Origin of the sequence: Peribacillus sp. NPDC096622 (assembly GCF_044762665.1) — a bacterium.
Classification (GTDB): Bacteria; Bacillota; Bacilli; order Bacillales; family DSM-1321; genus Peribacillus; species Peribacillus frigoritolerans_B.
Genome location: NZ_JBIWES010000009.1, coordinates 57,672 through 173,014, shown reverse-complemented (window position 1 = coordinate 173,014; position 115,343 = coordinate 57,672). Strand labels below are relative to the sequence as shown.

The following is a 115,343-nucleotide window of genomic DNA, read 5'->3' as shown; positions in this document are numbered from 1 at the left end:
GTTTTAATAACCTACCATGAAAGAAATGAATTTCATTCCCGGATTTGCCCCTGGCCATAAATGAAGTACTTGCTTGATGTTAATGCAGGTAAACCCATTGGTCCACGCGCATGCAGCTTTTGTGTGGAAATGCCGATTTCTGCGCCATAACCGAATTCAAAGCCGTCGGTAAAACGGGTGGAAGCATTGTGATAAACTGCTGCGGCATCCACTTTATTCAAAAATGCGGAAGCATTTTGTTCATCCCTCGTTAGGATTGCTTCAGAATGCTTTGTACCGTAGCGGTTAATATGTTCAATCGCATCGAATACGCCTTTTACAGTTTTCACGCTGATTTTTAAAGCGAGGTACTCAGTTGACCAATCTTCCTCCGTAGCCGTTTTCGCTCTCGGAAAGGCGCTGCAAACCTCTTCATCTCCATACACTTCAATACCCTTTTCATCAAGGAGTTCCAAAATGCGCACTCCATTTTCTTCAAACCATTTTTCATGAATCAGAAGCCCTTCGATAGCATTGCATACGGATGGACGCTGAGTTTTACCGTTTAGGACAATTTTCTCGACCATCGTGATATCTGCGGTCTGATCGATGAAGATATGGCAATTGCCTGCACCTGTTTCAAGGACGGGAACAGTGGACTCCTTAATGACCGTTTCAATTAAATTCTTTCCGCCGCGCGGAATCAGGACATCTAAATAGTCATTAAGATGAAAAAGTTCCTTAGCGGTTTCACGATTCGTATCCTCGATCAACTGAACAGCTTCTACAGGAATTTCCGTATTCTCTAATGCCTTATGAATGGAAGAGACTAGTGCGATATTGGAGTTTTTGGCTGACGAGCTCCCTCTTAATAGGACGGCATTCCCCGTTTTCAAGGATAATGTAGCTGCATCGATGGTCACATTCGGCCTTGCTTCATAAATCATCCCGATTACCCCGATCGGCACCCGTAACTTTTTAATCAATAAACCATTTTCTTTTTCGATCGTCTCCAATTGTTCCCCAATTGGATCATTTAATTCGATTAGAAGCATAATGGCCGCTGCCATGTCATCAATACGGTTACCATTCAACATAATTCGATCTAATGTAGACTCACTGAAGCCTTTTTTCCTGCCTTCTTCCAGATCCTTTTGGTTTTCCTTTATCAAAAAATCTTTATCGATGATAAGTTGCTTAGCAATTTTTTCAAGTGCCTCATTCTTCTTTTCCGTACTCAATCCGATTAGCTGATAACTGGCTTTTTTGGCTTCCTTTCCTTTCGCCGTCACTTCACTCATTTCTAAATGCCCCCTTATCTTTCATGAAAATTGATTTTTTATGCTTTCACCCATTTATCACGATGGATCACTTCTATGGAAGTGATCACAAGCTCGGATGTCCTCTTTCCCATTGCCTGTTTTAATTCTTCGTCGGAATAAAGGACCTCACCCCTCCCTAATAATCCATTTGCACCAAAGACTTCGACAACATCCCCCTTATTGAATGCTCCTTTAATTTCATAAATTCCAGCTGGCAACAGACTGCTGCCATTTGAAACCAGAGCCCTTTCGGCACCTTCATCAACGAAAATTTTTCCGGAAACTTGTGAATGAAGGGATATCCATTGTTTGTTTTTCGTTACCGTCGCCATGTCTTCATTCCCTATATACGTGCCATCACCATTGCCTTCAAGGATCGTTAAAAGTTTATCACTCCCCAAACCAGATCCGATGAATACTTTCACCCCTAGAGACAATGCAGTTTGTGCTGCAATCAGCTTCGATTTCATACCCCCGGTTCCGACATTAGATCCTGCACCTTCTGCCATTTGCAATAAATCCGCCGTTACTTCGGATAATTCATCAAATCGTTTCGCCCCCGGATTTGTCTGTGGATTGGAATCATAGAGCCCATTAATGTCCGTTAATATGATTAAGTTCGTCGCGTGGACCAACCCGCTTACTAAGGCGGATAGCATATCATTATCACCAAAAGTCAACTCCTCGACCGATACTGTATCATTTTCATTTATAATCGGAAGGATGCCGCGTTCAAGCAATTCCATCAATGTCGCATATGCATTTTTATATCTATCTTTTTTCGAGAAATCTTTCCTTGTTAATAAAATCTGCGCCGGAACGATTCCAAAATTCCCTAATTGTTCCATATATGATTGAATCAATAGGCTTTGCCCTACTGCTGCAGCAGCTTGTTTTCCTTTGAGAGTGACAGGTCTCGTAGGGTAGCCGAGCTTGCGAAAACCTGTCGCTACCGCACCTGATGAAACAAGGACAACTTCATGTCCCGCTTTCCTTAATGCTGCAACTGCCTGGATATGATCGGAAAATTTGTTTTGGTCGATTTCACCTTGTGTGTTGGTCAAAGAACTACTTCCTATCTTTACAACGATGCGTTTCTTTTCCATCGATTACTTCCTCCAATAAATATCTAAGACATGAAAAAAAGCCCTTTTCATCCTCGAAATAAGGACGAAAAGGGCTGCTCTCCGTGGTACCACCTTCATTGAATGCAAGTTCATGCATTCCACTTTGCCTGATAACGCCAGGATTTGCGCCTATGTTTTGCATAGGACTCAAGAAGCAGGTTCTGCGCTTTCCTGTCGCGGGTCTTCCAGCAATTGACGCCGCTCTCTGTCACAGTGATTCTCGCATACTAATCTTCTCTCAACGTTCATTGTTTTAATATAGTATGCAAAATTATCTGCTTAATGTCAATAACATTCCTGCGATGAATGAACCTTATAACGCAATTGCCGGGCCGAAGAACTCATAATGAATTTTATCCGTATCTATCCCCAATTCTTTCAGGTAAGTGATGATCGCCTTCATGAAAGGAACAGGGCCACAAACATAATAATCAGCTTCAGGTTTAATAAAACTGCTCAATAATTCCTTATCAATATACCCTTCCTTTTCAAAATTCGGCAGCTTCTTGTCATCCTCACTCGGATTTTTAAAGATAAAGGATAATTGATAGTTGGTAAGCTTGTGGGCTAGTTCTGTCAGTTCCATTCTGAACGGCTGTAAATTGCCATTATCGGTCGCATGAATGAATTGTACATCACGCTCAGGTGTTTGTTCAGCTACCGCATGGACCATGCTCATGAAAGGCGTTATGCCAACGCCTCCGCTCAAGAATACTGCCGGTGTTCGTTTTTCCAAATCGATGGTGAAATCACCTGCAGGAGCCGTTACGTCAATACTGTCACCCATCTGAATGGATTCATGCAAGTAGTTAGAGACCCTTCCATCAGGAGAGGTTCCCGGCTTTTCTTTTTTAACGGAAATCCGGAAATAATCTTTTCCTGGAACATCAGACAAACTATACTGACGGTTGAATAAATAGCGTTCACCCGGTATCTCGATCCGAACAGTAATATATTGTCCTGGTAGAAATGCCGGAACCTTATCTCCATCTGATGGCTTTAAATAAAAGGAAGTGATTACGTCACTTTCCCGTACTTTTTCCACCACTGTGAATCGTTTGAAATCAGACCATCCACCGGCCTGACTGGAAGCTTCGTCGTACATTTCTTTTTCGATGCTAATGAAGACATCCGCAATGACTCCATATGCCTCTCCCCAGGCTTGAAGGATTTCTTCTGTAGCCGAATCTTGTAACACTTCCTTGATTGCACCTAATAGATATTCTCCAACAATGGGATAATGTTCGGCTTTAACTGCAAGACTTCTATGTTTTTGTGCTATTTGCTTCACGACAGGTATTATCGCTTCAAGTTGATCTATATATTTAGCTGCTGCCAAAACCGTGTTGGCAAGTGCAGTTTGCTGGCGCCCCTTTTTTTGATTGGCATGATTAAAAACATTTAATAATTCAGGATGTGCTTCGAAAAGATTTTTATAGAATACAGTTGTGATAGTTGTACCATGCACTTCTAATACAGGTACGGTTGATTTGATAACATCGATAGTTTTCTGGGATAGCATAGGTAAACCCCTTTTCATAAACAAGTATTTTAAATACATGTTTATATTAGAACTTAAATGCGTTAAAAGCAATATTTTTTATACATCTTTTTCAAATAATAAGTTTTCATGTTTATAAAATGTTCACATTTATGATATAGTCAAATAGGGATAGAATGTGAGGCGATAAACATGAGGTTGACGAGTTATTCCGATTACTCACTTAGAGTGTTGATTTACCTGGCTACCCACGACCAAAGCAAATTATCAAATATTAAAGAGATTTCTGAAGTCTATCAACTGTCTAAAAATCATTTGATGAAGATTGTTCATAATCTTGGAAAATTAGGCTATATTGAGACGATTCGTGGAAGAAATGGCGGTTTTCGGCTTGCAAAATCACCCGCTGAAATAAATGTAGGGGAACTGGTACGGCGAACCGAAGAGGATTTTTACTTAGTGGAATGTTTTAAAGATCACGATAACTGTGTGATTTCTCCCGTTTGTTCATTGAAATTTGTCCTTAACAATGCCTTGGATGCTTTTCTAAAGGTCCTTGATCAATATACGATTGCAGACTTCAGCGAAAATAAAGTGATGCTCAAAACCTATTTCGATTCGGTAAAGCAGAATGACGAAGAGCCCGATTTATTATAATCGGGCTCTTTTTTCATTAACCGATGATTCGTTTGATCTGCCATTCTTTTTCCATTCGCAAATCTATGATCTCTGTACTGGTTTTCAATAAAACCTTAAGGGGATTGTAGGGATTGATCATGATGATCGTCCCAAATTGTCCATTGGTAAGCATGACTTCTTTTCCGACCAAAGTGGACATTAATCGGCTTACCAACACCAGCAGGATTTCTGGATTGAATTTACTGAACATATCACTGTTCATTTGCTCAATCACCTTATAAAACGGCATGGCCTGATGATATACACGATTTGAAGACATCGCATGGAATACGTCGGCTATAGCGACGATTTTCCCATGATGATGGATTTCATTCGCACCCAGTCCAAGTGGATAGCCTTGCCCATCTTCCCGTTCATGGTGCTGGAGGGCTGTTAATGCAATCGATGGGGGTATTCCAGGGATATTTTTAAGTAATTCATACCCATAAATGACATGGCGTTTCATTTCTTCATATTCTGCCTCAGTCAGTTTTCCCGGTTTTTCCAATATACTCTCCGAAATCCTTGTTTTACCCACGTCATGCAGTATGGCTGCCAATGTCAGGGCTGAAAGGTTTTCTTTAGATAATCCAAGCTTCATCCCCAGATAAGTGGCAATGATCCCGACACCGATATTATGCCTATACGTGTACTCGTTATTTGCTTGCATCTCATCGAAAAGGTAATAAATATCAGGATTCATTGCAGCTTCTGCAATGACTGGTGCAACTTTTGCTTTAATCAATTCAAATTTTTCAAGCTGTATTTTTCCTTCTTTACGTATTTCTTGAAAGATGTTTTTCATTTGAAGAGAAGCTTCGTTGATTCTTTCATGAATCTTTACGTTAGGTTGTGCATGATCTACCGTTATAGGAGATGAACCTTTTTTCAATTCTTCCATTATAAAATCAATTTCAGGTATGGTAATAGGCGGTTTGGCATTATTTAGCTTCCCTCTTCTAGTTTTCATTGCCCTCACACTTTTCTCTATTTTTTACCTATAATACCATATCCTTCATTAGCTTGTATCTTAATGAAACCACTTTTGGGCACTTAAGATCGGTCACTAAGTTCATTGCCCAGCTGTTTTAATTTTTCACCAACCGTACATTCTGAAATACAGAACTGATGGGCATATGTACGCCCCTTCTCTTTTCGAAAATGCTTTCTTAAAAAACAATCTTGGCAAAATGAAATGAGGACATCTTCCACTTCTTCATATATTTTTTTCCTGTTCATTGTTGTTATGGCTCCTTTGACCCAGCAATTTCTATTTTGCTGAAAATGGCTTTTCCCTGCAGTGCAAGTGTGGCCAGGCGATCGGCTTCCTGGTTTTCCTTTCGAGAAATCGGCTTGCAGACAGGAATGATCTTTAATTTATCCAGTTTCGCTTCAATGCGGTCCAGCCATTTATTTAAGTTTTCTTCCATACAGGGCCATTCACCGGAGAGTTGATTTAAGACAACGAGAGAATCCCCTTTAAATTCACAGCTTTGATGGTGGATTCCAAGATCCTCCATCTGCCTGACAGCTTCATGAAAGGCCGCATATTCAGCTTCATTATTGGATTCGAATTGCTCCAATTTCACATTGGTGCGCAACCGCCAGAACTTCTTTCCTTGACGAAAATAAATGGCAACACCAATTCCTGCCACTTTTTCATCTTTTTGAAAACCTCCATCAAAAAAAACCGTCACATCCTGCGGTTCTTCTTCAACTTCCGTCAGGAGTTTCTTTAGCTCCTTCTTGGTCCATGTTGTATCGAATTCATCCTTGAATTCCACTTCTTTCAGCTTTCCCGCCTTTTCAAGATCTTCCGTAATGACTAGTGCAGTCCCGGCATCAAGCCAATCCGAAACGAAATCGGCAGATGGTTTTTTTGAAGCATGATATGTCCATTGCATAATTACCTTCAACGATTTCCAGCTCCTTATCCATTCACGATCCATACTGAACAGCTTACAATTTTCATACCTTTTTTTCGTCATACCCTTTATAATATATTGTAAGCATTTGAATCACTCTTTTTAATTATAGTTCCCATATCAGCCTGAAATTCTCATGTTTCAATCTTAATTTTATATATTGAACATTTTAATAGTTAAACTCGAGGAGGAGCACATATTGATCGAAGTGTATATTGATGGTGCCAGTGCGGGCAATCCCGGTCCGAGCGGCGCAGGTGTTTTCATAAATAATAACGGTGTGGTCGAGAGGCATTCCTTTCCGCTTGGCAATATGGAAAACCATGAAGCGGAGTTCCATGCCTTAATCAAAGCATTGGAGATTTGTGTTGCCAATAATTATCAAATCGTTTCTTTTCGTACTGACTCCCAAGCCATCAACCAGGCCATTGAAAAAAGATTTGCAAAAAATAAGTATGCCCTTTTGCTGGAACGGGCGTTAAAGCTTTCCGACGAACTTGATTTATTTTTCATGAAATGGATTCCAAATATCGAAAATAAGTCCGCGGATGAGTTGGCGCGACGGGCCATTCGATTGAATAAGGCTGAGGAAATTCATGAACAAGACAGCTGATTTTTCATTATTATTCGTTGTATTCATCTGGGGCGTAACTTTTGTCATGGTCCAAAATGCGCTATCGTTTCTTGACCCCTTCACGTTTAATGCCGTCCGTTTCTTCATGGCGTTCGTATTCTTGCTCATCCCTTATATATCGACTCTACACAAAAAGGGGAAAAACTGGAATAAGGGCCTTATTATAGCTGGGTTTCATATTGGGGTTTGGCTTTTTTTGGGATATGGGCTTCAAACGATCGGATTGAATTATACAACGCCTGCGAAGACAGGCTTTATAACAGGGTTAAGTGTTGTCATGGTACCTGTTTTTTCCCTGCTGCTATTAAAACATAGGCTTTCCCGCAATACAATAATAGGTGTCGCAGCCGCAACCATCGGGCTTTATTTAATGACTTTCGCTGACCGCTCCAATTTGAATATCGGTGATTTACTGGTATTTTTATGTGCAATCAGTTTTGCCATGCAAATCATTACTACCGCTAAATATGCCAAGACCCTTCCCGCTTTACCGCTGACGCTGATTCAGGTTTCCACCGTATCTTTATTATCATTTGTTTCAGCCTTCATTTTCAAAGAGAATCATTCCGTCATCTTCAGCTCGGAGGTTATGTTACAGAAGGATGTATGGACTGCTTTATTGGTTACGGCAGCCCTTGCCACGGCGTTCGCCTTTTTCGCACAAACCTTCTTCCAAGCCTATACGACACCTACAAGAGTGGCGCTGATCTTTTCAATGGAACCGGTTTTTGCTGCGTTATCCTCATACATATTGATAGGGGAAAAATTGACTTCCGCTTCCATCATCGGCTGCGCATTCATTTTCTTGGGAATGATATTTGCAGAACTGCCTGTTAAGAAAAAGAAACCGGTGACACAGGAGTTTTCTTGAAAAGGCCAATAAAATAAATCGGACTTCCAGTTATGAAGTCCGATTTATTTAAGCAGCCCCTGTTCTTTTGCAAACGATACCGCAGCACTACGCGTTTCAATGCCATTTTGTTTTAAGTTTTCCAAAAAGGAGATATAAAAACTGCCATCAAAATTCTTTTGTACCTTCAAAGTCAATTCTATTGCTGCATTGACTAAAACATCACTTGCATCCGTGTAGCGCTTACCAAAATAAATAAAACCAATCGCGTCATTACCAAAAGTGAACCCCTTACCCTCTAAAAAACTAACATACTCTTCAGTTGATTTCGCCACTTCTGCATCCACTCCATACTTCTTGCCTTATTTTTATCTTACCGTATATCAAAGATTTTGACTATCCATTTTTCGACAAAAAACTCACCGTACAAAATAAAGGAGCTCCCATTTGGGAGCTCCGCTTGTTTGATTAGATCATTCGCAGTAAAGTCCTGAATTCATGATCTCTAGCCAGATTTTTGACCTTCTCGCGGTCATACTGATAGACGGCATCGTCCAAAGGACATGAAATTGGTACATCACATTTTATTTCTGCTAGCTTCCTGGATAAATGAAGCATATCGACGGCGGATTCAATTTTAGCCCGTTGCCCATTCGTCAATGAAGCAACATTTTCAAGAATGCCTTCGATACTTTGATACTGTATCAATAATTTCAATGCTGTCTTCTCCCCGATTCCTTTAACTCCGGGATAGTTATCAGCTGTATCACCCATTAAAGCTTTTAAATCGATCATTTGCCTTGGCGTGATCCCTTTCCATTCAAAAAAGCTATCGGTATTATGCACCTCATAGTTACCATACCCTTTTTTTAACAATAGCACGGAAATGTTTTCATCTATTAACTGAAGCATATCTTGATCGCCAGTCAATATACCCACTCGGCTATGCTGTGCAGATGCCTTGGCAATTGTGCCGATACAGTCATCCGCCTCATATCCAGAGAGTCCTATGTTAGGGATATCGAATGCTTCAACCGCTTTTTTCGCTAAGTCGAATTGAGGGATCATTTCGACTGGAGCTTCTGATCGATTCGCCTTGTATCCATCAAATAATTCATTTCTGAAAGTCTTGCTGCCCATATCCCAACACACCGCTACATGACTGGGTGAAAAGTGATTCACCGCCGTCAGCATATGCTTCAAAAAACCCTGAACGGCATTGGTCGGGATGCCTTTGGAGTTAATCATGAATTGACCAGTAACGGCCGTTGCATAAAAAGCTCTAAATAAAAGCGCCATCCCATCGACAAGCATAAAGGAAGGATGCTGCTCATTTTCTTTCATTAACACATTATCACCTCTATCATGATGTACTTCCATTTTAACATAACTGTCCCCTTTTTTAAGGATCGTTTAATTGGAAATAATATTATTCAATTGGATTATCATCATACGAGATCCAGTCACTGAAACTGCCAATATAAACCTTCACATCTTTAAAACCCGCTTCTTTCAAGGCGATATAATTGGGTGAAGCCGTTACACCTGAACCACAGTACACAATGATTTCCTTATCTTTACCGATACCCGTGAAATTCGACTGAAGATCTTCCTTCTTTTTAAAATAGCCATTTTCCAAAACGTTCGTCCACACCTTATTTACTGCACCAGGTATATGGCCGGCTTTTTTATCAATTGGCTCCTCGATTCCCTCGTAGCGCTTAGATTCCCTTGAATCCATTAAAACGATATCGTCAGGTCTATTCATAGTGTAATCCTTCACTTTTCGAAAAGATGCAAAAACGGACTCATTTATATCGATATGATATTCTGTTGGCATATAATTCATTTGATTCGAGTCAATCGGATAGCCCGCATCCCTCCAGGCGCGATATCCCCCGTTTAGAACAAATACTTTCTGATGCCCAAGGTAGCGGAGCAACCAGACAAACCTGGAAGCAAAAGAACCTTCCCCACCATCATAAGCAATAAGTACCGTATCATTATTGATTCCATTTGATTCCAGTTTATCTTTGAAGGTTTTCAGGTCAGGAAGAGGATGTCTTCCGCCATGTTCTTGAATCTGACCCGATAAGTCCTTTTCAAGGTCGAAATAAACAGCGCCTGAAATATGGTCTTTTTGGTATTCATTATACCCTGCATCAGGAAAACCTAGCTGAAAGCGGCAGTCACAAATTCGGATATCTCTAGAATTCAACAACGGCAGCAGTTCTTCTTTTTCGATTATGAAACTCATTCTGAATAACCCCCTATTCCAAAATAGCCCAAATTAATTCATTAAGCTCCATTTCCATGTTCTTGCCTTGATGTAGCCTAGTTATCTCATTCTTTATGGAAAGTGATTTCCCTTTTATTAGCGAAAGATTATTTTCACTTTCATTGTTGCTTATACATTCTTCCATTTGTTTTGCTTTAAATATCCGGGTCATCCTGTTTTTCATTCCTTGATCAATTGAAACCAAATCAAGTAATTCCCATACCGATAATGGTGGCAGCGAACCCCGTTGGATGATATATTCCAGTATTAAATACGAACGGTACACTTGTATCCATATTTTTAGCTCTTTTCTTTCCGAATCCATTGTTTTTGTCAATTGTTGAAGATTGTCGCCCATCATCCGATGGTAATGGTGCCCCAGTGCCTTTTTGGAATAGCAATCCGCTATCAAACCTTTCATCTTCCTATAATAATCAGGATGGGTTATCAACTTGATAGGCGACTGAAACAATTCAAATAGAGCAGGATTACTCTTTAAGGTAAGACGGGATGATTTAAATAGATCCCAGCCTTCCATGTCAAATAGGCCTTCTTTCACTTGAATGACTTCAACTGGCAGACTCAAGCTCAGGTATGATCGCTTATCATTATGAACATATATAAACCGAACATCGTAATCCGATTGGACCGATGATAAACCAAAAGAATGGCTGCCAGTAACAGCAGCCATCAATATGGTTATATCCTCTTTCTTTTCCAGGTATCTCAATCGGGAAATAAGGTTTTCTTTCATGAATGAACCCCGTTTCTATTTCGAATGCATTTTAGCCAATTCCGCTACCGCATTTTCATAATACGGCAAATCAACCGTTTCCTCCAATGCTGCACGTAAACCTGCAAAGATATCCGATACTTCCGTCTTAAATTCTTTTTGAATTGCGAGTAACTCTTGATCAAGGACTTCATTATACATTTCGAAAATCCTCTCACCCTGTTCTTTTACATATAAAAGGGCAGGTTCATCCAAACGCTTCTGAAGCCCTTCGCTCATTTTCGCTTTTTCATTTTTTTCAAAAAAAGATTTTGGATTCTTAAATAATGCCAATTCCTTTTTGAATTCCCCCGTATCCAATTGGGCAAATGCTCCTGTAAATTCCAGGGACTCCCTCTCATTCGGTTCATATGGCTGTAATGAAAGGGTTCTTCTTATTTTTTGCATTTGCTGAAGCAAACTGCCCTGTTTCTCATGCAGTAATTTATTTACGAACATTTCCGTCCTTAAAGCCGTTGCCCGCATTTCCTGGGCAAGGTCAAAGCCTAACGCATCCAATAAGTTCTTCATCGATTGTTTGAGGACGATTTTCAGATCGCCTCCATCATCTTTTAAAACAGCTGGATTGAACGATTCTTTGAAGAAATCATTAAACCGGAAGAAGACCCGTTGTTTACTATAGAAAGTCAATTCGTCTATCTCTTTTTTCAACCGTTGCTTTTCGGCATCCCCTTTAATGACTGAAAGGAGTTCCGAAATGGCCTGTGACTCATGGGAAAGGGTCTCCAGGGCATTTCGTTTCGCTTTTTCATCCTGCCTGGAAGCTGTAATTACATCTCTTAGCAGTTCTTCGGTTCTTTTTACAGCCGCTTGAGCCGATTCAATTGCAAGTCCAGTTAAATCGTTTTCTATGAAAGAATCGAATTGGCCTTGGAATTCCATGATTCCGCTATTTGGAAGGAATGAATGCTTAAACGAACCAGGCGTTTGTTTTTCCATCAACGCCCCCTTACTCGTAAGCGGGAACAGTTTTGGAAAACGGATTCCGAATCCATTCAATTGATCTGTGACATAATCCATCACTTCGTCCAATTCGTCAGTCGTTTGTGCCAGGTCGACGGCATTGACGATGAAAAACATCTTATCCATAGCGAAAGAATCTTTCACACGTCCAAGCTGTATCAGGAACTCCCTGTCTGCCCGTGAAAATGGGTGATTATAATAGGTCACAAATAGGATGGCGTCCGAATTCTTAATATATTCGAAAGCTGCTCCTGTATGTCGTGCATTTATCGAATCGGCCCCAGGAGTGTCAACAAGGACCATCCCCTGCTTTGTCATTTCACAGTCATAACGCAATTCAATCAGATCAACAAGACATGACTTGGATTCTTCTGCAGCAAAACGTTTAAATCCTTCAAGGTCTACCGTAACCACATTTCCTAAATCATTCTGGTACTCTGGAAGCCCTTGATGAAACGCCCTAAGAAACGATAAATGCGTTTTACCCTTATCAACTTCCCCCGCCTTCGCAATGATTTGCCCTGCTAGTTGAAGAGCTTCATCTAGAGTCTTGGCCGATTTATCAAAAGCTGCCAACGCCAGGCTTACATCTTCCAACAGCATCGCTTCCGTCTTTAATTTGACGGTTGCCGTTCCATGTGGATGCTCAGCGTCCGAAGACATGATTTTGTTGATTGCGGCAGTTGTCGGATTTGGTGATACAGGAAGGACGCTTTCTCCCATCAACGCATTGGCAAAGGAAGATTTTCCCGCACTGAATGCACCGAAGAGGGCAACCGTGAACGTCTGTTGTTCCAAGCGATTTGCCTTCTCTTTCAATTCTTTATAAAGTGATTGAAACCCTCTCAGAGGTTGGATCAGCTTGGCCGCCTGTTTTAGACTCGTTGCAGTTTCCATCAGTTTTTCTTTTCCGCGTAAATCAGTAGCATCAGATGAAGAAACAGTCACGGTAGGTACAGTTTCCTTGATTTCTTTAACATGATCCGTTTCAGGTTGTTCGTTGACGGACCTTGAATTACTTTCATTATCGGTTTTCATGATTTTGACTGTAATATTTTTTTCCTCTTCATTCCATTGCGTTAACAGCATATCGATATCGCGCTCATCGACTAATGATTCAGTTTGATGGGCGATGGCCTCTAAACGTTCCGTTTGGTACTGGATTTCCGCGTTCATTGCAGCAGTAACTTTAAGAGCTTCCGCAAATTCAGAAAAACCTTCAAGTTCCTTATCGATGGATATAGACTGCTGTTCCACTATTCCATCCATAACGGTAACCATATCATTCAAAAATCCTTCTGATACATCACGTGCTTTCTTTTTGATGGCTGATGCCAAATCATTCGTATAGTTTAAAACGTATTCACCCGTAATATCGACTTGAGGCTTCAAAGAGTTTTTTATGTAAGATTCCGTTACCTCGATCTGAAGTGCCTGAGCCTTACTTTCAAGCGTTGAATCATGGATTTCCGCTTGATTAAGCGTTTTAACCGCCAGTTCTTTAAGATGCCATTCAAGCTGGGTTTTTACCTTTTCTTGCAGATCGCTCAAAAACGCCTTGATGCGTGCCTCACGTTCGGCATCCGTTTTTTTCTTCGCAAATAATAGACCCATTTTAAAGTCCGGCTGAGCCGATTCCAAGAAAGATTTACCTAGGTCCCGTGTAGCCGCGGGCATGATGTATGCACCTTTCAAGATGGTTTCTAATGCATCAGCATATTGGACCTTGATTTCCCCTATGCGTCCAGTTAATGATTTTTTTTCTTTCAATAGGCTGTCCACCTGATTCGTCAGGTGTATTCTTTCTTCATGAGGAAGTTCTGATAATACTTCAAAATCATCGGCATGTTCCTCTTCATACTGCTCCTTCAGCCAATTAAGATGCCTTTCGACAAGGGCATTAGCCGATTGCATGATGGCATCTTTCCCATCATTCAAACCTTTGCCCGCCATTTCATATATGAATTGCTTGACCACTTCTATTTCATTTTCGCTATTGTTCAAGTCTCTTACGGATGTATAAAAAATACCATCAGGATATACATTCCAGTTCGCAAATGCTTCAGAAACAGAAAGCTTGAAGTCTTGAAAGCCAAGCTCGTTCTCATCATGCTTATCGATCATATTGATAATTAAGTATGTCGGTTTTTCAGCCTCTAACAATTCTTTAGTGAATAGGAAGTTCACTTCTGATTGGACGTGATTGTAGTCCATGACATAAAAGACGACATCAGCTAGATGCAAGGCGGATTCCGTAGAAACTCTATGTGCATCGTCTGTCGAATCGATTCCTGGCGTATCCATGATCGCACATGAATCCGGCAGTGAAAAATCATTGGAACTTATCGTTATTGCCGATACTGAATCTCCATCCTTGGCAAATTTCTTGACCTCTTTAAAATCATAAGGTGCAGGAAATAAGACTGGTGGCTGATGATGGTAAAAGACTTTGGCATAGTCTTCCCCTTTTTGTACTTTTACCGTATTTGCACTAGTTGGAATCGGACTTGAAGGCAAAACTTGATCACCAAGGAGAAAGTTGATCATACTAGATTTCCCCGCGGAAAAATGCCCGCAAAAAGCAATGATGAACTCCTCTTTATTCACTTTCATGATTAACTGTTTCATTTTATCTGCATTGCCTGTATCACCTGCCGATTGAAATTTCTCATACATGGCAGTCAAAATCCCCAATTTGGACTGTTGCTTTAATGTTTCTTGAATCATGAATCCATACCCCTTAATCTATCTTCATTTTGATATTCTTATTGTAAACGATTTCGTTTGTTATTCATACCGTCAGCTTTATTTTTACTATATGAATCATTACTTGCCATGTTCAAAAAAAAACCACCTATTGGTGGATTCATGCAGTTTGATCATATTGACTTCGAATGCAAAAAAAAACCAGGATTTTTACCTGGTTGTTGGGGCGGGGTTAAAAGCAGCTCGGTTTTCCATTGGTGACTCGGTATAAGGTTTTACTGCCTTTGCCGGTTTTTGAATATTAGCCAATACATATTTCATCACAAAACCATATGTAGCGATTGTCAATAAAATGAATACCCAAACCATTACCAACACCATCCTCTTATATATTGATTAGCTTTTAGTTTTTAGTTTTAAAATAAATTATAGAAATCCGAATGAGAATAATTTTCATCTTCATTTAGAATCTTATCACGAACGATAATCATTTTCAATAAGTAATTAAATTTTTTTATTATTTTCCCTTAAAAACCGTAGAATATTCCGTATGTTCCTTTAATGCCTTCTCCTCCAGTGGGATTCTTACCGTCATCATCCAAACATTCAATAAACTAAAGATGATAGCAGTATAATATGCATTGAATAATAAGGAAATAACTAAAATCTCAGTTGCCACTATGATATAGTTCGGATGTCTAAAAAATTTATAAGGACCTTTAATGACTACATCGGCATCAGGAACCACAATGATTTTTGTATTCCAATGTTTTCCCAGTGAACGGATTACCCAAATCCTGCCTGACTGCATAATTAGAAAAAGGGTCAGCCAAATTGGCCAAAGTCCAGACATATCCCTTTCAATCGCGACCACTTCAATAATGAGAACGATAAAAAAACTAAGATGCATTAGAACCATCCATCTGTAATGGGACTTACCGTATTCTACTGCTCCTTCAGATTTCAGCTGTATTTCATTTTGTTTGGCGATATATAATTCAACAAGGCGCTGTATAGCGATCAAGATAATGAAAATGGCGAAGATCATCACTTCCACCTCATTAACACAAGTTCAGATGAAAACCCAGGCCCCAATGCAGCAGCCAGGCCCACCTCACCTTTATTCCCGCCCCGCTGCATGAACCTCTCCAGAACGTACAAAATAGTTGCTGAGGACATATTGCCAAATTCACGCAATACGCCCATTGACTCTGCCGTCATGCTTTCATCGAACCCGAGGGCTTCGTGATAAGCATCAATTACTTTCTTGCCTCCAGGATGGGCGATGAAATCTTTTATATCGTTTAGATCGAAACCATTCTCCATTAAGAACTCTTGGACATTCGGTTTAAGCCAATCCTTGATGATTGTAGGGATATCTTTCGAAAAGATGACGTATAACCCTTGATCTTTAACATCCCAACCCATTACATCCAATGAATCCGGCATAAGCGTCGATTGCGAATCCAAAAATTGTAAATGTCTTACTTTTTTTGAAAACTGTTCATTCGGCACTTCATCACCGCAAACCAAAATACAGCTTACCCCGTCGGAAAATAAGGAAGTTCCAATTAAATTGCTTTTGGAGATATCATTCCTTTGAAATGTCAGACTGCATAACTCCACGCTTAAAACAATGACCTTCGCATTCGGGTATGCTTTGCAATATTCAAAAGCACGCGATAGGCCACTCGCTCCCCCTGCACAGCCAAGCCCCCAAATCGGAATCCTTTTAGCATGCGGGCTAAATGGAAGTTCATTCATTATCCTGGCATCAATGGTCGGGGTGGCAATCCCCGTGCTTGAGATAAAAAAGAAAGCATCTAGCTCGTTTGCCTGCAGTTCTTCTTTTAAAAATTCTGTATTGGCTAAGCATTTTTCTATTGCTTCTTTCCCAAACTTTACTGCCTGCTGTATATATAAATCATTCCGATCGGCAAAAGAATGATCCTCTTTAAACCAATCGAGATCATTTGAAAAATATCGATTTTTCACTTGTCCATTCTTAAATGCCTTTAGTAACCGTTCTATATTCTTAAATGATGCTCCAAATATTTCTCTCGAAAATTCCATGATTTTTTCCTGTGAAAGTAAATGTGGGAGCTTTACATGTGATGCAGATAATAAATACGGCATGATTCCACCCCTAATTATTCATGATATGGTTAATATACCCACCAGGATATCAATTATGCTTTATAGCTAAATGGTTATATTTATAGGCATTTAATAATATTTTTCTTTTTTTTCTAAAAAAATGGGTGAAAAAACCTATAAGAGAAGAGAACATAACCAAACAAGCGAAGGAACATCTCCCACGGATATCACCTGTATGCCAATAATGACGCTAATGGATTCCTGTTCGAAAGGCTGTCTTATGAGGTACGGCTTTTGAATGTCCACAAGAAAAAGGAATAACGGACTTAATGATTGAGGGTACAAACGGATGGATGAGTAAAATAGGTGAAAGCATGTTTGGCATGCCGTTAGAAGGTGAAAAGCTTGAATCTTTTGCAGCAGTATTCGGCAGCATGCTTGCCGGTAACATTGCCACCTCTTTAGCAGAAACAAAGCATTGATTGATATTCCACCGCCAAACGTCATTGGGGGCACTAGCAAAATGAATGGGTTCCATGAAGCAATCCATTTACCCATTTCATTAAAAAGCGTGGGTACCCTTCATATCATCTTAATGATCGAATTGTATTCACGATATTATAAAACCCCCTTACCTATAATCGGTAAGGGGGCACTTTCAGTCTTCTTTCTTCACTGAAGATTGATTTTGCACTTGTATAATGATATTTTGAAACTCCTCTTTTCCACACACACTGCACCTATACTCCTGACTTAGTATGGTCCGGCAATGAATACAATATTTTTTCTCCATCCCTATCACTACTTTCCTGAACATATACTATCAATATATTCAAAAAGTGAAGAGAGTTTCCTTTTATCTGACAAAACTCCAATTTCATTATTAATGATATGCTTTTGCCTAAACGAAAAAATGCCCAAAATCCTCATCACCTGAGGATTTTGGGCGTGTAAACGGGTGAATCTATCAAGATTACGAATCTATTTTTAATCAAGCTACATTTTGCCCTTCAATACGCGCTTCCTTCACTTTCCCTTTTGTAGGGACGATGTTAAAGACGATATTCAAGAAAATGGCTGTCAAACTTCCGGCTACAATACCATTTTCCGTTAAGATTTGAAAGCTTTCCGGAATTTGTGCAAATAGCTCAGGAACGACGGTCACCCCAAGTCCCATCCCTACTGAACAAGCGATGATCAATAAATTTTCTTGAGAAGCAAAATCCACTTTGCTCAACATCTTAATTCCAGCGGCAATTACCATCCCGAACATCGCAACCATTGCACCGCCAAGCACGGATGAAGGGATAATTGTCGTAAATGCACCAATTTTTGGAACAAATCCAATGAAAATGAGAATGCCCGCTGTTGTGTATATGACATTCCTTGTTTTAATGCCCGACAATTGAATCAAACCGACATTTTGTGAAAATGCCGTATACGGAAACGAATTGAACAAGCCGCCAATCATGATGGCCAGACCTTCAGCACGATATCCGCGAGCTAGGTCGTCTTCTGAAATCTCTTTGTCCGTGATTTCACCTAGAGCATAATAAACACCAGTCGATTCCACCAAGCTGACGATCGCCACCAATGTCATTGTAATGATTGCCGTGACGTTGAATGTCGGAGTTCCAAAGTAGAAAAAATGTGGCATATGCAGCCAATTGGCACTGACAACCGAGCTAAAGTCCACTTTTCCAAGGAAGAAGGCTGCAAAGGTTCCGACTAACAGCCCCAATAAAATTGAAATGGAGCGGACAAATCCCGTCGAGAATTTATACATGAATATGATGAATAACAAAGTCCCAAAACCAAGAGCTACGTTGTTCAAGTCTCCGAAATCAGCAGCTCCCTGGCCTCCACCGAGGTTGTTGATGGCAACAGGAATGAGCGTAATGCCAATAATCAAAACGACCGATCCAGTGACAATGGGCGGGAAGAACCTTGCCAGTTTTCCGAAGAACTTACTAATGATAATGACGATTAAACCCGACGCCAAAATAGATCCATAAATGGAATTGATTCCATATTGCGTGCCAATTGCAATCATCGGGCTAACTGCTGTGAATGTGCAGCCCAGGACGACCGGAAGCCCAATTCCAAAGAATTTATTTTTCCACACCTGCAATAAAGTTGCTATCCCGCACATCAAAATGTCTATCGAAACTAAATAGGTTAACTGCGCTGCAGTCAATCCCAGCGCCCCACCGACTATCAATGGAATGACGACTGCACCGGCATACATGGCAAGAACATGTTGTAATCCTAATGAAGCAACTTTTAATGGTGATTGATTAGACATTGACTGCTGCTCCTTCCTTTTCATCGGCGAACGTTATCTCACCGAATTTCAACTCAGCAATTCGTGCAAGTGATTCCACTTGGAAACCTTGTTCCCTAAGATCCTTACCACCACTTTGGAATGCTTTTTCAATCACGATGCCGATTCCGGCCACTTCTGCTCCAACCTGCTTACAGATTTCCACCAAGCCCCGGGCTGCCTGTCCGACAGCAAGGAAGTCATCGATGATCAAAACCTTATCTCCAGCTTCAATATATTTATTGGATACGGTTATGGTATTGGTTTCTTTTTTTGTATAGGAATGAACGGACGCCGTCACTAAATCATTTGTTAAAGTAAGTGATTTACGTTTACGGGCAAAAATGAGCGGAACTTCCAATTCCAAGGCAGCCATCAAACCAGGCCCAATGCCTGAAGATTCAATCGTCAGCACTTTCGTTATTTCCTTTTGTTCGAAACGTTTAACGAATTCTTTACCAATTTCTTTCATTAGTATAGGATCCATTTGATGATTTAAGAATGAATCTACTTTTAAAATGTCTTCCGATAAAGCTTGACCCTCGGACAAGATTTTTTCCTTTAAAAGTTGCATGAAGGTTCCTCCCAATCTTGGATGTTTATTACCCATAAACCAGGCAATTATTTCCCGGCATATAAAAAAAGCCCAAGAAACATTGCGGCACTTTTTTGGAGTGAAGCAATACTTCTTGGGCATGAATGAAAAATGTATCAACAAAAGCCTTCATTTACGCAACAAGATCTATTACTCACCCATAGTCGAATTATTTACGGTAATCCGGTAGAAACTTGCAGGCCATATCCCTGCTATTATACGAGTGAAACTTTATATTTTATTAATATATGAATTATAACAATGCTGGCTCTATTTGAAAAGTAATTTTTGATAAAAAAACCGAACTTTCATTCAAAAAAATAAATCATCATTCGTATTATTATAAAATTGCGAAATCACAAGCCTAAGTAACATGGGATATTCCCATTAAAAACCCCCCCCCACTTCATATAACATTTACTGGCATTTTGCACCCATAAAAAAGAAGAAGGCTTTGACATTAAATGCAAGTCCTTCTTCCTTTGATTCATTAGATTTTATAAACTTCTTTATATTTATTTTCAAGATACTTTATTAAATACTGAACATTCAGGCCTTCCCCTGTCGTTTCTTTCAAAATCTCCATAGGTTTTTTTGTTTTTCCGTATTTATGTATCTTTTCATTAAGCCATTCCCTGATTGGCGCTATATTACCCGCTTCCAACAGTCCATCAAAATCAGGCAAATCTTTAAGCATAGCTTGCTTGATTTGGGCTGCATACATATATCCCAATGCATAAGAAGGGAAATAACCAAAGCTGCCATCTGCCCAGTGTACATCTTGCAACACGCCCATGGCATCATTTTCAGGAACAATTCCCAAATAATCCTTGTATTTTTCATTCCAGACTTCCGGTAAATCCTTCACTTCGAGTTCTCCATTAAAGAGAGCCTTTTCCAGTTCATACCGAATCATAATATGTAGAGGATACGTCAGTTCATCTGCTTCAATACGGATGAACGATGGTTTCGATTCGTTTATGCCCCGGTAAAATTCATCCAGCGTCACGTCATTGAATTGTTCGGGGGCATATTCTTTTAATAAGGAGAATTTATTTTTCCAGAAGCTATGGTTCCGTCCAATGAAGTTTTCGAAAAACAAAGATTGTGATTCATGGATTCCCATGGATGTCCCGCAATCAAGAAGTGTTCCGGTTAACTCTTTGGCGATATTCTGCTCATAAATGGCATGTCCACATTCATGGATGGTACCAAAGATTGCCCCCCTAAAATCACTTTCATCGTATCGGGTCGTCACCCGGACATCGCCCCTATTCATTCTTATTTCAAAAGGGTGAACTGTTTCATCCAGCCTGCCAGCCTTGAAATCGTATCCTAGCTGTTTTAATATTTCCAAGTTGAGTTGATGCTGTTTTTCTTTTGGAAATTCTTTATAAAGGAACACTGTTTCAGGTTTATGTTCGCTTTTTGAAATCTGTTTTACCAAAGGGACGATGCTCGACCGAAGGTCACTGAATACGCTGTCAAGTATATCTACAGTCATGCCTGGTTCATACATATCCAAAAGGGTATTATATTTCGTCCCTTCATATCCCCAGTACTCTACGAACCTACGTGTATAAGCTACAATTTGCTCCAGATAAGGTTGAAATAAAGAAAAATCAGCTTTTTCCCTTGCCTCTTCCCATGCACTTTCAGAACGCGATTGTAAAATGACGAATTCCTTATATTCGTTTGCAGGAATTTTCTTATTCCTTTCAAACTCTTTTTTACACTCTTGCACCATTTTATTAGTAGTTTCACTAAGAGAGGCCTTCTCCATCGAAAGTTCTGCAATGAAGGATTCCATTTCTTTACTTGTGCTCATATTAAACACTTCGGAGGAAAGCACGCCGATAACTTCGGAACGCTGCTCAACTCCCTTTTTCGGTGCACCTGTACGCAAATCCCAAAAAATTAACGCGAGTGCTTCATTATACGCCGAGATTTTCTTTACATACTCTTTAAACTCTTTTTCCATCAGATCGATACCCTTTTTTGTCATATTCACTGCTCCTTCCAACTACACTTTACCATATTATACAAAAATCATTCATATCAGAACCACTCCGATTAATAAATTAAAATAAAATAAGAGCCAAGGGGCGCCTTGGCTCTTATTTTGGATAGGATTTAGTTAAAGCGTTACAGGAAGAATGGATACAATCTTCTCTTTCACCTGTTCCGAAAGATCCTTATCAATCAAAATCTGGACTGTCCCCGAATCATTGCTCGTCCTGATCAAACGCCCTATTCCCTGGCGCAATCGAAGGAGCATGTATGGGAGGTCCACTTCTTCAAATGGGTCGTTAACCGAATTGCGTTTTGCCTCGAAAACTGGATCGCGTGGCGGGAATGGCAGGGAGTGTATCACAACATTTTGTAGTGAAGGTCCTGGAACATCAAGCCCTTCCCATAAATGATAGGAGAAAAGGACAGATTGCTCATCCTCTTGGAACTTCTTAACAAGCTCGCTGATTTCCGCTTCCCCTTCAAAATAAAATGGATAAGAAGATATTGGGCAGTTTTCCTTGAACCAATGCAATTCTTCTTTTGACTGGAACAACACTAGTGTTCGACCTTCATTTTCCTCAATTGTCTTCATCGTATATTGAAGTTTAGCCAATTGATCTCCATTTCCGAAGGCCGGCATGTTCATTTTCATGACTTCATCGTAATCAAATGGTGATTCAACGGAGAAGCTGTCATACTTTTCTATCCCTAAACTATCTGCAATATATTGGAAGGATTTATTATCCGATAATGTAGCCGATGAAAAAATGTAAGGGATTTTTTTAGAGAATACCTGTTCAGACAAAATATCCTGTACGAGTCTTGGCATGATGACCAATGTTTTGGTCATTTCATTTTCTTCAAACCAGGATACGGCCTGTTCATCCTTTACAAATAGAGAAAGGGAGTAGCCCAGCTGCTCTAAATATTCTTCCGTCACTTTTAAATCATAATCATTGATCGTGTACATTTCCGCTTCAAAAACCAGGTTCTCCTCTAACTCTTCAACCTTTTTGTGAAGCTTATGGGCAAAGCTTGTTATTTCTTTGGACATTGGGATTTCATAACGATTAGATCCTCTGACATGTATCGCTTTTTCATCCAACAAATCAAAAAATTCTTCATTGATATCAATTAAATCCTCAATGATGTATAAGGTTTCTTCACGAACCTGATTGGCTGTAAGCAATTCTAAAACCGAGGCAAGGGTTTGTTCCCCAACTTTATAAGTTAAAGCCTTTTGAGCAGCAAATTCCAGTAAGTGACCTTCATCAAAGACAACGCAGCTATGATCAGGCAGCAATGGTAGCTGTCCTTCACGCTTACGCTTTTCCTTAGTCCATACATGCTCCATGAAGAAGTCATGTGAACAAATGATCAAATCACTTGATTTTCGATAGTGGTCCCGTGAAAGGGTTTGCCCACATCGATGGCGTTTATCACATGTAAAACAGTTTTGGAGTTGATCCCAGCCAACTTTAGACCAGTCTTCATCATTTAAATATGGGTATTGCTTACGGTCCCCATATGCTGTATAGGCGTTCATGGATGAGTTATCATGGACAAACTTGGGAAGTTCATCATAGAGCTGATCTATTCCCTCTGAATCCTCATGATTCACTGCGTAATCCAACTTCTTAAGACATACATATTGATCGTGATATTTGGCAAGCCGAACATCCACTTCAATACCTAAAGCATTCTTGATTTTTTGGATGTCGCCTTCCTCTTTGACAAGCTGTTCAATCAACGTTTCATCTGCACACGAAATAATTGCCGGTTTATTCGTATATCTCGCATAACAAATCGCATATAGTAAATAGACCAATGTCTTACCGGTCCCTACCCCTGCTTCAGCAAAACTTACATTCTTTTCCTTAAAGGCTTTTTCTAACTGAAAAGCCATGAAGATTTGTTCGTCACGCAGCTCAAATCCTTTTTCGGGAAGAATTTCGTAAAAAACATCACCGATCCATTCTGAAAGCTTATCGTAAAAAGAATCTTCCTTTGTTACCGAAAAAGGCAGTGTTTTAAGCATCCTGGTCTCCCCTTTTATCTATCATCAGTATATAGAATCCGAATCATTATAATCTTAGGCAAAAGTATATTATCCTTTATTTCACATTAATAGTCAAGGTATTTACCAACCATTAGAAAATGAAACGTATTATGTATGTTTTTCTATGTATGCTGCCTGGTTGCCCAATTCGTAAAATAAAAGACAGGCTCCAAAAGAGAGCCTGTCTGTAAATAATATAGGGTTGAATTAAGCTTTGTTTACGTTTGATGCTTGTGGTCCACGTTGACCTTGTTCTACATCAAATGTAACATCTTGGCCTTCTTCAAGTGTTTTGAAACCTTCGCCTTGGATAGCTGAGAAATGTACGAATACATCGTCTCCACCTTCACGTTCGATGAATCCAAAACCTTTTTCTGCGTTAAACCATTTTACTTTACCTTGTTCCATTTTTGTTGCCTCCTAGTGTGTTCTCCACACATTATATTACTATCCTTGCTCAAAAGAATATTAAGGTATTCCTTAAATCTGAACAAAAATAATTCATTATTAGAATAACAGAAAAGGAAATGATAAGCAAGACTGGAACCTATTATGAATAAATCGTCCTGAGTAGCAAAATCCTCCGTTATATTCTACCTACTTATTCACCTTCAGGCTGTCTTGGCGGCCTTTTCCCCCAATATTGATAAAGGTCCGCACGGATGAAACCATTGAACAATTTCCTTTTTTTCGTTGCAGGCTTACCGTAATGCTGTTCGAAGTCAGGATTCGAGGTAATCATGTATACTGACCATGTATCAAGCTTCTTGAAGGCCTGGCCCATTTCTCTATACATCTGCTCAACCGCTTTTTTCTCACCAAGACGTTCTCCATAAGGCGGGTTCCCGACAATGACACCATACTCTTTCCTGGTCGAGATATCCCTCACCTGCATTTGTTTGAATTCAATCAAATCACCAAGACCGGCTTCAAAACTATTCGCTTTAGCTATATCGACCATTCGATGGTCAATATCACAACCGGTTATGTCCAGGTACTGATCATAATCGGCTAAATCTTCAGCCTCGATCCGTGCTTCATCCCAAACCTTGCTGTCCATCCATGACCAAGTTTCAGATACGAATTCCCTGTTAAACCCAGGTGCTATATTCTGTCCAATTAAGGCCGCCTCGATGGGAATCGTTCCAGATCCACAAAATGGATCTATGAAAGGTTTATCCGGTTTCCAATTGGTCAGCATGATTAACGCAGCCGCCAATGTTTCTTTAAGGGGTGCCTCCCCCTGCCCGGTTCGATATCCCCGTTTATGCAAACCTGCACCTGAAGTGTCTATGGTAAGTGTCACAACATCTTTTAAAATAGACACTTCAATTTTAAACAAAGGACCAGTCTCTGCAAACCAAGACACTTGCTTATATTTACTTTTCAATCTATCAACAATCGCCTTTTTGACAATAGCCTGACAATCAGGGACACTGTAAAGCTTTGACTTGACGGATTTTCCACTCACGGGGAACTCGACATCGGCTGATAAGTAATCTTCCCAATTCAATGCCTTTGTTTTTTCAAACAACTCATCAAATGAATATGCTTTAAATTCAGCGACTTTTATTTTCACCCTATCGGCACTGCGCAGCCATAAATTAGAGCGGGCAATGGCTGATTGGTCCCCTTTATAGGTAATTTTACCATTTTCAACTTGACAATCGTAACCAAGATCCCGAACCTCCTTGGCAACAATTGATTCCAATCCCATTGCTGATGTTGCGATAATATCGAATTGTTTCATTAACTCTGCACCTTCTTTCCATTAATCCAAATCAATGGCACCTTTTCCGAATTTCTTCATTTATGTATTTAAGAATCAGGCATTGATTTTTTACATGTAAACCTTATTTAAAAGGTCCACCGCCTTTTTATATTGTAGTTAGAATTCTTCATTGTTTGCCTAGCTTATATCATGATCATCATATAGCGGGAACATTTATTAACTACCATGAAGTAACGCTTTATTCAATTATCACTGCATCTTAAGAAACACGTTGCAACTATATGATTGAAATCACAACCAATTATGTATGATCCTCATCCATTATCCTGTGATTTGAAGTTATCTGGCTTGTTACCTTCATTTTAGGGCTAACATAAGAGTTAAGGAACCTTTATAAATAGGATACCCAGAATCAAGGAAATGCTTAACATTCCAAGACTATTTTTAAAAACGGTTCCGTCGGCCCTCATTCAAGCCATTTTCTTTCCTCTTTACCCTTTTCGAATGGAATGAAAAACTTGCCAAGTTCTAAGTTTAACACAGCGGTGTTTGAGAATACGAAAAATAAATGGAAATGCCCAATTTTTTTATAAATAGGGCAATCTCCATAAACAAAAACTCCCCTTTAAAAAGGAGAGTTGTGCTTTTGGTGTAATATGATAACGTTTTGTAAGCCATGTTTTGTTCCTCAGTACTGCAAGCGACTCGCGTCTCGTACTTCGGCGGTAATCATCTATCTACAGAAGCATGTGCTTCTGTCCTTCTCCTCGTTCATTTCCAAGGAAGAAAGCGCCCCTACCATTAATTTGGGTTTCTCGCTCGTGGGGTTTACCTCGTTCCACCCTTTACATTTCTGTAAAGGCTACGTCACTGTGGCACTTTTATAGGTATTCATGCCATATCCAAAAGGACTTAGGCATTTTCCCAGCCGTCAGCAATCCAAGATTGCTGCCCAAGCTTATTTTTTCGCCAGGCACGAACACTACGGACATCGCAGTCCGTGCGAGCATGGACTTTCCTCTACTGCATAAATGCAGCAGCAATTACCCAAACGTTAACATAACATAATTGATTATACCCCATTATTCATGAAAACACAATACCAAAATAATTTTCACTTTTACAATGCAAAACCTCAGTCAAAAAGCTTGTTACCAAAAACGTGCTTTTCCAAGTTGGATAACCGTTTTAGGATGTCAAAATTAGTGGTTCCCGGAGTGGCACTTGGAGCAGGTTGATTTGGACGTTTTGTACTCTCTTCGGCTTGTTTTTTCAATTTAAGATTTTCTTGTTTAAGATCTTCAATTTCCTGATGGAACACTTCATAATCTTTAATGATCAAATCCAGGAATTGATCCACATCTTCAGGTTTATAACCGCGCATGGCTGTTTTAAAATCTTTTTCAAGAATATCTTTAGCCGTTAATTTTATCTTATCGGATAGCATAAGACTTCACCTCAATACTTTCGCCAATACAATCGACTTTTTATTATTTTTTCAAATCTGTTTGGGTTTGTCAATGAAACACCTTTTTGTATGCTTACTGTTTCAGTGAACGATATGTATTCCCATTAAATCTGTATCTAAATTTCATAATAATATGAATATGCTTTAGAAACAACTTTTAATCCATAATTATTTTCACACCGTCATTCTTCGGACCAGCTCGCTTCTTCCGCAGCCAGTTGCAGATCATCAAAGTTTATCTGAAAGATGGGGTATGGCTGTGTTTCGGCTTTTTTCATCGCCTCGAAATATGGATATCGGGCTGACCCTTCTTTTTCGGCTTCGAAAATGATGAGCATAGCATCGCTTTTATGGACCATGTACCTATTTTTGATTTTAAGCTGTTCCGGCCCTTCATAAGGTTTGTTGAAAATGGACTCAACAAAATCTGCACGGGCCAATATGGATCGGTAAAACTCTTGATTCGTCTCGTTCCATGACTCTTCCTGTTTCAGGAAAGGAGTAAGCACCCCTAATTTAAGCTGATGATAATCTTCCTGTAATTCGAAAACCACTTCGGCACCCCATAATTCCGTACCCAACTGACCTGAGATGATCACCCATTCCAGCCCATCTTCCACCAATGGCAGGAGACGCTGTTTCATCGCTTTTTTTATATATTTTACGGCTTCATGGTCATTTTTGAATATCCCGAATTCAAAAGCTTTGTAGCCCGTCATATACAAAACCTTCATTGCATAGTCAATCTCCCTTTTAACATGTTATGTAAGAAAACAAGGGCTTAATAAGCCCTTATTTTTTAGTATCCGAAATGCCTAGGTGGACAGCATGGGTTTTGCGGCGGCCTTCCACATATCAAGTGTTGATTATAGCACTCATTCACCACGGATTGAGTATGTGGGAAATAATGCTTAAACGTGTTCACATGTTTATTGACATTTGTAGTATGTGATGGATGAACGACAGGAATCACTGTGTTCGATACATTCGTATTGACATATTGCTGTGTTGGAGAGACTTGCGCTGGGGCAACTTGAGATGGAGATGTTTGTGTTGGGCCATATTGCGCTGGAGACACAGCCATCGGACTAAAGGCTCCCATTACGTTAGAGTTTTTACCGGTTGACGCTCCCATTACGTTGTTGGGGTGTTTACCGGTTGATGCGCCCATTACTCCAGGTGCGTTCCCGTATGCTCCCATTACATTGTCGGATGCGCCCATTACATTGTTGGATGCGCCCATTACATTGTTGGATGCGCCCATTACATGGGGTTTATTTCCTCCACAATTACGAAAATACATTTATAATACGTCCCCTTTCATCATGATAAGTTTAGCCTTACCATTACAGACTATGAAAAAAAGGGGATACGTGTACTGATGAAATGACCTAATTATACAGAATAAGTATAAAACGATGTATGGCTGTCGATAAGTACACTATTTATATTAATGCTATCTTCAAATGTACAGAGGATAATTTTCTACAAAAAGGAATAGAGACTGTCTTTTAATGAAGTAAATAAAACAATCGTTAAACAAAGGACAACAAAAAATAGAAATAAAGTCGTTTTATACATTTCTCCGCTCCGCTTTCACCTTAATTTTATTTGATGTAAAGGTATGAAATGAACGCTTGGAATTTCACCCTCAACTCTTTCCATTTTACACACAATAGTTGAAGGCTACAATAATTGTATACATATTTTTTATTTTCAGCCTTTTGCACTAAAAGACCATTCTCATTCCTTTATTTTAGACAGAAATATCCTTTGAATCCTCTTTCATTTCGAGCCGCCGAATCCTCTTTTCCAATTCCAATCGTTTTTTTCCCGGAGCGATCCCTTCCCTTACCATCTCTTGATGGGCGATCATTGAACATTTTAGAGCTTGACCGACTTCCTTAAATTGATGTTCGTATAATTTTGCACATTCAATCTGTGCCTGTATCCTCATTTGCACATTCCCTTTTAAGGCGACATCCTTCCAAATCTCCAAAGCTTCATTGAATTGTTTTAGCCTCTTTTTCTGGAAGGCTAAAGCATGGCCAGCCATTATCCGATCTTCCTGACTGCCCGCTTCCAATATTTTTTGATATGTCTCTACTGACTCCTCTTTTTTCCCCAAATAATCGAGCCACCGTGCAATTTCCATGGACTCTTCCGTATATCCATCGATTTGGAGGATTTTTCGGGACAAATGAATATACAATGTGATCAGTGATAAGATATCCAATTCATTATGCTTCATGATCCCAAACAGAATTTCCGGATTCTTCCTCTCAACAAAATCAAAATAAATCATCGGCGCCAAATATCCAGGAATATCATCTTCTCTATGTACACCTAGAATATCTGTTTCGACCGCTGATAACTTCACTCGCTCCAATTTGTTTCTCCAAAGGCGTCTTGAAGCATGATACAAATCGAAATGTCCGAACTCCGGTAATTTTGGTACATGTTCTTTTATCAAGGTATGTCTTGTTTTTAGCTGGTGCCAATCAAAGGATTTACCATTATATGTGACAAGCGTTTCGTAATTAATATTTTCAAGAAAGCTTTGATAAAGCGGGATTTCACTTCCGGGCTGTGGAAGGATATGTTGTTTCACGACAACTTCTTCACCTTCTAAATACGCATAACCAAGTAAAAAAATGGTATTGCCCGCTCCGCCTCCAAGGCCTGTCGTTTCCGTATCGAAGAAAAACAGATCTTCACTTTTAACGCCCCTGGCGGAGAGTGGATGCTCCAGTGAAGTTTGATTCCACTCTTTTACGACCTTTTTCAGTTCGGAAAATGCATATAACCCGTGTTTGTGATTTATAGGGTAGCGGACTTCCCTAATGAAACAATAGTCACCATCGAAATGAAAGGAAACGGTATCGTTCTCCAGCCACTTTTCAAAGTAGGGAATTTCTTCATTCTCTTTCTGGTCATTCACTTGTATAGGAGAAGGATGTTTCCCTAGGTTCATATGGGTTTTCATACGGTTTAATTTATTTTTTAAAGACATAAAATTACACCTCTTTTCACTTATCACTACAACCTATTAATGTTTTTGCTTACAAAATTGACCTAATAATTGTTTGGCATCACTCTTGGCTGTTTTCGTTGCGGATTCCGTACCGATACAGGAAGGACAGCCGCTTTCACATGTGCAATTTTCGATCATTGATATTGTTTCCAGCAGGATGACTTCAGAGTTTTCATATACTTTATCACTTAACCCTATGCCACCCGGATAACTATCATAGATGAAAATGGTCGGTTTTTCATTATGCGCTGCCTTAACCTGCGGATACACATGAATATCATGCGGATCGCACATGACATATAGCGGAATCATGTAATTTAGAGCATGGGAGGCACCTATCATTCCTTGTTCTATTCGATTTTCGTCCCAATTGAATATATCAGGATCCATGGAAAGCATGGCCGAACTCGTATGCAGTTCCATCTCCGGGAGACTGATTGGCCCTGAACCAATATTTTCATGAGTTTCGAATTTGATTTTCTTGAAGATCGTAGGCATTGCCCGAATTGCGACATCACCAAAAGCAGCTGCTGTGGAAGCGAAAGTTCGCTGTTTATCGACTTCCAATACAGACAACTGAACAGCAAGGTTAGCATCCGTATAATAGTCCACATTGACTTCACGTACATAAGCTTTCTTTTCATCCCAATCAAGTTCTTCCACCTGAAATTGAATTCCCTGGTGCAAATAAATGGCTTCATCGTGAAGAAGGGTCATTGCACTGAACGTATCCATTTCCCCGATGACCCGATTAACCGGTGCATTCGTTTGGTCGATGATCACGACATTTTCCTGTGCTGCTGAACGCAGGCTGATATTGCTTGCGGGAAAAGCATCATTCATCCAATGCCATCTGTCCCCATTCAGGTGTAAGACCCTTTCTTCTGTAAGGAATTCAAGAACATCCATAATCTCTGTTTCCCCAAAGGTATCGCCTTTTTTAAATGGCAGTTCATATGCTGCACATTTTACATGATCAACCAAGATCAAAAGATTATCCGGATTGATTCTTGCCGTTTCTGGATTTCTGGTAAAGAAATAATCGGGATGCTGTACGATATATTGATCAAGGGCACTGGAACTGCCGACCATTATGATCAACGCTTCCCCATGCCTTCTTCCTGCCCTTCCCGCCTGTTGCCAGGCACTCGATATGGATCCAGGGTAACCAGTCATTATGCAAACCTGAAGCTGGCCGATATCGACACCCAACTCAAGTGCATTTGTGGAAACCACTCCATAAATGGAACCATCCCTGAGGCCTTGTTCAATTTCCCTACGCTGTGTTGGCAGATATCCACCGCGATAGCCCCTGATTGATTTTGGCCCCAATTGCTTTGACACAAGCTCCTGTAAATATGTCAATAGAATTTCCACACGAACCCTGCTTCGCGCAAAAACGATGGTTTGAATTTTATTTTTCAAAAATTCATTTGCCAGCTTCCTGACCTCCAAAACCGCACTCCTTCGTATGTTCAGCGGTTTATTGACTATTGGGGGATTGTAAAACACAAAATGCTTTTTCCCACTCGGGGCTCCGTTATTATCGATAAGGACCATTTGTTTTTCCGTAAGCTCTTCTGCCAACTCTTTTGGGTTATTGATCGTAGCGGAAGTACAGATGAATACAGGGTCGCTTCCATAAAAATTACAAATCCTTTTTAACCTTCTTATGACGTTGGCTGTATGACTTCCGAAAACGCCGCGGTAAATATGGAGTTCATCGATGACCACATACTTCAAGTTTTCAAACAAAGAGACCCATTTCGTATGATGGGGCAAGATTCCGGAATGGAGCATATCAGGATTGGTGATCACGATATGCCCTGCCTGGCGGATTTTTTGCCTGATATTTGAAGGTGTGTCCCCGTCGTATGTATAACTATTTATCTCAGCATCCATTTCATGGATCATTTCATTCAATTCGCTTTTTTGATCATAGCTTAGCGCTTTTGTCGGAAAAATATAAAGCGCCCTGGTTTTTTCATCTTCCAGTATTTTTTGAAGGACCGGCAAATTATAGCATAATGTTTTACCAGAAGCTGTAGGCGTGACCGCTACAAGGCTATTGCCACTGACAGCAGCATCAAATGCAGTTGCCTGATGGGTATACAACCCATTTATCCCCCGTATTTCAAGAGCATGCTTGATTTTATCATCCATTGCATCGGGAAAAGGAACATGTTTTGCCTCTTTTGCTTCAATTACTTGCCAATGTACTATATTATCTTTAAAGTCTTCATTTGTTTTTAAATCCTTGATGATTTCTTGTAAATTTTTTCGCAGTTTCATTTAACCACCTCATACTCCTATTCTACCGAATGAACGTTCTATGCAAAAGGGAAACTATTTCCTATTCAAAAAAAAAAAGCTGGAAACGTCAAGATCTCGTTTCCAGCCCGGTCATTTTTTCATTAATTCTTCTCGACAAAGCGAATGATTTCTTCGATTAGTCTTCCTGGAGCTTCCAACATTCCCATATGGCCGCTGCCCTTAAGTATAACTTCATTGATATGGCTTCCTTTTACAGAAAAAGTTTTTTCAACGGGAATCACCTTATCCTGTTCACCTGCAACCAAAAGGACAGGCAACTTCGTATCTTTGAGAACATGATTTCTGTCTATTCTGTTCCTCATGGCCTGTAAAGACCCTATCGCACCAATTTCACTTGTTTTATATCCAATTTCCTTTGTATGCTCAATATTGGGATCAACTGAATTAGCAAAAAGCTTTGGTATAAGTCCGTCAATGAAAGCAGGGATTCCCTCACTTTCGATTTTCTCTACAGATTTTAAGCGCCCTGCCTTTCCAGACTCATCGTCTGGGAAAGCGGTGGAATGTACCAATGAAAAACCAGACAATTTCCCAGGAAACCTTTCTGCGAATGCCAAGGTGATATATCCCCCAAGCGAATGACCAAACATATATACCTGTCCGATTTCCAGTTCTTCCAAAAATGACGCAATATCAGCAGCCATATCTTCAATCGAGAAAGATCCCCCTATTTCCTCACTTGCACCATGTCCCCGTAAATCAACGGCAATAACCCTGTATTCTTCCTTTAATCCAGCAATGATGTCACTCCAATATTCATGGCTTCCGCAAAATCCATGGATAAACAACAATGTTTCATTACCTTTCCCGGTATCTATGTAGGAAAGTTTGCTATCTGTCATATTAAACCCTCATTTCCTTTATTAATCATTCAGTAACGTTATTCCCTATGCACCTGTATCTGAAACCCAACACTGGATTCACATTTCTTCATTCCTCACATAGCTTATAGGCAAAGGAATTTTTTAGAAAGGAGCACCGTGATGACCTCTTCTGAAAAAAATAATAATCGGAATCGAATAGAACCCTTTTCCCATTTCATAAACAAAATGGATCGGCTGTTTTCCGAAAGGCCCCCAAAAGGCATGCTGAAATCCCTTGACGATTTCTTCGGTTCGGCGAAAGAACGCAGCTTTCCGGTTGATATTCACGAAACGCCTTCAGAATATATCCTTACTGCCACCTTGCCCGGAATTGCACGCAGCCAAATATCAATTGATGTACTGGCCCATGCAGTAACCATATCTGCAAACCATGTAGATAGAAAGCATAAAAATCAAGGATTGTTCCAAAAGGAAGTTTCAGCCGGTACTTTTTCAAGAACCATTTCTTTTCCAAAACCGATTGATGAAGCAAAAGTGACCGCTCGACATCGCGATGGCATCCTCACGCTTCACCTACCCAAAATCAGAGGGAATCGGATTGAAATCCATTAGGCATGAATAAAAGCAGACTTAAAAAAGTGGCTGGTCACTTGTAAGTCTGCTTTTCCTTTATTCACAACCATCTATGCTTTAAAGAAGCCCCCTACTCCTTTGACCATTGAAGATACTTGAGAAACTGTATTCATCATTTGTCCAGCTGTGTTCATCATCTTCGTTATATCCATGGAGCCATCTTGTGTTTTGAATTGATTCATGACCGATTTAAAACCCGATGGCTGGGGTTTTTGCATGAATTGCTGCTTAGGATATGGATTATGAGCCTGCTGCTGACTTTGCGGAGGCCTTTTAGCTGGCTGTAACGGATTGGCGAACGGACTAAAAGCTTGCGGTGGAAGATTGGACTGGATTGGTTGCATTTGTGTCATTGGCTGCATTACACTGTTGCCCGGATAAGCTCCCACAGGCATCGCCTGCTGCTGGACTGGTTGGAATGGGTGATAGGCCGCCTGCTGATAAGGATCATGATATGGCGTCATATAGCCCCCTGTATCCTGGTGATGATATGGATACATAAATGGTTGTTCAAGATTATGATTATTTGGCGGAGGATACGGCATAGGCTGTTGGTATCCTCCCCAATTTTCCGGCATTGATTGAGGAAACTGTCCTTGATTTGGGGAGATTTGGTTATAACCGGATCTCATCATGTCAATGAGCCCTCCTCTTTTTTCATTACATGGTTCTGATAATATATGAAAAAAGAGATAATAAAGTGTAGGTGTTTTTATGATAAAATCCGATCGATTTCCGTTTTTACATTATTAAGGATGAATTCAATCGACTGGACATGGCTTTTAAATCGCTTATAACTTGTTTTAGGAAAAAATGCCTGAACGGCCACATCGGAAAGGTTATGGGCGGTTTGTTCGATTTGCTCGGGGAAAAGATGCCTAAATTCGGTTTCTTTCATCCACTCCTTCATTCCGGTTTCCCATTCGATGCATACGGCCCTGACCTGATCTGCAAACGGCTTTACTTCCGAAAAGAAATCCATTTCCTTTCCTTCCTTCCGTACACCTTCATAAATATCATCCGCTTGGTCCGTATATTTAATTAATTGTTCTGTTAATAGCTGCAGTTTTTCTTTTTGCACAATATATTCCTCCGTACATTTGTTTCCCTTAGTATAATCCAGTTCTTCATAAAATGATATTCCTGCGGATTATACGTGCAATTCAGTGAAAACCTTGTGTTTTATAATTGTTTTTTCCGGAATAATGGAAAAGGAATGGTTCACACCTTCAGCATTCACCCAATAATCCTCGGCTTTCTCAATGGCTTCCTGGGCTTCATTAACTAATGTATATTGCTCCGCCCATAGTTTACACCGCACTGTATTTACAGTTTCCCCATATGAAATTTCCAAACGATCCAGGCTGGTACTGATCTCAGCTATCATCCTTAATATCTCTTCTGTTGCGACACTTTTATTGACCATGCTGATCCCTCCCATTCTTTACCTGTACTATTCTTTTTTTTATCTGAAAGCCCTTCATGACTGACAAAACTAGAAGCGAATCGGCAAAGAAAGTGCAATTCACTTAATTTATTATGCCCTTCGACAACAATGGCAGAATGAAGAATGAAGTTTTAAACAAGAATACAGACAGGAGGTGATTTTATGCAGTCGAATGAAAGCAGACAGCAAAAAAACGAAAAACGACAAAAGCCGCCCACTAAAAAGGCAGGAATGGGAAACCCGAAACTTAGTGGAGAAAACCGCCCCTCTACGTAAGACATAAATGATGAACGATAAACAGGGAAGGCTTCATCGACGCCTTCCCTGTTTCCTATTATAAAATCCATTTTTTGATTATTGCTGCCGTATGCAGCTGCTTTTGTTTATGATCATACCATTCGGTCAAATGCGGGTCTTCTTCCCATTTGGGTTCAATGAACCATTTCTTTTTAACCTTTTTTTTCATATCCCATTGCTCTGTCTCCCCTGCTTGATGATGAATCAATGGATATACTCCCCTCAGCATCGGGGTTTCATGGTACCTAGGCTTTTTTCGATATTGTTCATAATCATATCTGGCACCCGTTGGTTCAGTCCTGCAGGAAAATTCATAAAATAGCGGAAATAAATCTTCAGAAAATAAAAGCCCCGCCAATCTTTTCCCCAATTCAATCCTTTTATCGATATTCCTAAAATGCGAAACGGACGAGCCATACAGTTCTCCATTGCAAGTAGGAAATAAAACGGTGCTAAAATGCATCCAGTCCTGCAGGAAAAATAATAGAGAATGAAAAACGAAGGATTGCTTTTTAATAACCGGTTCTTCAATGATGTTTTGTTCATTTATGATAAGCGCAGTGACTAATTTTTCACGATTTCCATGTTTCCAAAAGGAATACCATTCGTTCTTCATGAATTTGGTAATAAAAAAATAATGACATAAGTGAAACAATGGACGTCCATACTTCGTCGAATAATGATAGAGAAGCAATTGCGGATACGCATCTTGGAATATTCTCCAGTTGGCTTCTTCATACGTTAGGAATAAGTGATGCCTGTATTTAAGGCCAAGTAAATCGGAAAACCAAATCCCTTCAAGATCACACATATTCCAGCCTGCATTCCTGGAAACCATCCCAGCTAAAAAAGACCATTGTATTTCTGGATGGATTCTGAAAAATTGTTCATATGCTTTTGTTCTTGATATATTATCCCTATTCCCTTTTGCAGTTTGGGCTTTTATGGATTGGAGCAATTGCTTTTCCGTCTTTAACATTCGCATCTAGCCTTTCTATAGCGATGAATTGTGACATATAGTTGTACATAAATCCTATCGTTCTAAGAAACAATTCTTTTTATTCACATATTGGATTCTTTTTTTGCTAATATAGATAAGTGAAAAAAAGGAGGGGTAAAAGTGGCATTTCATTATCCCAACGGACGAAGATTTGTACCGCAGGCTATGGAAGAAAAGAAAAGTCCACTAAAAAAAATCAGTTACAGCAACCGGGGAAAAACATTGGAAGACGATTTGAACGAAACCAATCAGTATTATTTAGCACACGGCATTGCCGTCATCCATAAAAAACCGACACCCATTCAAATTGTCGATGTCCACTATCCGAAAAGAAGTGCTGCTGTCATTAAAGAAGCTTATTTCAAACAAGCATCGACCACCGATTATAATGGTGTTTATAAAGGAAAGTACATTGATTTTGAGGCAAAGGAAACGAAAAACAGCAGTTCGTTCCCGCTGAAGAATTTTCATGACCATCAAATTGAACATATGAAGCATATCGTTCAGCATGACGGAATTGCGTTTGTCATCATCCGGTTTTCCGCAATGGATGATATATATCTAATGAGTTCCGAACAACTGAGTTTTTATTGGAAGAGAATGAAAGAAGGCGGACGCAAATCTATAACTCTTCAAGAGGTTGAAAACAGTTCACGAAAGATTACTCTTGGCTTTCAACCGAGAATTGACTATATTAAAGTAGTAGATTCGCTCATCTCAGAAAATTTTTAGTTTTTTAGAAAGGCAGGTTAGCTGTAATGGCTGAAAAATATAATACTAGAGAAGAACGCCGAAAGCAGGGGCAGACTCAAAAAAAGGGACAGAAGAATGGTCCTAAAAAGCCAACCAATATGCTTAAGCGGATTTTCCTTATACTTGTTACAATCGGAATAATTGGCCTGGTTGCCGGAGGAGCAGCAATGGCTTACTTTATAAGCGACGCTCCAGAACTTGACGAAAAGCTTTTGAAAGATCCGGTCACATCCAAGATTCTCGATGAAAATGGTAAATTGCTTGCTGAAATCGGAAAGGAAAACCGGGATTATGTAAATTATGAAGACATACCCGATCTTGTCGAAGAAGCTTTCCTGGCAACGGAAGATTCCCGCTTTTATGAGCACCACGGGGTCGATTTCTTACGTCTGGGCAGTGCCGTCATAGCCAACTTCAAAAACGGATTCGGCTCAGAGGGTGCAAGTACATTGACCCAGCAGGTCATCAAGCGTTCTTATTTAACGCCTGATAAGACCATTAAAAGGAAAGTCCAGGAAATGTGGCTATCCATACAGCTTGAAAGAAAATATACAAAAGAAGAAATTTTCGAAATGTATGTGAATAAGATTTTCTTTGCAAACCGTGCCAACGGGATCTTAACTGCATCGCAAACTTATTATGGAAAAGATCTTAACGAATTGAAATTGAACGAAGCGGCCATGCTTGTAGGATTACCGCAAAGCCCAAGCAGGTATGACCCGTATAAATACCCTGAACGTGCGAAGGAACGCCGTGATATTGTCCTGCACTTAATGAATAAACATGGATATATCACTGAAACGGAAATGAAAAATGCACAAAGCATCGATATAACAGAAGGACTTCAAGAAATCGATAAGAGCCAAATCGATACCACCGCATACGATGCATTCATCGATTTGGTAATTGAGGAAGTCGGAGATATGGGTGACTATAACGTATTTACCGATGGTTTGGAAATCCAAACGACCATTGATAAAGATGCCCAAGAATATGTTTATAACATGTTGAACAGTGATGAAATCATCAATTATCCAAGTGAAGATCTCCAAGCTGGTGTCACATTACTCGATACAGAAACTGGTGAAATTAAAGCAGTGGGCGGCGGCAGGAACACGACGGTTAAACGCGGCTGGAATTATGCAACGGATGCCAAGCGATCACCTGGTTCTACCATTAAGCCGATTCTGGATTACGGTCCTGCCGTGGAATATTTAAATTGGTCCACCTACCACCAAATCAAGGATGAGGAATACACTTACAGTAATGGAACACCGCTTAAAAATGCTTCCGGACGACATTATGGCACTGTAACGACTCGCGAAGCACTGGCACGGTCATTAAATATTCCTGCCTTAAAAACGCTTCAAGCAGTCGGCTTGGACCGGGCACGTGATTTTGCCACTGATCTTGGCATTCCTTTCGACAAGGAAATTACCGAATCGGCAGCATTGGGGGGCGGTAAGGATGTCTCTACGCTTGAACTTGCCGGTGCATACAGTTCATTCGGAAACAATGGTATTTATAATGAACCGCATAGTGTGAAAAAGATTGTTTTACGTGATAAAACAACCATCAAAAACAAGACGGAATCAAAACCGGTCATGAAAGATTCGACAGCTTTCATCGTGACGGACATGTTGAAAAGCGTCATGAAAGAAGCTTATGGAACTGGAAGGTTAGCCAATATACCTAGCCTCCCGGTAGCCGGTAAGACCGGGTCAACCAATTTCACGCCTGAACAGCGTGCAAAGAACAACATCCCATCTTCCGGTGTAAAGGATAGCTGGATGGCAGGTTATACAACCAATTATACAGTCGCAGTTTGGGCTGGTTATGATAACGCATCTGGTGAGAAAATGGAATATCTGGGTGAATCATCTCAAAGAATCCCTAAATACATCTTTAAGAATTTAATGGAACATATGGCCCAATCAAAAGAAACGAAAGACTTTGATCAACCTGACAGTGTTGTGAAGGTCGGAGTCATCAAAGGTTCGAATCCAGCTGTTAAAGCCAATGAATATACACCAAGCAGTAAAATCACTTATGAATATTATGTTAAAGGTCACGAGCCTACACAAGTGACGACAGAATATGAAAAAATCGACTCTCCTGGCATTAACGCTTCTTACAACCAGGAAAGCAATGAAATCAATCTATCATGGTCATATCCTAAAGGTAATGGGAATACCCAATTCGAGGTTAAGATGTCCGTTGACGGCGGAGCACAGAGCGTATTGAAAAAATCGAAGGATACTAGTTTAACGATCCCTAATCCAACACCTGGAAGTAAATATACTTTCTCAGTGGTAGCTTTAGTGGATAACCAACAAAGTGATCCTGCAAGTACATCTGTCAAAATACCTGCTGTAGCGGAAGTCCCTGAGGATACTGAGGACGTGGAAATTGAAGATCCGGCCGAAGGTGAGGATACGGAACAAGAAACCCCTCCTGAAGGCGAAGAAGATAAACAAGATGAAGACAAAAATAACAATGCCGAAAACGGTAATAACGACAATAACGGCAATGATGGCAATGGCAACAATGATAATAATGGTAATAATAATGGTAATGGTAATGGTAATGGCAATGGTAATGGCAATGGCAACAACACGGATGACGGAAATGGCAATAAGGGTGATGAGGACGTCGAAGGCGGGGATGATACCACTGACCCTGGTACGGTAGAAGAGGAAAAACCAGTCGAGACCCCTGATCCCGACCCTAACCCGGACCCAGATCCAAACAAAGATACGGAATAAATATATATAAAGATTGACTTAAAAAAACGTCTAAGCTTTTGGCTTAGACGTTTTTTTGGCTTAGACGTTTTTTTGGCTGTTCTTATTTTTGATCATGAACTTCACATATTGTTTTTCAAATTCCCGGAACAACTCACTAAGCTGTCTATAAGAATGAAAAAAAGCGGGTCTTGCAAGGATGAAGGAAAGCCTTTCATCCAAGTTCACCGGAATATTGTTAAAGGATTGTATGTGGAAGCGGAAATCATTCAATACCACTGGCTTCCCATGCATCCAGAAGACTGCGGTTAAAAATAAACCGATCCCCTGCTTCACGAGTCCCAAAGTCTGTCCCGCTTTTCGCTCAGAAAATAGCAAACTGCATTCCGAATCAATTCCCTTCCATCTCTCCAGCAGTTCCTTTACATGCATTGCCCCCTTTGTCCAAGGAGCATACGCCTCTACATTATTATAATAAAGTAACTCATACGGGAAAGCCTCGAATGGAATCGTTTCACTCCAACCTGCATATCGTTCTTTTTCCAAGATGGTTTCCTTTTCAGGAAAAAACAAATGATGGTCCAATTCTTCAGGAACTTTTAATGATATGGGCTGTGTCAATTGGCTTCTTTCCTTTTCATTCTTTTTTTTCCTTCACGGCATAATTCGAGAAGCGGGCAGGTTTCACATCTTGGTGACTGTGCCTTGCAATGATAGCGTCCAAAGAATATCAGGCGGTGATGCGTAACGGACCATTCATCCTTTGGTATCTTAGCCATCAACGTTTTCTCAACATCGAGGACACTATCCTTCCAACGGCATAAACCCAAGCGCTTGGAAACACGCTCTACATGGGTATCCACAGCGATCGCTGGCACATCAAAAGCAACAGAAACGACCACATTCGCCGTCTTTCTGCCAACGCCAGGCAATTTAACAAGCTCATCACGATCTCTCGGAACTTCCTTACCGTATTCTTCGATCAGCATGCGCGACAGCTTTTGTATATTCTTAGCCTTGTTACGAAACAAACCGATTGAGCGAATGTCATTTTCCAACTCTTCTATCGGAACGCTTATGTAATCCTCAGGCGTTTTATATTTCTGAAATAAATCCTTCGTCACTTTATTGACTAATACATCCGTACACTGAGCTGACAGGGCAACAGCAACCACCAATTCAAATGGATTGGAGTGATTCAGCTCACAATGGGCATCCGGAAACATTTCACCCATCGTATCCAGACAATATCGAATTTGAGCTTTATTCAACATATTGGTTCTCCTTCAATTTACATTACTGCTCGAGCCAATTATAGAAAGGCACATCTTTCAATGGTTGTGCAGTTTCCATCTTTCGGTCCCTCTTTTGATGAACTCTAAATTTTTGTCCTTGCTCCCTTGCCTGTTCCAAGGTTTTAATTCCATTCTTTTTCCACTCGAATAAAATTCGATCAATATATCGGAAATTCAATTTTCCGGAAATGACAGACTCCCTCAGAGCTGACTTAATGATTTCAGGTTGATGGTCATCCTCCATCCACATTGCCAATGTCTCACATTCAAATGGAGATAAAGGGCGGCCGAACTCCTGTTCAAAAATCGTATAAAGGCTCTCCCCCGCTTTTTGGATTTCAGCAGACTCTGACTGTTTCAAAGTTTTCAAGAAACAGTCCATCATTTTTTCATAAAGTGGAGACAACGAATATTTTTCCTGGCCGATTTCTTGGCTCCCCTCAACCACCATTTCCACAAATCCCCTTTGGACCAAGCGCTGGATCAAGAATAGACATTCCGTTTCCTGCAATGTCATTCGGTCAGAAAGTTGGGATGGTGCAGGGAAATGGTTACCTTTATCGATGAAGCTTTGCAATTGTAATAATAGGACCATTTCTTGTTCATTCAGTCCCATTGTACTATAGTTAGTCAACAAAAAGGATGGAATCGTTATCGTTCCTTCCTTAAACCACGCATATAAATGTTCTTTATTCATGTTTTTGGACACCTCTGATTTAGTATAACATGAATACGGCTCTCCGAATAAGTTTATAATTTTAACAAAAAACGGTTATCTGCCAAAAATGGCAAGATAACCGCTTCATTACGGAATCAAGGATATAATCGATTTAATAAACGTGGGAACGGGATGGTTTCACGGACATGCTCGACTCCACTGATCCATGCTACGGTGCGTTCTAATCCCAAACCGAAGCCTGAATGCGGTACAGATCCATATTTTCTTAATTCCATATACCACTTGTAAGCATCTTCGCTCAAGCCATGCTCATTGATTCTCTGTTCAAGCAATTCCTGATCATGAATCCGCTCTGAACCGCCAATTATTTCTCCATATCCTTCCGGAGCGATCAAATCGGCACAAAGAACGACTTCTTCCCTGTCAGGATCTGGCTGCATATAAAAAGGTTTGATTTTGGTTGGGTAATGAGTTATGAAAACGGGCTTATCATAACTTTCCGCTATCGCAGTTTCATGCGGAGCTCCAAAATCATCACCCCATTGAATATCATCAAATCCTTGTTCATGAAGGAACTTAATGGCTTCATCATATGTAATACGCGGGAAAGGAGCTTGGATTTGTTCAAGCTTCGCTGTATCACGGCCTAGTGTATTCAACTCAAGCTGACAGTTTTTCAATACGGATTGAATGATGGAAGAAACGAATTTCTCCTGGACCTCCAGGTTTTCTCTAAATTCGATAAAAGCCATTTCTGGTTCAATCATCCAGAACTCGATTAAGTGTCGTCTTGTTTTCGATTTTTCTGCCCTGAAGGTAGGACCAAAGGAAAATACCTTCCCAAGTGCCATGGCAGCCGCTTCCATATAGAGCTGACCACTTTGTGAAAGGTAAGCATCCTCATCAAAGTATTTAGTCGCGAACAATTCACTCGTTCCCTCTGGTGCGCTTCCAGTTAAAATTGGGGGATCCACTTTAACGAAACCTTCTTCATTAAAGAATTCATATGTAGCACGGATTATTTCATTCCGGATTTTCATGACTGCATGCTGCCGTTTTGAACGCAGCCACAAATGGCGGTTATCCATTAAAAATTCAGGACCATGCGCTTTAGGTGTAATTGGATAATCCAATGATTCATGAATGATTTCAATATCTTTCACCTGTAACTCAAAACCGAACGGCGAGCGTTCATCCTTTTGAATGACACCTGTTACATACAAGGATGACTCTTGCGAAACCGATTTCGCACGAGCGAAAATCTCTTCACCCACTTCAGCTTTCACGACCACCCCTTGAATAAAACCGGAGCCATCACGTATTTGAAGGAAAGCAATTTTCCCACTGGACCGTTTGCTGGCAAGCCAGCCTCCAATGGTTACTTCTTGATCGACGAATTTGCTAGCATCTTTTATTGTAATTTTCACGGAATTTACCTCCAAAAATAACTTAACTTACTAATGAATTTACTCTACTTATTATACCCATAGCCCTGCTTACAAGCAAATAAATCAATTGAAGCGGAGGTTCCATGCCTTTTATATCATTCTTAATATGTTTTTGTTGTGTATTCACCAAATTGCATGGTAGATTACTATTCACTAACGCCCATGCTCTTATTACAGCAAAATCATCTCGGTATATGTTATTGATCGACATTTCCATTTCCTTACAAATAATTGGATCCAATCAACGAATGGTAATCAATTTCGCCGTTAACAGGGTTTCAATTGATGCATATAATTGAAAAGCACTTTTAGGGTTTCTTATTTGGCAGGAAAGAAGCTCTTCAAGTCTTTTGATCCGATAGCGTAAACCACTCATTGAAATGTTCAATTCTTTCATACTGCATTCAAGATTTCCACCGCATTGGAGAAATACATAAAGCGTTTTCAATAATTCATTCATTTTGGGGTCATCTTCCATCAATAACGGACCCAGCATTTTCTCAGCTTTTTTCAGTACCGCCGGATTACTCCCAGTATGCATTAAAATGGATAAAAGATCGACTTCTTCAAATTTGATAATATCCCGAGTTCCTTCATTCATATTCAAAGCGGTTAAAGCTTCTTGAAAAACCTCGTGAGCCCGTTCCAATTCATCACTTATTGTACCAAGTCCCATTTTAAAGTTATATCCGCTGAAAACAGTATATAAATGATCGATGCATTCCTTGGTTCGGAATTGGAATTCATTCCCTGGACTCAACGGTATAAGCAATACGATATTGCCATCCCTTAATGCTGTTAGGACGACTTGATTCCGCTTTTTAAAGAAACTATAAATCTCTTCGATGATTTTCTGCTGAATGAAATAGTCATTCTCTGTCCCCCGATTGGAGGAAAAGCGGTAGCCCAGCACCGCAATTGTGAAAAGATGATCCAATGAAGCGTCTAAATACAGGCTTTTTTTGATAATTTCTTCTTTAGAAGTAAACTCCCCATTTAATATTTGTTCAAGAAATAAGCCTTTTACCCTTCCAAGCGCTTCAAAACTGCTTTTCTCATTTAAGAGGAATAAGGAACCAGTCATGGACACCCTCTCAAGGATCATTCGATTGATTTCCAGGTTCGTTTTACCTGCAACTCGATCAGGTTGCACGAAGGCACAATAGCCGTATGTTTTATTTTGTAATGTAATGGGAGTATAAAGCAGCTCCATCCCATCTTTCACGATTCTTCCGGTCTCCAAAATGACAGGACCATTTTCCCTCATTAGTTTAAGCTGATTCCTGACATCCTCTGCCTTCAATTTGTGAAACCCAGCATGATAAACCTGATCGTTATTGAAATTCTCCATCAACAAAGGTATTTTTGTTTTCTGATAAACCATCCTCACTATCGATTGAAGGCTTCTTCCGTTAATCAACTCTTCTGTCAGCAAATTATGAATATCCATCACTGTTGACAAACTATTGCGTTCCTCCAGCAGCTTTTCATATGTTACGGCAAGCTCTTGAACAATCGGTTTGGTTTTATAATATTTCAACTCATCCTGAATCTCCATGCCCCATAAATGTATCGATTTACCTTCGTATCTGCACTCTGAATGCCCTGCTCCCTTACAGGCGCTTTCCTTAAAAATTACTTCATGACCGCAGACCGTTGAATAAAATCCACTTGCATAACCCGTCAATGTATAACAGACTGGCTTTTCCGCGATTCCAGTCTGGGTGATATGTTCCTCTGCCTCATAGGAATTCACCCAAACCCCTTCCACCTTTACAGAGTGTACATCGGCTCGACCATCCATCGATAATTCCAGTTTCGTCGTATTGACTTTTGTATAACCTTGCAGCATATGTAATATGGGGCCTTGTCTCAATATCTCCTTTATCGTTGTCAAATTCCCTTTTAGTGCCTTTTTAGCATCATTGACTCCGATATTCCAGCCATAACGTATTAAAAAAGACTTCATTCTTTCAAATCCAATATTCTCGATCAGGTCCTTTCTTAAAGTACCGAAAATTGAAGAGGAGGTCAGGATCATCCTCTCATCATTTAAATGAATTTCACCTTCATCATTCTTAAGATTCAAAAGATTCGTCATGATTCCCCCCGGCTTTCCTTTTACATAATATTATACTTTTTCCACACCTTACCTATCAAGGTAAATGTAAACGCATTCATATCATGCAGTGGCGGAAAAACCGGTGGGGTCGATACATACCATTCTTTTCACGTTTTCTTAAACAGTTTAATTCATTCGGAGCTGAATCAAATCATTAATGCCTTCATCTTCATTTATCCACTTATCATTTGTCCAGCCATTAAGGTCATAATCGTCCATTGCCAAGTCCACAAAAGCTTTGAATTTATCCGATTGTCCATTAGAATCAGCCATTTTCATGGTTTCAAGCCTAATATTTTCATGGTTGCCCGCATAATTGATTTCATATAACTCATTCCTGCCACCAAATTCCGTTCCGATGGAATCCCAGATAAGTTTCATCAGTTTTACCCTTTCCACTGCCGAAACCCCACCTGAACCCTTATAATATTTATCGAGATACGGACGGACCTCAGGGTTTAAAAAATCCTTGGAGCTTGATGGGAGTTGAATGAGATTACCTGCTACAACCTGTTCAAATATCTGTTTCACCTTTGGCCAAACCAAAGGTGCGAACACCCTATAAGCAGTTGCATATGTGCTATTGGGCAGAACAGTGCCATTCGGCCCTTCCATCGGGTCTGTAGCCATCGCTGTCGAGATTGCCCAAAACATATTCCTGTAAGCAAGCACTTCCCCGATATTGGCCTGCACTCCCCTAAATTGATTCGTTCCTGCCATTTCCGTAGCCTTCATCAGAAGCCCAGCCATAAAGTCCAATTTCACCGCATAGCGTGTGCAGCCATGAAATGTATATCGATTCATCCACCCAGTCTTGGATCTAAATCCATTTGCAATTTCCACATTATTATAGGCGAATACATTCTCCCACGGCACGAATACATGATCAAGGACGATGACTGCGTCATTTTCGTCGAACCGGCTAGAAAGCGGGTAATCGAAAGGAGTGCCTGTCTTGGCAGCCGTTTCTTCAAAAGACTGTCTGCTGATCATTTTTAATCCTGGCGCATTCATCGGCACAAAGAAAATCAAGGCATGGCTTCTATCACCTTCCCCAAGATCGACAGGAGAATAATTCGCGACGAAATTATAATTCGTAAGTGCTGCAGAGGTTCCGACCATTTTGGCTCCGCTTACAATTATTCCATCATCCCGCTCTTCCACCGTACGTACAAATACCTCTTTATTTTCATGTAGCGGTTTATTCCTGTCCATTGCCGGATTTATAATTGTATGGTTACAGAAAGGAACGTCCCTTGTGGTTTTTTCATACCATCTTTTCGCATTATCCTCAAACCCCTTATAAAAATCGCTATACGGTCCCAATGATCCTGTAAATGCAGCTTTGTAATCAGGGGTACGACCCATGAAACCATAGCTTAACTTAGACCATTGTGCTATGGCATCCCTTGCTTCAAGCAGCTCTGTTGCGTTCTTTGAGGCCTTGAAGAACTTATGGGTAGTATGACCTTCATCTGTCTTAGCCGTTAAAATCCGTGCAGTATCCGGATCATGAAGAGCATCATATAGCTGGGCAATTGACCTGGCAGAATTGCGATATGCTGGGTGCGTCGTCACATCATCTACCTTATCACAGTTCAAGAATACCCTTCGTCCATCTCGTAAACTTTCTAAATACTCTTTGCCATTCATCATCGGAACATCCCCCATTCACATCTTTCAATTTGAATTCCTAGCTTCATACTAACTAAATGTTCAAGGCATTTTTCTGTTGAAACTCATCTTTTTTCTAACATTTTTTGTCTAATTATACTGAATAATCTAAATATGTTGAACTTAAACAAAAAATCATATACGATATCATATATGATTAATTATAAATTCAAGGGGTGGGTATCCATGGCAAAAGCAAGAGTGAAACTTCAAAAGTCAGATTATTCGGAAGAAATGGAAATACTGTCGAACCGCTATATATTAATGAACGGTGATAAGTATGAGATATCACAAATCAAGTTGGATAACCCTATTTCAGGAACGGTATATGGAGCATTATTAAACTATAAAGGATCATTGGAAGCATTGAAGGGTAAGGTCGACCATCCTCCTTATAATGAACCTCCTAAAGGGCCGATACTTTATATTAAACCCAGAAACACGTTTTCTTTTTTTTCAAATCCAGTTCCCCTTCCAACCGGCGTACCTGAATTGGAAATCGGGGCCGCACTTGGAATAGTAATCAGTAAAACGGCCACAAGAGTCAAGAAAGAAAAAGCATCGGATTATATAGAAGGTTTTACGATCGCCAATGATATTAGCATTCCGCATGAAAGCGTTTTCCGTCCTGCTATCCGCCATAAAGCCCGTGATGGATTTTGCCCGATCGGTCCATGGGTCGTATCCAAGGATTCCATCTCCAACCCCGATTCTTTAGGAATTCGTGTATATATTAATGGAGAGCTACGACAAGAAAATTCAACTTCAAATCTAATCCGCTCCATATCCCGCCTTATTGAAGATGTAACGGACTTCATGACTTTGAGTACGGGTGACGTCCTTCTAGTTGGAGTTCCTGAGAATGCACCGCTGGCCAAAGCAGATGATCATGTCAGGATAGAAATAGACGAAATCGGTTATTTGGAAAATAAGATCATTTCCGAGGAAAAATTATCACTGGAGGGGATATTATGAAGAGAGCACGTGTAGCCTATGCAGGTGCTGTACATCCAGCAAGTGAATATTATGGCCAGCTGCAATTGGCGGATGGCAGGCTTGTCAAAGAGCAGGACGTTGTCTGGCTTCCCCCGGTGGAACCACGAACTGTCTTCGCGCTTGGCTTGAATTATGCAGACCATGCGAAGGAACTTGCTTTTAAAGCCCCGGAAGAACCCCTTGCGTTCTTAAAAGGTCCCAATACATTCATCGGCCACCGGGGACAGACAAGACGGCCTGCTGATGCAGCTTATATGCATTATGAATGTGAACTGGCAGTCGTCATAGGTAAAAAGGCGAAGAACATAAAAAAGGAAGAAGCCTTTAAGTATGTAAGTGGATATACGATTGCAAATGATTATGCAATACGGGATTACCTGGAGAATTACTACCGACCTAACTTAAAGGTCAAAAATCGCGATACCTGCACCCCCATTGGTCCTTGGCTCGTCGATGCCGAAGATATTCCAGATCCTTCGAATCTTGCTATCAAAACTTACGTCAACGGAAAATTGACTCAGCAAGGCAACACGAAAGACATGATTTTCAGCATTGCAGATTTAATTGAATATTTCAGCAGCTTCATGACATTGAGTCCAGGCGATATCATATTGACAGGTACACCTGAAGGCTTGGCGGATACTGCTGTAGGCGATGAAATCATCACTGAAATTGAAGGCATCGGAAAACTCGTTAGCACAATAGTAGGTGACGATATATTTACAGAAGGCGAAGATCGGCCGCATCTAAAAATCCACAAATAAAGGAAGGGACTAATCATATGCCTCATATTATTATTGAATATACGGATAATATCAAAGATGAAATCCAGATTGACGGCTTATTAAAGAAGGTGAATGATGTACTGATATCCTATCCTTCCATCTTTCCAATTGGCGGCATTCGATCCCGGGCCATCGAATTGAAGCATTATCGTGTTGCCGATGGTACAGAGGATGATGCCTTTGTTCATGCCATACTAAAAATTGGAGCTGGACGCCAGAACAGTGATAAAACCAAAGTATGTGACCATCTATTCGAAACGATGGAGTCCCATTTGGCATCCCTCTTTTCAAAAAGATTTCTTGCCCTCTCCATGGAACTTACGGAATTCAGTGATTTTGGCACATATAAAAAGAATAATATCCATGATCGATATAATAAATGAACAAGATTTCATATTTAAAGGCCTTCCACATCATCGGGAAGGCCTTTAAATTAGGCACTTTTCATAAAGATTGTTGTTTTTAAAACGAAACTATTTAAGATTGATTGGAGCGGAAGTGTGAGACTCCTGCGGGAGCAGCGGGACAGGTGAGACCCCACAGGCGTTTACGCCGAGGAGGCTCACCGCCCGCCCCGCGGAAAGCGAGCATCTGGAGGGGAAATCAACCACACCGCACTACTTGTAAATAGCAACAAAGTATGTGAAAACAGCCTTAAATTAAAATCTTTTGCCACTGCTACCTGGCTCAGTTGATTTCTGCAAGGTTTTCAGTACGGTTCAAGAACTCTTTGACACGGTCCACATATTCCTGTTTATCATATCCGTTATATAAAGCGCTTGCCATACGGACCGGATCCCCAAAAAAGAATCTTTCGTACAGCGTTTGCCTGGATCCAAATGAACTCATGCATACATCCCATGCGAGACGATACAATTTAACCCTGTCATACGCTCCACCATTCGCGGCTTGAAGATATTTATCCAAATCCGGTCGAAGCTCCGAATTGAAATCAGCTTCATTTGGTATCGCCATTAAGCCACTAGCTCCAAGAAGCTGCATTATTTCACTGAATCTAGGGTAGATCTTCGGATAATAATTCCGGGCTATGTTTAACGGTGTGAAATCGGGAGTCATCATTCCCCACTTATCCACTTTTGCGTTTGCCTCCGAAGCTGTAATGAAAGCCTTTACCGTTTCAAGCGCTATGATGACTTCCGAGATTTTCTCCTGAACATGCTGGTATTGCCCGATATTGATGGTTTCCACCATAAGCTGCAAAATCCCCAGAATGAACTCGGTTTTGGCGATATTCTTCGATACCACCTGATGGGTCATATGAACAACTGCATTGCTTTCATTATAGGCCTGGTTGCAAATGCTTACATCCCCATATGCAAATACCCGATTCCAAGGTACGACTACATCATCAAAAACGATAATCGTATCCATCTCCTCAAATCTTGAACCAAGGGGATGGTCAAAATGTGATTTGCCATAGTCGAATGATTCACGACAGATGAATTTCAACCCTGGTGTATTATTTGGTATGGAGAATGCGAATGCATAAGGGTTTTCTTCTTCTGATTGTTTTAGCAATGTTGAAGGGAAAACCATGATTTCATCCGTGATTCCTCCTTGTGTAGCTAATAATCTGGCACCCTTTATAATAAGTCCTTCTGAATTCTTGCCTGCAATCCGTGCAGCGATGTAAGGATCCGGAAGCTTTGCGGCACTAACTCCCCTATTAACCTGGGGTTGAATCAGGGTATGTGTCAACGACAAATCCTTTTCCCGGCAGAGCTCATAATAATCTTTCATATTTTTGGCAAATGCCGAATCCTGAGTGCCGAACATATCAGCTGCAGTACCGTACGCCATCATCCCACTGTTGATATAGTCAGGGGAACGTCCCATCATTCCATTATTATGTCTTGCCCATTCTTGAATCATTTTCCTCCTTTTTTCAAGGTCTTCCTTAGTCCGCGGCTGCATGAATGAGGTCCCTACTCTTTCGTTTGAGGTTGGTGAAATATAAGTCATGATGTCATTTTTTGCGGAATCATGCTGCAAATCATATAATTCGGCCTGTGTTTTCATGACCCCTTTAAAAGCTGGGTGTTGACTGATCTTATCTTTTACTTGCTCCCCGTTGATCCATACATTCGCCTTTGCTTTGTCCACCCTATCGATATATTCTTTACCTGTTTTAGCCGGCATGCTTACATCCCCCTTAGTATCAATGTAAAGAAGCGCTTACAATTTAATAAATTCCAAATATTGAATTAATTCCTATAACAAAATATACCATGTGTTATGATATATATATAATACTTAAAAAATTCAATATGTATATGTTAATCATATGTATGAGGTGTATATAATGGACATCCGGCAGTTAAAATATTTTGTGACGATCGTACAGGAAGAACAAGTAACCAAAGCCGCAAAAAAATTACATATGGCGCAACCGCCTCTTAGCCAGCAACTTAAATTAATGGAAATGGAAATCGGTGAAAAACTTTTCGATCGGAATGGAAAGAAACTTGAACTCACTGAAACTGGCAAGGTCCTTTATAAAAAAGCTGAAGCCCTATTAAACCAGTTTGAAGAATCACTACTGGAAGTGAAGGAAGTCAGTAAAGGGGTAAAGGGCACTCTTTCCATAGGGTCAGTAAAAACTTGCTTTTCTTACATTCCGCAAAGGATAAGGACCTTTAGAGATAAATACCCTGACATACGTTTCAAGTTAATGGAAGGTGATACGTTCCGTTTGACAGAAGGCTTAATAAACAGGGAAATCGAGTTGGCCATTGTACGGCTTCCTATTAACGGTAAGGAATTCTCATCGATTAACCTTCCGCCGGAAGATTTTGTGCTTGTCACCCCAAAAGATTGGGATATCCCAGACTCCATCGAATTCAAACAAATTAAAGAATATCCCCTCTTATTGCTGCATAGGGTAAGCGGTCAAGGTACTTACGAACTTATAGTGGATGAATGCTTCAGACATGGATTCGAACCTACGATTGTATGTGAATGTCCTGATGCTGCAATGATCTTATCTTTAGTGAAGGAAGGAATAGGCGCTACCATCATGCCACGTACCACATCCAAATCGTTTTCAACCCAGGGGATAAAAATAGTCGAATTGATAGATTGTGAAGTACAATCGGAAGCCGCTCTTATTTGGCTCGAAGAACGCTACCTTTCCAAAGGAGCCGTCAAATTCCTGGAAACATTTTCTGAATGAATGGCCAGTTATCCTTGAATATTAGTGCATCAGTACTTCTTTTAATTTTATTTGGTACTTGTTGGAATCTCCTTATCCATTGAAAAGAAAAAAGCAACTCATCAGGAGATGGCTGCTTTTTCAAATCCATTCACAAGTGCGATGACCCGCGCTTTATTTATAGGCATGCTTTTACATCATTCAATGTCGCAAAACACCCTTAACATCATGACCGGTATTGGACTTTACCAGGATTTCATTATAATTATCTTTTGTAACCGTTTTCAAACCAGCCCTGCGATTACCGATCAGGGCACCTAAATAGCATGCGAGGAATCCAATCGGAATGGAAATGATTCCTGGTGAATTCAAAGGGAAAATTGGGTCACCTGTCATAATGGTGACTCCGGGAACCGGGTTCCAGACATTTGGACTTAGGGCCACTAGCAAAAGTGTACCAAAAAGACCTGTCATCATGCCGACTATTGCTCCGGTTTTATTGAATTTTTTCCAATAGATCGTAAGGAGGATTACTGGCAAATTCGAACTGGCGGCCAATGTAAAGGCAATCGATGCCAGAAACGCTACATTGAATTCCTGAAGACCTAATGATAAAACAATCGCAAGTGCTGTCACACCAATGGAAGCCCATCTAGCCATCGTCATTTGCTGTTTTTCCGTCGCTTTTCCATCTTTTAATATTTCATTATAAAAATCATGTGAAAATGCCGTAGCACCTGTTAAAACGATTCCCGCAACTACTGCGAGTATCGTTGCGAAGGAAACGGCCGCAATAAATGCGAATAAGATATCCCCGCCCACAAGTTGTGCCAATAAAGGTGCAGCCATGTTACCCGCTGGATTAGCGGCCATGATATTCGATGTTCCAACCAACTTCGCAGCACCAAATCCGAGAAAAATGACCATGATATGAAAAGCACCCATAATCCACATCACCCAAACAACCGACTTTCTTGCCACTCGTGCATTCGGGACAGTCAAAAAACGTATTAAAATGTGAGGTAGACCTGCCGTTCCCAGAATCAGGCCCAGTGACAAGGAAGCTGCATCCCACCCACTGGCATACTTAATACCTGCCTTCAGGTAATCTGTACCCATGGGTGTTGCTGTTTTCATTTCCGTGAAAATTCCGATGAAACTAAAATTCAGCTTCCACATGACGATCATGAATAATATAAACACACCGCCTATCAGCAGGATGGCTTTAATGATCTGCACCCAGCTCGTCGCCGTCATCCCCCCAAATAGAACAAATACCAACATTACAATACCTACGATGATGACAGAGGTATTATACGGGATGTCTAAAAGCAATTTAAATAAAGCACCTGCTGCAACAAGTTGCCCCAGCATGTACATGACTGATATCACCAGGGTATTAAAAGCGGTCACTCCCCTGACCTGTTTATATTTGAACCTGGTAGTCACCATATCGGCCAATGTGTATTTCCCTAAGTTCCTTAATGGTTCAGCCACTAGGAATAGCACGACAAGAAATGAAACAAGTGCTCCATACATCAGGAAAAATCCATCATACCCCGTTAAGGAAAATGCCCCAATCAACCCTAAAAACGTGGAAGCCGACATAAAGTCCCCGGCCAATGCAAGTCCATTTTGCCTAGCGGTCAACCCGCCTCCAGCCGTATAAAAAGAGCCTGCCGTTTTAGTTTTTTTGGAAGCGAAATACGTGATGAAAAGTGTACCTATCGACATTAGCGTAAAGAGAATAATAACTGTCCAATTCATGATTCAAAGCCCTTCTTTCTCGATGATTTCTTTTATCTGTTCATCGATTCTTTCTGATTTCCGTACATATACGCTGCAAACCCATACAGACATAACCGTAATGGAGACACCGTACACCCACGCCCATGTTATGTCCCCAATGAAAGGGCGATCCAGGATATCTGTGTAAAAAACCAGGAAAGGCAAAAGCATGGAATATCCCATAAAGAAAATCGTAAAAGGGATGACGAATTTCTTTTTATCGGAAAGCATATTCTGAAACTCTTTGGAGGCAACAATTTTTTCATAATCCACTAGATTAGTTTGTTCCGATTCTTCAAGTTTTTTTTCCAACCGAACCATCTCTTCGCACCTCTTCTGATATTTATTTTTCCAAGGACGGTACCTGTATTATAGAGCCTCTCCAATGTCAGCCGCTTTCTTCCATGGCACATATCCCCCCGGCCTCCCAAAATCCCAACAAACTATTCTGCACAAAGAGGGTCTAAAACCAATTACTAAGCTTTCCGTACTCCTTTTGTATAACTGATGACACTTACAAATAGGGCAGCAGTAAGCTCCCACTGCTGCCCTGTCCCTGACCATATCTTTTATAATGCTTGCACCTTCGCTATAGACTTGGCTCGCATATCCTTCATCTGTTTTGACTTCTTTATACTTTCACTTTTCCATTTGATATGAATCTTCTTTCCTTTCAAAGGAAGAGATTCATTGAAATGCAGATGCCAACTCCCTTGAAATGATCCGTCCATTATTTGATGGGCAATTCCCTCATGAACATTTCCTTCGGTTTGGATTTCGATTAAATACACGCCGGGCGGGGGTGTCAGGAATGCTTCCGATAATGTAACGATGACGTGTTGACTATCCTTGGAGTTGATTATCCCTTGACTTTCAAAATATGAGCCAAGGTATGCCGGGATATATGCAAACCGACCTTCCGCAATCAAGTTTCTAAGCTTGGTGGAACTAACTTTTTCATAATCAATTTCAAATTTCTTCATTTCCGTCACTTCAAAAAATCGCTTACCTTCGATTTTCAACGTTTCCATATTCCCTTCCCCTTTATGCCCATAGCGGAAATCGAATCCAGCCACGGCATGTTTGCATTTAAATCCACATAGATAATCCTCGATAAAGCCTGAAGGTGAAAGATGGGCAAATGCGGAATCGAAGTTCACGACTATCAAGGTTTCTCACCTAAATCCTGCATTATTTTTGCTTTTTGCTCTAAAGGAGTAATGTATGTTTGGGGCGTTTGATCGTTTCCAATGATTTGCTTTGGATGTGGAAAAAAAGTCATGACTGCCAATTTCAAATCTTGCTGAATGGCAATCCTTTTGGCTAGATTTATCAATTCTTGATGGCCTAGATGAACTCCGTCGAAAAATCCAAGAGCCAGCACACACGGTTCTGCTTGTATATATACTGGAAAGTGGGTGCTGAACATGAATGATAGCCAAATTCATCTTCCTTCCTTTGCTTCTTGAAAGCTTCCATTATAAACTCAGTAAACGGAACTTCCATAATCCAGCATTCTTCCATCAACTATTCACCAGTTGTACTGGCGCCCTATCGAAAAGACCATGAGAATCGATGTATTTTTTGCCGAAACGTTCGCTCATTCATCCTAAACCCCACTTCTTTTTAGATGATGAATTCTGGCTTGCTTTTTGCCAGGATCGGTTCTTTAAGCGGGACTTCTTCTCCTGATATTATATCAAGTACAGAAGATGCCTCATCAAACCATGAATCCGGAGCTTTGGCTCCCCAGAATGTCTGGCGTCTTGGATCATTCAAATCCCAATGAATCGGTTCGGTATCCGGGTCAGATGTTAAGTAGTCCCCATTGTATAATTCGATCCTGTGACCGTCCGGGTCTCTTAAATATAGGAAGAATGCATTGGATAGGCCATGCCTTCCTGGTCCGCGTTCGATGGACTCTGCATATCCAAGTGATGCCAGTACATCACAGGCATGGATAAGTGCAAGCGGGTCAGGCAGAAAGAAGCCTACATGATGAAGTCTTGGGCCGATACCGTTCATGAATGCCTGGTCATGGACCGTTTGCTTTCTATGTAGCCACGTTGCCCATAATTTGCCCGACTCATCCACTGTATCTTCCGAGCAGGCAAAACCTAATTCTTTCACATAAAAATCGGAGGCTTTTTGCACATTTGGTACACAACAATTCACATGATCGATTCTTTGGACCCTCGAACCCCTATGCATATCGAATCGTTGCAGCAATCTCTCGGCTTTATCCATTTTGTAAAAAAACTCCACTGGCAATCCTGAAATATCCTGAACTCGCAGCGACTTGCCCAGTGCATGCTGTGTTCCTTCCTGCATCCACTTCATTTTCATTCCCTTGGACAGGAAGAAAGATTCCAACCCTTCAAGGTCTTCCTCTTTTTCAACCTTGTATCCTATTGCTTCAACGCTTGGCTTTTCTGCCTTTTGCAAAATAAGCGAATGATGATGCGCTTCCTCTAAACCACGTAAATATATGTGATCATTCGTTCTTTCCGTTTCAATAAAACCTAAAGCATCCACATAAAAGGCTCTTGATTTATCTAAATCTGTTACATTAAGTATCGTTCTCGCAACACGAATAATAGAAAAATTCATAGTATTCTCCCCTTCTTTAATGAAACCCGGATTATTTTTCAGCAGAAGAAACGGCATTTTGTTTTACGTATCCAAATTTTGGAATATGATGTTCTCCAATTGCCACGTGGATGACTTGTGTTTCCGTATAGAATTCAAAGCTATAATGGCCACCTTCACGTCCTACCCCACTATATTTCGATCCTCCAAATGGAATCCTCAAATCCCTAACATTTTGGGAATTCACCCAGACCATCCCACTATCGACAGCTTGAGCAAACCTATGTCCACGTTTCATATCATTGGTCCATACATAAGCAGCTAGCCCATACTTTACATCATTGGCCATTCTGAGCACTTCCTCTTCAGCCTTGAAAGGAATGACCGCCATGACGGGACCAAAAATCTCTTCTTGTGCCACCGTCATATCATTTGTACAGTTTAAGAGAAGCGTCGGGGCAATATAATTCCCTTGCTTGAACGCACTTGGGATGGCACCGCTTACAATCTCTGCCCCTTCATCTTTTGCTATATCCAGATAACGGGAGACATTATTATAATGGTTACGATGGATCAGCGGTCCGATTTCCGTGTCTGGATCCATTGGGTTTCCAATTTTGATATTATGAACACGTTCCTTCAATTCTGCAACGAACTGGTCTATTATCGATTCATGGACAAATAATCTGGAATTGGCTGTGCAGCGCTCCCCATTGAATGAATAAATTCCCCATACCACTGAATCCAGGGCCTTTTCTAAATCGGCATCTTCAAAAATGACCGCTGGTGATTTACCTCCAAGTTCCATGGAAAAGCGTTTCATTGTATCTGCACCATTTTTAATGATTTCAGCACCGGTTGTCGTTTCTCCGGTAAAAGATATCAATTGGACTTCAGGGTGGGCAACCAAGGACGCCCCTGCTGTCTCCCCAAAGCCATGAACGATATTGAATACACCTTTTGGCAGACCGGATTGATCGATGATTTGTGCTAATTTATTGGCAGTCAATGGAGACCACTCCGCCGGTTTAAGGACACATGTATTACCTGTAGCCAGGGCCGGGGCGATCTTCCATGTTTCTAACATGAAAGGCGCATTCCAAGGAGTGATTAATCCTGCCACCCCTATCGGTTTATGAATTGTATAATTGATGAAAGTGTCATCCACTTGATATGACTCTCCTATTAACCTGCTTTTCACCATTTCAGAATAAAAACGGAAATTCTCCGCTCCCCTTGCCGCTTGTTTTTTTGTCTGGCTAATCGGCAACCCTGTATCAAGTGATTCCAAAAAGGAAATTTCTTCGGCATTTTCTTCAATTAAATCAGCAATCCTATTAATGTACTTCAATCTTTCTTCCACTTTCATCGTTCTCCATGGGCCATTATCGAATGCAGCTCTTGCAGCAGCGACCGCTTGATCAATATCCTCTTTAAACCCTTCTGCCACATTATTGATTGCTTGATTATTAAAAGGGCTAAGATTTTCAAATGTTTTTCCTGAGATACCATCGACAAATTGACCATTGATGTAATGCTTCACATCTTGCACGGGAAAAGTTTGCATGATAAATCCTCCTTTAAAAATTAATTCGGGAAGATGACAATAATCGTTTGGATTTGCGCAATCTTCCCAATCTAGCAATTATGACTGGATTTTTTGGTCAATCAACCCGTATGATTGAAGGGTTTCACGCAGTTCTTTTTCCAATGGTTCCGAAGGAGGTCCCATAGGCGGCCTTAATGCGGGATTGATTTTCCCCATCATACCCATCGCAGCTTTTAATGGTCCTGGATTGGTTTCTTTAAACAAAACATCATTCAATGGCATTAATTTGTAATGGAGGTCAAGTGCCTTATCCACATCACCCTCCACCCAATGGTTATAAATTTCCGCCACTTCTTTAGGAGTGATATTAGCAGTAGCACTTATATGTCCTGCCCCTCCAATAGCCAACATTGGATAGCATAATAATTCAATGCCCGAATATAAGAGAAAATCCCTTCCGCAATTCAATAAGACACGGTTCACATGTTCGAAATCTTTATTTGATTCTTTTACACCAATAATATTTTCACAATCTTCAGCAAGACGTGCCAATGTCTTCACTTCTAAATTCGTCGCCGTTCTACCGGGAATGTTATAAACGATCAGCGGGATATCAACAGCATCGGCGACCGTTTTAAAATGATTGTAAAGTGCCTGTTGATTCGGTTTATTGTAATAAGGAACGATGACCAGAGCAGCATCCGCGCCCATTTCCTGTGCCCTTTTTGTCAAATGTAACGTTTCTTTCTGATTGGCAGATCCCGTGCCTGGTGCAACTGGAACACGGGCTTTTGCTGCTTTTATTGCCGTTTCCATCACTAATTCCCGTTCCTCAATCGTTAGTGAACTCGGCTCGCCGGTTGTCCCGCATACCGAGATTCCATGGGAACCGCTTTCAATATGCCAGTTTACTAGATTTTCTATAGCCTTTACATCTACTTCCATCTTGTCATCAAACGGAGTGATAACGGGAGCGATGGATCCTCTTAAACGACTTTTGATTTCCTCGTACATTTTTTCTACCACCTTTTTTATTATTTGAATATTCCGAATAATTTAAGTGAAAAAATCGGCTTTGCTTTTATCAATAATCGATCGACTATTATAAAACAAAGCCTGGGTCATCAAAGTGCCTGATCTTGATTAGTTTCCGCCCTCTGCTTGAAAGTGCTGATGGCATTCAGTTTATGCTTTCTCACCAATGATTCAATTTCTTCAAAAGATGCTTTTTCCTTTAGAAGCTTTATGATGCTTTCATGTTCGCGAATCGATTGGACTGCGCGTTGCGGCACCATGGTGAACATGGACTTTCTGACTCTATTCATTCTTTGTTGCGCCTGTTTAATTTCCTCCTTTAAAAAGGAATTTCCGCACTTTTCATAAATTTCCGCATGGAAACTTTCGTTTAATTTACCAAACAGCTCTAATTCAAAGTTATGGAGGGCTTTTTCCATTTCTTTGTTTAAATTAATTAGATTTTCAAAATCATGATCATTCATCGTTAAAGAACTGAGGGCAGCTGCATATCCTTCAAGCAAAGATAAAACAGAAAGAGTTTCAATGTATTCGCTCTCATTTATGCTTGTAACCACCGCTCCACTATAAGGCTTATATTGAATAAGGCCGTCAGATTCCAGTTGCCTGATCGCTTCCCTGACAGGAATCGGACTTAAACTAAGTTCTTTTGCCGTTTGATCGATAATGATCCGCTGTCCAGAACCATATGTTCCATCCAAAATTAATTTACGAAGGTGCTCATAAGCTATTTGCTTTTTGCTGGGGTTTTTGTTTTTCTCTTCCATATTTTCATCATATATGAAATCATATATGATTGCAATCGATTTTTATTAAAAATCATATATGATTTTTCTTCACAAGCTTGTTTTGCATATATTAATGTTCTATTCCTCTGAATAGGCTTAATGTAACAAATAATACGGTAGTCTACCTTTCCTTTACAATTGTGAAGTGAGCTAAAATTCTTGTCGCGCCTTCTTCCCGAAGTACCATATCGAAATATAATCCAACTAAAAAAAACCTGCAGACCCTGATGTAGCCAGGCAGTCTGCAGGTTATAAAAAATTAGGCCATTTTTGATTTAACGAATGAATGTATTCTTTCAACGGCTGCTTCCAGCAACTCCAGTGAAGTTGCATAAGAGAGTCTGATATTATCAGGTGCACCAAACCCTGAACCTGGAATAACGGCCACTTGAGCTTCTTCAAGCAACGCAGTCGTAAAATCTTCGACATTGCTGTACCCTGTTAATTCAACTGCATGTTTAACGTTCGGGAATAAATAAAATGCCCCTTGTGGTTTAATGCAGCTAACGCCTGGAATTTCAACCAATTTATCATATATCTTATTCAATCGGCCTTCAAATGCCTGACGCATTTCCTCAACAGGCTCCTGCGTACCTTCATAAGCGGCAATCGCACCATATTGAGCGGTTGTGGTTGGGTTGGATGTGCTATGGCTGGCAAGGTTCGTCATTGCTTTAATGATGGACTCTTCACCGACTGCATAACCAATTCTCCAGCCAGTCATCGAATGCGATTTAGAAACACCATTGATGATGATCGTTTGCTTTTTCAATTCAGGTGAAATCTCTGCAATGGATGTATGTTTAGCATTTCCATAAACCAATTTTTCGTAAATTTCGTCGGAAACGATCAAGATATCATGAGCCAGGCAAACTTCCCCGATAGCTGCCAATTCTTCCCTGGAATAAAGCATGCCCGTTGGATTGCTTGGAGAGTTGATGATAACCGCTTTCGTTTTTTCGGTAATTGCCTGTTCTAATTGTTCTTTAGTGATTTTATATTGATTTTCTTCCGTACCGACTACATAAACCGGCTTTCCGTCAGCAAGTTTGATTTGCTCAGGATAGCTCACCCAATATGGAATCGGAACAATGACTTCATCTTCCTCATCCAGGATAGCTTGAAACAATGTGTAAAGCGCGTGCTTTGCACCTGAGCCAACCAAAATTTCAGACGGTTTGTATTCCAAGCCTTGATCACGTTTCAATTTAGCCGCTATTGCTTCTTTTAGCTTCGGCAGACCAGCTGATGGCGTATATTTAGTTTGACCTTCATTCATGGATAAAAGTGCTGCATCTATGATATGTTTGGGAGTATTATAGTCTGGTTCACCAGCACCCAAACCAATTATATCTAAACCTTGTGCCTTAAGTTCCTTTGCTTTTGCCGTAATGGCCAATGTTGTTGATGGCGTTAATGACTGAACGCGGTTCGCTAATTTCATTTTAAATTAATCCTCCATTCTAAATGCTTCGATAATACTTTAGCCATTCCCCAGTTTTAAAATCATAATAGTCATAGTTAAAACGCTCGGATTCATCAAGATACGTTACTTCCCAGAGCGGAACGTTCTTTTCCATGCCTAGCTTAACCGAAATGATTTTTTGGGGATTAAGCTTTTCATTGACAATGTTCAAGATCTCTTTTTTTGATTTACCATCTTTATAGTTTTCCACTACTATTTCTTTCTTCTTGTCCTCAGGAAGCCAGACTACTTTTTTAGTCCCTTTTTCCCCCTTACCAATGATGACGGAGTATGAATCCTGCCCATTATAAAGGTAGAATTCTTCCATTGTCACAAGGCCGCCTTCTTCCTTTGCCTTTTTAAAAGCCTCATTACCAGCCTCTTTTTTAGGCTGCAACGCTTTAATGTATGCCCCGCTGACAAATCCGATAAAACAAAGGACTAGGATAGAAGCAATAATCAACCATTTTTTCAAAGCTGCTTTTCCTTCTTTCTATGTACGATAAATTGTAAATATCGCTTTTTCTTGATCTTGGGAATCCAATGCAAGACCGAACATTAAGTCATCTTTTTTCAATGTTCGATTCAAAGAATCCACAATCTTATACAGATCAGGAGAATGTTGCAACCTGACTGTTGAAATTACTTCGATTTTACTTTCCATGAAAACGCCCCTCCATTTTAATAAATTGTCAACAACCACTGGTATGAATAGGATTTGAAGGCTTTACCACCTATCACATTATACCAGTTCAAAGATTATTTTTCTTTATAAATTCATAAAAATTCCTGGATTAATGAATAATCAAGATTCTTTAAATCCACTCTTCTATCATTTCAGCCATTTCTGATATTGAGGCTTGGTGCCAGTCCACTTCCGGAATGGCCTTTTGAAATTCAGGTCCATATTTGGCTGTGATGATACGGCGATCAAGTATAACCAAAATCCCTTTATCTTCTGGAGTGCGTATAAGCCTGCCGAAACCTTGGCGGAACCTTAATAGGGCTTCAGGTAAAGAATACGCAGAGAATGGATTGCGCCCTTGCTTCTCGAGAAGTTGGCATTTTGCAGCTGTCACTGGTTCATCCGGTGGCGAAAAAGGCAGCCTGACAATGATTAAACAAGATAAATCCTCGCCTGGGATATCGACGCCCTCCCATAGGCTGGTTGTCCCAAACAGGACCGCTTTCTCGAAATTTTGGAAATTCCTGAGCAGCCTCATCCGGCTTCCGCCAGAAATCCCTTGTGCAAACAGGGTGAACTCATCCAGAACGCCGCTGTCTTTGACGGAATGATAGGTTGCCCGCAGCATTTCATGCGAGGTGAATAATACCATCATTCTCCCTTTCGCTGCCTGAGCGGCAGCAATAATATGGTTTGCCGCGGTTTCGGAAAATTCCTCCACCGATAAACAATTGATATCTGGTAAATCATTTGGAACCAGTACTTTTACGAGTTCCTTATAAGGAAAGGGTGATGGAAAACTTGCTGTCTGCATTGGCTCATTCTCTAAACCAAGTTGCTCTTTAAAATACTTAAAAGAATCCTTCACCACAAGGGTTGCCGATGTCATGACCACACTTTTTTGGCGCCCGAAATAGGAATCCCATAGCCGTTTACTGCCTGAAATCGGCTGAACCGTCAAAGTCACCCCATGCTGAGGTGCCGCATTCGTATAATCAAGCCAATAAATATTTTCATCATGGGGCTTGATGAAAAACTCATGCAAGGAGTCCCTGGTATCCTGTAAATGTCCAAGCAGCACCTCGATATCATTCAAGTGAAATAATGAATTTTTCCCTAAGGGGGACTCATCATCCAATAAAAGAGCCAATCTTTTCTCTAACTCCGTGATGATGTATCCTAATAAATCCACCAATCGCTCAGCGACAAGAATCGCTTTACTCCATCTTCCATCATCTATTTTAAATGAAAGCCGTTTTGGACTCATGGAACGTGAAAGTTTTTCCGCCTGATTGGAAATGTAATAAAAAAGCTGTTCGAATTCATACGAAAAATCACTAAGCTTTTGATCTAATTCATGCGAAGACTTCCCATTCGTCAGTCCGTTATTTAAGAGCATCCTGTCCAATTTATATAATAATTGCTTTTGATCTGATGTCCCTAGTCTGTTCAAAACCGTCTTCACCGAAATGTAATTAAGCCTGCTCCCAAGCTGTTTTGATACAGCCTGTTCCAAATGGTGTGCTTCATCGAGAACTAAATACCCTTCTTTTGGAATCAAGGCGTCTTCTGTAAGCAGATCCGTCATTAAAAATGAATGGTTAGTAATGATGATATCCGCCTTTGCAGCTGTTCTTTTTGCCCTTTCAAAAAAATCCAATTCAAGCCAGGGCTGTTTTAAACCGGCGTATGTAAGACCATCACTTTGAAGCCTATTCCAAAATAGCTGACCGCCGCTTGTAAGATTCAATTCATCTTTATCACCTGTTACGGTTTCAGTAAGCCAAACCAATATCTGCATTTTCGTTAAGGCCGTTTCATAATTATCTTCCTTCTCACGCAAAGCCCTTTCGAACTTTGCCAAGCTCAAATAATTGCTTCTCCCCTTCAGTAAAACAGCTTGAAAGGTAAAAGGAAGGATTTTCTTAAGCTTAGGAACCTCATTTTGAAGAAGTTGATCCTGTAGCTGAAGCGTATATGTCGAAACGACGACAGGAGTTTGATGTTTTTTTGCAAAATAAACGGCCGGAAGCAGATAACCTATGGATTTTCCAATACCTGTTCCAGCTTCAATGATTGCATCCTGGCTGGTTTCGAAGGAATTGTGAATCATGTTCATCATATCAAGTTGTCCGCTTCTTGCTTCAAATGAAGGGAATGCATTTTGAAGCATGGCTATTTTTTCCTCATCATCGAGCGGGAAATTCGACTCCGTGTCTTTATGATCACCTTCGTCCTCGGCCTTTTTAAACGCAAGGCCCCTATAAGTAATTAGATCAGATGAATGGACTTCTGCTTTAGCAAGTTTGCTTGCAATGCAAGCATCTATTAATTCGGAAACCTCACTTTGTAAGGAATAAGATAATCGATGTAACTGTTTAAGTGTCATGACTGGAAGATTCATCAGCTTTTTTTTCAATTCCAACAATAATAACGCGGTGGCATATGCATCACTATCCGCTTGATGAGGCCTGGAATGATCTAGGTTTTCTTCTTTAGCCAGCTGGTGCAGCTTATATCCATCGGATGTTGGTTTTAATATTTTCGCCAACTCCACTGTATCAAGGGTGGAACCATAAAACGGCTCAAACCCGCATCGTACTAGTTCTTCCTGTAAAAAAGATAAATCAAATAAAACATTATGGGCAACAAAACAAGCCCCTTCAATAAGCCGGGCAATATTTTCTGCAACATCTTCAAAGTCAGGTGCATTTTTTACCGTCTCGTTGCTTATTCCGGTCAATTCTTCAATAAACAAGGAAATTTCCTGTCCAGGATGGATGAATGTAGAGTATTCATCCACAATTTGGTCATTTTCAATGACCACTCCAGCAAATTGAATAATCCTATCTCCTTTTTTCGGAGAATTCCCTGTTGTTTCCAAATCAACCACTACATATCGTTGCATCATGAATTGTACACCTCAAACTTCGCTTTCTCCACTTCCTGATGGAATTCTCTTATCTTTTTTATACCATAATAATCGTAATAAAGGAAACAAGCCGTACATCAATAGACGAAAAGGGCCGGCACAATTATGCATGATTCATGCACATGTGCCGGCCCTCCGCTTACATGATTGTAGCTGCAGGTTCGTTTGAAATCAGATCAATGATTTTGTTGTTTTCATCCATGATTGCAACTTTTGGTTTATGATCTCCCAGTTTATCCTCAGAAACCATCACATAAGAAATGATTATCACGACATCATCCGGCTGCACCAGTCTAGCTGCCGCTCCATTCAAACACACGACACCGCTACCCCGTTCACCTGCAATCACATACGTTTCAAGCCGTGCACCATTATTATTATTAACGATGGCGACTTTTTCATTAGGCAGAATACCCACCGCATCAATTATATCCTCATCAATCGTAATGCTGCCTACATAATTCAAATTAGCTTCAGTTACACGTGCACGGTGGATTTTTCCATTCATCATCGTTCGAAACATCTCAATTCCCCCTGATCTTATGAATTATTCTACATATAAGGTGATATTATCAATTAGTCTTGCATGCTTGAACTTTACAGCCATTGCAATGATGATGTTTCCTGCCAGCGATTCAAGTGGTTTAAGTTCCGGGTATTGATAGACTTCAATATAGTCGATCACTCCACTTGTGTGGGCAGTAATATGTTCACTCACTAGAGCCGTGACGGTTGCTGTATTTCTTTCACCTGATTCCACCGCCTCTTTGGCCTTTAATAAACTTTGGTACAGCTCTTTAGCCTCCATGCGTTCTTGATCTGATAGGTTCACATTTCGCGAGCTCTTCGCTAACCCATCTTCTTCGCGTACGGTATCTACAGCAACAAGCTGGATGGGGAAATTGAAGTCTTTGATCAGTCCATCTATCACGGCGACTTGCTGGGCATCCTTCTTACCAAAGTAAGCTCTATCAGGGAGGATGATATTGAAGAATTTCGTTAAGACAGTCGCTACACCATCAAAGTGTCCAGGCCTTTGTCTCCCGCATAAAACATCCGTCCTGCTTTGGACAACAACTTTCACAGATGGTTCTTCACCGTACATTTCATGGACTGTTGGATAGAAGAGATAATCCACTCCGCCATTGGCTGCGACATTTTCATCCCGTTCCAAATCCCGCGGATATGTTTCAAAATCCTCATTAGGTCCAAATTGCATCGGATTCACAAAAATACTCAATACCACAATATCATTTTCTTTGCGGGCCTTTTCCAAGAGGGTTGCATGCCCCTCATGCAAAAACCCCATTGTCGCTACATAGCCAATGCTTTTGTGATTGTTTTTTTCCTCTCTAAGTGCCAATTGCAAATCAGCTGCAGATGTAAAAGTTTTCATCTTTTCCCTCCGTAAAGTTCAGAAAGCTGCTCATCCTTCATCGTGAATGTATGTTCTTCCGAAGGAAAATCTTTAGATTTCACTTCATTCACAAAGCTTGTAATCGATTGGCCAATCAGTTCATTTGCATCTCCATAAACCTTTACGAATTTCGCAAGCCGGTCTACCCCATACTTGATGACATCATGGTAAACGAGGACTTGACCATCCGTTTCTGCGCCTGCCCCAATTCCAATGGTTGGAATTTCGAGGTTCCGTGTAACGAGTTCCCCCACTTGATATGGAACACATTCAAAAACTACTAGCATCGCCCCCGCCTCTTGACATTTTTTCGCATCTTCCAATAGCTGTGCTGCACTTTCAGCATCTTTTCCTTGCACTTTATATCCGCCCAGGACGCCGACGGATTGAGGAGTCAAACCAAGATGGGCAACAACCGGGATGCCCGCCTTGGTCAATGCTGATATTTTTTCAACAACATCATCCGCACCCTCGAGCTTCACGGCATCCGCATGACCTTCCTGCATGATCCGGGCTGCATTCTTGAGTGTTTCATCCATAGATAGGTGATAACTCATAAAGGGCATATCCGTCACGACAAATGTGTTTGGTGCCCCGCGTTTTACTGCCTTTGTATGATGGATCATGTCATTCACTGTAACTGGAATCGTTGAGTCATATCCCAATACGACCATTCCTAAAGAATCACCGACTAAAATCATATCTACACCTGATTGTTCGGCTAATTTTGCTGAAGGGTAATCATAAGCCGTCAGCATGACAATCTTCTCTTGATTTTGTTTCATTTTCAAAAAATCTCCGGACAATTTCATTACGTTTCCTCCTTTTGATGGAGGAGATGAAAACATCAGCGAAAACTGGTGTCTATACATTCATGCGCAAAAAAAGGACTGACTAAAAAAGTATCTGTTTAGCTACGAAAAATGGCATGAACAGCCACAATTCGATCAATAAACAGCACTTAACTTTTTAGTCAATCCCTTTGTTTCATCAGAAGTTTCATCCCTCCGTCCCCGTCCAGTTCTCTGGATCAAGGCAGATTTTCAAATGATTTGGTATTTATGGGGGTGCAGTTCACATGAGATACTGCCCACTTGCATTATATCAAGCCAAATAGATAATTTCTATTTAATTTTCACGAATGTGACAAAAATCTACTGAATTTCAATATCTGCAGAATATATCGAATGTATGGTTCCTTTTTCGTCTTCAAGCAGTAAAACGCCTGAATCCGTTATACCCAATGCTTTTCCAACAATCGTGGCATTAACGGTATTGGCTTTGATTACCTGTCCAAGACTGATCGCATAACTCTCCCATAAATCCTTTATAGGCATGAACCCTTGATCTAAATAGAGTTCGTACAGATTTTCCAGACGAAACAATGCTCGTTGAATGACTTTGGACCTTGAAACCGTCCCTCCACTTTCTATGAGAAGGGAAGAAGCTTTTTCCTGCAGTTCTACAGGAAAATCCTCCAATTGCTGATTGATATTCATTCCAATTCCGATAATGACAGAATGGATTCTATCTGACTCCGCCTGCATCTCCGTCAGGATGCCCACCACTTTCTTGCGGTTCACCAAAATATCATTCGGCCACTTTATTTGTGGCTTTAAATCAGTGGTATCCTCTATAGCCTGAGCCACAGCGACCGCTGCCAATAATGTAAGTTGCGGAGCCTCATGAATCGGGATTTTCGGTCTTAGGATGAGACTCATCCATATGCCGCTGAACTTTGGGGAATGCCAAGATCTCATTAGCCTTCCTTTTCCGGATACCTGCTCCTCGGCAACGACGAGGGTTCCCTCCTGAACTCCTTCATTTGCCAGTTGATGCGCAATTTTTTGAGTGGATTCTACAGTTTCCTGATAATGGATCATCTTGCCGATCGTTTTTGTTTCCAAGCCAAGTTGTATTTCGCTTTCGGAGACTTTTTCAGGCGCTGATATGATTCTGTAGCCTTTTTTCCTTACGGCTTCTACACTATAACCTTCACTGCGCAGGTCTTCTATATGCTTCCAGACAGCTGTGCGCGAACAGCCAATGTATTCAGCAATTTCCTGACCGGATATAAACGCACCATCCGCTTTTGAAAGAGCTTCCATCAGCTTTGATCTTAACTCAGATTGCATTTCACCAGCCACCTCTTTATTTCTTCTTTATCATTTCTTAATTCTTCATTCAAGACAGCATTCAATATTTTTTCCAAGTATTCTTTGACCCATGGACCTGGCTTTTCTTGATGCCAACTCAATAAATCCGTCCCCGTAACGGCAAGATCCGACATTTGCTTTATAATAAGTTCATTGTAGCGTTGGTGTGCATTCTCTTCAGCATCCGATACATTACCGCCAGTCAGTGCAGCCCTGACTTTAGCAGCTTGAACCGTTACGCCATGACCTGCCTGAAATACATCGATGGCTGATGGTTCTTTTTTCTTCACCATCTGTATTGTACGTTGAACGTTTCTAATGGTTTTCAATGGCAGCTTCCATGCTCTCAAAGCCTCTTCCATTTCTTGATCCTTTGTGTGAACCATTATGATAGACCATATTTCAGCCGCTTTCAGCTGCTGAAGCGGCACGTTCAGTAAGTCCATTAGATGACTTTTTTTATTTGAGAATAGAGGCAGGTATTGATATAATCCGCTTTCCAGCAAGAGTGAGAAAGCCTTTATCTTATTGGAGCCTGCCGCTAGCTTCTCAAATTCAACCAGGATTCTTTCGACAGCGATTTCACTGATGTTCTGGGCGTTCTCTTTAAGGGAATCAAAGGTTTCTTGATCCAGTTCAAAATCAAGTTGACTGACGAACCTTAAAGCACGCATCATTCTCAATGCATCCTCATGAAACCTTTCATGCGGGTTACCGACCGTGATAATCCTTTTTTGTGCCAAATCGCGCCTACCATTAAATGGATCGATGATCTTTCCGGTCCTATCCATTGCTATTGCATTCATGGTAAAATCTCTTCTTTGCAAATCCTCAGTCAAAGAACGGACAAATTTTACGGCATCGGGTCTGCGAAAGTCCGAATACCCGCTTTCCGTTCTAAACGTCGTAATTTCATATGTACCCGTATCCGTAATGACAAGCACTGTACCGTGGTCGATTCCGATATCAGCCGTATTAGGAAAAATCCTTTTGATTTCCTGGGGTGTTGCGGAAGTAGCGATGTCCACATCGTTTATGGGCCTGCCAAGGATATAATCCCTTACAGAGCCGCCAACGAAATAAGCCTCGTATCCTGCTTCTTCAATCAATTCCAGAATGGGTACTGATTTCAAGAATAACCGATCCATCAGCATCTCCTCCCTATTCCATGGATTTACCTTCAAGTGCTTGAATGTAGATGGCTTCATACTCTGACATAATAGTATCACTGTGAAATTCAGTATTGGCCCTTTCCAGCGCAGCTTCAGAAAAGCGTTTATGTAAAATCGGGTCGCTTAAAAGGCCAATCGCTTTTTCAGCAACCATTTTGACATCTCCCAATTCACAAATATAACCTGTCTCCCCATCAACGATGACTTCAGGAATTCCCCCGATATTCGTCCCGATACAAGGAACTCCACATGCCATCGCCTCGAGCAGCACAAGCCCGAAGCTCTCTTTTTCCGATAACAAGAATATCAAATCACTGATTGAATATAATTCGGCAAGGTTATCCTGCTTACCAAGGAACAAGACCGAATCATCGATTCCAAGATCTTTAGCCAATTTCAATACGGTTGTCACTTCCGGCCCGTCTCCTACGAGCAGAAGCTTTGCAGGCATTTTCTTTTGAGTTAAATAAAACGCCTGGATGACGTCTTTCACCCGCTTGACCGAACGGAAATTCGAAACATGTATGATCACTTTTTCATCTTCCCTGATTCCGTATTCATCTTTAAGGTAATCGGAATTGGATTTATGGTATTCTCTTTCATCAATAAAATTATAAACGGTTTTGATTTCCTTATCCGGCGCGATTAATTCGTGCGTTTGCTGGACAAGGGAATTAGATACTCCTGTAACGACATCTGATTGCTCAATGCCGAATTTAATCAAATTGGTCAATGAGGGATCATGGCCCAATACGGTTATATCCGTACCATGCAGTGTGGTTACGATCTTCACTTCATTACCTGACATCTGCTTTGCAAGGATCGCACAAACTGCATGTGGAATTGCATAATGAACGTGGAGGATATCTAATTTCTCCCGTTTTACTACATCCGCCATCTTGCTCGCAAGCGCCAGGTCATATGGTGGATATTGAAAGACTGAATATGAGTTCACCTCAACCTGGTGATAAAAAATATTACAGTACATCTTATTCAAGCGAAAAGGGATGCTCGAAGAAATGAAATGTATTTCATGTCCTTTTTCTGCAAGCATCTTACCTAATTCAGTTGCTACGACACCAGAACCCCCAACTGTAGGGTAACAGGTAATTCCAATTTTTAATTTCATAAGATTATTTTTCTCCTAACAAGTCGGCATCGATCAGTAACGGTTTTTTTGTCTTGAATCCCTCCGCAAAGGCGACTCCCACTTCTTTGCCGAACATCCGCTCCCGTGCCTCTACAGTCTCGATATAGCCATTAACTAACGGTGTTTCTACAGATACTTGACTTTTTTCGAATTGGCTGCCATATGCCCTAAGGCTATCCAGCTTTTTCGATATTGTAGAAGTGATGTCCACGACGAAGTCCGGTTTGTGAAACCCATTGATCATATAATAGTACATATTTTGGACACGATGAGAATCCAGGCCTTCTTCTTCCATATACTTTCTTACTCCTGCCGAAAAAACTGCTTCCTCGACTAACTTGGCACAGTTACCATGATCGGGATGGCGATCTTCCAAAAATGGTGCAAATACAAGTGCAGGTTTATATTGGCGAATGACCGTAATGATTTGATTTATGTATTCCGCCTTCATGTATAGTCCCCTGTCGGGTAGACCAAGGGAAATCCTCTTCACCCCAAGGATTTCAGCAGCCTTATCCGCTTCCTCTTGCCGCAATGGAACGGTTCCATTGGATGACATTTCAGCTTTTGTCAAATCACAAATGACAATTTCCCTTCCTTGTTGTACATATTTAGCGATCGTGCCACCCATACCGATTTCAACATCATCCGCATGTGCCCCGAAAGCCAGGATATCTATGTTACTTTTGTTTATCATTTATCTCACCTTGTTTTTGCCGTAGTTTTAGCCAGTCCATATACCCATGTTTCAAACCTTGTATCAGCACTTCTGCAGTGCCCATATTTGTTGCCAAGGGAATTTCATATACATCTGATAGGCGTATAAGCGCCGATACATCAGGTTCATGTGGCTGTGCTGTCAAAGGATCGCGGAAAAATAGGACCATGTCCATTTCTCCGCGTGCAATCATTGCACCTATTTCCTGATCACCGCCAAGAGGTCCTGAATGAAAACGATGGACTGGCAGTGATACTTCTTCGATGATTCGTTTCCCAGTCGTACCTGTTGCAAATAATTCATGCTGCTCAAATACATCTTTATAGGCTGTCACAAATTGAATGATATCTTCCTTTTTCATATCATGGGCAATTAAGGCAATTTTCATCGTAAATCCTCCTGATCCCTATTCAATAATATTTTCCAAGCCGTATACAAGAACATCCAATTTCATGACGGTATCGACAGCAAGTTTGACTCCTGACATGAAGGAAGCTCGATTAAAGGAATCATGCCGAACCGTCAATAGCTCTCCATCACTTCCGAAAAGCACTTGTTGATGGGCAACGAGTCCCGGTAGCCGGACACTGTGGATATGCATGCCATCTATATTTGCACCTCTTGCCCCCTGGATCGTTTCTTTTTCATTGGGGTGCCCTTGTTGTTTTGTTTCACGTACCGCTGCAATCATGTCTGCCGTTTTGGAAGCAGTTCCAGAAGGTGCATCCAGCTTTTGATCATGGTGCATTTCTATGATTTCCACATCCGGGAAATACTTTGCGGCCATTTGGGAAAACTTCATCATCAAAATGGCTCCAATTGCAAAGTTTGGCGCGATGATGCAACCAATGCCCTTTTCTTTTGTCAATGAATCCAGCTTGGCTAAATCTTCCTTTGTAAAACCAGTCGTTCCCACTACAGGGCGGATACCATGATTTAGTGCCGTTTCGGTATGGAACATGCCCACTTCCGGTGTTGTCAAATCGATCAATACGTCTGCCTCTACGGAAGAAAAGCATTCATTTATATCAGAAAAAACAGGTGCTTCAATACCGTGAAAACCTTCTATTGCGGAAAGGCTTTCCCCGTTATGCTTGCGATCTATGACAGCTGCCAATTCAAACCCTTCTGTCCTGTGTACAAGCTTCACCGCTTCATTTCCCATTCTGCCACGTGGACCTGCTACAATCACTTTCACTTTACTCATCTTTACCTTCCTCCTCCATTTTCTCTTCTTTTCTTGTCCATCTATCTTTATCGCGGGTTGTAAACTTTTCCATGACCAAATCATGCGCGTTTTGAAGGTCAATACCTAAAGAATTGGCAAAACAAATCAACACAAAAAGCATGTCCCCCAATTCCGCTTCAATGGTATTCTCTTCCTCCGTTGCCTTCTTTGGTTTTTCACCATGGTAATGATTGACTTCCCTAGCCAATTCCCCAAGTTCTTCAGACATGCGGGCGAGCATGGCCAGAGGGCTGAAATATCCTTCTTTAAATTGTCCTATGTATTGGTCGACTTCCGCTTGCATTTGTTGGATCGTCTTTTGCTTTTCCATATGAGTCACCCATTCTTGATTTTCGTTTTCAAACATCATACCTTCTCCATGTTAGCTAAAAGTGAAACAGATGACAACAGATACGTTCGCGAATCAAAATTGCCCATAGTTGGTTAATTAGTTATAATAAGTAAATTAATGCTATGCAAACCGTTGGAGGTATGGGACATGCTTTTGGGCTTAAAATTAAAAAATATCATATTCATCCTTTTTGGGGCTGGAATATTCGCATTTGGCCTCGTGCATTTTAATATGCAGAACAACTTGGCCGAAGGCGGATTCACCGGTCTTACCTTGATTATATATCAACTTATCGGGATAAATCCTTCTTATTCTAATTTGATTTTGAATATTCCCTTATTTTTAATAGGGTGGAAATATTTAGGTCGTACATCTTTCTTATATACGATCATCGGAACGGTTGGCCTCTCCGTTTGGCTATGGGTTTTCGAGAGATATGAAATTGAAATCGATCTCGGTAACGATTTGATGCTTGTGGCATTGTTTGCCGGGGTCTCGGTTGGTGTCGGGCTGGGCATCATTTTTCGTTACGGCGGTACAACAGGCGGAGTGGATATCATTGCGCGTTTTGCCCATCGTTACTTAGGGATGGGCATGGGACGGACCATGTTCATATTTGATGCCGTCGTCATTGGCCTATCCATCCTTACCTACCTGGATTACCGGGAAGCGATGTACACCCTCGTTGCCGTTTTTATAGGTGCCAGAGTGATCGACTTTATGCAAGAAGGAGCCTATGCTGCTAGAGGTGCAATGATCATTAGTGATAAAAACAAGGAAATTGCTGAAAAAATCATGAATGATATGGAACGGGGCGTAACTGTATTAAGGGGATATGGGTCATTTACACGCAATGACCGCGAAGTCCTCTATTGTGTTGTTGGGAAAAATGAGTTAGTCCGCTTAAAAAATGCCATAACTTCTGTGGACCCTCATGCATTTGTATCAGTAAGTGAAGTTCATGACGTATTGGGTGAGGGCTTTACCCTTGATGAGAACAAGAATCCCATTGAAAGGTAATCCATTGATTTGTGGCATACCGATGGAATGCAATCCTTATGAATGTTGCCCTGTCTAACTGAATTTTATTAGCGATGTGCAACAAATACCCTTAAAAATGAAAAAAGGACCCCATCCAAGATGGTGTCCTTTTTCAAATTAATCTTCTTCCCTCATTCCTGTATACATGAGCAGAAGACGAACTAATTCCAGTACGGCTACAAGAGCGGCAGCAACATAAGTCATCGCAGCGGCACTTAATACTTTTTTCGTTTCCCGTTCTTCATCATTCCGGATGACCCCAGCGGAAACGAGTTGATCCATCGCCCGAGAAGAGGCATTGAATTCAACCGGCAGGGTTATCACTTGGAACAATACAGCGGCTGCCATAAATACGATACCCGCCAATAGCAACCCAGGAAGTGAAGCTAACATCCCGATTAAAATCAAAATCCAAGATATGTTAGAGCCAAAATTAGCTACCGGTACTAATGCATGTCGGAAACGCAAGAATGCATAGGCTTCTTTATCTTGAATCGCATGTCCAACTTCATGGGCTGCAACCGCTACACCGGCAACTGAATGGCCGTGATAGTTATCCGTTGATAAACGCACCGTTTTATCCCTTGGGTCATAATGGTCCGAGAGCATTCCAGGTGTCTCTTCGACCCTGACATTGAACAGTCCATTTTGATCTAAAATGGCCCGAGCAGTCTCAGCACCACTCATACCGGAAGAGGCCGATACCTTTGAATATTTTTTATACGTGCTTTTCACTTTCATTTGTGCATAAATCGGGATTAAAATGATAATCGCCAAATAAATGAAATACATGGTATCCTCCTATAACTAGTATTACCCTTAATTCTATGGATTGAAGGCAACCGTGTCAAATATAGTGTTCTCTTCCCCTGTCTTTTTAATCATTATGTTCTTTCCTTGGTTTTTCCCTATCACCTTTATATTTTCTCCAGCCTACATAAGAAAGCGTCATGATGATGATTGAGCCTGTCGATATGATGACCCACCAAAGGGAAGGGTCTGCATCATCTTCCCCCATATCATCAAAAATGGAGGTTAGTTCGTTTTGCAACGCATCCAGTTCCTTTTGACTATCCCCATCACTGATTACCTCCGGACGGTATTGGTTGATGTATTGAATCCTCGTGTCCAGTTGTTGCATCGTTTCTTTGGAAAGGTCGACTTTCAAGCTTGGATATATCATTTCATATTGTGATAGGAATAAGTTCAATTGGCTGTTGAAGGTAATTGTGTCTTGGTTGATCGCGGCATTCTTTGTCTGCTGGAAAGAATTCATCATTTGATCCTCCATCTCTGTCCAAAGGGGCTGATGGGTAGACTTGACCGCATCAACAACAAGCCGGAACTTTGTAACAGAATTAACCTTTTCGGAATCACCCTTGTTCATATCCTTTATTGTCATCAACGCCTCATTATGAGCTACGGTGATAATTCGAAGTTCGTCCATGTCAAGGATCTGCTCTTTCGCTGTCTCTTTTAAAAACCGGTCAGAAAAAAACGTCAGCATCTTTTCCGAATCTCCATATCGCTTCAACTTGGTCATTTCCAAGGCTCTATCGGAAATGTTATCTAATTGCTCCAAACTTGAAGAGGATTCTGCATAGACAGGGAAATGTAAGACGACAAATAAAACAGCAATGGTTAATATGAATTTTTTTAACATGCTACTCGTCCCTCCTCATATCTCTACTAAAACGATATGAAAGAAAAAACATGAGTAGACCTCGTTCAACATAAAAAAGTTAACCCTGCTTTTACAAAGCTGTATTTAGAGTTAACTTTTTAATAGATGATGGATAGGGTGATTCGCTTTTTTCTATATCCAAAATACCAGCCGACAAAAATGGATAGTATACTGAGCCAAAAAGTGAAATAACCTATCGAATTCATATATACCAATAAATCACGATAAATTGGCATCATTTCAAAAACATAATCGATTATGTCATTATGTATGGTCCAAATACCTGCCACTATCAAATGCCAAGGTTTTATTCGATAAAATGGTGCATATAATACCCCTTGTATCGCCATCCCCAAATGAGAAGCCATTAACATATAACCTTCCCATGGCAATGAGCCAGTTGTCACGAAGGTCATAAAATTCATTACAACCGCCCATATTCCATATTTGAATAGTGTTATAATCGCCAACGCTTCCATAAGTCCGAAATTCCTTTTTAACAGGAACCCCAATAAAACAAATACAAAGAACAGGCTAGCTGTCGGGCTGTCCGGTACAAATGCCAAAAAAATCGCCGGAGTGTTTTCCAATTGACTGCCGTACCAATAATATCCATAGGCAGTACCGAATATATTTATTAATAATAACAAAGCTAGCATTTGCCGATTTGCAAGCCAACTGTAAATAACATTCATTCTTTTACCCTCACTTATCATTCTCAAGTATATTCATTTTACAGGCCATCAACCAGAAAACCAAGTATCCATTTCAATTTCTTCTCATTTACGCTTCAATTTACCAATAAAAAAGCCGACAACCGTAGTCGTCAGCTTCATTTGCAGCATTTGAAAGAAAATGCTGTTGATGGCTATATTACTTTGTCGATAAACCAGATACAAATTCTGCTAATGTTGCCAATTCTTCATCTGTACCTTTGAACATGCCAGCTGGCATGGCACCCTGGCCTTTGACTGCGATTTTAGAGATTTCTTCTGGACTCAAGCCAGTGTCAATTAAGCTTGGCGCTCCTGCTCCACCAGTTAACTCTGCTCCGTGACAGCTAATACAGCCACTGGAATCCATCAGTTTATACCCATCGCTCTCTTTATCAATGTCTGCACCTTCCACGATCGCTCCTTGTTTCTTGGAAGCTTCCCAATCGTGGTGGGCTGCAGACTCCCATGTTAAATAGAAAACGCCGGCAATTGCCAATAGCATGAAGCCTACAGCAAAAGGACGTTTTGCCGGGCTCCGCTCTGGACCACGATCTAAAAAAGGTGCCAAGAGCAACGCTCCGAAAGCCAAACCAGGTATTACTAGAGCCCCGATTGCATTATAAGGACCTGAAGCATAAGTATACTTAAGTAATTGGTAAAGGAATAGGAAATACCAGTCTGGCAGCGGAATATACGCTGTATCTGTAGGATCTGCTATCCTTTCCAGTGGTGACGGATGTGCGATTGTCAGGCAAAGATAACCTACAAGAAATACAGCTCCTACCATCCATTCTTTTAAAAGGAAATTAGGCCAAAATGCTTCTGTTTTCCCAGGATATTCTGAATAATCTTTCGGAATATTCGGTTTACGGTCCGCGGAGATACGCGAGTCACCTACGAATTTCATACCTTTCCCACGATGCATTGAACAATTCCCCTCCTTTATGAAAAGGTTTTTTTGGTTCTTGGTTCACCATTCTTTTATAGTGGACCTGAAATACCTTGTTTTCGGATCATCAGGAAATGAGCCGCTAGTAAAGCAAATAATGCTGCAGGCAGGAAGAATACATGAATTGCAAAGAATCGTGTCAATGTCTGTGCTCCAACGATGGTTGGATCTCCTGCGATCAATGTCTTGAGTGCCGGTCCCATCAACGGTACCGATTCGACAATTGTCAAAGTAACTTTCGTTGCGAATAGCGCTTTCATATCCCATGGCAATAAATAACCAGTCAAGCCTAATGCCAGCATGATGAAGAAAATCAATACGCCGACCATCCAGTTCAATTCACGCGGTTTTTTGTAAGCTCCCTGGAAGAAGACACGAAGAGTATGTAAAAACATCATAACGATAACTAGACTTGCTCCCCAGTGATGCATACCACGGACAATTTGACCGAAGGCAACTTCATTTTGCAAATAATAAACAGATTCCCAAGCATTTTTAATATCCGGGACATAGTACATCGTCAAGAACATACCTGACAAGATTTGGATGACCGTAATAAAGAAAGTTAACCCACCAAAACAATATACGAATGCAGAAAAATGATGTGCGGGGTTAACATGTTCAGGAACCTCATGGTCAGCAATATCCCGCCATAACGGCGTAATATCTAAACGCTCGTCCACCCAGTCATATAACTTTGTTAGCAATGTTTACGCCTCCCCATGCGGTTTTAGTTGACCCAAATAAAGTATTCCATCTTTTTCTTTCGTGTCAAAGACATCCAATGGTGAAACCGGTGGTGTCCCCTTCACATTCATCCCATCTTTCGTATACCTGCCGTAATGGCAAGGACAGAAAAATTGATTCGGATTAGTCTTATCCGTATTCCACCCTACCGTACAGCCTAAATGTTTACAGATTGGAGATAATGCAACGATCTTACCATCGTCCGTTTTGTAAACCCAAGCTGTATTCGTTTCTTCAGACTCATACCACCCATCGACCTGTTTAAAACTAAAGTCGACACGGGTTGGTTCGGTAGTCAGTTCACCTACCTTCTGCTTAGTTGCAACGTAATCCCCGCCTTTATCAGCTGATAATACAGGATCAATTGCAAACCTAACCATAGGCATCAACATACCGGCCGCCATAAATCCACCAACGCCAGTAAGTGTGTAATTAAGGAATTGACGTCGTGAAACATTATGCTTGCTCATGCGTTTTCCCCCCCTCTATTACTATACTGAGAGCCCAAAGGACCAATAAATAGCGACACTATAAAACTAGGACATTTCCATGATATCTCAATAATTTACCAAGGTCAATATTTGTAAAACCCAAAAGGTGGCAACTATGTGTCAAATAATGCGAAAAATCCTACTTTTTTTCATTTTTCCAATTATAAGAGAAAATATCAAGGATTTGGAGAACTTGCTGGTTTATCATTTCCCTTGCTTGTTCAATTTCAAGCCCCTCCAAGGGAATGGCCGGAATCCATACTAAATTATTTTCTAATTCCCGCTCTTCCTTTTTCCATTCGAAATCCGATGTAAGAAGGAAAACATGCTCGAATTTATTTTCTTTCACTTCATTGACCCAACCCTTTAACCGTTCAACCTTATCCATTTCATCACTAAAATAATGAAATGTCGGCAATAAAAGAATTCTTCCTTTCATCTGCTTTTCAATTTCCAAGCTTAAAATGGTAAGAAATTCATTCATTGAGCCCGTTTGCTTCATTTGCCCTTTAAAAGATAAGGGAACCAAAGGAATCAAAACGGTATCCACATACTCTTTTGACTGCATATACATGTCAAGATCTTTTGCTGTCCACTTCATGTTTTTTCTTCACTCCCGATTTTTTGAATCAACTCCTTATCATTTTACCATTATTTTTATAACATCTTTACCATATACCCATAGTCTTTACAAAAATGTGGATTTTATCAATGTTTTATAAAAAAAGGTTCTGTTAAATGTTAATGTTGAAATTTAAATATTAAATAGGGAAACCCCTTTTATCAGGCTTGCCCCTATTATTGTTAAACTACAGGTGCGATTGTTTAACTAGATAACTTAATCTTCTTTCACAACTTTTAACTTTTCAGGAAGAACAGCAATCAATTCATCCATATTTTTCAATTGGTTTGTTACCAAATAGGTAGAGGGGATATCGTATTCCAATTTACAAAAAGTTGTAGATTCATTCATATTCAACTTTACGCCGTCCTCATGGTCAAACCTTTCACCAAATGTTACAGTATTCTGATTTGAAATTATAAAGAGATGATATGGAATAAGGGATTTAAAAATAATTTTAGATAGTTGATTTTTATCTCTAACCTCGACACTAAAAATCAATATATCGAAATGGATTTCTCCATATTCGGTCATTCTATATGCTGTTTTTTGAGGGACGGACTTATGCGTATAAATTACCCCAAGTTTATCTAACTGGTCTCTCATTCCATCAACATCCCAGTCATACCATTCAAAGGTAATAAACAACGGAAACTGATTTAAGCTGGAGAAAAATAGGATAAAGAATTCCTCAATCCCAATGTCTTCTGCATCAATTTCGTATACTGTCTTAGGTGAAGGATTAACCAAAAAGTCGTGTTCTTGATTAAAAGAATACACTTGTTCTCTAATATATATTTCCACTTTACCACTCCAAATGTACGTCGTTAGTCGAATATGGACTACAAATTGAATTTTGACAAGCGTAAACTATCATAAGTATCTGTCATTTCAAATACAAATGATTTTAATAAAAATCCTTTGATATTATGTCTCGTACATTCGTTACTACGACTATCAATAAACAAGAACCAAGCGAGGTAATTGTCGAGGTATTTGGTAGCCACACCTTTAAATCGGTCTATCCATTGTTTCATACGAGAATGGAGACCATTGACATTTTGAATGTGATATAAGCCTTTGAGAACGTACTTACCATCAGTGGATTTAATTCTATAATGTTCTAATCCTTTTTCTTTCGCATACGTTTTATAGGCTCTCCAAGCATCTGTTACAAGTACGTTGTCAGCGGTTAACTTAGAACCAATCATTTTATCTACTTTATCTTTCACAACTCACCCCATACAAGCAACTTTAGAAACAGTTGCTTTGGTACGGTCTCTGGCAACAAGAACGCAAACTTGTTCGTGGCTGATACCTCTATGTTTAGATTTTCCGCCACGCTTTCGATGTTTTCGGTCTGTAATGCCTCGTTTTCCTTTTTCAGAGTATAGGAAATAGGTCTCGTTAATTTCAACGATACCTTCAAAATCCATTTGTTTGAGAGCGTTTAGCAACTTGTATCTCCAATAGAAAAGTGTAACCCAAGTAACCCCTACAATTTCAGCCGATTTTCGTAGGGAATAACCTTTAAACATACATTCAACAAATGTAATCCACTCGTCTCCTTTTCGGGTGCGATATAAAACAGTGTTAGTCGTATCAGTAAAGGTTTTACTACAACATTTACAACGATAACGTTGGCGACCATTATATTTTCCGAACCGAACAACGTGTTCAGATTCACAATGAGGGCATACAAACCCTTCTTTGAAACGAGTTTCTCTCATTTCGTTGATTAGACGACCACCGACAGAGGAAGAAGGCTGAACATAGCGTTTACCCATTGATATACTTGTTCTTTTTTCGTATGTGGTAATTTATCAATGTGCTTTAGTAAATTGCTAACACTTTGCTCATTTTTCGTTCCCCCCGAATATTTGTTCTTATATCCATAATACTAAGAATTCGAATTCGGGTAAGTATCAAATAATCAACATTTTGCTTTAACAGAGCCTAAAAAATAAAAACCTTTCCTGATTACGGAAAGGTCAATTTATTTCATCCAAGTACTTTCAATTGATTCAATTGTTCGGTTAAATTCTTAAATGCTTGTTCATCATGCTTATCAAGTGCTTCATCGATTTCCTTAAGCAGTCGGTCCCTTTGAAAATACAACATGCTTCTTTCTAAAAATTGTTCAGCAAGCAGCTGATCTTTTTCATTCGATGCCGTCGATTTCGGCATGAAGGGATTGTGCTCGAGTACCGCTGCATATTGATAAGAAGAGTAAGACGATTTAAAATTGAGCTGAATATAAATGTCTTCATCCCGATTCAAACGGATATCATGAAAAGATTTCTCTGCATCGGTCGTCATGATATTGGACTTATAGAACCTGAAAGGGACTTCATCCACACAATGTGTCGACATAATCAGTCCACGTGGGCAATATTGTGCATTTTCTACAAAATGAACCTTTTTCATTAGTTGATCATGACTCATTAGATAATTCAATATCCATACGCATTCTCTTCGTTTTAGTTGATAATGATTTAAAAACCACCGAATAAAATCCTTCTTCTCATTCACAGAAACAGGGGCAGCCACCATGAATTCCCTCCTCTGTCTTGATTTAGTTTTGTTTCACTTATCTACATTTCATCTGTGCTTTCACCTAGCCGCTCCAAAATCATTGCATACTCATCATTAGCCGGGTTCATCTCAAGCAGCTTATTAAATACTTCTCTAGATGTGGCTCTGTCTCCTTCTTCAATTAAAAAGAAACCATAATCTTCAAGGAAATCTTGATTGCTCTTGAATGAATTATATGCTTTATGATAGCTGGTTAATGACTCTTTAAATTGTTCGGTATGCTGATAAGAGACAGCAGCTATCCATTCAAACTGCGGATCATCCTCTCCATATCGCCTTACTTCACCAATACACTCCAATACATCTTCATACCTTTCTTGGTGCATATACAATTTCAAAAGGGTGAGTGCAGCTTCCAGATATCCCGGATCAATGGCAAGTGCTTCTTTAAATAGATTTTCCGCCTCTTCGTCAAGTCCGCTTTTCAAGGCTATTTTTCCACCGAAGAAGTAAAGTTCCTTATTGAATTCATCAGCCTTGATTCCTTCTTTGACCGTTTTCAAGGCATTTTCCAGATCTTCAAGATGTTCATAACTCTTTGCCAGGTACAAATATAGAGAATGATATTCATGATCCAATTCTTTCAGTTCAATAAACTTTCGTACGGCTGTCTCATAAAGACCTGCCTGAAAAGCTGTAAATGCATATTCGAATAGAGTGTTGATTTCAAGTCCATCCTTTAAGGCCTTTTCAAAGTGCGGAAGGGCCTCCTCGAACTTCCCTGAACTGCTTAATGCTTCAGCAAGCCTCTGATTGACATTAACACCAGCGATTTCTTGTTCCTGTTCCAAAACCTTTATGTAATTTGCAATGGCTTCCTGATCCCTTCCTTGATGAAAGAACAGTTCAGCTAGTGCAAAATCAATGATGATCTCATCTGGAAGCATTTCCTTGGCCTGCAGTAATTTCCGTTCGCTGACCTCATCCATCCCCTGTAATTGATAAAGGTCCGCTTCCAAAAGCAAAGCACTTGGATATACTTCATCATCTGCACTTACTTTTTCAAGCATCAGCATCGCTTCATCTTCCTGGTCCATGTCAATCAGGATTTCCGCCAACGAAACAATCAATTCTCCTTCATCGGGATAGAGTTGCAGCAGATGTTCAAAAAGATCCTTTGCCTCTTCCGCAAAACCAAGCTGGAGCATTTCTTCGGCCAGCAATAAAATGTCCTCTGCTGACTCTGATGATTTAATTCGATTTATATGTTTAAGAGCTTCTGTTAATTCCCCTTTTTTTAAATGCTGTATAACTTGTTCCACTGTGTTCATTGTTGAATCCTTCCTTTTGCATGATAGACTTGGTCCCTAGTCATACACACTCACGCCATAATGTAACATATTCTGCCATTAAGCACAAAATACCCAGTAATCGCGAGATGCATAGTAAACAGTATTCATTAGTTTACCATACTGTAGCCTTGTATTCCATTGATGAAGTCCCCTCCATTCTCATTAAAAAAAGGTTACTAGTTAATTCTCCACGCTACGGTAAATCTCCTTTTTGATCATGAACCCCTTTTTCATTATTTTCATGATCAATACAGGTCCAAAAAAGCCCTGATGTTAGCGCTTTCAATGCTTTTAAGCATTTAAAAAAAGTTTACAGACCAAATAAGGTATGTAAACTTTTTTTTATTTACTTTATCAATTGCGTCAAATGTCCAAAAAATTGTGGATATGATACATCGATGGCATCAGGGTCGGCAAGTTCCACTTCCCCATCCGTTATCAAAGCCGCTACAGCAAGCATCATCCCGATACGATGATCCCCATGGCTTGTGACCATGCCTCCATTCAGGGCTTTACGACCTTTGATGATCAATCCGTCTGCTGTCGGGGTTATATCTGCCCCCAGGACGGAAAGCTCATTTGCAACAGTATCAATTCGATTCGTCTCTTTCACTTTTAGTTCTGCTGCATCCTTGATCGTGGTTATCCCTTCAGCCTGTGTCGCCAGAAGTGCAATTACCGGTATTTCATCGATGAGACGGGGGATTAGATCACCGCTGATGGTCGTTCCTTTTAGCCGGGAGCTTCTGACCGTGATGTCTCCTGCTGGTTCACCCTCGCTCGTCTTCTTCTCTATCGTGATATCCGCCCCCATCGACTTCATGACTTCGATGATTCCAGTCCTTGTCGAATTAAGGCCCACATTCTTTAACACCACTTCACTATTTTCCGTAATCGCTGCAGCCACCATGAAGAAAGCCGCCGAAGAAATATCACCCGGCACATGGATGTTCGTCCCTTTGAAGACTTGATTTCCACTCACTTTAATCGTTTGACCGTCCTTTTCGATTTTCCCGCCAAACTCCTGGATCATTCGTTCTGTATGATCACGGGTCTCTTCCGGTTCGATAATGATCGTTTCACCTTCTGCCTGTAATCCAGCCAAGATTATCGCAGATTTTACCTGTGCACTGGCTACAGGCAATTCATAGCGAAATCCTTGTAATTTGCCTCCTCTTATGGCGAGGGGGGTATATTCGGCTCCTTTTCGGCCATCAATGATTGCTCCCATCTGACGAAGAGGGTTGACTACCCGGGTCATTGGACGTTTGGCTATCGATTCGTCACCTGCCAAAACGGCTGAAAAATCCTGTCCTGCCAATATGCCCATCATTAACCTGATCGTGGTACCAGAATTTCCGACATCCAGTACTGATTCAGGTTCCTTTAATCCATTAAAACCTTTGCCTTCAATTTTGACGTGCTGGCCATCTTGTTCAATATGGACTCCAAGTTGCTTAAAACAAGAAATCGTACTTAAACAATCGGCTCCTGGAAGAAAATTAGTGACTGTCGTTTCTCCTTCGGCAAGGGCTCCAAACATTATCGAACGATGGGAGATCGACTTATCTCCAGGTATGGCAATCGAACCACGTAATGTTTGGATGTTCGTTTGTAATTTTTTAGTATTCATAAAACCATCCTCCCTATCAATATTATGCCAGGATCGTTTCATAATCTGTATGTCTTGAAATACACTCCGCAGCTTTTATGCGATCAACATCCGTTTGGAAGCTGATGACCAGCACACCGTATATCTCTTCCCTGGTTTCAATGATCCTTATGTTTGTGATGCTGATACCTTCTTGTGCCAAATATCCGGTAATCTCAGAAATTATTCCGGCATAATCCGGTATATCGATATATAAATCATAAAACGCTGGTATAGCGCCTTTCGCATGTGTTGGCAAATCATCCCTGAAAATCTTGGCATCGGTAAAGAATCGAAGGATTTCTTCACTATCTTCATTCGCAACCAGACCTTTTATATGCTCCATTTCATTCAGCCAATCATTCATTAATTCAAGTAGCACATCCCGGTTATGTAACAAAATGTCACGCCACATTTCCGGACTGCTTGAAGCGATTCTTGTAATATCTCGGAATCCGCCTGCTGCGAGCCTTGAAATCAACTTGTTTTCCTTACTGTAATTTTCTGCCTGCTTAACGAGCCCCGATGCGACAATATGCGGAAAATGACTAATGACCCCAGTCAGCTTATCATGTGTGGCAGGACTAACAATGAGAAAGTTAGCTCTTGTCCCTTGCAGCCACCCTTTCAGCTGCTCAACTTTTTCTTCTTTGATGGAATCCCCGGGAGTAAGCAAATAAAATGCATGTTCGAATAAATGCAATTTGGCTGCTGCAGCGCCGCTTTTATGGGAACCAGCCATAGGGTGCCCCCCGATGAAGGCCACCCCTTTATCTATCAATGGTTGCGCTGCCTTAACGACTGTATCCTTCGTACTTCCTGCATCAGATATGAGGACATCACTTTTTAAATCCATATCAGCCAATTGCGCTAAAATCTTCACGGTTTCATTGACAGGCACAGCAAGTAGAATCAAATCAGCTTCACATGCTCCCGCTTCCAAAGATGATACAGAATCATCAATGATCCCCAATAGCATCGATAGTTGAATATTCTTTTCACTTAGGTCCATACCAACAATCACGGCTTCAGGATGTGCATGGCGTACAGCCATGGCCAGTGATCCGCCTATTAGACCTAAACCTATTACAAAAACCTTACCCTTCACTCTTCTCTCCCCCGCATCTTTTATGCTCCTCTAGGTTTGATGAAACGTTAAAGCAGCGAATCAGAAGGTGCCTCAACTTCATTCAAAAAAGTTTTAATAGCATTGATCATTCCTTCATTTTCTTCCGTAGAACCAATCGTTACCCTTAGGCTGTTAGGAAAACCGAAAGATTTCCCCGACCTTGCGATGTAGCCGCGCTCAAGCAAATATTGAAACACCACATCTGCATCCTGTTTAAAATGGATAAAGATGAAATTACCTTGTGACGGGTAATAAGCCAAATTTTCCTCATTGCAAAAATCATAGTATTGCTTGAGTCCTTTTTGATTTTCTTCCTTGCATTTTTCAATGAAGGCTTGATCTTCTAAAGCGACGATAGCAATATTCTGTGCAAATGTGTTCACATTGAATGGTTCCCGGGACGGATCTAGTTTCTGAATAATATCCTCATCCGCCAAACCGTACCCAACCCTAAAACTGGCAAGTCCATAAATTTTTGAGAAAGTCCGGAGTATGATCAAATTTTTATATTTATTAATCCATTGATTCGTTCTGGGGTAATCCTCAGCCGTTGCATATTCACAATAAGCTTCATCCAAAACGATAAGAACATCTTCCGGCACTTTTTCGATGAACGATAATAAATCCTGTTCCGAAATGTATTTACCTGTTGGATTATTTGGAGTACAAAGCCAGACAACCGCTGTTTTATCATCTATTACTTTAAGCATTCCTTCTAAATCATGAGCACCGTCAATATGAGGAACTTCCCTGATTTCCGCGCCTTCTAGCGTGGCATTATGGCGATACTGCGAAAAAGTTCCTGTTGCCATGACCGTATTCTTTCCAGCCCCCAATAAACTCCTGGAGATGATTTGAATGTTCTCATCAGATCCATTACCAAAAATAAGCTGAGTTTCTTTCACACCTGTATGTTTTGCAACAGCTTCCCTAAGCAACGTTGCATATCCATCTGGATAGATTGCAAACGAATGGGTTGAATTCCTAACGGACTCCTTGACCTTTTCCGAACAGCCAAAAGGATTTTCATTTGAAGCTAATTTCGTGATTTTTTCCAACCCGTATAATTTTTTCACTTCATCAGTGGATTTTCCCGGTTGATAAGACTTCAAGGAAAGGACCGCTTCATTCCATTTCATGTCAATCACCTCTAATTTTTTATCACTTTAAAGTAAGAAAGTGTGAGAATAGTATATCATATTCATAGATTTATAATCATCTTATATCTGCTTTGTCAAATCTGGCCGTAATACCGTAGCCCCTGCCTGGTATACATGCTGTATCTCTTTTTGAGATTTCGTCGTATTTAAGTGGATCATGACCCGGATGCAAAATGGCAAGGAATTGCTTACCGGTATTTCTTTCATGCATGTAACCGGTACATAAGTCCAGCCTTCGAATTTCCTCAAGGCTTTGGCAGGGAAGACAGAACGAATCTCTTCCGTAGCAGAAAAAAATACAGAAGCTACCATATCCGGATCAATTTCGTTGACCTGAATGATTTCGCCCATCAACTTTTCAACAGCGGAAATCACTTCCATTTCTGTGTCTCTTTCTACTGTAGTGGCACCCCTTATTCCTCTAATCACACATAGTCCCCCTTCTCCTGAACTCTATATCATATCCGCCATTTCCTCTATCAGCTCAGAGTCGGCTATATCCATTAATAGCGGTGACCCCACTTCGGTTAGCAGGACAAAGGTAGCTGCATCATTGACCGATTTTTTGTCCGTTTTCATTAATTCAAGCAGCATCGCATGTTCAAGTCTTGTTGGAATGGTTATTTGATAACCTAAAGAAGAAACCCAGTCAATAAACTCATCTAGTTTAAAATCGAGATCGGCTTTCTTTCTGCTTAATTTAAGAGCATATACCATCCCGATTAAAATCGATTCCCCATGCGTAAAGTTTCCGTATCCCATTGAACCTTCCACTGCATGTCCAAGCGTATGACCAAAATTCAAAAAAGCACGAATGCCGTTTTCCTTCTCATCCTCTTCGACAATTTTAGCTTTAATGCCAATCCCTTTTGTAATCATTGTTAGGAATTGCTCATCCGTTATATCATTCAAATCAACAATATTCGACTTTAACCATAGATAAAACTCATTATCTGCTATCAAGGAATGTTTAATGACTTCTGCAAAACCTGACCTTAATTCTTTAAGTGGCAGAGTTTTTAAAAATTCCAGATCGTAAATGACCCCTTCAGGCTGATGAAAGGCCCCAATCATATTTTTCCCTAGCGGGTGATTGATGGCAACCTTGCCCCCCACTGCACTATCGTGGGCGAGCAAAGTCGTCGGAACCTGTATAAATGGAATCCCTCTCATAAAAGTAGCTGCAACGAATCCAGCCAAGTCACCGACTGCCCCACCGCCTAGGGCAATAATCAATGACTTGCGATTAATCTGCTGGGATAAGCAGAAGCTTTGGCATTCATAAAACACATCGAATGTTTTAGCATGCTCCCCTTCTGGCACTACATGATGCAAGACCGGTTTTCCCGTCTTGATCAGGGCGTCCTTCACAGTCTGCAAATGAAGGGCCGCCACTTTCTCATCAGTTATGATTAGAATCTTGTTTAAATGATTTAATTCATGCGTTATTAATTCGGGCAATTCATTTATCGCCTTCTTGCCAATTAAAACCGGATATTGCTTGGAAGCCGTTTTTATTTGGATGGATTCCATGATTTAAAACCCCTTTACTTCTTCCCGATATGATCTTATGTATGCTGCTAATTGCTCATAACGATCTGAAGGGAATTGATCAACGATGGCATCCGCCAGTTCCCATGCTACTACCGCCTCAGCAACTACTGCTGCTGCAGGAACCGCACAACTATCGGAACGCTCGACACTTGCTTCAAACACTTCCTTCGTATCAATATCAACACTTTTCAAAGGTTTATATAAAGTGGGGATCGGCTTCATCACACCGCGTACAACAATCGGCATTCCAGTTGTCATACCGCCTTCAAAACCGCCAAGGCGATTGGTTTTCCGGTAATAACCCTGTTCTTCGTCCCAAGCGATTTCATCATGGACATCACTGCCGAATAGATGGGCCGCTTCAAATCCAAGACCTATTTCCACACCTTTAAATGCATTGATGCTCATAATTGCTGCGGCCAGTTTTGCATCAAGCTTACGGTCATAATGCACATAACTTCCCACACCCACCGGCATTCCTTCTACAATGACTTCGACGATTCCGCCGATGGAATCTCCTTTTTGCTTCGCTTCATCAATTGCATCCTTCATCTGCTGCTCCACGTTTTTGTCAAAACATCTAACTGAAGATTCTTCTGTTACTTGTTGCAATTGCTGAATATTTTCATATTTTGGCGGTTCTGCCTTCACTCCGCCAATTTCCAAAACATGCGATGCCACTTCTATTCCCAATAAAGACAATAGTTTTTTAGCGACAGCACCTGCTGCCACCCTTACTGTCGTTTCACGGGCTGAAGAGCGTTCCAGAACATTTCTCAAATCGCGGTGCCCATATTTAATCCCGCCGTTCAAGTCTGCATGACCAGGACGAGGACGGGTGATTTTACGTTTAATTTCTTCAGCTTCCTCTTCTGAAAGCCCTTCACTACCCATAATCTTTGTCCAATGCTTCCAGTCATCGTTCTCAACGACCAAAGCAACCGGTGAACCGAGTGTGTAGCCATGTCTGATTCCCGAAGAAATAAAAGCCTGATCTTTCTCGATCTGCATCCTTCTTCCACGTCCATGCCCTTTTTGCCTGCGTCCCAATTCTTGATTGATATCCTCATTCGAAATCGGCATTCCTGCCGGTAATCCTTCAATGATAGTAGTCAGCTGCGGACCATGTGATTCTCCCGCTGTTAAATATCTCATCTTCCAGCCCCCTTTTAGCACTTTAAAGTGTATATGTATCAATATACCACAATTTTATGAAATGTGGGTATATGTAAAACGTAAAAACCATATTGTTTGAATTTAATCACTTTTCACTCTATTTTACAAGTACTTAAATATTTTCGATATAGTTTATCTTCCAAATTAGAGGTTCTACTGGCTTTGCTATTACTGTACAAACGAAAAGGACTGAATGCCCATGAGCAGAATCAGTCCTTTTTTTAAAAGTATTTACTTTTTCTTATAAAAAAATGTGTCGATCGTTTCAAATTGATATTTTCCAGGGGTGAATATTTGCTCTGTACTTCCTACAAAAAAAATCCCGCCGCTTCTTAGTGATGCACTGAATTTTTCATATAATAAATTTTTGGCTTCTTCAGTGAAATAAATTAACACATTGCGGCAAACGATTAAATCGAACCCCTGTTCAAATCGATCAGCGAGAAGGTTTTGCTTTTTAAATGTTACCCTTCTCTTGATTTCATCATCGACATGATAAAAATCCGCTTTTTTTTCAAAGTATTTCCTTTTGATTTCTTCAGGCACTTCATTTAAGGAACGTTCAGGATACATCCCCAATTCCGCCCGCGCCAACACATTTTCATCCAGATCCGTCGCCAATATCTCTATCTGGCTAAGTGGAACCAGATTGGATAATATCATTGCAAGCGTGTATGGTTCCTCGCCGGTTGAACAGGCCGCACTCCAAATTTTCAACTTTTTTTTGCTTGCTAATAACTCAGGGAGGATTTTCCGCTCCAACACTTCCCATCTTTTCGCATTTCTATAAAATTCGGAAACATTGATTGTCATTCTATCCAAAAACTCATTTAAAACTCCAGGATTGGTTTGAATGCCTTTATAGTATTCACGAAATGAATGATACCCTCTTTTTTCATATAGAGATGTCAGCCGCCTTTTCATTTGCCCTTCCTTATATAATGCCAAATCAATGCCTGTCAACATTTTGATATTACGGATAAACTCTTCATATTCTTGAGGCATTCCCACGACTCCCCTGCACATAATTATTTTAAGTGGCCCTTCCCTTTATATATCGGAGAGCGCCATATTTTCTTTAAACTAAAATAATTCCTTACCTTGCCGGGAAGCTAAAAAGCAATACAAAAAAGCGGGTTCCATCGCATTATGACGATGGAACCCGCTTCTTATAAAGTGATGAGTATTAATTAATAAACCCACTCGTTTACAAGTTTAGAATACTCAACAAGTTCTTCTTCTTTGAAGAATAAACCGATTTCACGTACAGCGCTTTCAGCTGAATCAGATCCGTGAATGATGTTTTTGCCAACAGTTACGGCAAAATCGCCACGAATTGTTGCTGCTGCTGCATCTTTAGGGTTAGTAGCACCCATCATTTGACGTGCAGTTGCGATTACGTTTTCACCTTCCCAAACCATTGCGAAGACAGGACCTGAAGTAATGAAGTCCACTAATTCGCCAAAGAAAGGACGTTCTTTGTGCTCGCCATAATGTTGCTCAGCCAATTCTTGAGAAATGACCATTAATTTTGCTCCTGCAAGAAGGAAGCCTTTCTTTTCGAAACGGGAAACGATTTCACCGATTAAATTGCGTTGAACGCCGTCAGGCTTAACCATTAAAAATGTTCTTTCCATGAATGTCACTCCTAATATGTATCATTGTTATTTGCCTATATAAGGCAATACTTTTAGAATATTACCATTGTTTGATGAGTTTCGCAACTCCCATTATCAAAACTTTCTTTTTCCGATATTTTTCGCGATATCCGATAAAGTTTTTCTAGCTTTAATGGCAGGAAGACCTTTCAACTCAGTAAAAGCCTTTTCTAAATACATATCACTGATCCTCGCTGCTTGTTCAATGGCACCGGAAGTTTTTATCGCATCGATTATATGGGACATTTCGTCTTTTGGCGTATCTTCCCGAACAGTTTCGATAAGCTTTTTTAACTTTGGATCTTCCATAGCGATCAATACGGGTAAAGTGATATTACCTTGAATCAAATCACTGCCGGCCGGTTTCCCAAGCTCTTCTTCCGACGCCGTAAAATCCAATATATCATCGGTGATTTGATAGGACATACCGACATAATATCCGAATTTAAATAGCTTTTGGTGAATCCTCTCTTCAACGCCTGCTGAAATGGCTCCCAACTGGCAGCTGGACGCAATGAGCAATGCCGTTTTCCGTTTGATCCTCCTAAAGTATATCCGCCAATTCTGTTCGAAATTGTACTTATCTTTTATTTGTTCAATTTCCCCAAGACATAGTTCAACCATTGTATCAGCGAGAATTTGATGCGCTAGCGGAGATTCGATAACCGCCATCATTTCCAGTGCACGAGCAAAAATGAAGTCGCCTGTGTACATGGCGACACGATTATCCCATTTCGACTTAATGGTAGCGGATCCCCTGCGTAAATCCGCATCATCCACAACATCATCATGTACAAGGGAAGCCGTATGGATCAGTTCCAAAGTCGCTGCGACATGCTTTACGACATGAATATCATAGTTGCCAAACTTCGCACCCAATAGGACGAATACCGGACGGATCCTTTTTCCACCGGATTGCAGTAAATGCAGGGAAGCTTCCCTTAAAACCGTGGAATCCGCTTCAATTGCGGCTTCCAGTTCTTTTTCTATTAATTGCAAATCTGCATTCAAAAATGAATACATCATTTTAAATTTCATACATTCCACCCAGCTTTGTCCATTGCTATTCTGCTTATTTTGAAGGCTTGTACCCGAAATGTGTTGCTGCTACCCCACCGAAATGGGCTTTATAACTGACATTTTCCATTCCTGCCTGCTTAAACATGTTTTCAAGCTTTTTCATGCCTGGGAAATCTCGAGCTGATTCCTGCAGCCATGAGTATTCACTATAGCTTTTTGCGAATAATTTGCCGAACATGGGCATGATGAAACGGAAATAAAAATAATAGCCCTGTTTAAAGCCTAGCATCGTTGGCTGTGACGTATCAAGGCAAACGACCATACCACCCGGCTTGGCTACACGGTTTAACTCTTTAAGCACTTTCATGTAATCAGGGACATTCCGCAGCCCGAAACCGATCGTGACATAGTCAAAGCTATTATCCTCAAAAGGAAGTTCCATTGCATTCCCATGCATTAGGGAAATTTGATCCAGATTGAGTTCCTTCACCTTTTGTTCGCCGATTTTCAGCATATTTTTACTAAAATCCAGACCAACAACCTTTCCTTCTGGTCCGACTTCATTAGCAAGGGCAATGGTCCAGTCCGCTGTTCCACAGCATACATCCAGTGCATGGGCGCCTTTTGGGACATTCATGATGGCCATTGTAGCCTTCCGCCATTTAAGATGCTGTTTAAAGCTGATGAGGGAATTCATCTTGTCATAATTTCCGTAAATCTTTTCAAAGACATGATGAACTTTTTGCTCTTTAGACTGCTCCATGATTCACCCTTCTTTCACATATGAATTAATACTCTCTGTTTGTTCCAAGATGGACTTCACTCTTTCCAGTAGTTCATCATCCAACTTTGCCAGCTTCCGCATCGAGCGCTCTACGGATTGCCTGGCATCCCTCAGGCACTTGTCGAATTTGGTGCGTACCTGCTCTTCCTTTTCCGAAATGGGAATATCCCCACCAATCGAGTCATCAAAAGGCATTTCCCTTAGGGCATCAAAAACTATTGATTGCCCCGACATCATATAACTGCTCTTCTCGGCATGCAACCGTTTTAAAAGCAGCAGGTCTTCCGATATTTCTATCCAGGCAGGCTCATTATAGTAATCCGCCAGTTTATGAATCAGTGAAGCCTCGATCGCTTTTACCGTCATTAAAAGCGTTGGTACATCATGAATGGACCCTTGTTGGTAAAGAATGATTTTATTATCATTTATTTTTTTTATCGCACTTGAAAGTATTCGGATCATATCAACATTACCTGCACTGGCAAGCCCTTGATAATATAAGCCACTATAGTAATCACCGGCAAGCACTTGTAATTGACGATTTTTCAATACCTCGGGTGACTCGATCCCTTCACCCGAATTCGAGACGATTTCATGGGTATCCAGAGCTATTTGCACTAACATGGTTGAAATGATGTATTGATTCCGTTTTTCGCTTTTAACGTCCAATTCGTTAAACAATCCCCAAAGCAATATCAGTTTATCTTCGTCCAAGCTTGGCTTTTGTATATACTTCAATAAATATGGATGTTGAGCTTTCGTTTCTATTAATCGTTTTAATTGCCTTATGTCGTCCGTTATGTTTAACAATTGAGATCACCCTTGCATCCCCGAAAGATAATTTTTTTCATACATATTGGTTTCTGTCTGTGTAAAATACACATTATTATACCATAAAAACAATCAGATGAAATGGTCAACGTTTATAAAATGAAACTTCCAAAAGTAAGGAAATCATCGACTTTTGCTCTTCAAAAAATGGATGCGGGAAATTTACAGCTTGTTAAACGCGATATCAGATGATTGATTTACTAATTAACCAAGCATTGAGAAGCTATCATTTGTCAGGTGAATTCTTTTTGGAATCACTTTCTATCTCTCCGAATGGAGTATAGACCTTTGCATGGCCCCTGATTTTAATTGCCGAGGTATGCTCCGTGAATTGTGCGATCATCACCTCTCCTGAGTCCAGTTTTTCGGAGTGATGAAACTTGGTGTCCGTTCCCCTTGTCAACCCGATGACATTCACACTATCCTCAATGGCTTTGATTACGACAAAATCATTCAGAATCTTTTTTTCATTCATTTTTTCCTGCCCCCATGTCCTTAGTCTTTAATGAACGCCAGAACTTCAGCTCTAGTACGATGATCTTTCGCAAACGTTCCCCTTACAGCTGAAGTCACTGTTTTAGATCCGGGTTTTTTTACACCTCGCATGGTCATGCACATATGTTCAGCCTCTACTACAACCATTACACCATGAGGCTCGAGCTTTTCCATTATCGAGTCTGCAACAGTAGAAGTGATACGCTCTTGAAGTTGCGGACGCTTCGATACAGCCTCAACCGCCCGTGCCAATTTACTTAAGCCAGTCACTTTTCCGTTTTTCGGAATATATGCTACATGGGCTTTCCCGTAAAAAGGGACTAAATGATGTTCACATACCGAGTAAAACGGAATATCCTTTACTAGTACGAGTTCTTCATGGTCCTCTCCAAAAACAGTATCGAAATATTCCTTAGGATCTTGATTAAGCCCAGAAAAAATTTCTTCATACATTCTGGCTACACGGGCAGGAGTATCCAGCAGTCCTTCCCTCGTCGGGTCTTCCCCTACAGCCTCGAGAAGCATTTTAACTGCTTCTTCTAATTTGGCATGATCAACATTAGCCATTATTTGTACCTCCTAAAAAATCAATAATATTATGTATTCAGATAAAAAAACCAAAGCGCGTTGCACCCGGAAATCCATAATTGCAATTATCAAAGCGAACCATTACCCCATAGATTGAAGCCCATTAAAAGCAGTTTCGCCGGAAGCGGTTTCGAATGGTTATTTCCTTGTGACAGATTTACCATCTGAAGCGTTTCTAAAATATTCACTGTCTTTTATATTATCACAGATGGAAATTAAGAAGCAAAAAAAGGGCCGCGTTTTCACGCGGCCCTTTTCGGTTAAGCACCCGTATGTAATGGTAGAATTACTTCACTGCATCTTTCAGCGCTTTACCGGGTTTGAAAGCTGGCACTTTGCTAGCTGCAATTTCGATTTCGTCACCAGTTTGTGGGTTACGGCCTTTACGAGCCGCACGTTCACGAACTTCAAAGTTACCAAAACCAATCAATTGGACTTTATCACCGTTTTTTAGAGCTTCTAAGATTGTATCAAAAACAGCATCAACAGCTTTTGTAGCGTCTTTCTTAGAAATTTCAGTTGCTGTAACAACTTCATTAATTAATTCTGTTTTGTTCATGCCATTCACCTCCTCCCAAAAGGAATCTTTATAAAAAATCATTATTACAACACTATAATAGTGATTTGATATTAGTTTCGGTCGAAAAAATTTCATTCCCTGATAATCAGGGATTACCAAGCCGGTTTAATTTCCAAATAATTCATCCGAAAATTTATAAATAGGTTGAAATCGCTGTTATAACGCGTTTTCTGTATGTAGATTATCACAAATCCTATAAGCTTAGCAAGGGAATTCAAAAAATAATGGGAATCTTTTCATTAATAATTGTATATATTATAAATTTTGTCTTTCGCTATTCATCATTTCCCTTTTTTATAGAAATTAAACTTATTATATTGCTGAAAATCGCTTAACCACAGGGTTTTTTCAAGATTATACTAAAAAACAGCAGATGATTTCAAATATTAGCGTCCATAAATGATATTTTTCTTGCGATCCTGCGTTTCTTCCATGTAAAAAGACCAATCCATAAATGGAGTTGGTCCAGCCTTAAACGTTTTCTATAAGATGATGGCAATCAATCCGCCACTGCCCTCATTAATAATCCTCTCCAGTGTTTCTTTCAATTTATAGCGCGCATTGTCTGGCATCATCGCTAATTTCACCTGTATGCCTTCCCTTACGTAAGAACTTAGGCTTCTTCCAAAAATATCGGAGTTCCAAATGGAAAGTGGATTGTCTTCGAAATCCTGCATCAGATACCGGACTAATTCCTCACTTTGCTTTTCCGTACCGATGATTGGCGAGAATTCGGATTCGACATCGACCTTGATCATATGGATGGAAGGAGCCACTGCTTTTAGCCTGACACCGAATCTGGCCCCCTGACGGATGATTTCCGGTTCATCAAGACTCATATCGTTAAGGGATGGGGCTGCGACACCATATCCAGTTTGTTTAACCATCCTCAACGCATCGGCCACCTGATCATATTCTGCTTTCGCATACGCAAAGTCCTGCATCAAAGATAGCAGATGATCCTTGCCCCGAATCTCCACACCTACAATTTCCTTCAGAATATCATCATAAAGTTCATCAGGGGCATATAGGTCTATTTCTGCAACGCCCTGCCCCATCTCAATGCCTGCAAGAGCGGCACGGTCAATGAACTCGAATTCATTGAAATGACCGACTACACGATCAACATCCCTCAATCGTTTAATGTCCTTGACGGTCTCTTTAACCGCTTCCTGGTAACTTTCCCTTAACCAATGATCCTCGCGCAGAACCATTACCCAGCTCGGGAGATTAACATTGACCTCGAGAACAGGAAATTCGTACAGGGCCTCGCGCAGTACGCTATAAACATCCGATTCCCGCATTCCTTCGACACTCATGGCCAATACGGGGATATCATACTTTTCCTGCAAGGATTCCCTCAGTGCTACCGTATTCGGGTGGTGAGGCTGAACGGAATTGACAATCATGATAAACGGCTTGCCAACCTCCTTCAATTCTTCGACGACCCTTTCCTCGGCCTCTAAATAATCACTTCGGGGGATTTCTCCTATCGAACCATCCGTCGTAACGACTACGCCTAATGTGGAATGATCCTGAATTACTTTGCGAGTACCGATCTCTGCAGCTTCATTGAACGGAATCGGCTCTTCATACCAAGGCGTGTGAATCATGCGGGGACCATTTTCATCTTCATACCCTTTTGCCCCGGGTATTGTATAACCGACACAATCGACTAAACGGATGTTCACGTCGAGACCTTCAGCTACTTGAATCGATGCTGCCTGGTTCGGTACGAATTTGGGTTCCGTCGTCATGATCGTCTTTCCGGCAGCACTTTGAGGCAGTTCATCCTGTGCCCTGGCACGGTCCGCCTCTGACGGTATATTCGGAATGACGACCAGTTCCATGAATTTTTTAATAAATGTGGATTTACCAGTCCTGACGGCACCGACCACCCCCAAGTATATATCGCCACCGGTCCGTTCAGCTATATCTTTAAAAATATCTACCTTTTCCAAGGTATCCCCTCCCGAATTAGAGTTTTGGGATTTCGTTTATCCATTTGCATTTATTTAGGACAATATATATCTATGATGTTGTCCTAAAAATTTATTCCATTTATTTCCCTGGTTCAATCCCTTCCTCCACCAGAAATTTTTATATAAGGGTTGTTATTTTAAAAGTAAGATGAAATAAAGATAAAAGAAATAACCCTTCCCCTACAATATATTTTGCAGAAGAAGGGTTATGCCTATTTTGTAAGAAATATTGGTGTTTTTGTTTTTTCATCAATTGTATATGGTAATGAATAGGCAGGGACGAACTCCGAACTCTGCACCAGCAGTTCCCGGATATCTTCACCTTGCTTGATTTCCCCCCCATGCTTCTTCAATGCCTCAAGTAAATCAGGGGTATAATCAACAAAAATGCTGCCTTGACCATCGACTACAAGGTATAAGTCTTTTTGTGAAAATGGACTCGTGACCGTCGGAGCTTCCTTCAGCCCCATTTTTTCATAATCAAGCGTGAAGACATTATCAGATAACCTTTCCTTAAATGGCGGGTATCCATTGCTTTGCTGATAAGCAGTCAATCTCAAGGAAACATCTTGAATCTTCTGGGCCATCCTGACATCCAACAGCTTTACAGTCGGATCCTTTTCAACATTAACGAGGATGTATTGAAAAACGCCCCCTGATTCAAAGGCATTGTCCGGCGGTTCAGCCATATACCTAGGCGAAATCTTAGAAAATTTTATGACATATTTTTGATAAATCGGTGTACCTGCATCTTTTGTAACTATGGGCAGTATGCCGCCTTCATCTTTCTGAAATTGATCCACTGCACTTTGGACGGATTGTATTTGCTCTTTATAAGGCAGTTGGTTTTGCATTTTTTGCTTCTCCGGATATAAGCAGCCAGATAATGATACAGAGATGCACAATAAACATAATATTTTGAAAAAATTCCTCATCATTTCTCCTCACCTATCAAGTGGTTGGCCCGCTAAGAACAACTATAAGGATGATCAAACCGGCCAGAATCATAAGTATGTATGCGATAATTGCTGTCAAGACTCTCCAAAAACCTTTTAATTTATAGCGGCTTAAGTAGATTAAAAATATTGAGATAACCATAAAGCCCATAGCTATAAAGGATATCCACATTTTTTGCAGAGCAGGTGTCATATCTTCATCACTCCTTTTTCCAGAAATTATTATAACATACCAAATTACGTTAAAGGAATTAAATCCTTGTCCAATCTGTGTAATTCCCGTTTTCATTACTCATTTTCGCTAAAAAAATTTCGGAGTTGCATCAATATAACGAGGAATATATAAGTAATTCCCACACTACCTCCAGACAACAAAAAAACAGCCCAAAGGCTGTTTTTCTGCTCACTTAAATTAAGATTGAAGCGTCGGCAAGACTTCTTTAAACGCTTTAATGACTGTATCGACTTCATCCAGCTGAATGGTCAAAGACGGCTCGATCCTGATTGTTTTGGAATTAATAAGCGTACCTGCCACTAAGATGCCTTTATCAAAAAGGGCTTTTGAGAATTCATACCCCACTTCATCTTTATGGAACTCAATACCAATCATTAATCCTTGGCCGCGGATTTCCAAGACCTTATCTTTGTGATCAGCAGCCACTTCCCTTAACCCATTTAAGAAGTATTCACCAACTTCTGCAGCACGCTGCGGTAAGTTTTCTTCCAAAAGTACGTCAATCGTAGCAATGGCCGCAGCACAAGCTAGTGGATTTCCTCCAAATGTCGTAGTGTGCATGAATGGATTGTCGAACCAGCTTTTAAATACTTTCTCATTGGCTACCACAGCCCCTGCAGGCATTACTCCGCCGCCGAATGCTTTCGCTAAACAAATAATGTCCGGAACAACATCATATAGCTCAGAAGCGAACATTTTACCTGTCCGTCCCATTCCTGTTTGCACCTCATCCAAGATCAATAACGCATCATATTCGTCACATAATGCCCGAACCTGCTTTAAATAATCTTGCGGAGGAAGGATGACCCCTCCTTCACCTTGAATAGGCTCCAACAGTACAGCAGCAACATCTTCACCGACCAATGCACAACTTTCAAACGTTTTTCTCATCATATCCACATCACCGAATGGTACATGGCGCACACCTGGTACCAACGGGATGAACGGTTTTCTGAACATGCCCTTTGCCGTTGCCGATAGGGAACCAAGGCTTTTCCCATGAAATGATTTTGTCGTGGAAATGATCGTGTATCGGTCACTGTACATTTTAGCCAGCTTAAGTGCAGCTTCCACGCTCTCGGTACCGCTGTTCGTAAAGAATGAGTATTTTAGATCTCCCGGTGTGATTTCGGCAAGGATCTTGGCAAGCATTGCACGTAATGGATCAAGTAAGTCCTGGCTATGAAGGGCTTGCCTTTGTAACTGATCGGTTACTGCCTTTACTACTTTAGGGTTACGATGGCCAACATTATAAATACCAAACCCACCTAAACAATCAATATATTTTTTTCCATTTACATCCGTAAAACAGGAATCTTGATCAGACCACTCCACCGAAGCGAATTGTGTGTCTTTAGTGACCGTCTTCCGATATTCCAAAAACCCAGGGTTTACATGGTTACGGAAATTCTCGACAGTTTCTTTTGTCACCCACTGCGCATCTTCTTTTGAAATTTCTTTTTGCTCGATTAATTGAAGCACTTTTTTAATATAATCTTGGGTTGCTGATTGGTTAGCTTGAGTGTTTTTACTTTCTACATTAATTGACATTTTATAATCTCCTTTTTTTATAGCTTTAGTTAATTGGTTAATTTAGATTGCTTGTTTTATGAAACTTTGATGCTTACCTCCCTTTTTTCTTATACTTACTAATCAAGCAAGAACCATGCCAAGTTAATTAACCAATAAAATCGCCTTTTCTTTGATAAATCTCTTAAAAGCTATGCAATTATGCATATCGTTATTTCACTTTGCATAAACAACCTTGGAAATCATTAAAAAGCTTCCCAAATGCTCTCATAAAAATAAAAGCCGTTGACAAGTGATTTTTATCACTCGGCAACGGCTTTTATTCAAAATGCATTTTTTTCAATTTTCTTACTCTGTTCAGCTAACACTTTTTGATACTTCCTGCTCACTGACGATTGACTTATCCCAAGCGCTTTAGCCGCTTTGGTCGTTGTTTTATACTGTTTCATGGCAAGCATGATCAATTGCTCTTCAACATGATCCTGTGCTTCCTGCAGCGGGAGAATTCTCGTAATGATGGGTTTCGTTTGTTTAAAGTCACTGCCCACAGGTATGAACCTTTGAATGAAGTCAGCATCGATCATTTCTTCATCTGCAGAAACGACCAATCTTTCAATCATGTTCTGCAACTCACGAATGTTCCCTGGCCAGGTATAGACTTCCAGTATATTTAATGCATCGGGGGAAAAGTGGTAATTCCGCTGATACCTTTCATTCAATTTTTGGAGGAAATGAAAGGCTAGCGGCGGTATATCCTCCGGCCTTTCCCTTAATGGGGGCACATGAATGGGTATGACGTTCAATCGATAGAATAAATCTTCTCTGAACGTGCCCATCTCGACCATTTTTTCCAGACTCTTATTCGTGGCCGCAACAATTTGAACATCAATGGAAATGGGTGTAGTGCTGCCAATCGGAATCACTTCCTGTTCCTGGAGCACCCTCAGCAGCTTCACTTGCAGATGTATGGGCATGTCACCCACTTCATCAAGGAATAAAACACCTTTATTGGCCTGCTGAAAGTATCCTACCTTCCCATTTTTATCAGCTCCTGTAAAGGAACCCTTCGTATAACCAAACAATTCACTTTCAAGGAGGTTTTCCGGAATCGCCCCGCAATTTATCTTCAGGAAAGGTTGTTTAGATCGCCTGCCCATTTTATGAATGGCTTCAGCTATCACTTCTTTACCTACTCCCGACTCCCCATTGATTAATACAGTTGATGAAAAATGTGCGATTTTCTTGACTTGGCTGATTATCTGCTCCATTTTAGGACTTGCAAAAACCAACTCTTTATAAAATTGATCCTGTTTTTTGAAAGAGTCCAGTTCTTTCCTCATTTCATTTAATTCCGATTTCAATTGTGTCGTTTCCGTTATATCCCTAGATGCAATGACTATTCGATCTATATCCCCTTTTTCATTGAACACAGGGGTGCCTACGGAAAGGACTTTCTTATTCATTTTAGTATCTTGGACAATCGATACTTTCTTTTTTTGTTCAAGGACTAACCGGGTGACCGAAGGATTAAAAATCCCTTCATCTTCTAATTGCAAGAGATTCTTCCCGATATAATCTTTTAAATCCTTCCCCCAGAAACCTGAGATGATGCTGTCACTATAGCGCAGCAGCTCTCCTTTTTGATTGACTACAAGTATTTCATCATAGATATTCGCTAAAATGGCATTCAAGTCTTTATTCGAGCTTTTTATCAATTCTATTTCCATGGCCATTTCCTCAACCATCGGTAAATCCTGAACGATGATGATCAGGCCTTCGACTTCTTTTTCATGATTCAGAATCGGGCTATAGTCGACAAGCACACTCATGACATCAGTAATCTCCAGCTGATTCAGAATACTGCTCCCGCAGGCAAACACGCTATGTATATGCTGCTTATTGAAGATGTTCGCAGCAGGTTCATTAAGGACTTGTTCAGAAGGCTTTTTTATCATCTTCAAGCCTGATTCATTGAAGTTCACGATATTTCTTTCTTTATCAGCAACAAATATCCCCATGGGAATGGAGGTTAATATAACATTTAGCAGGTCTAAATTTTGTTTGCTGTCCTGCTTGAATAATTCAGCTAATACATCTTCCCTTTTTACATAACCGGTTAGGAGGCCATCATCCGTTTTTATCAGTACGATAGGTTCACCGATAATTTGAAACAGATGCGGCAAGGAAATGTTAGGGTGCAATTTACAGACATTATCAATCGAAAAAGCATACTGTAAAAGCTGATCGACTGTCGTGATTTTTTCATTTAACGGGAGGTCATCCATGCGGATATACGCAAACACTTGATTTTCCTTCATAAGAAAGAAGAAAGGTTCCTGTATCTCATGAATTTTTTGGTCTGAAAATGTAGGCTGATCAATTGTTATAGTTATGAATGGTCTAATTTTATCATCCGGAATAGATAACACAGTTTCACTCTCCTTTTGTAACCTAACCTATATTTTATCACAATTCCGAATTGCAAGATAAAAAATAAGAGGCACCTTTACTCATATCCAGCATTTACCTTTATTCGCACCACAACAAAAGGGTCCTTTAACGGACCCTTTTGATCTAAAAACCTGGTATGCAGCTAAGACTTATTTTATAAAGGACCGTTCACCTTATCTTATAAATTCTAATCAGGTTTGCTATACAGATGGGACAGCTCCCGCCATGCCGTCATTATGGCCTCATGCCTGTTTGCAAAGTTTTAGGAGCCAAGGGTATATATATGCTTCCAATGCTTCTGCCCCGTCACTTTTCATTATTCATTCCCCGTATGTAATTTCACAGTTAGATAAAAACGATGAATATGACCATCAAAAACTAGGCGACGACGTTAGCATTTGCTTTCGGAGCCATTTTCCTAACCATGACATCGAGAACCGTCACAATAGTCAGTAAATTAAGAGAAGGAATGCCTTTCCATAAAGTACGCTGTGAAAAGCATCACCATATAAGCGAGCCAGAAAGCTCCCGGGAACCATACTAAGCGACATATGTGCTGAATACACATTGCTGACGCCATGAACGGAAAATTGAACAACAGGCATGAGCATGAATGACCTCTTCATTTTCTCATCGGCCGTTTAACACTCTTCCTCATTTAATGAATGAATACAGTAGATTAGATTCACTGTGCTTTTTCAAAATGGAATAGCGGAGGGGATTCCGTAAACCATTTTGTCCGATACAGAAGATAACCAATCCCAATTAGCGCCCAGACTATTCCTAAAATCAAGGAACTCATCTCGAGATTAAGCCAAAGGATGAAGACCGAAGCCGCGCCTAAAACCGGGGACAGAATAGTTGAAAGAAAACCTTTAATCGTTCTGAAGCTTTTGTTTCTTATTGAATGGACGATTACGCAAATATTAACGAAGGTAAATGCAATTAAAGCCCCAAAGTTTATGAGAGAAGTGGCCGTAACCAAATCAAGGAATAAGGCAACCAGTGATATCGAACCGACAAAAATGACATTAAAAAATGGCGTATTGTATTTGGGGTGGACAAACCCAAATAGTTTTTTCGGGATCATTTGGTCACGTCCCATTACATATAGCAATCTAGAAACACTAGCGTGAGATGCAAGTCCGGAGGCAAGGGTACCGCATAATGTTCCTGCAAGAAAGAAAGCCTGAAATAACTTCCCGCCCACGAAAAGGGCAATTTCCGGAGAAGCTGCTTCAGGATCGCTAAAACGGGAAACATCCGGGAAAAATAACTGTGTAAAGAATGATGCCGTCACAAATAAGGCCCCTCCGATAAGGGCAGTCAAAAAGATGGCCCGGGGGACCGTTTTGGATGGATTCGGTGTTTCTTCCGATAAAGTAGTGACTGCGTCAAACCCCAAAAAAGAAAAACAAAGGATTGTAGCACCAGTTATGAGGGTCGAAATTTCCATATCGGGCCCGATGAATGGCTGAACCGACAAGACTTCTCCAGTCCCCTCTCCCCCCATGACTCCTTTAACGACAAGTGCCCCAAAAATGACGATGACCAACATTTGAAAAAAAACAAGGAAGCTATTAAAGTTGGCTGCAAGATTAACATTGAATAAGTTAATGACTGTCATTAAAAGGACAAATGCCACCACCCATATCCAGGGATAAACTTCCGGAAAAAGAGCAGTTAAGTATATTTTTGTTAAAATGCCGTTCACCATCGGTAAAAATAAATAATCAAGTAACGACGACCACCCGACAAGGAAGCCTAAATGTGGACTGATCGTTTTTTGTGTGTAAGTATAGGATGAACCTGCCTGCGGATATATCTTCACCATTTTTCCATAGCTGGCTGCTGTAAACAACATTGCTAAAAGAGCAATGACATAAGCGGTTGGCACATGCCCCCCCGTTTTTTCGGAAACTATCCCGAATGTATCAAAAACAACCATCGGCGTCATATATCCAACACCGAGCAATACGATATGCCATAAGTTTAAAGACCTTTTTAGATTACCTGTTTGCATGTATCATTCCCCTTCCTCTTTAAGCGAGAAAAGTTAACAAACTTTTCTCGCCTCCCATAGAATTTTTTGGTCATATTATACTTCGCAATTTTCATACCAAAAAAAATAGTCGATTTTCAACAAAAAACAAGGAAATATGTAGAATGATTTATGCAAAATTGAATAACCTATTCAATTATTCATAAATAAAAAAGAGAACAGATGATTTTTTGCCCATAAAAAAAGCAGAAGATATTTAGATATCTTCTGCTCATTTGACTAAATCCCCCGTGCCGAGGTCAAATTACTAGTTTACTTTCGTTGCATTGTATGCTGATAAACGGCAAGGCGCATCATCAAATGCCTAATTTAATGAAATTCTTTTATGAAAATCAACAGAATGGAGGTTAATCCTGCTGCCTGCTATCCAATATGTTAAAAAGTTCTTCCATCTCATTCGTTTTTGAACGATTCATCAAAAGGTCAACTGCCTTTTTCACTTCTTCCCCATTGAATAAAACATCGTACAGGGCTTCGGTGATTGGCATATTCACTTCGTACTTTTGGGCTAGTTGATAGGCGGCTTTAGTGGTTCTGACACCTTCAACGACCATACCCATGTTTTCCAAAACTTCTTCAAGCTTTTGCCCTTTACCAAGCATATTCCCAGCTCTCCAATTACGGGAATGGACGCTTGTACAAGTGACGATCAAGTCGCCAATCCCAGCTAAACCTGAAAACGTTAGCGGGTTAGCCCCCATGGCCACCCCTAGACGGGATATTTCAGCCAATCCTCGAGTCATTAATGCAGCCTTGGCATTATCCCCATAGCCTAAACCATCCGTAATGCCGGCAGCCAAAGCAATGATGTTCTTCAAAGCCCCTCCGATTTCAACACCAATCAAGTCAGGATTTGTATATACACGGAAATTATTATTGATAAAGATGTCCTGAACCCTTTCGGCAGCTTTCATATTCTTTGAAGAAACGGCAACTGTTGTCGGGTGACGCAGACTGACTTCTTCTGCATGGCTCGGTCCTGAAAGAACCACTATATCCTTAAGCCATTCAGACGAAGAGACTTCTTCAATCATTTCCGATATACGAAGCAGGGAATCAGGTTCAATTCCCTTACTCACATGAACGATCGTCAATGGTTTATCATGAGCCTCTTTAATCTGACCAAGCACTTCCCTGTAGGCTTTGGTCGGCACCGCCAAAATAATTATTTCAATCCCGGCCAATGCTTCCTTAAGGGAAGAATAACCTTTAATCCCCGAAGGCAATTCAATCCCAGGCAAGTATTTTTCATTCGTATGATTTTGATTGATTTCATTGATTTGATTCTGATTATGTCCCCATAATCTCACTTCATGCTGGTTATCAGCGATTACAAGCGCTAAAGCAGTCCCCCAGCTCCCAGCTCCAATCACAGCGATACTTTCTTTTTCTTTTACCACGGTATAACCACCTTTACTATTTTCTCTGGCGTCCAAAAATTCGTATTGGTGTTCCTTCAAAACCAAAGGCATCCCTAATTCGATTTTCTAAAAATCTCTCATATGAAAAATGCAATAACTCCGGATCGTTAACGAATACGACGAAAGTTGGCGGCTTGATCGCTACCTGAGTCGTATAATAAATTTTCAAACGGTTGCCATTATGAGTCGGTGTCGGATTCATCGCAACGGCATCCATGACCACTTCATTCAAGACATTTGTCTGAACCCGGATAGCATGATTCTCACTAGCCTGATCAATGACAGGTATTAAGGTATGTGTCCGTTTTTTCGTTAAGGCAGACAGATAAATGATTGGCGCATAATCCAAGAACAGGAAATGGGCACGGATCTTTTCTTCAAAATCCTTCATCGTTTTTTCATCTTTCTCGATGGCATCCCACTTATTGACGACGATGATGACCGCCCTACCCGCTTCATGGGCATATCCTGCAATTTTCTTATCCTGCTCACGAATTCCTTCTTCAGCGTTCAGGACTACAAGAACAACGTCTGAACGTTCAATTGCCCTTAATGCACGAAGTACGCTATATTTTTCCGTGCTTTCATACACTTTGCCTTTTTTCCGCATCCCTGCTGTATCAATAATGACATACTCTTTGCCATTGTACTTATACGGAGAGTCAATCGCGTCACGAGTCGTACCTTCAATATCACTGACAATGACACGCTCTTCACCTAACAATGCATTGACAAGAGAAGATTTACCTACGTTCGGTCTTCCAATCAAACTGAATTTAATGACATCATCAGCATAATCCGGGCCGTCAAATTTAGGGAAATGTTTGGCCGCTTCATCCAGAAGGTCACCAAGACCAAGTCCATGAGACCCGGAGATCGGGAATGGATCGCCAAAACCTAACGCATAGAAATCATAAATTTGATCTTTCATTTCTGGGTTATCGACTTTATTTACTGCAAGGACAACCGGCTTTCTGGATTTATAGAGTATCTTTGCGACCTCTTCATCAGCAGCCGTTACACCTTCACGACCATTCGTCATAAAAATTATCACATCAGCTTCGTCAATGGCAATTTCAGCCTGCTGGCGAATTTGTTCTAGGAACGGCTCGTCACCGATATCAATTCCACCTGTATCAATAATGTTGAAATCATGTGTCAACCATTCACCCGAACTATAAATCCTGTCCCGAGTCACTCCTGGAACGTCTTCAACAATCGAAACCCGTTCTCCAACTATTCTATTAAAGATTGTCGATTTTCCCACGTTCGGACGACCGACTATCGCAATTACCGGTTTTGGCATTGCTATTCACCCTTTCTGCTACTATATCTCTGTCAAAGTCACGAAATTCATGAATGCATTTATTACGGTTGCTTTGCATTATTGATTTTCATAATTTCCTTTTAAAGGAAAAGGCTGTATCCATCATCATTTAAAGGAATCTTTCATCAGTAAGAAAAATCCCGACTGATTTTCAGTTAGACTCATCAGGTATTCACGGGCAGTTTGTCCACTTGACGCCCCGGTTCCTAAGGTGACATGAAGCTGAACACCCCTGCATGCTAAAACTTGATTATAAACAGCCCAAAAAAATGAAGAAAGCTTCGGCTTACGGCTTCCTTTTTAATTGTTTAGAGCATTTTACGATTTATCTACAGACCTCTAACTATCCTATAGTAACAAATTTCTCGCCAATCAACAATGATTGTATGAATAAAAGCCTTCCAATTCCAATTGGTTCGATTAATACTTCTGCCTTTTGATAAATCAGCTAATACTCCATACTAATTTTCTCCATACTCATTGATTAAAATTCTCTTTTCCTTGTTTTGATAAAAATCTCGATTGGGATATTGAATAAATGTATTGGCCAACCAGTTCCAACATTCTCCACAGTATGTTTGCACCCAAAACCAACACGGCATTATCATGCCATGCGTAAGCAAGCGCCACATAAGGTAAAGAGTGGTAAGCAAGTAATCCGGAATATATGATATCTCCCATCAGCATCCCAATTAAAAGGACGAACAATCGATGTTTCCAATTTTTAAAAAGTAATAATATAAGATAATTCAGGAAAATACACAACAGATAAGACGGTTTCATTATGAGCCATATCGGATCAAGTAAAGAAAAAAGTTGAAAACTGGCATAAGCGAGAGTGATAATAAGACTTCCGCTGATCAGTTCCATCATCTTGATGATTGATTTCTTCCTAATATATACACACAATATAAGGAAGAGATACGGGCCGCTCAAATGTACGGAAACCAATGGAACCTCCAGTTTATAGCCCGCCAATACCATAACGGCTAATAGATGAAAAAGAAAATCAAAACGAAAGGGAACCGTTTTCGGAATAAAATACATGACAATGACCCAAACTATCCATGAAATCCAATAAAATATAATTCCATCCATGCAGCGTCCCCCCTTTTAGGAACATTATGGCTTGTTTATTCAAAGTATAAACGTAAAGCACGGTATTAATGAGGAAAAACTTCCCCCTATCATTTAAAAAGGAGGTGTGAACATGGGAAAAGATCGGCAAGAGAAGAAATTGAAAGAAAGTAAACGGGTGGAGTCCGACAGGGACCAATCACTGGGTCATAAAGGGGCAACAAGAATGGAAAGCCCTGAAGTGGCACGAAAAAGGAATAGTTAAGTCTATCCATGAACAAAAAGGAAGCATCTCAATTCGTTTCAATTGAGATGCTTCCTTTTTGTGGTCATTCATTTAGCATACGCCGAACAATCAATGCCTCTTTGAGATAACCAATGGTAGGTATTTCCTTTGATGACTAATTTGGATTTCCTTAGCTCTGATATATTACCGCACCCGAGTGCTGTCATGATGACCTTCAAATCTTCATGTATGTAATGTATTTCTTTAATCAATTGTTCCAAGCCAAACTCTTTATAGAGCTTGAGGAAATGTCCGGCCAATCCGACGCCTTTCGCTCCTAATGCCAGGCTTTTTGTAATTTCCAAAGGGCTTTGGATGCCACCCGACCCAATGACTGAAAGCTGTGGTGAAACATTTACTGCTTCGACAATCGAAGCGGCTGTCGGTATGCCCCATTCATTAAAATATCCGAGTATTTTTGCTCGTCTTTCATTCTCGATTTTAGCAAAATTCGTTCCGCCAAACCCGCCTACATCAATGATTGAAACACCCACGGAATGTAATTGCTTTACCGTTTCCATACTCATCCCAAATCCAACTTCTTTTACGATGACAGGAATTCCGATCGTTTTGTTGATTTTTTCTATTCTCGAAAGGGTACCCGCAAAATCCCTGTCCCCTTCAGGCATCGTCAATTCTTGGATGACGTTAATATGAATCTGAAGGGCATTGGCCCCGATCATTTCGCTTGCCCGCTTAGCCTGTTCGACTGTTGCTTCACCACCGAGATTACCAATCAACACACCATCAGGATTTTCCTTCCTTACAACTTTAAAAGAAGCTTGCTGGCTAGGATCCTTGATGGCTGCCATTTGCGATCCTACCGCCATGGCGATTCCCGTTTCCCTTGCAGCAATGGCTAGGTCACCATTCAATTTTTCCGTTTCAGTGCCTCCGCCTCCGGTCATGGCATTTATAAAAATTGGCGAACTTAATTCAAGTTCGCCAACTTCTGCTGTGAGGTTCACATTATTCAAGGAAATACCTGGTAAGCTTTGGTGAATAAACGAAATATCTTCTAGTCCGGTTTGATGCTGCTGTCCTGTCTTTAGCGCAAATTCTATATGATCTAATTTTCGTTGTTTTCTCTCCAAGGCCATCACCATTATTATCTTATTTTAGTTTTTTCAATTGATCACCGATCATTTCACCTAGCTGAAAACCCTTCGATTCTTCAGGCATCTCATAATCTGATGTGTTGTAATTGGATTGAGGTTCTTCAAGTTCCTTGATGCTCAATGATAAACGTTGATCCGTTTCATTGACTTCCAGCACTTTCACTTCGACAGACTGCCCTTCTTTAAGTACTTCTTGCGGAGTGGCAATATGCTTGTGTGAAATTTGTGATATATGGACAAGCCCTTCTACCCCTGGAAAAATTTCCACGAATGCACCGAAAGAAACAAGGCGTTTGACGATACCTTCCAGTGTAGAGCCTTTGGCCGCTTTTTCTGCAATTCCTGCCCAAGGTCCAGGAAGGGTATCCTTGATGGAAAGTGAAATCCTTTCATTATCACGATCGATGGATAGCACTTTCACCTGCACCTTATCCCCTTCGGAAACGACATCGGATGCCTTGTCGACATGCTGATGGGAAAGCTGGGAAATGTGGACAAGGCCGTCTACGCCACCAATATCCACGAACGCACCAAAATCGGTAATCCTTTGGACCACACCCTCAAGCACTTGCCCGCTTTCAATCTTATCCAAGACGTTTGCTTTTTGCTTTTCCTTTTGGTCCTGGACCACTGCCCGATGTGAGAGGATTAAGCGATTTTTGTCTTTCTCAAGCTCAACGATCTTGAATGTTAAAGTTTTGTTTTTGTAATCAGAAAAGTCTTCAACGAAATAGTCTTCTACTAGAGAAGCTGGAACAAAACCACGTACGCCTAGATCTACGACAAGCCCGCCTTTGACGACATCTTTAACTTCAGCCTCAAATACGTCTCCATTTTCAAATTTCAATTCCAGGTCATCCCATGCCTTAAGAGCGTCAATTTTACGTTTTGATAGAATGAGAGCTTCTTCTTCGACTTTAATGACTTCCAGCTCCAATGCATCACCTTCCGAAACGGCATCTGACGCCTTTTCGACATGCAGGCTTGAAAGCTCACTGATGGGTATGATTCCATCAGTCTTGCTATTTTCCACATCGACAATGACCTGTTTTTCTTCTACCTTTGAAACGGTTGCTTTAACTTGATCCCCAACTTTGTAATTGTTCACTTCTACTTGGTTCATATCTTCTGTCATTACTAACTCCTCCTTAACCCATGACTGATCAGCAAATTTCCTCTTCATCGGCCACATATTTTATTTAAAGTGGTTCAATAAAAACACTTTCCTAATAAAGATAAAAACAGTTTTTTTAGAGTAATAAAGTCATATTCCTTTTCATCGGCAATAAAGGAACAATACCCTTATTTTATAAATTCTAACAAAATCAGAAAATTGTCAAGTATGAAGGACTATTTATGCTCGGAAATCAATTCCCCAATATGCTCCATGATGATCTTGGTGGCTTCATCGGCTGATATTTTCTGTTCACGATATTCGGTGAAATTTATTGGAGGACCGTAAACGACCTTCAATGGACGTAAAAATTTATATGGGCCGATGATTGCACACGGTATGATAACGGCATCAGACCGCAATGCGAAAAATCCGGCACCCGCCAAACCTTCTCCCAATTCACCGGTCTTGCTTCTGGTTCCCTCGGGAAACAGACCAATCGCCTTGCCCTCCTTCAAAAGCTTTAAGCCTTTTCTAAGGGATTCCCGATCGCTATTACCGCGTTTCACGGGAAATGCATTTACTCTTGGTAATATACCCTTTAAAACAGGTGCATGAAACAACTCTTCTTTCGCCATGAAATGAATATCCCTTGGAGACGTCATGCCAACTACGGGCGGATCCAAATTATCAATGTGATTGGCACAGATCAATACCCCGCCCTCTTTAGGGATATGTTCCTTTCCAAGTGCTTTAACCCTAAACGAAGGCGTTAAAACGCCTTTTACGATGTTCTTGGCAAATGTGTAAAAATCCAATGTCATCTTTTCCTCTCTTCTATTAAAGACATGATACTTTCTGCGACTTCCTGAATCGATAATGAGGTCGTATCGATTTCGATAGCATCCGCTGCCTTTTTCAATGGCGAAACCTCGCGTTCGGAGTCCAGCTTGTCCCTTGTTGCGATTTCTTCCCTTAATTTTTCGATATCCGATGGAAAACCTTTCAATATATTTTCCTGATGCCTCCGCTGTGCCCTTTCATCCACGGAAGCGATTAGAAATACCTTTACTTCGGCGTTTGGTAACACATGCGTACCTATGTCCCTGCCATCCATGACGACACCGCCATTTTCACCAAAGATTTGCTGCCTGCGAACCAATTCCTCCCTGATGCTCCGGTGCTTTGCCACTTCCGAAACGGAACCGGTCACTTCATTGTTCCTGATTTGGGCTGTCACGTCCTCGTTATCCAAGAACACCAACTGGCCATTTTCACTTGGTCTTAATTCGATCTCCGTATTGATGAGAACTTCTGATAATGCTTGTTCATCATCCAGGCGAATCTTTTGATTAAGGGCCTTATAGGTAATGGCCCTGTACATTGCGCCTGTATCCACATATATGTAATTGAACTTTTCTGCAACAATTTTAGCAACCGTGCTTTTTCCAGCAGCAGCTGGTCCATCGATTGCGACTGATAATTTTTTTTTCATAAATCCTCCCAAGAATCCTACAATCATGCTGATTATTTAGTACCCTTTCATTTTATCACAACTAGCGGGAAAATCATTAATAAAAGGGATGTGTAGGTTCAAAATCACCTTCGTTCTTTTTTTGACCTCTACAGCCATCAAAAGTTATCCTTTTATTGAAAATCTTCTTACAAAAAAAAGCGGATCACCGCTTCACTTATTGGTCCCATTGAATGTTTCAATGATTTTCGTATAATTATTGCTGGTAACACCTTCATACCTCGAGAGCTTGGTCAAATCAAAGATTTGATCCTCCATGCTCAAAAGGAACTGGAAAAAAAATAAGCAGGCCAATTGGATGATGATCACTTTAATTAATAGTCTCTCAAATGTTTTCATATCAGCCGCACCCTCCATCTGTTTATATTAGCAGTATGGATGGAATCGCCGTTTTTCATTCAATCATGTTAAACATGCAAGCCTTTTTTCTTTAAGTCCACCTGCTTTTCAAATATAAATCTCATTAATGTCTTTACATCATTTTTTGAAGGTTCAAGAAACTGGACGTGCAGCAGCATATTTCTATGCTCTTTTTCCGTTACGCGAATGACTTTGCTTTTTAACCTTAAATAATGAATCCCACCTGATTTTAACGTAAGCGCCATCCACAGGTATAATTGCGAAACTGATTGGATGTTAGTGCCTTTCAAAAGCCTTATGGAAGCTCCGCCTGCGCTAATATCCTCCGTTAATGCACGAAAAGGGGGAAACTCGGAATGTTCTGGATGAATGGCCGTATCCAAGGTTACATCCAGGCGCACGTATTGCCTCCGTTGGATTTTAACAAACGTTTCTGCTTCGGGCAGCAATAGTTGCATCATGGGTATTCTTCCTTTCACTTTTCCAAGCACTTCAGAATCGAATACATAAACAGCCTGCTCTTCATTGGAAAATGTGACATTGAACTGTGTCCCATCCATGAGGAATGCAATTTTCCCAGTCCCTACATCGATGGGTTAGTCCTTATAGACACAACCCGTTCCCATTTCTACAACCATACAATTGAACTTTTCCTTCTGTGATGTGTATTTCGGCTCGAGCATTAATATATCACCAATTTTAAACATCGTCTTCCACGTCCTTTTCAAAAAACTACATAATATTACCCATGAATTTTCCCATATATTCCAAGTGATCATTAAGTTATTATGTCACGAAATAAGAAAAAGGGAAAGTGACTAAGCACATTTCCCTGCAACTTATGATTCATGATTATTTAAATTAAATTCTCGTATACCGGTTCGGAATTCTTTAATTTTTCCACCTTTTCTTCTTGACCGGTATCTGCATTAATGAAAATACGGTAGGTATCGTCTTTAATCGTACCGAGAAATTCATAACAAAGAACTTCTTCACCAATATCATTGGTAATTAACGCCTTTCCTTCTTCCATTATTTTTACATTACTGTTGATTTTATCCTTAGCTTCTTTCTCGGATATGTTCGGATTCCCTATTTCCCTGGTTTTGTGTGATTTTAAATACTCATCAGCTGAAAACCCTATAACGGATCCATCATCCAATGCGATTTTGACCTTGACTGAATCTGGATAAATCTTGACCCCATTTTCCGATGTCACGAAATTCAATAATGCGATATTATCGTATTGAGCACTTTCAAATAATTCAAGTGAACTAAAATCATGTTCCTTTAAAAAAGCTTCGGCTTTTGTATAGGCTTGATTCAAATCAATATTTGTTTTGTTCACATCCCTATTATTGATATACCAAATAGGGTAACCGCCTTTTTTGGTCAAATCCATATTCAGTTCAGTATCGGAGTCTTTATCGAGGATGCTCACGCTATAAAATCCATAATCGGAACCTTTTCCGTTTTCTTCCACGTTCACCTTCAAATTTTTGCTTTTTGAGTGTGCATAGTTTTTTGCCGTCGCGATTGCTTCTTCTTTCGTAATGGTTTCACCTTGCAAATTTTTGAAGTTTTCATCCCTCTGTTGTGCAGAAGTAAAAGTCGGATTCATCTCATTCGTTTCCCCGTACCCTGATACTTTTTTCTCTACCGTCTTTAAACCATCAATGATCGTGTTATCCGAATTTTCTTTCCCTGATGCAAGAGCCATTTCGACATCCATCCATCTTAAATTGTTTTTAAGGACTAGATACTGCACTTTCCTTAGCTCGCCCTGGATGTCTCCTGCCTGTGTGTACAAGGATTGCAGAGTC

General features: G+C 40.5%; 112 protein-coding genes, 1 other RNA gene, 1 pseudogene and 1 riboswitch (1 of these 115 only partly in view). Of the genes and pseudogenes, 13 read left to right on the top strand and 101 right to left on the bottom strand.

The window, feature by feature from the left end; all coding sequences use genetic code 11:
• Nucleotides 1-32: 32 nt before the first annotated feature.
• The 3 genes from ACIQYG_RS17230 to hmpA form a co-directional block, all read right to left on the bottom strand.
• On the bottom strand, nucleotides 33-1,280 hold the full coding sequence (locus tag ACIQYG_RS17230) for a glutamate-5-semialdehyde dehydrogenase (RefSeq protein WP_402840157.1): 1,248 nt from the start codon (nucleotides 1,278-1,280) through the stop codon (nucleotides 33-35).
• Nucleotides 1,281-1,318: 38 nt separating this feature from the next.
• Entirely contained in the window at nucleotides 1,319-2,407 is a 1,089-nt protein-coding gene (gene proB, locus ACIQYG_RS17225) for a glutamate 5-kinase (RefSeq protein ID WP_402840154.1), read from the bottom strand.
• Between the two features lie 334 nt (nucleotides 2,408-2,741).
• Nucleotides 2,742-3,950 (bottom strand): NO-inducible flavohemoprotein, encoded by a 1,209-nt coding sequence (gene hmpA, locus ACIQYG_RS17220; RefSeq protein WP_402840151.1) that lies wholly within the window; start codon nucleotides 3,948-3,950, stop codon nucleotides 2,742-2,744.
• A gap of 171 nt (nucleotides 3,951-4,121) precedes the next feature.
• Here hmpA and ACIQYG_RS17215 point away from each other — a divergent pair, with 171 nt between their 5' ends.
• Nucleotides 4,122-4,586, top strand: a complete 465-nt coding sequence (locus ACIQYG_RS17215; protein WP_402840148.1) for an RrF2 family transcriptional regulator — start codon at nucleotides 4,122-4,124, stop codon at nucleotides 4,584-4,586.
• A gap of 16 nt (nucleotides 4,587-4,602) precedes the next feature.
• Here ACIQYG_RS17215 and ACIQYG_RS17210 read toward each other — a convergent pair whose 3' ends face one another.
• From ACIQYG_RS17210 to ACIQYG_RS17200, 3 genes are all read right to left on the bottom strand, one after another.
• Nucleotides 4,603-5,577: an HD-GYP domain-containing protein gene (locus ACIQYG_RS17210; protein WP_402840145.1), complete on the bottom strand. Its 975-nt coding sequence runs from the start codon at nucleotides 5,575-5,577 to the stop codon at nucleotides 4,603-4,605.
• A gap of 83 nt (nucleotides 5,578-5,660) precedes the next feature.
• Nucleotides 5,661-5,846 carry a zinc-finger domain-containing protein gene (locus ACIQYG_RS17205; RefSeq protein WP_402840142.1) on the bottom strand — a complete coding sequence of 62 codons (186 nt, stop codon included), beginning with the start codon at nucleotides 5,844-5,846 and terminating at the stop codon, nucleotides 5,661-5,663.
• A gap of 5 nt (nucleotides 5,847-5,851) precedes the next feature.
• Nucleotides 5,852-6,523 (bottom strand): reverse transcriptase-like protein, encoded by a 672-nt coding sequence (locus ACIQYG_RS17200; protein ID WP_402840139.1) that lies wholly within the window; start codon nucleotides 6,521-6,523, stop codon nucleotides 5,852-5,854.
• Nucleotides 6,524-6,731: 208 nt separating this feature from the next.
• Between ACIQYG_RS17200 and ACIQYG_RS17195 the strand changes: the two genes are divergently transcribed.
• Together ACIQYG_RS17195 and ACIQYG_RS17190 are read left to right on the top strand one after the other, a co-directional pair.
• Nucleotides 6,732-7,145, top strand: coding sequence for a reverse transcriptase-like protein (locus tag ACIQYG_RS17195; RefSeq protein WP_402840137.1), 414 nt, complete (start codon nucleotides 6,732-6,734; stop codon nucleotides 7,143-7,145).
• Nucleotides 7,129-8,037: a DMT family transporter gene (locus tag ACIQYG_RS17190; protein ID WP_402840135.1), complete on the top strand. Its 909-nt coding sequence runs from the start codon at nucleotides 7,129-7,131 to the stop codon at nucleotides 8,035-8,037. Before ACIQYG_RS17195 ends, ACIQYG_RS17190 begins: the two co-directional genes overlap by 17 nt.
• Before the next feature lie 44 nt (nucleotides 8,038-8,081).
• On the opposite strand, the gene ACIQYG_RS17185 is transcribed toward ACIQYG_RS17190, so the two are convergent.
• The 8 genes from ACIQYG_RS17185 to ACIQYG_RS17150 all read right to left on the bottom strand — a co-directional run bounded on the left by ACIQYG_RS17185 (nucleotide 8,082) and on the right by ACIQYG_RS17150 (nucleotide 16,892).
• Nucleotides 8,082-8,363, bottom strand: a complete 282-nt coding sequence (locus ACIQYG_RS17185) for a DUF6123 family protein (protein ID WP_402840131.1) — start codon at nucleotides 8,361-8,363, stop codon at nucleotides 8,082-8,084.
• A gap of 121 nt (nucleotides 8,364-8,484) precedes the next feature.
• Nucleotides 8,485-9,360 carry a 5'-3' exonuclease gene (locus ACIQYG_RS17180; RefSeq protein WP_402840266.1) on the bottom strand — a complete coding sequence of 292 codons (876 nt, stop codon included), beginning with the start codon at nucleotides 9,358-9,360 and terminating at the stop codon, nucleotides 8,485-8,487.
• An 85-nt stretch (nucleotides 9,361-9,445) separates the two neighbouring features.
• Nucleotides 9,446-10,273, bottom strand: coding sequence for a sulfurtransferase (locus ACIQYG_RS17175; RefSeq protein ID WP_402840129.1), 828 nt, complete (start codon nucleotides 10,271-10,273; stop codon nucleotides 9,446-9,448).
• 13 nt (nucleotides 10,274-10,286) lie between these two features.
• Nucleotides 10,287-11,048 (bottom strand): nucleotidyltransferase domain-containing protein, encoded by a 762-nt coding sequence (locus ACIQYG_RS17170; RefSeq protein WP_402840127.1) that lies wholly within the window; start codon nucleotides 11,046-11,048, stop codon nucleotides 10,287-10,289.
• A 15-nt stretch (nucleotides 11,049-11,063) separates the two neighbouring features.
• Entirely contained in the window at nucleotides 11,064-14,777 is a 3,714-nt protein-coding gene (locus ACIQYG_RS17165) for a dynamin family protein (protein WP_402840124.1), read from the bottom strand.
• 189 nt (nucleotides 14,778-14,966) lie between these two features.
• Nucleotides 14,967-15,125 carry a hypothetical protein gene (locus tag ACIQYG_RS17160; protein ID WP_402840121.1) on the bottom strand — a complete coding sequence of 53 codons (159 nt, stop codon included), beginning with the start codon at nucleotides 15,123-15,125 and terminating at the stop codon, nucleotides 14,967-14,969.
• A 148-nt stretch (nucleotides 15,126-15,273) separates the two neighbouring features.
• Entirely contained in the window at nucleotides 15,274-15,804 is a 531-nt protein-coding gene (locus ACIQYG_RS17155) for an isoprenylcysteine carboxyl methyltransferase family protein (protein ID WP_402840118.1), read from the bottom strand.
• Nucleotides 15,804-16,892, bottom strand: a complete 1,089-nt coding sequence (locus tag ACIQYG_RS17150) for a type III polyketide synthase (protein ID WP_402840115.1) — start codon at nucleotides 16,890-16,892, stop codon at nucleotides 15,804-15,806. The genes ACIQYG_RS17155 and ACIQYG_RS17150 overlap by 1 nt, the downstream gene beginning before the upstream one ends.
• A 290-nt stretch (nucleotides 16,893-17,182) precedes the next feature.
• On the opposite strand from ACIQYG_RS17150, the gene ACIQYG_RS17145 reads away from it, so the two are divergent.
• Nucleotides 17,183-17,335, top strand: coding sequence for a hypothetical protein (locus tag ACIQYG_RS17145; protein WP_402840113.1), 153 nt, complete (start codon nucleotides 17,183-17,185; stop codon nucleotides 17,333-17,335).
• Between the two features lie 509 nt (nucleotides 17,336-17,844).
• Here the strand turns inward: ACIQYG_RS17145 and ACIQYG_RS17140 are convergent.
• From ACIQYG_RS17140 to ACIQYG_RS17080, 13 genes are all read right to left on the bottom strand, one after another.
• Nucleotides 17,845-19,158, bottom strand: a complete 1,314-nt coding sequence (locus tag ACIQYG_RS17140; RefSeq protein WP_402840111.1) for a nucleobase:cation symporter-2 family protein — start codon at nucleotides 19,156-19,158, stop codon at nucleotides 17,845-17,847.
• The gene (locus ACIQYG_RS17135) at nucleotides 19,151-19,750 is read right to left on the bottom strand and encodes a xanthine phosphoribosyltransferase (RefSeq protein WP_402840108.1); all 600 of its coding nucleotides are present in this window, start codon (nucleotides 19,748-19,750) and stop codon (nucleotides 19,151-19,153) included. Before ACIQYG_RS17135 ends, ACIQYG_RS17140 begins: the two co-directional genes overlap by 8 nt.
• Before the next feature lie 162 nt (nucleotides 19,751-19,912).
• Nucleotides 19,913-20,014, bottom strand: a riboswitch (purine riboswitch).
• 247 nt (nucleotides 20,015-20,261) lie between these two features.
• The gene (locus ACIQYG_RS17130) at nucleotides 20,262-21,776 is read right to left on the bottom strand and encodes a carboxypeptidase M32 (RefSeq protein ID WP_402840106.1); all 1,515 of its coding nucleotides are present in this window, start codon (nucleotides 21,774-21,776) and stop codon (nucleotides 20,262-20,264) included.
• 132 nt (nucleotides 21,777-21,908) lie between these two features.
• On the bottom strand, nucleotides 21,909-23,822 hold the full coding sequence (locus tag ACIQYG_RS17125) for an ATP-dependent DNA helicase (protein WP_402840103.1): 1,914 nt from the start codon (nucleotides 23,820-23,822) through the stop codon (nucleotides 21,909-21,911).
• Nucleotides 23,823-24,050: 228 nt separating this feature from the next.
• Nucleotides 24,051-24,251: a cold-shock protein gene (locus ACIQYG_RS17120; protein ID WP_034307871.1), complete on the bottom strand. Its 201-nt coding sequence runs from the start codon at nucleotides 24,249-24,251 to the stop codon at nucleotides 24,051-24,053.
• Nucleotides 24,252-24,444: 193 nt separating this feature from the next.
• Nucleotides 24,445-25,593 (bottom strand): THUMP domain-containing class I SAM-dependent RNA methyltransferase, encoded by a 1,149-nt coding sequence (locus tag ACIQYG_RS17115; RefSeq protein WP_402840101.1) that lies wholly within the window; start codon nucleotides 25,591-25,593, stop codon nucleotides 24,445-24,447.
• Between the two features lie 647 nt (nucleotides 25,594-26,240).
• An RNA gene (rnpB, locus tag ACIQYG_RS17110) (RNase P RNA component class B) lies at nucleotides 26,241-26,630 on the bottom strand.
• Nucleotides 26,631-26,710: 80 nt separating this feature from the next.
• Complete coding sequence (gpsB, locus tag ACIQYG_RS17105; protein ID WP_061463822.1) at nucleotides 26,711-27,022, bottom strand: cell division regulator GpsB; 312 nt, start codon at nucleotides 27,020-27,022, stop codon at nucleotides 26,711-26,713.
• A gap of 203 nt (nucleotides 27,023-27,225) precedes the next feature.
• Nucleotides 27,226-27,777 (bottom strand): SLOG family protein, encoded by a 552-nt coding sequence (locus ACIQYG_RS17100; RefSeq protein WP_402840096.1) that lies wholly within the window; start codon nucleotides 27,775-27,777, stop codon nucleotides 27,226-27,228.
• A 65-nt stretch (nucleotides 27,778-27,842) separates the two neighbouring features.
• On the bottom strand, nucleotides 27,843-28,346 hold the full coding sequence (locus ACIQYG_RS17095) for a CotD family spore coat protein (protein WP_402840093.1): 504 nt from the start codon (nucleotides 28,344-28,346) through the stop codon (nucleotides 27,843-27,845).
• Between the two features lie 453 nt (nucleotides 28,347-28,799).
• Complete coding sequence (locus ACIQYG_RS17090; protein ID WP_402840091.1) at nucleotides 28,800-30,056, bottom strand: ribonuclease H-like domain-containing protein; 1,257 nt, start codon at nucleotides 30,054-30,056, stop codon at nucleotides 28,800-28,802.
• A 36-nt stretch (nucleotides 30,057-30,092) separates the two neighbouring features.
• Entirely contained in the window at nucleotides 30,093-32,369 is a 2,277-nt protein-coding gene (locus tag ACIQYG_RS17085) for a DEAD/DEAH box helicase (RefSeq protein WP_402840088.1), read from the bottom strand.
• A 122-nt stretch (nucleotides 32,370-32,491) separates the two neighbouring features.
• Nucleotides 32,492-33,253, bottom strand: a complete 762-nt coding sequence (locus tag ACIQYG_RS17080) for an alpha/beta fold hydrolase (protein ID WP_402840085.1) — start codon at nucleotides 33,251-33,253, stop codon at nucleotides 32,492-32,494.
• Between the two features lie 141 nt (nucleotides 33,254-33,394).
• Here ACIQYG_RS17080 and ACIQYG_RS17075 point away from each other — a divergent pair, with 141 nt between their 5' ends.
• Nucleotides 33,395-33,847 (top strand): Hsp20/alpha crystallin family protein, encoded by a 453-nt coding sequence (locus ACIQYG_RS17075; protein ID WP_402840082.1) that lies wholly within the window; start codon nucleotides 33,395-33,397, stop codon nucleotides 33,845-33,847.
• A gap of 71 nt (nucleotides 33,848-33,918) precedes the next feature.
• Here the strand turns inward: ACIQYG_RS17075 and ACIQYG_RS17070 are convergent, their stop codons facing one another.
• The 4 genes from ACIQYG_RS17070 to ACIQYG_RS17055 form a co-directional block, all read right to left on the bottom strand.
• On the bottom strand, nucleotides 33,919-34,503 hold the full coding sequence (locus ACIQYG_RS17070) for a YppG family protein (RefSeq protein WP_402840080.1): 585 nt from the start codon (nucleotides 34,501-34,503) through the stop codon (nucleotides 33,919-33,921).
• A gap of 77 nt (nucleotides 34,504-34,580) precedes the next feature.
• Nucleotides 34,581-34,949 (bottom strand): YppE family protein, encoded by a 369-nt coding sequence (locus tag ACIQYG_RS17065; RefSeq protein ID WP_402840077.1) that lies wholly within the window; start codon nucleotides 34,947-34,949, stop codon nucleotides 34,581-34,583.
• 69 nt (nucleotides 34,950-35,018) lie between these two features.
• Entirely contained in the window at nucleotides 35,019-35,294 is a 276-nt protein-coding gene (locus tag ACIQYG_RS17060) for a hypothetical protein (RefSeq protein ID WP_402840074.1), read from the bottom strand.
• Between the two features lie 355 nt (nucleotides 35,295-35,649).
• Nucleotides 35,650-36,591, bottom strand: coding sequence for a DUF2515 family protein (locus ACIQYG_RS17055; protein WP_402840072.1), 942 nt, complete (start codon nucleotides 36,589-36,591; stop codon nucleotides 35,650-35,652).
• A gap of 141 nt (nucleotides 36,592-36,732) precedes the next feature.
• Between ACIQYG_RS17055 and recU the strand changes: the two genes are divergently transcribed.
• Both recU and ACIQYG_RS17045 read left to right on the top strand, forming a co-directional pair.
• Nucleotides 36,733-37,344 carry a Holliday junction resolvase RecU gene (gene recU / locus ACIQYG_RS17050; RefSeq protein WP_402840069.1) on the top strand — a complete coding sequence of 204 codons (612 nt, stop codon included), beginning with the start codon at nucleotides 36,733-36,735 and terminating at the stop codon, nucleotides 37,342-37,344.
• A gap of 26 nt (nucleotides 37,345-37,370) precedes the next feature.
• Nucleotides 37,371-40,130: a PBP1A family penicillin-binding protein gene (locus ACIQYG_RS17045; RefSeq protein WP_402840066.1), complete on the top strand. Its 2,760-nt coding sequence runs from the start codon at nucleotides 37,371-37,373 to the stop codon at nucleotides 40,128-40,130.
• Nucleotides 40,131-40,190: 60 nt separating this feature from the next.
• Here ACIQYG_RS17045 and ACIQYG_RS17040 read toward each other — a convergent pair whose 3' ends face one another.
• The 6 genes from ACIQYG_RS17040 to ACIQYG_RS17015 all read right to left on the bottom strand — a co-directional run bounded on the left by ACIQYG_RS17040 (nucleotide 40,191) and on the right by ACIQYG_RS17015 (nucleotide 47,309).
• A complete protein-coding gene (locus tag ACIQYG_RS17040; protein ID WP_402840063.1) occupies nucleotides 40,191-40,730 on the bottom strand; it encodes a YpoC family protein in 540 nt (179 codons plus the stop codon).
• A complete protein-coding gene (nth, locus tag ACIQYG_RS17035) occupies nucleotides 40,727-41,383 on the bottom strand; it encodes an endonuclease III (RefSeq protein ID WP_063593994.1) in 657 nt (218 codons plus the stop codon). The genes ACIQYG_RS17040 and nth overlap by 4 nt, the downstream gene beginning before the upstream one ends.
• A gap of 22 nt (nucleotides 41,384-41,405) precedes the next feature.
• The gene (locus ACIQYG_RS17030; RefSeq protein WP_402840060.1) at nucleotides 41,406-42,101 is read right to left on the bottom strand and encodes a DnaD domain-containing protein; all 696 of its coding nucleotides are present in this window, start codon (nucleotides 42,099-42,101) and stop codon (nucleotides 41,406-41,408) included.
• Nucleotides 42,102-42,217: 116 nt separating this feature from the next.
• Nucleotides 42,218-43,510, bottom strand: a complete 1,293-nt coding sequence (gene asnS, locus ACIQYG_RS17025) for an asparagine--tRNA ligase (protein ID WP_402840057.1) — start codon at nucleotides 43,508-43,510, stop codon at nucleotides 42,218-42,220.
• Between the two features lie 262 nt (nucleotides 43,511-43,772).
• Nucleotides 43,773-45,632, bottom strand: coding sequence for a XylR N-terminal domain-containing protein (locus ACIQYG_RS17020; protein WP_402840055.1), 1,860 nt, complete (start codon nucleotides 45,630-45,632; stop codon nucleotides 43,773-43,775).
• Nucleotides 45,633-45,779: 147 nt separating this feature from the next.
• Nucleotides 45,780-47,309 (bottom strand): 4-hydroxyphenylacetate 3-hydroxylase family protein, encoded by a 1,530-nt coding sequence (locus ACIQYG_RS17015; protein WP_402840052.1) that lies wholly within the window; start codon nucleotides 47,307-47,309, stop codon nucleotides 45,780-45,782.
• Between the two features lie 204 nt (nucleotides 47,310-47,513).
• Between ACIQYG_RS17015 and ACIQYG_RS17010 the strand changes: the two genes are divergently transcribed.
• Genes ACIQYG_RS17010 through ACIQYG_RS17000 form a run of 3 tightly spaced genes read left to right on the top strand, consistent with a single transcriptional unit; the run spans nucleotide 47,514 to nucleotide 49,491 of the window.
• Nucleotides 47,514-48,302, top strand: a complete 789-nt coding sequence (locus ACIQYG_RS17010; protein ID WP_402840049.1) for a fumarylacetoacetate hydrolase family protein — start codon at nucleotides 47,514-47,516, stop codon at nucleotides 48,300-48,302.
• Nucleotides 48,299-49,087: a fumarylacetoacetate hydrolase family protein gene (locus ACIQYG_RS17005; RefSeq protein WP_402840047.1), complete on the top strand. Its 789-nt coding sequence runs from the start codon at nucleotides 48,299-48,301 to the stop codon at nucleotides 49,085-49,087. The genes ACIQYG_RS17010 and ACIQYG_RS17005 overlap by 4 nt, the downstream gene beginning before the upstream one ends.
• Nucleotides 49,088-49,104: 17 nt before the next feature.
• Nucleotides 49,105-49,491, top strand: a complete 387-nt coding sequence (locus tag ACIQYG_RS17000; RefSeq protein WP_402840044.1) for a 5-carboxymethyl-2-hydroxymuconate Delta-isomerase — start codon at nucleotides 49,105-49,107, stop codon at nucleotides 49,489-49,491.
• Nucleotides 49,492-49,795: 304 nt separating this feature from the next.
• Here ACIQYG_RS17000 and hpaB read toward each other — a convergent pair whose 3' ends face one another.
• Nucleotides 49,796-51,268 (bottom strand): 4-hydroxyphenylacetate 3-monooxygenase, oxygenase component, encoded by a 1,473-nt coding sequence (gene hpaB, locus ACIQYG_RS16995; protein WP_402840041.1) that lies wholly within the window; start codon nucleotides 51,266-51,268, stop codon nucleotides 49,796-49,798.
• Nucleotides 51,269-51,431: 163 nt separating this feature from the next.
• On the opposite strand from hpaB, the gene ACIQYG_RS16990 reads away from it, so the two are divergent.
• Entirely contained in the window at nucleotides 51,432-52,301 is an 870-nt protein-coding gene (locus ACIQYG_RS16990; protein ID WP_402840040.1) for a LysR family transcriptional regulator, read from the top strand.
• A gap of 180 nt (nucleotides 52,302-52,481) precedes the next feature.
• Here the strand turns inward: ACIQYG_RS16990 and ACIQYG_RS16985 are convergent, their stop codons facing one another.
• The 22 genes from ACIQYG_RS16985 to ACIQYG_RS16880 form a co-directional block, all read right to left on the bottom strand.
• Nucleotides 52,482-54,047 carry a solute symporter family protein gene (locus ACIQYG_RS16985; protein WP_402840037.1) on the bottom strand — a complete coding sequence of 522 codons (1,566 nt, stop codon included), beginning with the start codon at nucleotides 54,045-54,047 and terminating at the stop codon, nucleotides 52,482-52,484.
• A gap of 3 nt (nucleotides 54,048-54,050) precedes the next feature.
• Nucleotides 54,051-54,389 carry a DUF485 domain-containing protein gene (locus ACIQYG_RS16980; RefSeq protein WP_402840034.1) on the bottom strand — a complete coding sequence of 113 codons (339 nt, stop codon included), beginning with the start codon at nucleotides 54,387-54,389 and terminating at the stop codon, nucleotides 54,051-54,053.
• A gap of 248 nt (nucleotides 54,390-54,637) precedes the next feature.
• Nucleotides 54,638-55,228 (bottom strand): hypothetical protein, encoded by a 591-nt coding sequence (locus tag ACIQYG_RS16975; protein WP_402840264.1) that lies wholly within the window; start codon nucleotides 55,226-55,228, stop codon nucleotides 54,638-54,640.
• Between the two features lie 5 nt (nucleotides 55,229-55,233).
• Complete coding sequence (locus tag ACIQYG_RS16970; RefSeq protein WP_402840031.1) at nucleotides 55,234-55,452, bottom strand: adenylyltransferase/cytidyltransferase family protein; 219 nt, start codon at nucleotides 55,450-55,452, stop codon at nucleotides 55,234-55,236.
• 242 nt (nucleotides 55,453-55,694) lie between these two features.
• Entirely contained in the window at nucleotides 55,695-56,678 is a 984-nt protein-coding gene (hpaD, locus tag ACIQYG_RS16965; RefSeq protein WP_402840028.1) for a 3,4-dihydroxyphenylacetate 2,3-dioxygenase, read from the bottom strand.
• Nucleotides 56,679-56,709: 31 nt separating this feature from the next.
• A complete protein-coding gene (gene hpaE / locus ACIQYG_RS16960) occupies nucleotides 56,710-58,224 on the bottom strand; it encodes a 5-carboxymethyl-2-hydroxymuconate semialdehyde dehydrogenase (protein ID WP_402840026.1) in 1,515 nt (504 codons plus the stop codon).
• Nucleotides 58,225-58,302: 78 nt separating this feature from the next.
• The gene (gene hpaI / locus ACIQYG_RS16955; protein WP_402840023.1) at nucleotides 58,303-59,220 is read right to left on the bottom strand and encodes a 2,4-dihydroxyhept-2-ene-1,7-dioic acid aldolase; all 918 of its coding nucleotides are present in this window, start codon (nucleotides 59,218-59,220) and stop codon (nucleotides 58,303-58,305) included.
• 110 nt (nucleotides 59,221-59,330) lie between these two features.
• A complete protein-coding gene (locus tag ACIQYG_RS16950) occupies nucleotides 59,331-60,008 on the bottom strand; it encodes a GntR family transcriptional regulator (protein WP_402840020.1) in 678 nt (225 codons plus the stop codon).
• Nucleotides 60,009-60,288: 280 nt separating this feature from the next.
• On the bottom strand, nucleotides 60,289-61,473 hold the full coding sequence (locus ACIQYG_RS16945) for a pyridoxal phosphate-dependent aminotransferase (protein ID WP_402840018.1): 1,185 nt from the start codon (nucleotides 61,471-61,473) through the stop codon (nucleotides 60,289-60,291).
• A 19-nt stretch (nucleotides 61,474-61,492) separates the two neighbouring features.
• Nucleotides 61,493-61,969 (bottom strand): cell wall elongation regulator TseB-like domain-containing protein, encoded by a 477-nt coding sequence (locus tag ACIQYG_RS16940; protein WP_402840015.1) that lies wholly within the window; start codon nucleotides 61,967-61,969, stop codon nucleotides 61,493-61,495.
• 18 nt (nucleotides 61,970-61,987) lie between these two features.
• On the bottom strand, nucleotides 61,988-62,158 hold the full coding sequence (locus tag ACIQYG_RS16935; RefSeq protein ID WP_065310840.1) for a YpmA family protein: 171 nt from the start codon (nucleotides 62,156-62,158) through the stop codon (nucleotides 61,988-61,990).
• 151 nt (nucleotides 62,159-62,309) lie between these two features.
• Nucleotides 62,310-65,090: an ATP-dependent DNA helicase DinG gene (gene dinG / locus ACIQYG_RS16930; protein WP_402840012.1), complete on the bottom strand. Its 2,781-nt coding sequence runs from the start codon at nucleotides 65,088-65,090 to the stop codon at nucleotides 62,310-62,312.
• A gap of 160 nt (nucleotides 65,091-65,250) precedes the next feature.
• Nucleotides 65,251-65,634 (bottom strand): aspartate 1-decarboxylase, encoded by a 384-nt coding sequence (panD, locus tag ACIQYG_RS16925; RefSeq protein ID WP_402840010.1) that lies wholly within the window; start codon nucleotides 65,632-65,634, stop codon nucleotides 65,251-65,253.
• A gap of 24 nt (nucleotides 65,635-65,658) precedes the next feature.
• Entirely contained in the window at nucleotides 65,659-66,507 is an 849-nt protein-coding gene (panC, locus tag ACIQYG_RS16920) for a pantoate--beta-alanine ligase (RefSeq protein ID WP_402840007.1), read from the bottom strand.
• A complete protein-coding gene (panB, locus tag ACIQYG_RS16915) occupies nucleotides 66,504-67,340 on the bottom strand; it encodes a 3-methyl-2-oxobutanoate hydroxymethyltransferase (protein WP_402840004.1) in 837 nt (278 codons plus the stop codon). Before panB ends, panC begins: the two co-directional genes overlap by 4 nt.
• A gap of 342 nt (nucleotides 67,341-67,682) precedes the next feature.
• Complete coding sequence (locus ACIQYG_RS16910) at nucleotides 67,683-68,663, bottom strand: biotin--[acetyl-CoA-carboxylase] ligase (protein ID WP_402840001.1); 981 nt, start codon at nucleotides 68,661-68,663, stop codon at nucleotides 67,683-67,685.
• Entirely contained in the window at nucleotides 68,648-69,832 is a 1,185-nt protein-coding gene (locus ACIQYG_RS16905) for a CCA tRNA nucleotidyltransferase (RefSeq protein ID WP_402839999.1), read from the bottom strand. Before ACIQYG_RS16905 ends, ACIQYG_RS16910 begins: the two co-directional genes overlap by 16 nt.
• A gap of 13 nt (nucleotides 69,833-69,845) precedes the next feature.
• Nucleotides 69,846-70,985, bottom strand: a complete 1,140-nt coding sequence (bshA, locus tag ACIQYG_RS16900; protein WP_402839997.1) for an N-acetyl-alpha-D-glucosaminyl L-malate synthase BshA — start codon at nucleotides 70,983-70,985, stop codon at nucleotides 69,846-69,848.
• A gap of 4 nt (nucleotides 70,986-70,989) precedes the next feature.
• Nucleotides 70,990-71,703: a bacillithiol biosynthesis deacetylase BshB1 gene (gene bshB1 / locus ACIQYG_RS16895; protein WP_402839994.1), complete on the bottom strand. Its 714-nt coding sequence runs from the start codon at nucleotides 71,701-71,703 to the stop codon at nucleotides 70,990-70,992.
• Nucleotides 71,687-72,112 (bottom strand): methylglyoxal synthase, encoded by a 426-nt coding sequence (locus ACIQYG_RS16890; protein WP_402839991.1) that lies wholly within the window; start codon nucleotides 72,110-72,112, stop codon nucleotides 71,687-71,689. Before ACIQYG_RS16890 ends, bshB1 begins: the two co-directional genes overlap by 17 nt.
• An 18-nt stretch (nucleotides 72,113-72,130) precedes the next feature.
• Entirely contained in the window at nucleotides 72,131-72,931 is an 801-nt protein-coding gene (gene dapB / locus ACIQYG_RS16885) for a 4-hydroxy-tetrahydrodipicolinate reductase (RefSeq protein WP_268564143.1), read from the bottom strand.
• Entirely contained in the window at nucleotides 72,924-73,322 is a 399-nt protein-coding gene (locus ACIQYG_RS16880; RefSeq protein ID WP_402839988.1) for a nucleotide pyrophosphohydrolase, read from the bottom strand. The genes dapB and ACIQYG_RS16880 overlap by 8 nt, the downstream gene beginning before the upstream one ends.
• A gap of 129 nt (nucleotides 73,323-73,451) precedes the next feature.
• Here ACIQYG_RS16880 and ACIQYG_RS16875 point away from each other — a divergent pair, with 129 nt between their 5' ends.
• A complete protein-coding gene (locus ACIQYG_RS16875; RefSeq protein ID WP_402839985.1) occupies nucleotides 73,452-74,324 on the top strand; it encodes a YitT family protein in 873 nt (290 codons plus the stop codon).
• A 138-nt stretch (nucleotides 74,325-74,462) separates the two neighbouring features.
• Here ACIQYG_RS16875 and ACIQYG_RS16870 read toward each other — a convergent pair whose 3' ends face one another.
• The 34 genes and pseudogenes from ACIQYG_RS16870 to ACIQYG_RS16705 form a co-directional block, all read right to left on the bottom strand.
• The gene (locus ACIQYG_RS16870; RefSeq protein WP_207440386.1) at nucleotides 74,463-75,137 is read right to left on the bottom strand and encodes a zinc metallopeptidase; all 675 of its coding nucleotides are present in this window, start codon (nucleotides 75,135-75,137) and stop codon (nucleotides 74,463-74,465) included.
• 85 nt (nucleotides 75,138-75,222) lie between these two features.
• Entirely contained in the window at nucleotides 75,223-76,008 is a 786-nt protein-coding gene (gene ypjB / locus ACIQYG_RS16865; protein ID WP_402839980.1) for a sporulation protein YpjB, read from the bottom strand.
• 119 nt (nucleotides 76,009-76,127) lie between these two features.
• The gene (lhaT, locus tag ACIQYG_RS16860; RefSeq protein ID WP_402839977.1) at nucleotides 76,128-76,724 is read right to left on the bottom strand and encodes a lipoprotein heptaprenylglyceryl N-acetyltransferase LhaT; all 597 of its coding nucleotides are present in this window, start codon (nucleotides 76,722-76,724) and stop codon (nucleotides 76,128-76,130) included.
• A gap of 178 nt (nucleotides 76,725-76,902) precedes the next feature.
• A complete protein-coding gene (locus ACIQYG_RS16855) occupies nucleotides 76,903-77,670 on the bottom strand; it encodes a menaquinol-cytochrome c reductase cytochrome b/c subunit (RefSeq protein ID WP_402839974.1) in 768 nt (255 codons plus the stop codon).
• A gap of 56 nt (nucleotides 77,671-77,726) precedes the next feature.
• A complete protein-coding gene (qcrB, locus tag ACIQYG_RS16850; RefSeq protein ID WP_034307974.1) occupies nucleotides 77,727-78,401 on the bottom strand; it encodes a menaquinol-cytochrome c reductase cytochrome b subunit in 675 nt (224 codons plus the stop codon).
• Between the two features lie 3 nt (nucleotides 78,402-78,404).
• Nucleotides 78,405-78,911 (bottom strand): Rieske (2Fe-2S) protein, encoded by a 507-nt coding sequence (locus ACIQYG_RS16845; protein ID WP_034307977.1) that lies wholly within the window; start codon nucleotides 78,909-78,911, stop codon nucleotides 78,405-78,407.
• Nucleotides 78,912-79,071: 160 nt separating this feature from the next.
• On the bottom strand, nucleotides 79,072-79,533 hold the full coding sequence (locus tag ACIQYG_RS16840) for a YpiF family protein (protein ID WP_402839969.1): 462 nt from the start codon (nucleotides 79,531-79,533) through the stop codon (nucleotides 79,072-79,074).
• Between the two features lie 237 nt (nucleotides 79,534-79,770).
• Nucleotides 79,771-80,358, bottom strand: coding sequence for a hypothetical protein (locus ACIQYG_RS16835; protein WP_402839967.1), 588 nt, complete (start codon nucleotides 80,356-80,358; stop codon nucleotides 79,771-79,773).
• Between the two features lie 38 nt (nucleotides 80,359-80,396).
• A pseudogene (locus ACIQYG_RS16830) lies at nucleotides 80,397-81,382 on the bottom strand (IS1595 family transposase).
• 173 nt (nucleotides 81,383-81,555) lie between these two features.
• A complete protein-coding gene (locus ACIQYG_RS16825; RefSeq protein WP_063233222.1) occupies nucleotides 81,556-82,107 on the bottom strand; it encodes a ReoY family proteolytic degradation factor in 552 nt (183 codons plus the stop codon).
• A 41-nt stretch (nucleotides 82,108-82,148) separates the two neighbouring features.
• The gene (locus tag ACIQYG_RS16820; RefSeq protein ID WP_402839963.1) at nucleotides 82,149-83,420 is read right to left on the bottom strand and encodes a tetratricopeptide repeat protein; all 1,272 of its coding nucleotides are present in this window, start codon (nucleotides 83,418-83,420) and stop codon (nucleotides 82,149-82,151) included.
• Between the two features lie 367 nt (nucleotides 83,421-83,787).
• Complete coding sequence (gene aroA, locus ACIQYG_RS16815; protein ID WP_402839961.1) at nucleotides 83,788-85,074, bottom strand: 3-phosphoshikimate 1-carboxyvinyltransferase; 1,287 nt, start codon at nucleotides 85,072-85,074, stop codon at nucleotides 83,788-83,790.
• Nucleotides 85,075-85,096: 22 nt separating this feature from the next.
• Entirely contained in the window at nucleotides 85,097-86,200 is a 1,104-nt protein-coding gene (locus ACIQYG_RS16810; RefSeq protein ID WP_402839958.1) for a prephenate dehydrogenase, read from the bottom strand.
• Nucleotides 86,201-86,247: 47 nt separating this feature from the next.
• Nucleotides 86,248-87,360 carry a histidinol-phosphate transaminase gene (gene hisC / locus ACIQYG_RS16805; RefSeq protein ID WP_402839956.1) on the bottom strand — a complete coding sequence of 371 codons (1,113 nt, stop codon included), beginning with the start codon at nucleotides 87,358-87,360 and terminating at the stop codon, nucleotides 86,248-86,250.
• A gap of 81 nt (nucleotides 87,361-87,441) precedes the next feature.
• Nucleotides 87,442-87,810 (bottom strand): chorismate mutase, encoded by a 369-nt coding sequence (gene aroH, locus ACIQYG_RS16800; protein ID WP_402839954.1) that lies wholly within the window; start codon nucleotides 87,808-87,810, stop codon nucleotides 87,442-87,444.
• Nucleotides 87,811-87,834: 24 nt separating this feature from the next.
• Entirely contained in the window at nucleotides 87,835-88,914 is a 1,080-nt protein-coding gene (aroB, locus tag ACIQYG_RS16795) for a 3-dehydroquinate synthase (RefSeq protein WP_402839951.1), read from the bottom strand.
• 3 nt (nucleotides 88,915-88,917) lie between these two features.
• A complete protein-coding gene (gene aroC / locus ACIQYG_RS16790) occupies nucleotides 88,918-90,090 on the bottom strand; it encodes a chorismate synthase (protein ID WP_402839948.1) in 1,173 nt (390 codons plus the stop codon).
• A 252-nt stretch (nucleotides 90,091-90,342) separates the two neighbouring features.
• Nucleotides 90,343-91,116, bottom strand: coding sequence for a CheR family methyltransferase (locus ACIQYG_RS16785; RefSeq protein ID WP_402839945.1), 774 nt, complete (start codon nucleotides 91,114-91,116; stop codon nucleotides 90,343-90,345).
• Between the two features lie 185 nt (nucleotides 91,117-91,301).
• Nucleotides 91,302-91,748, bottom strand: a complete 447-nt coding sequence (ndk, locus tag ACIQYG_RS16780; protein WP_034308008.1) for a nucleoside-diphosphate kinase — start codon at nucleotides 91,746-91,748, stop codon at nucleotides 91,302-91,304.
• A 96-nt stretch (nucleotides 91,749-91,844) separates the two neighbouring features.
• Nucleotides 91,845-92,807: a heptaprenyl diphosphate synthase component II gene (gene hepT, locus ACIQYG_RS16775; RefSeq protein WP_402839942.1), complete on the bottom strand. Its 963-nt coding sequence runs from the start codon at nucleotides 92,805-92,807 to the stop codon at nucleotides 91,845-91,847.
• 34 nt (nucleotides 92,808-92,841) lie between these two features.
• On the bottom strand, nucleotides 92,842-93,552 hold the full coding sequence (locus ACIQYG_RS16770; RefSeq protein ID WP_402839940.1) for a demethylmenaquinone methyltransferase: 711 nt from the start codon (nucleotides 93,550-93,552) through the stop codon (nucleotides 92,842-92,844).
• 3 nt (nucleotides 93,553-93,555) lie between these two features.
• Nucleotides 93,556-94,383, bottom strand: coding sequence for a heptaprenyl diphosphate synthase component 1 (locus ACIQYG_RS16765; protein WP_402839937.1), 828 nt, complete (start codon nucleotides 94,381-94,383; stop codon nucleotides 93,556-93,558).
• 247 nt (nucleotides 94,384-94,630) lie between these two features.
• The gene (mtrB, locus tag ACIQYG_RS16760) at nucleotides 94,631-94,879 is read right to left on the bottom strand and encodes a trp RNA-binding attenuation protein MtrB (RefSeq protein ID WP_076365643.1); all 249 of its coding nucleotides are present in this window, start codon (nucleotides 94,877-94,879) and stop codon (nucleotides 94,631-94,633) included.
• A gap of 20 nt (nucleotides 94,880-94,899) precedes the next feature.
• Nucleotides 94,900-95,466, bottom strand: coding sequence for a GTP cyclohydrolase I FolE (gene folE, locus ACIQYG_RS16755; RefSeq protein ID WP_034308020.1), 567 nt, complete (start codon nucleotides 95,464-95,466; stop codon nucleotides 94,900-94,902).
• Nucleotides 95,467-95,773: 307 nt separating this feature from the next.
• The gene (locus tag ACIQYG_RS16750; RefSeq protein WP_034308023.1) at nucleotides 95,774-96,046 is read right to left on the bottom strand and encodes an HU family DNA-binding protein; all 273 of its coding nucleotides are present in this window, start codon (nucleotides 96,044-96,046) and stop codon (nucleotides 95,774-95,776) included.
• Nucleotides 96,047-96,549: 503 nt separating this feature from the next.
• Nucleotides 96,550-98,028, bottom strand: coding sequence for a stage IV sporulation protein A (spoIVA, locus tag ACIQYG_RS16745; RefSeq protein WP_034308024.1), 1,479 nt, complete (start codon nucleotides 98,026-98,028; stop codon nucleotides 96,550-96,552).
• 233 nt (nucleotides 98,029-98,261) lie between these two features.
• Nucleotides 98,262-98,984 carry a hypothetical protein gene (locus ACIQYG_RS16740; protein ID WP_402840261.1) on the bottom strand — a complete coding sequence of 241 codons (723 nt, stop codon included), beginning with the start codon at nucleotides 98,982-98,984 and terminating at the stop codon, nucleotides 98,262-98,264.
• A gap of 16 nt (nucleotides 98,985-99,000) precedes the next feature.
• Nucleotides 99,001-99,198: a DUF2768 domain-containing protein gene (locus ACIQYG_RS16735; protein ID WP_048681698.1), complete on the bottom strand. Its 198-nt coding sequence runs from the start codon at nucleotides 99,196-99,198 to the stop codon at nucleotides 99,001-99,003.
• Nucleotides 99,199-99,417: 219 nt separating this feature from the next.
• Nucleotides 99,418-100,791, bottom strand: coding sequence for a putrescine aminotransferase (locus ACIQYG_RS16730; RefSeq protein ID WP_402839932.1), 1,374 nt, complete (start codon nucleotides 100,789-100,791; stop codon nucleotides 99,418-99,420).
• A gap of 302 nt (nucleotides 100,792-101,093) precedes the next feature.
• Nucleotides 101,094-103,199, bottom strand: coding sequence for a sigma 54-interacting transcriptional regulator (locus ACIQYG_RS16725; protein WP_402839929.1), 2,106 nt, complete (start codon nucleotides 103,197-103,199; stop codon nucleotides 101,094-101,096).
• A 707-nt stretch (nucleotides 103,200-103,906) separates the two neighbouring features.
• Complete coding sequence (locus ACIQYG_RS16720) at nucleotides 103,907-105,244, bottom strand: APC family permease (protein WP_402839927.1); 1,338 nt, start codon at nucleotides 105,242-105,244, stop codon at nucleotides 103,907-103,909.
• Between the two features lie 386 nt (nucleotides 105,245-105,630).
• A complete protein-coding gene (locus ACIQYG_RS16715; RefSeq protein WP_402839924.1) occupies nucleotides 105,631-106,683 on the bottom strand; it encodes an NAD(P)H-dependent glycerol-3-phosphate dehydrogenase in 1,053 nt (350 codons plus the stop codon).
• A 16-nt stretch (nucleotides 106,684-106,699) separates the two neighbouring features.
• On the bottom strand, nucleotides 106,700-108,010 hold the full coding sequence (gene der / locus ACIQYG_RS16710; RefSeq protein ID WP_034308039.1) for a ribosome biogenesis GTPase Der: 1,311 nt from the start codon (nucleotides 108,008-108,010) through the stop codon (nucleotides 106,700-106,702).
• A 498-nt stretch (nucleotides 108,011-108,508) separates the two neighbouring features.
• Nucleotides 108,509-109,129 (bottom strand): YphA family membrane protein, encoded by a 621-nt coding sequence (locus tag ACIQYG_RS16705; protein ID WP_402839921.1) that lies wholly within the window; start codon nucleotides 109,127-109,129, stop codon nucleotides 108,509-108,511.
• Nucleotides 109,130-109,241: 112 nt separating this feature from the next.
• Between ACIQYG_RS16705 and ACIQYG_RS16700 the strand changes: the two genes are divergently transcribed.
• Nucleotides 109,242-109,373 (top strand): YpzI family protein, encoded by a 132-nt coding sequence (locus ACIQYG_RS16700; protein ID WP_402839918.1) that lies wholly within the window; start codon nucleotides 109,242-109,244, stop codon nucleotides 109,371-109,373.
• Between the two features lie 68 nt (nucleotides 109,374-109,441).
• Here the strand turns inward: ACIQYG_RS16700 and fni are convergent, their stop codons facing one another.
• The 7 genes from fni to ypeB all read right to left on the bottom strand — a co-directional run.
• On the bottom strand, nucleotides 109,442-110,488 hold the full coding sequence (fni, locus tag ACIQYG_RS16695; protein ID WP_402839915.1) for a type 2 isopentenyl-diphosphate Delta-isomerase: 1,047 nt from the start codon (nucleotides 110,486-110,488) through the stop codon (nucleotides 109,442-109,444).
• A 19-nt stretch (nucleotides 110,489-110,507) separates the two neighbouring features.
• Complete coding sequence (gene rpsA, locus ACIQYG_RS16690) at nucleotides 110,508-111,647, bottom strand: 30S ribosomal protein S1 (RefSeq protein ID WP_053535602.1); 1,140 nt, start codon at nucleotides 111,645-111,647, stop codon at nucleotides 110,508-110,510.
• A gap of 215 nt (nucleotides 111,648-111,862) precedes the next feature.
• Nucleotides 111,863-112,450: a lysophospholipid acyltransferase family protein gene (locus ACIQYG_RS16685; RefSeq protein WP_402839911.1), complete on the bottom strand. Its 588-nt coding sequence runs from the start codon at nucleotides 112,448-112,450 to the stop codon at nucleotides 111,863-111,865.
• Nucleotides 112,447-113,121 (bottom strand): (d)CMP kinase, encoded by a 675-nt coding sequence (cmk, locus tag ACIQYG_RS16680; protein WP_251540836.1) that lies wholly within the window; start codon nucleotides 113,119-113,121, stop codon nucleotides 112,447-112,449. The genes ACIQYG_RS16685 and cmk overlap by 4 nt, the downstream gene beginning before the upstream one ends.
• A gap of 192 nt (nucleotides 113,122-113,313) precedes the next feature.
• Nucleotides 113,314-113,499 carry a YpfB family protein gene (locus ACIQYG_RS16675; RefSeq protein WP_402839907.1) on the bottom strand — a complete coding sequence of 62 codons (186 nt, stop codon included), beginning with the start codon at nucleotides 113,497-113,499 and terminating at the stop codon, nucleotides 113,314-113,316.
• Nucleotides 113,500-113,567: 68 nt separating this feature from the next.
• Nucleotides 113,568-114,092 (bottom strand): flagellar brake protein, encoded by a 525-nt coding sequence (locus ACIQYG_RS16670; protein WP_402840259.1) that lies wholly within the window; start codon nucleotides 114,090-114,092, stop codon nucleotides 113,568-113,570.
• Between the two features lie 284 nt (nucleotides 114,093-114,376).
• Nucleotides 114,377-115,343, bottom strand: the 3' portion of a protein-coding gene (ypeB, locus tag ACIQYG_RS16665) for a germination protein YpeB (protein WP_402839904.1). It continues 389 nt past the right edge of the window; only the last 967 of its 1,356 coding nucleotides appear in the window; the start codon falls outside the window, past its right edge — the gene reads right to left on this strand; its stop codon occupies nucleotides 114,377-114,379.

Excerpts from the sequence above, each read along its gene's own strand:
- ACIQYG_RS16935 (WP_065310840.1), bottom strand. The coding sequence starts at position 62,158 with ATGGAAAGTAAAATCGAAGTAATTTCAACAGTCAGGTTGCAACATTCT.
- ACIQYG_RS17130 (WP_402840106.1), bottom strand. The coding sequence starts at position 21,776 with ATGACAAAAAAGGGTATCGATCTGATGGAAAAAGAGTTTAAAGAGTAT.
- ypjB (WP_402839980.1), bottom strand. The coding sequence starts at position 76,008 with ATGTTAAAAAAATTCATATTAACCATTGCTGTTTTATTTGTCGTCTTA.
- ACIQYG_RS16820 (WP_402839963.1), bottom strand. The coding sequence starts at position 83,420 with ATGAACACAGTGGAACAAGTTATACAGCATTTAAAAAAAGGGGAATTA.
- der (WP_034308039.1), bottom strand. The coding sequence starts at position 108,010 with ATGCCAAAACCGGTAATTGCGATAGTCGGTCGTCCGAACGTGGGAAAA.
- ACIQYG_RS16700 (WP_402839918.1), top strand. The coding sequence starts at position 109,242 with ATGGGAAAAGATCGGCAAGAGAAGAAATTGAAAGAAAGTAAACGGGTG.
- hpaI (WP_402840023.1), bottom strand. The coding sequence starts at position 59,220 with ATGTACGAGGAAATCAAAAGTCGTTTAAGAGGATCCATCGCTCCCGTT.
- rpsA (WP_053535602.1), bottom strand. The coding sequence starts at position 111,647 with ATGACAGAAGATATGAACCAAGTAGAAGTGAACAATTACAAAGTTGGG.
- nth (WP_063593994.1), bottom strand. The coding sequence starts at position 41,383 with ATGTTGAATAAAGCTCAAATTCGATATTGTCTGGATACGATGGGTGAA.
- ACIQYG_RS17060 (WP_402840074.1), bottom strand. The coding sequence starts at position 35,294 with ATGGTCAATAAAAGTGTCGCAACAGAAGAGATATTAAGGATGATAGCT.
- panD (WP_402840010.1), bottom strand. The coding sequence starts at position 65,634 with ATGTTTCGAACGATGATGAATGGAAAAATCCACCGTGCACGTGTAACT.
- bshA (WP_402839997.1), bottom strand. The coding sequence starts at position 70,985 with ATGAAATTAAAAATTGGAATTACCTGTTACCCTACAGTTGGGGGTTCT.
- ACIQYG_RS16730 (WP_402839932.1), bottom strand. The coding sequence starts at position 100,791 with ATGTCAATTAATGTAGAAAGTAAAAACACTCAAGCTAACCAATCAGCA.
- ACIQYG_RS17095 (WP_402840093.1), bottom strand. The coding sequence starts at position 28,346 with ATGTATTTTCGTAATTGTGGAGGAAATAAACCCCATGTAATGGGCGCA.
- panB (WP_402840004.1), bottom strand. The coding sequence starts at position 67,340 with ATGAAATTGTCCGGAGATTTTTTGAAAATGAAACAAAATCAAGAGAAG.
- ACIQYG_RS17010 (WP_402840049.1), top strand. The coding sequence starts at position 47,514 with ATGGCAAAAGCAAGAGTGAAACTTCAAAAGTCAGATTATTCGGAAGAA.
- ACIQYG_RS16845 (WP_034307977.1), bottom strand. The coding sequence starts at position 78,911 with ATGAGCAAGCATAATGTTTCACGACGTCAATTCCTTAATTACACACTT.
- ACIQYG_RS17020 (WP_402840055.1), bottom strand. The coding sequence starts at position 45,632 with ATGACGAATCTTTTGAATCTTAAGAATGATGAAGGTGAAATTCATTTA.
- ACIQYG_RS17155 (WP_402840118.1), bottom strand. The coding sequence starts at position 15,804 with ATGATCTTCGCCATTTTCATTATCTTGATCGCTATACAGCGCCTTGTT.
- ACIQYG_RS17055 (WP_402840072.1), bottom strand. The coding sequence starts at position 36,591 with ATGTTAAAGACGGAAAAGCAATTGCTCCAATCCATAAAAGCCCAAACT.
- ACIQYG_RS16985 (WP_402840037.1), bottom strand. The coding sequence starts at position 54,047 with ATGAATTGGACAGTTATTATTCTCTTTACGCTAATGTCGATAGGTACA.
- ACIQYG_RS17125 (WP_402840103.1), bottom strand. The coding sequence starts at position 23,822 with ATGCTTAAAACACTGCCTTTTTCGGTAACAAAGGAAGATTCTTTTTAC.
- proB (WP_402840154.1), bottom strand. The coding sequence starts at position 2,407 with ATGGAAAAGAAACGCATCGTTGTAAAGATAGGAAGTAGTTCTTTGACC.
- bshB1 (WP_402839994.1), bottom strand. The coding sequence starts at position 71,703 with ATGATAAACAAAAGTAACATAGATATCCTGGCTTTCGGGGCACATGCG.
- ACIQYG_RS17170 (WP_402840127.1), bottom strand. The coding sequence starts at position 11,048 with ATGAAAGAAAACCTTATTTCCCGATTGAGATACCTGGAAAAGAAAGAG.
- ACIQYG_RS17145 (WP_402840113.1), top strand. The coding sequence starts at position 17,183 with ATGATTGAGGGTACAAACGGATGGATGAGTAAAATAGGTGAAAGCATG.
- ACIQYG_RS16770 (WP_402839940.1), bottom strand. The coding sequence starts at position 93,552 with ATGGAGCAGTCTAAAGAGCAAAAAGTTCATCATGTCTTTGAAAAGATT.
- ACIQYG_RS16750 (WP_034308023.1), bottom strand. The coding sequence starts at position 96,046 with ATGAACAAAACAGAATTAATTAATGAAGTTGTTACAGCAACTGAAATT.
- folE (WP_034308020.1), bottom strand. The coding sequence starts at position 95,466 with ATGGCTAATGTTGATCATGCCAAATTAGAAGAAGCAGTTAAAATGCTT.
- ACIQYG_RS16855 (WP_402839974.1), bottom strand. The coding sequence starts at position 77,670 with ATGCATCGTGGGAAAGGTATGAAATTCGTAGGTGACTCGCGTATCTCC.
- ACIQYG_RS16875 (WP_402839985.1), top strand. The coding sequence starts at position 73,452 with ATGCTTTTGGGCTTAAAATTAAAAAATATCATATTCATCCTTTTTGGG.
- hpaE (WP_402840026.1), bottom strand. The coding sequence starts at position 58,224 with ATGCAAACTTTTCCCGTGCAAGATGTGAAGCATTACATCAATGGTCAA.
- hepT (WP_402839942.1), bottom strand. The coding sequence starts at position 92,807 with ATGAAATTTAAAATGATGTATTCATTTTTGAATGCAGATTTGCAATTA.
- ACIQYG_RS17215 (WP_402840148.1), top strand. The coding sequence starts at position 4,122 with ATGAGGTTGACGAGTTATTCCGATTACTCACTTAGAGTGTTGATTTAC.
- ACIQYG_RS17075 (WP_402840082.1), top strand. The coding sequence starts at position 33,395 with ATGACCTCTTCTGAAAAAAATAATAATCGGAATCGAATAGAACCCTTT.
- ACIQYG_RS16685 (WP_402839911.1), bottom strand. The coding sequence starts at position 112,450 with ATGACATTGGATTTTTACACATTTGCCAAGAACATCGTAAAAGGCGTT.
- ACIQYG_RS17015 (WP_402840052.1), bottom strand. The coding sequence starts at position 47,309 with ATGATGAATGGCAAAGAGTATTTAGAAAGTTTACGAGATGGACGAAGG.
- ACIQYG_RS17150 (WP_402840115.1), bottom strand. The coding sequence starts at position 16,892 with ATGCCGTATTTATTATCTGCATCACATGTAAAGCTCCCACATTTACTT.
- ACIQYG_RS16720 (WP_402839927.1), bottom strand. The coding sequence starts at position 105,244 with ATGCAAACAGGTAATCTAAAAAGGTCTTTAAACTTATGGCATATCGTA.
- ACIQYG_RS17120 (WP_034307871.1), bottom strand. The coding sequence starts at position 24,251 with ATGGAACAAGGTAAAGTAAAATGGTTTAACGCAGAAAAAGGTTTTGGA.
- ACIQYG_RS16870 (WP_207440386.1), bottom strand. The coding sequence starts at position 75,137 with ATGTATTTCATTTATTTGGCGATTATCATTTTAATCCCGATTTATGCA.
- ACIQYG_RS17165 (WP_402840124.1), bottom strand. The coding sequence starts at position 14,777 with ATGATTCAAGAAACATTAAAGCAACAGTCCAAATTGGGGATTTTGACT.
- ACIQYG_RS17160 (WP_402840121.1), bottom strand. The coding sequence starts at position 15,125 with ATGGTTTGGGTATTCATTTTATTGACAATCGCTACATATGGTTTTGTG.
- ACIQYG_RS17140 (WP_402840111.1), bottom strand. The coding sequence starts at position 19,158 with ATGTCTAATCAATCACCATTAAAAGTTGCTTCATTAGGATTACAACAT.
- cmk (WP_251540836.1), bottom strand. The coding sequence starts at position 113,121 with ATGAAAAAAAAATTATCAGTCGCAATCGATGGACCAGCTGCTGCTGGA.
- aroB (WP_402839951.1), bottom strand. The coding sequence starts at position 88,914 with ATGGAATCCATCCAAATAAAAACGGCTTCCAAGCAATATCCGGTTTTA.
- ndk (WP_034308008.1), bottom strand. The coding sequence starts at position 91,748 with ATGGAAAGAACATTTTTAATGGTTAAGCCTGACGGCGTTCAACGCAAT.
- ACIQYG_RS17205 (WP_402840142.1), bottom strand. The coding sequence starts at position 5,846 with ATGAACAGGAAAAAAATATATGAAGAAGTGGAAGATGTCCTCATTTCA.
- hpaB (WP_402840041.1), bottom strand. The coding sequence starts at position 51,268 with ATGCCGGCTAAAACAGGTAAAGAATATATCGATAGGGTGGACAAAGCA.
- ACIQYG_RS17090 (WP_402840091.1), bottom strand. The coding sequence starts at position 30,056 with ATGTCTTTAAAAAATAAATTAAACCGTATGAAAACCCATATGAACCTA.
- mtrB (WP_076365643.1), bottom strand. The coding sequence starts at position 94,879 with ATGAATGAAAAAAAGATTCTGAATGATTTTGTCGTAATCAAAGCCATT.
- ACIQYG_RS16910 (WP_402840001.1), bottom strand. The coding sequence starts at position 68,663 with ATGCAATCTGAGTTAAGATCAAAGCTGATGGAAGCTCTTTCAAAAGCG.
- ACIQYG_RS16705 (WP_402839921.1), bottom strand. The coding sequence starts at position 109,129 with ATGGATGGAATTATATTTTATTGGATTTCATGGATAGTTTGGGTCATT.
- ACIQYG_RS17175 (WP_402840129.1), bottom strand. The coding sequence starts at position 10,273 with ATGAGTTTCATAATCGAAAAAGAAGAACTGCTGCCGTTGTTGAATTCT.
- ACIQYG_RS17030 (WP_402840060.1), bottom strand. The coding sequence starts at position 42,101 with ATGAATAAAGAACATTTATATGCGTGGTTTAAGGAAGGAACGATAACG.
- ACIQYG_RS17070 (WP_402840080.1), bottom strand. The coding sequence starts at position 34,503 with ATGATGAGATCCGGTTATAACCAAATCTCCCCAAATCAAGGACAGTTT.
- dinG (WP_402840012.1), bottom strand. The coding sequence starts at position 65,090 with ATGATGCAACGATATGTAGTGGTTGATTTGGAAACAACAGGGAATTCT.
- ACIQYG_RS17180 (WP_402840266.1), bottom strand. The coding sequence starts at position 9,360 with ATGAAAGAAAATGAGCAGCATCCTTCCTTTATGCTTGTCGATGGGATG.
- ACIQYG_RS16675 (WP_402839907.1), bottom strand. The coding sequence starts at position 113,499 with ATGAAAACATTTGAGAGACTATTAATTAAAGTGATCATCATCCAATTG.
- ACIQYG_RS16905 (WP_402839999.1), bottom strand. The coding sequence starts at position 69,832 with ATGGATCGGTTATTCTTGAAATCAGTACCCATTCTGGAATTGATTGAA.
- ACIQYG_RS17000 (WP_402840044.1), top strand. The coding sequence starts at position 49,105 with ATGCCTCATATTATTATTGAATATACGGATAATATCAAAGATGAAATC.
- ACIQYG_RS16945 (WP_402840018.1), bottom strand. The coding sequence starts at position 61,473 with ATGAAATTAGCGAACCGCGTTCAGTCATTAACGCCATCAACAACATTG.
- gpsB (WP_061463822.1), bottom strand. The coding sequence starts at position 27,022 with ATGCTATCCGATAAGATAAAATTAACGGCTAAAGATATTCTTGAAAAA.
- panC (WP_402840007.1), bottom strand. The coding sequence starts at position 66,507 with ATGAAAACTTTTACATCTGCAGCTGATTTGCAATTGGCACTTAGAGAG.
- ACIQYG_RS17115 (WP_402840101.1), bottom strand. The coding sequence starts at position 25,593 with ATGAAACAATTCGATATTATCGCAACATCAGCAATGGGATTGGAATCA.
- ACIQYG_RS16740 (WP_402840261.1), bottom strand. The coding sequence starts at position 98,984 with ATGAGGAATTTTTTCAAAATATTATGTTTATTGTGCATCTCTGTATCA.
- hmpA (WP_402840151.1), bottom strand. The coding sequence starts at position 3,950 with ATGCTATCCCAGAAAACTATCGATGTTATCAAATCAACCGTACCTGTA.
- ACIQYG_RS17190 (WP_402840135.1), top strand. The coding sequence starts at position 7,129 with ATGAACAAGACAGCTGATTTTTCATTATTATTCGTTGTATTCATCTGG.
- ACIQYG_RS16785 (WP_402839945.1), bottom strand. The coding sequence starts at position 91,116 with ATGCCTCAAGAATATGAAGAGTTTATCCGTAATATCAAAATGTTGACA.
- ACIQYG_RS17210 (WP_402840145.1), bottom strand. The coding sequence starts at position 5,577 with ATGAAAACTAGAAGAGGGAAGCTAAATAATGCCAAACCGCCTATTACC.
- aroA (WP_402839961.1), bottom strand. The coding sequence starts at position 85,074 with ATGAATACTAAAAAATTACAAACGAACATCCAAACATTACGTGGTTCG.
- ACIQYG_RS16890 (WP_402839991.1), bottom strand. The coding sequence starts at position 72,112 with ATGAAAATTGCCTTAATTGCCCATGATATGAAAAAGGAAGATATCATT.
- ACIQYG_RS17080 (WP_402840085.1), bottom strand. The coding sequence starts at position 33,253 with ATGACAGATAGCAAACTTTCCTACATAGATACCGGGAAAGGTAATGAA.
- hisC (WP_402839956.1), bottom strand. The coding sequence starts at position 87,360 with ATGAAATGGAATGAAGCGGTCCTTTCCTTGAAGTCTTATCAACCGGGA.
- lhaT (WP_402839977.1), bottom strand. The coding sequence starts at position 76,724 with ATGAATGTTATTTACAGTTGGCTTGCAAATCGGCAAATGCTAGCTTTG.
- ACIQYG_RS16990 (WP_402840040.1), top strand. The coding sequence starts at position 51,432 with ATGGACATCCGGCAGTTAAAATATTTTGTGACGATCGTACAGGAAGAA.
- ACIQYG_RS16880 (WP_402839988.1), bottom strand. The coding sequence starts at position 73,322 with ATGATGTTTGAAAACGAAAATCAAGAATGGGTGACTCATATGGAAAAG.
- ACIQYG_RS16840 (WP_402839969.1), bottom strand. The coding sequence starts at position 79,533 with ATGAAGTGGACAGCAAAAGATCTTGACATGTATATGCAGTCAAAAGAG.
- ACIQYG_RS16980 (WP_402840034.1), bottom strand. The coding sequence starts at position 54,389 with ATGGTTCGGTTGGAAAAAAAACTTGAAGAATCGGAACAAACTAATCTA.
- aroC (WP_402839948.1), bottom strand. The coding sequence starts at position 90,090 with ATGAGATATTTAACAGCGGGAGAATCACATGGTCCGCAGCTGACTACT.
- ACIQYG_RS16825 (WP_063233222.1), bottom strand. The coding sequence starts at position 82,107 with ATGGTGGCTGCCCCTGTTTCTGTGAATGAGAAGAAGGATTTTATTCGG.
- ACIQYG_RS17230 (WP_402840157.1), bottom strand. The coding sequence starts at position 1,280 with ATGAGTGAAGTGACGGCGAAAGGAAAGGAAGCCAAAAAAGCCAGTTAT.
- ACIQYG_RS17135 (WP_402840108.1), bottom strand. The coding sequence starts at position 19,750 with ATGCAACTTTTAAAGGAAAAAATCTTGTCCGAGGGTCAAGCTTTATCG.
- ACIQYG_RS16950 (WP_402840020.1), bottom strand. The coding sequence starts at position 60,008 with ATGGAAGAGAAAAACAAAAACCCCAGCAAAAAGCAAATAGCTTATGAG.
- ACIQYG_RS17085 (WP_402840088.1), bottom strand. The coding sequence starts at position 32,369 with ATGAAACTGCGAAAAAATTTACAAGAAATCATCAAGGATTTAAAAACA.
- ACIQYG_RS16735 (WP_048681698.1), bottom strand. The coding sequence starts at position 99,198 with ATGACACCTGCTCTGCAAAAAATGTGGATATCCTTTATAGCTATGGGC.
- ACIQYG_RS17100 (WP_402840096.1), bottom strand. The coding sequence starts at position 27,777 with ATGAAGGTTTTGTATATGACGGGCTACAAAGCTTTTGAATTCGGGATA.
- dapB (WP_268564143.1), bottom strand. The coding sequence starts at position 72,931 with ATGAGTAAAGTGAAAGTGATTGTAGCAGGTCCACGTGGCAGAATGGGA.
- hpaD (WP_402840028.1), bottom strand. The coding sequence starts at position 56,678 with ATGAATTTTTCTATTATTCGTGTTGCGAGAACGATACTTAATGTAACA.
- ACIQYG_RS17005 (WP_402840047.1), top strand. The coding sequence starts at position 48,299 with ATGAAGAGAGCACGTGTAGCCTATGCAGGTGCTGTACATCCAGCAAGT.
- ACIQYG_RS17045 (WP_402840066.1), top strand. The coding sequence starts at position 37,371 with ATGGCTGAAAAATATAATACTAGAGAAGAACGCCGAAAGCAGGGGCAG.